The following is a 115343-nucleotide window of genomic DNA, read 5'->3' as shown; positions in this document are numbered from 1 at the left end:
ACGAGGTCGTCGACGAGCTGCGCACCAAGCCGTCGCGGGCCGCCGAGGTCGCGGAGATGGAGCGGCAGCTGCTGGAGATGTACGGCGACCCGTCCCTGGACGAGAAGCCCGCCCTGCTCGCCAAGCGCGGCGGCGCCTACTACTCGGAGGCGGCCGTGGACCTCGCCGCCGCCCTGCTCGGCGGCGCGGGCTCCCCGTACCAGGTGGTGAACACCTACAACCGGGGCACGCTGCCCTTCCTCCCCGACGACGCGGTGATCGAGGTGCCGGCGGCGGTGGGCGGCAAGGGCGCCTCCCCGCTGCCGGTGGCGGGCGTGGACCCGCTGTACGCGGGGCTCATGGCGAACGTGACCGCGTACGAGGACCTGGCCCTGGACGCGGCCCTGCGCGGCGGGCGGGACCGGGTCTTCCGGGCGCTGCTCGCCCACCCGCTCGTCGGCCAGTACGCGTACGCCGAGCAGCTCACCGACCGGCTGATCGCGCACAACCGGGAGCACCTGGCGTGGGCCTGAGCGCAAGTGTCCTCGCCGTCGACGCGGGCAACAGCAAGACCGACGTGGCCGTGGTGGCGGCCGACGGGGAGGTCCTCGGCACGGCCCGCGGCGGGGCCTTCCGGCCGCCCGCCGTGGGTGTCGAGCGGGCCGTGGGCACCCTGGCGGACGCGGTGGCGCGGGCCTTCGCGGCGGCCGGCGTCACCTCCGTCGGCCACGTGTCGGCGTGCCTGGCCAACGCCGACCTGCCCGTGGAGGAGGAGCAGCTGGCCGCCGCGCTGCGCGCGCGGGCGTGGGGTGCGAGCGTCGAGGTGCGCAACGACACGTTCGCGATCCTGCGGGCGGGTGTCGCCGAGCCGCTGGGCGTCGCCGTCGTGTGCGGGGCGGGCGTCAACTGCGTCGGCATGCGCCCCGACGGCCGCACCGCCCGCTTCCCGGCCATCGGCCGCATCTCCGGCGACTGGGGCGGCGGCTGGGGGCTGGCCGAGGAGGCGCTGTGGCACGCCGCGCGCGCGGAGGACGGCCGCGGCGGGCCCACGGAGCTGGCCCGCACCCTGCCCGCCCACTTCGGCCTCGACTCGATGTACGCCCTCATCGAGGCCCTGCACCTGCGGCGGATCGAGCCCGTACGGCGGCACGAGCTGACCCCCGTGCTGTTCGCCACGGCGGCCGGCGGGGACCCGCTCGCCCGGGCGGTCGTGGACCGGCAGGCCGACGAGGTGGTGGCCATGGCCACGGTCGCGCTGACCCGCCTGGACCTGCTGGACGAACCGGCGCCGGTCCTGCTGGGCGGCAGCGTGCTGGCGGCCCGGCACCCGCAGCTCGACGACCGGATACGGGAGCTGCTGGCGGCCCGCGCCCCCAAGGCGGTGCCACGCGTGGTGACGGCACCGCCCGTGCTGGGCGCGGTACTGCTGGGGCTCGACCACGTGGGCGCGGCGCCCGGGGCCCGTGAGCGGGCCCGCGAGCACTTCGCCGCCTGAGCCGCCCGCGTCTCCTGCTGTTTCGGCGACCGGGAACCGGTACGGGGAACCGAACCGGTTCCCGTGGCGTATTCATGGGCAGGGGTGGTGCGTTGCACCGGGACCGCACCGAGATCGGGTGAAGGCCGGTGCGAATGTCGGTGCGGGCAGCGATACTTGCGGCGACGGATGACCATGGGGGAGGTCAGCAGTGACTCAACCGCCGAAGGGCAGCGCGGCGCCGCCGCCGGGCACGGGTGTGCCCGGCCCGCCCGCCGTACCGCCGCGTTCCGGACCGGTGCCGGGGCAGCGGTCGGGCGGCGTGCCCTCCGCTCCCCCGCCGCCCCCGGCCCGGCGTCGTACCGCCTTCGCCGAGGGCGTGGACCGGCTGCGCGCGGCGGCGGTCACCGAGCCGGGGCGGCTGCGCATCATCGGCGCGCTGCTCGCCGTGCTCGTGATCGCCTTCGGTGCCGTCACCGCCTGGCAGATGAACGAGCGGACCGCGGCGGCCGACGACGTGCTGACCCGAAGCCAGCCGCTCAGCTCCGCCGCGGCCGACATCTACCGTTCCCTCGCCGAGGCCAACACCGCGGCCTCCAGCGGCTTCCTGGCCGGTGGCCAGGAGACGGAGGACTCCCGCACGCGGTACGACAACGGGATCCGCGCGGCCGCCGAGGGGCTCGTGACGGCCGCCGCCAACTCCGAGCCGAAGTCACCCGCGGCGAGGACCATCGCCGAACTCAACCGCCTGCTGCCCGAGTACAAGGGCCTGGTCGAGCGCGCCCGCACCTACAACCGGCAGGGCTTCCCGGTCGGCGGCGCCTACCTGCGCTACGCCAACGAGAAGATGCAGAAGGAGATGCTCCCGGCGGCGGAGGACCTCTACACCAAGGAGAACCAGCGGCTGAGCTCCGACTACGACGACGCCAAGCCCTACCCGTGGGCGGCGATCGCCCTCGGTGTCGTCCTGCTCGCCGCGCTGGCCTGGGCCCAGCACCGCAACTACCGGCGCACCAACCGGGTCCTGAACCACGGCCTGGTCGCCGCAACCGCCGCCTCCGCGATCGTGCTGCTCTGGCTGGTCGTCGGCCACGGCGTCGCGCGGTCGAACCTGACCGACTCCTACGAGCACGGCGTGCGCTCCCTCAACGCGCTGAACGAGGCCCGCATCGCCTCCCTCAAGGCGAGAGGCAACGAGAACCTGACCCTGGTCTCCCGCGGTGCGGAGACCACCAAGGTGGACGACAAGACGTACGACTCCTACGACCTGGCCTTCGGCAAGAACATGGACGCCCTCGGCAAGGCGCTGGCCGAGGCGGGGCGGCTCGCCGACGACGAGGCCGGCGAACAGCCGGTCGGCACGGCGAACGGCAACATGACGGAGTGGAAGAAGCGGCACACCTCGGCCCGTGAGCAGGACGAGAACGGCAACTACCAGCAGGCGCTCGACCTGGTGATCGGCGGCGACGGCGCCACGGTCGAGTGCTTCGACGGCGTCGACGCCGCGCTCGCCACCGCTCTAGAACACGAGAAGGCGGAGTTCGAGCAGGCGGCGGGCGACGGTCTGGACGCGATGGGCTACCTGCCGCAGGGTGCGGGCGTGCTCGCCGCGCTGGGCGCGGCCGGCGCGCTCATAGGCATCGGCCGCAGGCTGTCGGAGTACCGGTGAGGCGGGCCGCGGACCCGGCGGGCCGGCGGGAGCGGGAAGGGGTGCCCGTGGAGGCAGTACCCGTGAAAGGGGGCGTGAGGATGCGTGCGGGACGGTTGCGGACCGGCCTGAAGGGCTGGGGCGGTGTGGGGGCGATGGCCTTCGCCTGCGTCCTCGCGGTGCTGGCGGCCCTGCTCCTGCCGACGGTCCCCTGGCACGGCGAGGGCGGTGGCGGCGGCACGGACGACGGCGGCCACGGCGTCGCCCGCGGCAGCCAGGCGCGAGCCGCGCAGGAGTGCACGGACCCGGAGAAGCAGACCCTCGCCCCCTCCGGCGACGGCGGGCCCACCATCGACGAGATCCGCGCCCGCGAGGGCGAGAAGCGCAAGCTGATCGTCGGCGTCGACCAGAACAGCTACCGCTGGGGCTACCGGGACCCGAACAGCGGCGGCGACGCCGAGCTGGAGGGCTTCGACATCGACCTGGCGCACCGGATCGCGAAGGACGTCCTCGGCGACGAGGACGCCGTGCAGTTCAAGGCGATCCCCACCGACCAGCGCGTCCCCGCCATCCAGGACGGCCGGGTCGACATGGTGGTCCGCACGATGACCATCAACTGCGACCGGCTGGAGGACGTCGCGTTCTCCGCCCCCTACTTCAGGACCGGCCAGCAGGTGCTGGCGCCCAAGTCCTCGAAGATCACCGGGTACAACGGCACACTGGCCGGCAAGGAGATCTGCACGGCGGCGGGTTCGACGGCGCTGAGCACCCTGGAGCAGGACCAGACGGACGGCAGGCCGGCCGAGGGCGTCGACCTGCGCACCACCGTGCCCAACCAACTGGACTGCCTGGTACGGCTCCAGCTCGGTGAGGTGGACGCGGTCGTCACCGACGGCGCACTCGCCGCCAGCCAGGCCGCGCAGGACCCGACGGTCGAGCTGAAGGGCGACGCCTTCACCACCGAGTACTACGGCGTGGCGATGAAGAAGGACGCCGACGATCTGGTACGCCGGGTCAACCGGGTCCTCGAACAGTGGCGCGCGGACCGGGCGGAGGGGTGGCAGCACTCGTACGAGGAGTGGCTGTCGGAGACCATGGACGACCCGGCGAAGTCGCTGCCGCCGACCCCGCAGTACCTGCGGGGGAGCTGACCGACGCAGCGCAGGAGAAGACAGAGCACACGCACGGCACACGCAAGTCCGCGACGGCGAGAGGTGATCGATGGGCGACACGGGACCCACCGGGCCGGTGATGGACCGGGACGAGGTGGACCGTGCGCTGGCGCGGCTCGGCGCGGAGCACGAGGCGATCGAGACCTCGCTCCTCGCCCTCCAGGACCACGCGGGCCGCAGACTCCTCGAGGGCGCCGAGCTGACCGGCGTCACCGCCGAGCGCTGGGCCGCCGCGGAGGCGTCCATCACGCTGCTGTGGACCTACTTCGACGCGTACACGGGCGCGCTGCGCACCGCACGGGAGATCCGTTCCCGGCGCCGCTGGTCCAGCCGCGAGGATCTGGTGGAGCTGACGGAGCTGCTGCGCGGCGAGGCGGTCACGGTGGCCGGCGGCGTCGCCGCCACCGCCGGCGCGCCCACCCCGCACGGCGGTCCGGGCCGGCTCAGCGAGCGGTACACGCTGGTGACGCTGGTGGAGCGGATGAACCAGCTGTACGCCGGCTCGCTGGACATGGTGGTCGCCGCCGACGCGGTGTGGTCGGCGCTGCCCGCCCGGATCGATTTACTCGCCGCCGAGCTGCAGCGCACCCGCAAGCTGGCGCACTCCGTGGGCGTGCGCCCCGGCGAGCACCCGGCCGGCGACGACCTGGAGCGGATCACCCGCACCCTGACGCGGCTGCGCGAGCGGGTGGTGTCCGATCCGCTGGCCTTCTGGGTGCCCGCGCAGGGCAGCTCGGCACCGGGCGGCGGCCGTCCCGACACCACGGTGTACGACCGGGAGGCGCGGGCGCTGGAGGATGTGCGCCGGGAGATCGACGCGGTGCTGGCCGTGCGCCAGGACGCCGAGCAGCGGATCGTGCGGCTGCGGGACGTGCTCTCGCGCGCGGACCGCACGCTGGCCGAGGCACGCACCGCGCGCGGCGAGGTGCTGGCGAAGATCGCCGCGACGGAGGTGCCGGTGGTCGGCGGGCCGCCGATCGTGCTCCAGGAGCAGCTCGCGGCGGCCGCCGAGTACCGCAGGCACGCCCAGTGGCACCGGCTGTCGCCGCTCCTGGAGTCCCTGGAGGAGAAGGCGGAGGACGAACTGCTGCGGGCCCGCGAGTCGTTGACGGCGGTCACCGCGCCCCTCGCCGTCCGTGCCGAGCTGCGCGGCCGGCTGGACGCGTACAAGGCGAAGATGGCCCGGCTGGGGTACGCCGAGGATCCGGAGCTGGCCGAGAAGTACGAGAAGGCGCGCCGCATGCTGTGGAGCGCGCCCTGCGACCTGCGCGTCGCCGAGCAGGCCGTGCTGCGCTACCAGCACGCGGCGGCCGAACTGCTCGGCACCGCACCGCGCGTACCCGGCCAGGGCGGACCGGTGGACCGGACGGGTCCCGGCGCATGAGCCGCAACCGGCACATGAGGCACAACCGGCACATGAGGCACAACCGGCGCATCAGCGGCAACCGGCGCATGAGCGAGAAGGGGGAGGCAGCGTCATGAGTGAGGCAGGGCGGACGTGTCAGCGTCCCGGCTGCGGCGGGACGTACGAGGACATGGGCGGCGGCGAACTGTACTGCGACATGTGCGGTCTGGCGCCGGTCGTCGCGGCGGGCGGCGAGCTCGGCTCGACGCCGACCGGCGTCACCGGCGGCGGGGGCTCGCGCGGGTCGCGCGGTTCGTCCGGCAGCGGCGGTTCCCGCTCCAGCGCCCGCAGTTCCCGTACGTCCTCGCAGTCGTCGAAGTCCCGGCGCTCCGTGTCGGGCCGGCTCTCGCGGGCCGTGTCGGGCCGCTCCACGGGGCGTTCGGTGTCCGTGCGCAGCTCCGGTTCGGGTGCCGGTTCCACCGGGCGCGGGCGCCTGGGCGCCGGTCTCGTCGAGGTACCGGCGGTGCCGCGGCCCGATCCGCGCGAGATGGTCATGGACCACCCGGAGGTGCCCGAGCGCAAGCGGTTCTGCTCGCGCTCGGACTGCGGGGCGCCGGTCGGCCGGGCGCGCGGCGAGCGGCCGGGCCGCACGGAGGGCTTCTGCACCAAGTGCGGCCACCCGTACTCGTTCGTGCCCAAGCTGAAGACCGGGGACGTGGTGCACGGCCAGTACGAGGTGGTGGGCTGCCTCGCGCACGGCGGCCTCGGCTGGATCTACCTCGCCGTCGACAAGGCGGTCTCCGACCGCTGGGTGGTCCTCAAGGGCCTGCTGGACACCGGCGACCAGGACGCGATGGCGGCGGCGATCTCCGAGCGGCGCTTCCTCGCCGAGATCGAGCACGCCAACATCGTGCGGATCTACAACTTCGTCGAGCACCTCGACCAGCGCACCGGCTCCCTCGACGGCTACATCGTCATGGAGTACGTGGGCGGCAAGTCGCTCAAGGAGATCGCCAACGCCCGGCGCTCCCCGGAGGGCAGACGCGACCCGCTGCCGGTCGAGCAGGCCTGCGCGTACGGCATCGAGGCGCTGGAGGCGCTCGGCCACCTGCACAGCCGCAAGCTGCTGTACTGCGACTTCAAGGTCGACAACGCCCTCCAGACCGAGGACCAGCTCAAGCTCATAGACATGGGCGCGGTCCGCCGCATGGACGACGACGAGTCGGCCATCTACGGCACGGTGGGCTACCAGGCGCCGGAGGTCGCCGACGTCGGCCCGTCGGTGGCGTCCGACCTGTACACCGTCGGGCGCACCCTCGCCGTGCTGACCTTCGACTTCCAGGGCTACACCACCGTCTACGCGGACTCCCTGCCGGACCCCGACAACATCGACGTCTTCCGGCGGTACGAGTCGTTCTACCGGCTGCTGGTGCGGGCCACCGACCCGGACCCGGCCCGCAGGTTCGCCTCCGCGCAGGAGATGGCGGAGCAGCTGACGGGTGTGCTGCGCGAGGTGGTCTCGCTCCAGACCGGCCGTGCCAGGCCCGCCGTCTCCACGCTGTTCGGGCCCGAGGTCCGGGTCACCGACACGGAGTTGTTCCCGCGCCTCGACGGCGAGGTGTCGCGCCTGGGGGCCAGGGCGCCCCGTACGAGAGGCCGCCGGGGCGGCTCCGGTGCGGCCCTGCCGGACGGAGCGGGTCCCGCGCCCGCGCTGCCGGGCGGGACCGGCCCTGCCGTGGGTGCGCCCGGCGGGACCGTCGCGCACGCCCCGCCGGTCGGCGCCGGTGCCGGGCCCACGGGCGCGACGACGGGCGCGCCGGGGGGCGCGAGCGCGTCGCTGCCGGGTGCCGTGAGCGCGGTCGGCGGTCTCGACGCCGGTGCCTCCGGCCTGGTCAAGGCGGCCGACGTGCCCACCGCCACGCTCGCGCTGCCGGTCCCCCGGGTCGACGCCGGTGACCCCAACGCGGGTTTTCTGGCCGGCCTCATGGCGTCCGCGCCGGCCGAGCTGCTGACCGCGCTGGCCGCCGCGCCGGCGCCGTCGACCGAGACGCGGCTGCGGCAGATCCGGGCCCGGCTGGAGAACGGCGACGCGCCCGGCGCGCTGGAGGTCCTGGGGGACCTGGAGGGTGAGCGCCCCGACGACTGGCGGGTGGTCTGGTACCGCGGTCTCGCCGCACTGGTGACCGGCGCCCACGAGGACGCCGCGCTGGCCTTCGACGCGGTCTACGACGCCTTCCCCGGCGAGATCGCGCCCAAGCTGGCGCTCGGCCTGTGCGCGGAGGTGCTGGGGCAGCTCGACAACGCCGCCGAGTACTACCGGCTGGTGTGGTCCTCCGACCCGAGCCACGTCAGCGCGGCGTTCGGGCTGGCCCGCGTCCAGCTGGCCGGCGGTGACCGGGCCGGTGCGGTGCGGACGTTGGAGTCGGTGCCGGAGTCGTCCATCCACTACACCGGAGCGCGCGTGGCGGCCGTACGGGCGCGGCTGCGGCAGCGCACCGCGGCCGCGGGCGACCTGCAGTTCCTGGACGATCTGATCGCCGCCGCGCGGCAGGTCGAGGCACTGGACGTGTACGGTCTGGATCCGGCGCGGCGCGAGCAACTGTCGGCCGAGGTCCTCGGTTGCGCGCTGGACTGGGTACTCTCCGGAGGTCGGGGTTCCGTCCCTCCCGCCGCCGGGGGACGGACGCTGCTCGGCAGCGGCCTGGACGAACGCGGCCTGCGTTTCGGCCTGGAGCGTTCGTACCGCACGCTGGCCCGGCTGGCGCGGGGCGGCGAGGAGAGGATCGACCTGGTGGAACGTGCCAATCGTTACCGCCCCCGGACGTGGGTGTAGTTGATGTCGCAGATGCCCCAGCAGGCCGCTGTGCCGAAGTGCCCGAGCTGCGAGGAACCCCTCGAGTCGGGTGACCGTTTCTGCGGTGCGTGCGGATACGACCTGTCCGTCGTGCCCGCGCGGCCCGAGGACAGCCCCACCCTCGCCATCAACGGCGCGGTGCCCGCGCCGGACGGCGTGGACTGGCCCGTGGCCCGGGACTCGGACGGCCACGGCCACCCGGCCCCGGCGCACGCGGCGGCCGAACTCCCGGGCACCGACTCGGGCGGCTCCCCGCTGGCACCGCCGCCCCCGCCCGCCCCGCCGGCGGCTCCGCCCGCGGCTCCGGCGGCCGCGCCGGCGTCCTCCGCGCCCGGCGTACGGTTCGACCGGCCGGACGAGCCCGACGAGTACCCCCTGCAGGCCCCCGACCCGCGGCTGACCTCCGAAGGGGCCGCGGCCACCGGACAGGCCCCGCCCGCCGAGCCGACCGCGGCCGAGAAGGTGTGCGTGGCCTGCCGCGCGGGCCGGGTCGACGACGACGGCTACTGCGAGAACTGCGGGCACGCCCAGCCCCGCGAACGCGACCACATGGAGCAGGAGTCCGGCCCGATCGCCGCCGTCAGCGACCGCGGTCTGCGCCACCACCGCAACGAGGACGCGTTCTCGGTGGGCTGCACCGCGCTGCCCGACGGCGCCCCCGCGTCCGTGGCGATCGTCTGCGACGGCGTGTCCTCGGCGACCCGCCCCGACGACGCCTCGCTCGCCGCGTCCCGGGCGGCCGGCGAGTCGCTGCTCGGCGCCCTGCCGCGCGGCACCCACCCGCAGCAGGCCATGCACGACGCCATCCTCGCCGCCTCGCAGGCCGTCAACGCGCTGGCCGACGAGCCCGCCACCGCCCGCGAGCAGGCCCCGCACCAGAACGCGCCCGCCTGCACCCTGGTCGGCGCCGTGGTCACCGCCGGTCTGCTGGTCGTCGGCTGGGTCGGCGACAGCCGGGTCTACTGGGTGCCCGCCGACCGCACCACCCCGCCCGCCCGGCTCACCGAGGACGACTCGTGGGCCGCGCAGATGGTCGCCGCGGGCCTGATGAGCGAGGCCGAGGCCTACGCCGACGAGCGCGCCCACGCGATCACCGGCTGGCTGGGTGCGGACGCCTACGAACTGGAGCCGCACACCGCGTCCTTCAAGCCGGACCGCCCCGGTGTGGTCGTGGTCTGCACGGACGGCCTGTGGAACTACGCGGAGTCCGCCGAGGAGATGGCCGAGGCCATGCCCCTGGACGCCGCCGCCCGCCCGCTGCACGGCGCCCGCGTTCTGGTCGGCCACGCCCTGGACGGCGGGGGCCACGACAACGTAACAGTGGCCCTCCTGCCGTTCCCGGCCCCGCCGCAGGGGGCAGGATCGGCCTGAGGCCCCCGCACGGGCACGGGTGAGGGGCGGCCTCGCGGACCGCAGGGGGCGGTCCGCGCCAACGAGCCAAGACCCCCACCGCTGGGGGGACGTAGAGGGGGATGCGATCCGGCATGGCCAATTTCTCGAAGTCGAACGTGCCGCAGTTCGCGGTGGACGTCTACCAGAACGAGTACCTGCCCGAGGGCGGCCGCGAGGTCAACGCCATCGTCACGGTCACCGCGACCGGCGGCGGCACGATCGGGAGCGCGGTCGCCGCGCCCCACCTGTACTCGCCCGGCCAGGGCCCGTCCGCCGCCGTGGCCTTGCTGGTCGACTGCTCGGGCTCGATGGACTACCCGCCGACCAAGATGCGCAACGCCCGCGACGCCACGTCCGCCGCGATCGACACCCTGCGCGACGGCGTGCACTTCACGGTCGTGGCCGGCACCCACGTGGCCAGGGAGGTCTACCCCGGCGGCGGCCGGCTCGCGGTCGCCGACGCCACCACCCGGGCGCAGGCCAAGCAGGCGCTGCGGAGTCTCAGTGCGGGCGGCGGCACCGCCATCGGCACCTGGCTGCGGCTGGCCGACCGGCTGCTGTCCACCGCGGACGTCGCCATCCGGCACGGCATCCTGCTCACCGACGGCCGCAACGAGCACGAGTCACCCGAGGACCTCAGGGCCGCGCTCGACGCCTGCGCCGGACGTTTCACGTGCGACGCCCGTGGCGTGGGCACCGACTGGGAAGTGAAAGAAGTCACAGGGATCGCCTCCGCCCTGCTCGGCACCGCCGACATCGTCGCCGACCCGGCGGGCCTGGCCGCCGACTTCACGCGGATGATGGAGACGGCCATGGGCAAGGAGGTCGCGGACGTCGCGCTGCGCCTGTGGACCCCGGTCGGCACCACGGTGAAGTTCGTCAAGCAGGTCGCGCCGACGGTCGAGGAGCTGACCGGCCGCCGCACCGATGCGGGGCCGCGGGCCGGTGACTACCCCACCGGTTCCTGGGGCGACGAGTCCCGTGACTACCACGTCTGCGTGGAGGTACCGGCCGCGGGCCTCGGCCAGGAGATGCTGGCCGCCCGCGTCTCGCTGGTCATCCCGGAGCCCGACGGAAGCGTCCAGAACCTCGGCGCACAGGGTCTCGTACGGGCCGTGTGGACGGACGACATGGCCGCCTCCACGTCGATCAACCCCCAAGTCGCCCACTACACCGGGCAGGCCGAACTGGCACAAGCCATCCAGCAGGGGCTGGATCTGCGCAAAGCGGGAGACATCGACGGAGCAACGGCCAAACTGGGCCGCGCGGTTCAGCTCGCCGGGGCCTCCGGAAACGCCGATACGGCGAAACTGCTCGCGAAGGTGGTGGACGTAGTGGACGCGGCGGCAGGTACTGTGCGACTGAAAGCGAAGGTCGAGGAGGCCGACGAGATGACTCTCGAGACCCGGTCGACAAAGACTGTTCGTGTAAAGAAGTGACGCAGCACGACAAACGCGCGACACGCCCGCTAGAGAGGGAAGCTCCGACATGCCGACCTGCCCGAACGGACACCAGTCGGGTTCCGACGACTGGTGCGAGGTCTGCGGTCACCGCATGGCCGGTGCCGTGCCGCCCCCTCCGCCGCCCCCGCCGCCCGGCGGCGGCTACGGCTTCCCGCCGCCCGGTGGTCCGGGCGGGCCCGGTGGGCCCGGTGGGCCGGGCGGCGGTTCCGGCGGTCCGGGCGGCGAGCCGCAGTTGTGCCCGCAGTGCCGCACGCCGCGTGAGGGCGGTGCGCCCTTCTGCGAGGAGTGCCGGTGGAACTTCCTGACCAACACCGCCACCTCGTACACCCCGGCCGCCCCGCGCCCGCCGGCCTCCGGTGGTCCGGCGCCGGCACCGCACTTCGGGCAGCCGCCCGCGGGTCCGTCGTACGGCGGCGGTGACTCGTACGACTACCAGGGCTCCCGCCCGTCCCAGATGAACCGTCCCGCCGAACCGATTCCCCCGGGCCCGCCGCCCTTCGGCGCCGACCCGTCGGGACGCGGTGGTCCGGGTGGCCCCGGCGGCCCGAACGGTCCCTACAGCCCCAATGGTCCCGGCGGACCGGGTGGCCCGGGTGGCCCCGCGGGCGGCTTCGGCGGCCCGGGTGGGCCCAATGGGCCTGGTGGTGGCTTCGGTGGTCCCGGTGTTCCGAGTGGGCCAGGTGGCCCCGGTGGGCCCAACAGCCCGCACACTCCCGGCGGCCCCAATGGCCCCGGCGCCCAGGGCGGTCCCTCCGGCCCTCCGTCCCCGCCCGGTTTCGGTGCCGATCCCTCGCGTCCCGTCCCGCCTCCGCCCGGCCCCGTCCCGCCCCCGCCGGGTGGCGCCGGTGGCCCGGGCGGCCCGGGTGGCGCCCCGCAGCAGTTCCAGTCCGGTCCGCCGGCCCCGCCCGCCTTCCCGCAGGAGACCAACCGTCCGCAGCAGGGCGGCCCGTCCTTCGGCGGCGGTGACGACGACTGGGTGCTCTCCCCGCCGTCGTCCACCGGTCCGGGCCGCCCGGGAGGCCCCGGCGGCCCGAACGGCCCGGGTCCGGCCCAGGGCGGCGGCTACGGCTACCCGCAGCCCGGCGCCACCCAGGCCCCGCCCGGCCCCGGCCAGGGCTTCCCGCAGCAGCCGCAGCGGCCCCAGCAGCCGACGACCTGGTCGGCGACGATCGGTCCGGACCGCGAGTACTTCATGGCGATGATGCAGCGCTCCGGTCCCGAGGCCGCGGGGCTGAACCTGCCCGCGTACTCGCCCGAGCAGCAGCGCACGCTCACCGGCAACCAGATCACCATCGGCCGCCGGAGGCACTCCACCGGCGACACCCCGGACATCGATCTGGCCGTGCCGCCGGAGGACCCGGGCGTCTCGCACCAGCACGCGGTGCTGGTGCAGCAGCCGGACGGCAGCTGGGCGGTCGTCGACCAGAACTCGACGAACGGCACGACGGTCAACGGGGGCGAGGAGCCGATCCAGCCCTTCGTGCCGGTGCCGCTCCAGGACGGCGACCGGGTGCACGTCGGCGCCTGGACGACTATCACGATCCGCCGGGGATAGGCGGCGACGGCGCGACCGGCGCTCTGCGTCAGGCGAACGGCCAGGCGTACGGCCCCTCGGGGTCGTCCAGCCACGCCCAGGCCCGTTCGCCGCTGACGGTGATGCCGTAGCGCTCGCGGCGCGGGGCGTCCTCGCGGTCCCAGATCGCGTACGCCTCCTGCGGATCGAGCCCGCCCCGGCTCAGCGCCAGCAGGAAGCGGAACAGGTCGTCCTCCCGGGCCCGGCGCGGTACGCCGCCCAGGCCCGGCGTCTCGGGCTCGGCGCGGTCCGCGCCGCGCAGCGGCACGAAGTACGCGGGCGTGGGCAGGAAGCGCCCCTCGGCGTGCTCGGCGTCGCGGACGGTCAGGACGACGAGACCGGTGGCCAGCGGGGTCAGGATCCGGCCGCCGGGGCGGCACTGGGCCGTCCACGCGCGCGGTACCGAGGGCAGCGTGCAGGTGGCGAGGATCCGGTCGTAGGGGGCGCGCTCGGGAACGCCGCGGGCACCGTCGCCCGTGACGACGGCCGGGTGGTACCCGGCGGCGTCCAGGTGACGGCGGGCCGACTCGGTGATCTCGGGGTCCAGGTCGACGGTGGTGACCAGGTCGTCGTCGCCGAGCCGGTGGGCGAGCAGGGCGGCGTTGTAGCCGGTGCCGGCGCCGATCTCCAGCACCCGGTCGCCGTCCCGGACGTCCAGCTCGACCAGCATCATCGCCATCAGCGAGGGCTGGCTGCTGGAGGAGAGCAGTTCGCCGTCGCGCATCCGGGTCGCCAGCGGGGCGTCGGCGTACGCGCCGCGCACCCAGCGCTCGCGGGCGTCCCGGTCGGGGTGCTCGCCCCACCGGCGTTCGTAGCCGCCCCGGACGCCGACGTAGTAGTACGGCACGAAGAGATGGCGCGGCACCGCCCGGAACGCCTCCCGCCACACCGGGTCGGCCGTCCAGGCACCGCTCAGCTCGATCTCCCGCACCAGCTCCGCCCGCGCGGAGGCGGCGAGGCTGTCCAGGTCCTCGTACCCGCCCATGCCTCCACAGTACGGGCCGGGCGGACGGCCGGCAGGGTCCCGGGAGCGGTCCTAGGTCTTGAGTCCTATGCCCCCGTGTCTGAGACCATGGACGGCGTGAATGAGATTCGGCGCGGCACGCTTCAGGAGCAGACCTTCTACCAGCAGGTCGGCGGGGAGGAGACCTTCCGCCGGCTCGTCCACCGCTTCTACGAGGGGGTCGCCGAGGACCCGATCCTGCGGCCGATGTACCCCGAGGAGGACCTGGGTCCGGCCGAGGACCGTTTCGCGCTGTTCCTGATGCAGTACTGGGGCGGTCCGACGACGTACAGCGACAACCGGGGCCACCCTCGGCTGCGGATGCGGCACGCCCCCTTCGTCGTCGACCGGGCCGCGCACGACGCCTGGCTGAAGCACATGCGGGTCGCGCTCGACGAGCTGGGTCTGTCCGAGGAGCACGAGCAGACGCTGTGGAAGTACCTGACCTACGCGGCGGCCTCGATGATCAACGCCCCGGACTGACGCACTGACGCACTGACGCACTGACGCACTGACAGACTGACGGACGCATTCCGGTCAGCCGACGCCGGATTCCGGTCACGATCCGGTCAAGTCCCGGTTCCAAGCGCTTACTTCGGCACCTCCACCTCTGACAGCATCCCGGCGGGGTCTGGACGACAGCGGCGGGGGGGCCGGGTGGCAGGGTTCGGGGGGCTCACAGGGTTCGTACTGCTGCGGGCGCGGGCGCATCGCCTGCTGCTGGCGGCGGCCCTGCTCACCGTCCTGCTGACCACGACGGTCCTTGCCACCCTGACCGCCTACTCGGGCGCCGTCGGCGACGCGGCCCTGCGGCACGCCCTCGCCGATTCGCGCACCGGGGCCGACGCCGCTCTGATCGTGAAGGCGGACGTACCGGCCGGACAGCGGCCGGCCGCCGACGCCACCGTGCGCGAGGGTGCCGCGAAGACCTTCGACGGGCTGCCCCGTACGGTACGGACCCTGGTGCGCTCGGGCCCGTACGCGCTGCCCGGCTCCCCGCGTCCGCCGGCCGCGCGGTCCGGCGACCCCGATCTGACGTTCTTCGCGGCGCTCGACCCGTCGCAGGTCCGCGTCGAGGAGGGACGCATGCCCGTGGCCGGGGCCGCCGGCGGCCCGGTCGAGGTGGCGGTGCCCGTGGCCGCCGCCGAGCGCGTCGGCGTCGGTACGGGCGACCGGCTCACCCTCACCGACCGGCTCGACGGCCCGGCCGTCCGCGTCGTGGTGGTCGGCCTGTACCGGCCGGTCGACACCGGGTCACCGTACTGGCGCCTCGACGACCTGGCCGGGCGCGGCGTCAAGCAGGGCGGCTTCACGACGTACGGCCCGCTGCTCGCCCCGCCCGGCGCGCTGAGCGGCGGCCGGGTCAGCACGGGGTCGTCCGGGTGGCTGGTGAGGGCGGACTACTCGTCGTTGACGACCGGACGGACCGAGGCCCTGGGCGAGGCGGCCCGGGGCGGCACGGCGTGGCTGCGCGAGCAGCCGGTGCTCAGCGGCACCACCGCGGCGACGACCGAACTGTCCGCGATCCTGGAGCGCCTCGACCGTTCGCTGGAGGTCTCCCGTTCCACCCTCCTCGTCATCGCGCTGCAACTCGTCCTGCTCGCGGGCGGCGCGCTGCTGCCGGTGGCGCGGCTGCTGAGCGTGGAGCGGGCGGGTGAGCTGCGGCTGCTGCGGGCGCGCGGCGCCTCCCGGGCCCGGCTGGCGGCGGGGTCGGCACTGGAGGCGTTGCTGCTGGCCGTGCCCGCGCTGGTCTGTGCGCCGCTGCTGGCCGGACCACTGATCCGGTTGCTGGCCGGGCAGGGGGCGCTGTCCCGGATCGGGCTCGCCTGGGAACCGGCGGCCGGCGGCAGCGACACCGTGTGGCTGGTGGCGGCGGTGGCGGCCCTCGGGTGCACCCTGGCCGTGACGCTGCCGGCGCTGACCCTCGCGCCGGAGGCCTACGGCGGCCGGTCCCGGGCGCTGCCGGGCTGGCTGCGGGCCGGCGCGGACGTGGGCCTGCTGGTGATCGCCGGCATCGCCTACCGGCAGCTGGACCAGCAGACCTCCGCCGCCGGGACGGGCGAAACCGACGACGCGGGCACCCTGGGGGTGGATCCGCTGTTCGTGGTGACGCCCACGCTGGCGCTGCTGGCCGGGACGGTGCTGGCGCTGCGGCTGCTGCCGCTGGTGGCGCGGTTCGCGGAGCGCCGGGCGGCGAGCGGGCGCGGTCTCGCGGTGGCGCTGGCGGGCTGGCAGCTGAGCCGGCGTCCGATGCGCGGGGCGGGTCCTGTGCTGCTGCTGGTGCTCGCCGTGGCGCTCGGCACGATGGCGATCGGGCAGGGCGCCTCGTGGTCCCGTTCGCAGGACGACCAGGCCGACTTCCGCACGGGCGCGCCGATCCGGGTGCGGGCCTCCGGCACGGCGGGCCCGGACCGCACCGACCGGATCGCCGGCGTCGCGGGCGTACGGCAGGTCGCTCCCGCGGCGCGGTCCGAGGTTTCGCTGTCCGGCGACCGGACGGCGACGGTGCTCGCGCTGGACACCGCGCACGCGGCGGACACGATGCTGATCCGGCCGGACCTGGCCGGCGGGTCGCCGCACGGGCTGCTGTCCGGGATGGCGCCCGTGAAGCCGTCGAACGGCGCGGAGATCCCGGCGGGCACGACCCGACTGGCGCTGACGGCGACGCTGACCGTGCCCAGTGGAAGCGCGCCCTCCGCCGACGCCCGGTCGGCGGACGTGACGGTCACCGTCGAGGACCGCTGGGGCACCCCGTACCGGCTCGGGGCCGGTTCGCTGGCCGCCGACGGACGGGAGCACACCCTCGGCCTGGACGTGACCGCCGGACCGCTCACCCTGACCGGCGTCGAGTTCACGGTGGTGCAGCCCACGGGCCGGGGCGAGGAACACCGCCTGACCGTACGGCAGGTGACGGCCGGGGCCGCCGACGGGACCGTACGGCCGGTGCCGCTGCCCGACGCCTGGACGGCCGGGTCGGAACCGTCCTCGCCGTCGGTCGCGCCGGGCGCGGACGGTGCCCCGTCCAAGCCGCGCCTGCTGGATTCCGGTCCGCTCGCCGTCGAGTACTCCACGGGCCGGTCGGAGGACGGCTCGCAGATCACCACGCTGACCGTGCGGCTGCGGGTCGCGCAGCCGGAGCCGGCCGAGGTGACCGCCGTGGCCGGTGAGCGTTTCCTCGACTCCGCGGGCGCCCGTACCGGGCAGCGCGTCACGGTGCCGATCGGCGGCCACGACGTCCCGGTGCGGATCGTGCGCTCCGTGCGCGAGCTGCCTGGCACCGGGCCCGAGACCCCCTCGGCGCGGTTCGGCGGCGCCCTGCTGGTCGATCTGCCGGCGCTGAACCGGTACCTGCAGGGCACGTACGGCGCCGCCGTCGAGCCCACCGAGTGGTGGCTGCGGATGGGGCCGGGGAAGACCGACGAGGCGGCGGCGGCTCTCCGGGCGTTCCCGGACACGGCACCGGCCCAGGTCCTGGTCCGCGACGAGGTCGCCGAGCGGCTGCGTGACGACCCGTTCGGCGCCGGTCCCGGGGCGGCGTTCGCCGCGGCGACCCTGGTGGCGGCGGCGCTGGCCGCGGTCGGCTTCGCGGTGAGCGCGGCGGGGTCGCTGCGCGAGCGGGGCACGGAGTTCTCCGTACTGCGCGCCCTGGGCGCCTCGCGCCGCAGGCTGGCCCGCACGGTCGCCGTCGAGCAGGGCGCGCTGACCGGCCTGGCGCTGCTGACCGGCGCCGCCCTGGGCGCGGTCCTGACCCGGGCGGTGATCCCGCTGACCGTGCTGACCCCGCAGGCCACCCGTCCCGTGCCGGACGTGCACGTGGCCCTGCCGGTCGACCGCATCGCCCTGCTGCTGGCCGGCATGGCCGTCGTCCCGCTCCTGGTCACGGCAGCCCTGGCACTGCGCCGCACGGACACGACGGTGACCCTCAAGGAACCCGGAGGTACCGGCCGGTGAACCCCGTGACCACCCCCTGGGTGCGTACCCGGCTGCGGACCGCCCTCCCGGCAACCGCCCCGCACCCGGCCCCAAGCACACCCGCATCACCCCCCACCGACACCACGGTCACCCCCAAGGAACCCGGAGGTACCGACCGGTGAACCCCGTGACCGCCCCCTGGGTGCGTACCCGGCTGGGGGCCGCGCCCGGTGCCGCTGTCGCGCTGGCGGTGCTGGTGGCGCTGACCGCGTGTCTGGCCGCCGCGTTCCCCAGGGCGCTGGACCGGTACACGGACGCCGGTCTGCGCCAGGCCGTCGAGCGGGCGCCGGCCGACGTGAGCAGCGTGCTGGTGTCCGCCGGTCCCGACCCCGCGGGAGGGGTGGCGGCCGCGGAGGACAGCGTCCGGCCCGAGCGCCTCGCCGGCGCCTACCGGTCCGCCCTCGGCGTCGTCGAGCGCCCGCTCGTCATCGACGAGGACCAGTCGTCCTACGGCGTCCGCGTCACCGACAGCCTGCCCTCACCGGAGCAGTGGCTGCCCCGGCCCGACGGGCTGCCCGCGGAGATGGTCCTCGCCGCCCGACAGGGTCTCGACGGCCACGCCCGGCTGCGCTCCGGCCGGCTGCCGGAGGTCACCGGCGAGCGGGCCGGCGCCTCGACCACCGAGGTGGAGGCCGCGGTGACCGAGGAGACGGCCCGCACCCTGCACATGAAGGCGGGCTCGGTCGTCCACGTGCCCGGACACCGCGAGCTGACCGTCCACGTCACCGGCATCGTCACGCCCGAGCGGCCCGACGGCGCCTACTGGTCCGTCGACCCCGTGCTGCGCACCCCCTCCCTGCGGCGCGCACCGGGGCCGCCCGGCGCCCCCAGTCCCACCTACTGGGTCGGCGGCCTGCTGCTCGCCCCCGAGGCGGGCCCCGCGCTCCTCGGCACGGGCCCCGTGGTCCGCTACTGGAACCTCGCAGCCGCCCCGGACGCGCTGCACAGCCGCGACCTCGACGGGCTCGCCTCCGCCGTTGCCTCCCTGGAGTCCGGGCCCGCCCTGCAGCGACTGCGCTCGACGATCAGCCCCCTGACGGACGCCACGACCGGCCTCGACGACGTCCTCACCACGTACGGGCAACTCCGCGGCGACATCGGCCCGCTGGTCGCCGTCGCCGCGTCCGGCGCGGGCACGGTGGCCGCCGTCGTCCTGCTGATGGCGGGCGGCCTGGCCACCGGCCGGCGCCGCCCCGAACTGGCCCTGCTGCGGGCCCGCGGCGCCTCGGTACGGGGCATGGTGGGGCGGCTGCTGGCCGAGACGGCGGTCGTGGCCGTGCCCGCGGGAGCGCTCGGTTTCGGCGTGGCCCTGCTCGCGCTGCCCGGCGCCCGGCTGTTCCCCGCGCTGTGGGCCGCCGTCGCGGTCACCGCCGTGGCCTGCCTCGCGCTGCCGCTGCGGGCCGCCGCCGCGCACCACCGGGTACGCGTCCACGACGGCCGGCGGGACGCGGCCTCGCCCCGTGCCTCCCGGCGCCGTACGGTCGCCGAGCTGACGGTCGTGGTCCTCGCCCTCGGCGCGGTCGAGATCCTGCGCCGGCGCGGCGCGACGGACGGCGCCGGCGACCTGGTGGCGATGGCACCGGTACTGGTCGGGGTGATCGCCGCGCTGGTGCTGGTGCGCCTGTACCCGCTGCCGCTGCGCGGGCTGGCCCGCCCGGCCCGGCGGCTGCGCGGCGCGGTCGGGCCGCTCGCGCTGGCCCGGGCCGGCCGTACCTCCGCCTCCACCGTGCTGCCCCTCCTCGCGCTGCTGACCGCGTTCACCGTCGCGGCGTTCGGCGGCTCGGTCCTCAGCGGCGTGGCCGAGGCCCGCGACCGGGCGGCGCTGCTCGCCGTCGGCGCCGATGCCCGGGTGGAGGCGACCGAGGCGCTGCCCTCCGGTCTGTCCGGCCGTCTCGGGCAGGCCTTAGGGGTACGCGAGGTCACGGAGGTCGGCGTCGACTACCTGGCCAAGACGCCGGACGGCCGCCAGTCGCTGCCGCTCGCGGGCGTGGACCCCGGCGCCTACGCGGCACTGGCCGGGCGGACGGACCTCGGCGCGTTCCCCGAGGGTCGGTTGACCCGGCCGGACGGTGCCGGGGGCGGCTCCGAGGACGCCGTGGACGCCGTACTGCCGGCGCTGGCCTCGCCCACGGTCGCCGAACGGTTCGGCAGCCGGCCCTTCCGGTTGCGCCTGGCCGACGGCAGCGTCGCCACGCTGCGGATCGTGCTGGTGCGCGACCACACCCCGGCGGTGTACGGCGGCGACTTCCTCGTCGTGGACCGGGCCGGGCTGCCCGCCGGGTCCGCCCCGCCGAACGTGCTGCTGCTGACCGGCGACGACCTGGACGCGGGCGCGCTGCGCCGGGCGGCGGACGACGTCGGCACCGTCCACCTTCGGTCCGAGGCGCGCGGCAGGTACGTGGACTCGCCGCTGCAGTCCGGCGCGGAGCACATCTACACGGCCGCCGTGGCCGCCGGCGCCGGCTACGCCGCCCTGGCCCTGCTGCTGTCCCTGGTGAGCACCGCGCCCGAACGCGCCGCCCTCCTCGCCCGGCTGCGCACCATGGGCCTCACCCGCGCCCAGGGCCGCCGCCTGCTCGTCCTGGAGTCCCTCCCGCAGGCCCTGCCCGCCGCGCTGGGCGGCGTCCTGACCGGCTGGGCGGCCGTGCGGCTCCTCTCCCCCGGCATCGACCTGACGACCATCGCGATGTCGACGACGTCCTCCCCGGTGGGCCGCGCGGAACTGCGCGCCGACCCGTGGTCGCTGGCCGTCCCGGCGGTGGCGGTGCTGGTGCTGGCGGTCGGGGTGGCGGCACTCCAGGCGTGGTGGTCGGGCCGGCGCGGAGCGGTGGCGGAGCTCAGGGCGGGCGACGCGCGGTGACATGCGGGGACGCGCGTCGCTGCGCCTTGATGCGCCTTGAGGCGCCTTGAGGCGCGTTGAGGCGAGGTGAGGCGAGGTGAAGGCGCAACCGGAGACACGAAAGGGACCGCGGACGGAGACGTGAAGGGACCGCGGACGGAGATCACGAAGGCACCGCGGACGGAGACATGGAGGAGATCCGATGACGACCGACGACCCCACCCTCGCCGATCTGGCCGACCGCGCCACCGCGTCCCGTGACCGGCCCGCCTACGGACACGACGCGCTGATCACCTGCGACCGCCTGGTCCGGATCTTCAGCACGGACGGGGTGGAGGTGCAGGCCCTGCAGGGGCTCGACCTGCTGGTCCGTGAGGGCGAGCTGATGGCGCTGGTCGGCGCCTCGGGCAGCGGCAAGTCCACGCTGATGAACATCCTGGCCGGCCTGGACACGCCGACCGCCGGGGCCGCCCGGGTGGCGGGGCGCGATCTGCTGGCGATGACGGCGAAGGACCGCCTGGCCTACCGCCGCACCGTGGTCGGCTTCGTGTGGCAGCAGACGCCCAGGAACCTCATGCCCTACCTGACGGCCGCCCAGAACGTGTCTCTGCCCATGCAGTTGGCCGGCACCGGCGGACGCCGGGCGGCGCGCACCGAACGCGCGCTGGAGCTCCTGGACCTGATGGGCGTCGCCGACTGCCGCGACCGCCGCCCGCGGCAGATGTCCGGCGGGCAGCAGCAGCGGGTCGCAATCGCCGTGGCCCTCGCGGGCGCCCCGTCGGTCCTGCTCGCCGACGAACCCACGGGCGAACTGGACTCGCACACCGCGGAACAGATCTTCGCCGCCTTCCGCACGGCGAACGAGCACCTGGGAACCACCGTCGTCATCGTCACCCACGACCAGGCGGTGGCCGGCGAGGTGCGCCGCACGGTCGCCATCCGCGACGGCCGCACCTCCACGGAGGTGCTGCGCCGCAGCGAGGTGGACGCCGAGACCGGCCACGAGACGGTGGTGGCCCGCGAGTACGCCATGCTCGACCGCGCCGGCCGACTCCAGCTGCCCGCCGACTACACGGCGGCCCTCGGCATGCGCGACCGCGTCGCCCTGGAACTGGAGAGCGACCACATCGCCGTACGCCCGGACGACAGCGAAACCCACGGCTGAACCAGTGGACCCGCTCAGACCCGCCGGGGGCTCAGCGCACGCTGATACCCAGTGCCCCGGTCCCCGCACGCCGCAGCGCGACGGACCCGAAGGGTGTGCTCAGCCGCAGCCACGCACCGGAGGAGAACAGCCGGGGCGCGTCCTCGCCGGAGCCCGGCGCCGCGGGCGGCCGCAGGAACCCGAGCGACTGCGCCGCGTGCACGGCCCGCACCGGCAGCCCGGTGTCGCCGACGGTCCGGGACCAGATCTCCCGCCCGATGCGGTCGAGCTCGGCCCGCGTACGGTCCTCGGCCGCGAGCTCCCCCGTACGCGCCCGGAACTCCGCCACCGCGGCGGCGACCAGCGCACGCAGGGCGTCCGGGGCGGGCAGCCCCGTCTCGGCCCGCCAGCCACCGCGCGGCGGCAGCACCCCGGCCCACGGCGGCCCGGTCACCGCGCCCGGCACGCCGGACGTGGCCGCCTGCTCGTCCACGGCCTCGAGCAGCTCACCGGCGGAGACGGTCACGTCCAGCGTGACGTCGAGCCCGTTCTCGTACGGCTTGGCCAGCCGGACCGCGCGCACGGCCAGCACCTCGAAGGAGGGTGGTCGGCCGAAGACGGCCAGAGCCGTGCCGGCCGCCTGGAGACGCACCGCGGCCGAACGGTCGTAGTGGAGCAGCCGGGAGAGGAAGGCCGCGAGATCCGCGGCCTCCCCCTCGTCGGCGAGGTGGAGGCCCGTCATGCGGCGACGGCCTCCTCCTTGGCGTCCGTGTACTCCTCGAGGAACTCCCGCTCCTCGGCGGTGATCCGGCGGGGCCGCTGCGCCTCGAAGTCGAACGGCACGATCACCGTGGAGGCGCGGACGTAGACCACGTCGGCGTCCTTGACCTCGTAGGTGAGCGTGAAGGAAGCCGCCCTGATCTCCGTGACCCACAGCTCGACGTCGACCGGGTGGTGCCGGTGGACGAGCTGCCGCTTGTAGTCGATCTCATGGCGTGCCACCACGGACCCCTGCTTGAAGTCCTTCTCCGGGCGGAACAGGAAGTCGATACGGGCCTCCTCCAGGTAGCGGAGGAAGACCACGTTGTTGACGTGGCCGTACGCGTCCATGTCCGCCCAGCGCAGTGGGCAGCGGTAGATGTGCCGCAAGATCAGCCCCGGGTCAGCTTCTTGTAGGTGGCGCGGTGCGGACGGGCGGCGTCCGCGCCCAGCCGCTCGACCTTGTTCTTCTCGTACGACTCGAAGTTGCCCTCGAACCAGAACCACTTGGACTCACCCTCGTACGCGAGGATGTGCGTGGCGACCCGGTCCAGGAACCACCGGTCGTGGGAGACGACCACGGCGCACCCGGGGAACTCGAGCAGAGCGTTCTCCAGGCTGCCGAGGGTCTCGACGTCGAGGTCGTTGGTCGGCTCGTCGAGGAGGAGCAGGTTGCCGCCCTGCTTGAGGGTGAGCGCGAGGTTCAGCCGGTTGCGCTCGCCGCCGGAGAGGACCCCGGCGGCCTTCTGCTGGTCCGGCCCCTTGAACCCGAAGGCGGAGACGTAGGCGCGGGAGGGCATCTCGACCTGACCGACGTTGATGTAGTCCAGCTCGTCGGAGACGACGGCCCACAGCGACTTCTTCGGGTCGATGTTCTCGCGGCTCTGGTCGACGTAGGAGATCTTGACGGTGTCGCCGACCTTGATGGTGCCGGAGTCCGGCTCCTCGAAGCCCTGGATCATCTTGAACAGGGTGGTCTTGCCGGCACCGTTGGGCCCGATGACCCCGACGATGCCGTTGCGCGGCAGCGTGAAGGAGAGGTCGTCGATGAGGACCTTGTCGCCGAAGGCCTTGCTGAGGTTGTTCACCTCGACGACGACGTTGCCCAGCCGCGGACCCGGCGGGATCTGGATCTCCTCGAAGTCCAGCTTCCGCATCTTGTCGGCTTCGGCGGCCATCTCCTCGTACCGCGCGAGGCGGGCCTTGGACTTGGCCTGGCGCCCCTTGGCGTTGGAGCGCACCCAGTCCAGCTCGTCCTTGAGGCGCTTCTGCCGCTTGGCGTCCTTCTGGCCCTCGACCTTGAGGCGGGTGGCCTTGGTCTCCAGGTACTTGGAGTAGTTGCCCTCGTAGCCGTGCAGGCGGCCGCGGTCGACCTCGCAGATCCAGCCGGCGACGTTGTCCAGGAAGTACCGGTCGTGGGTGACGGCCACGACGGTGCCCTCGTACTTGGCGAGGTGCTGCTCCAGCCAGTTCACCGACTCGGCGTCGAGGTGGTTGGTGGGCTCGTCGAGCAGCAGCAGGTCGGGCGCCTCGAGCAGCAGCTTGCACAGCGCCACACGCCGCTTCTCACCACCGGAGAGGTTCACGACGGGCCAGTCGCCGGGCGGGCAGCCCAGCGCGTCCATGGCCTGCTCGAGCTGGGCGTCGAGGTCCCAGGCGTTGGCGTGGTCGAGCTCCTCCTGGAGCTTGCCCATCTCCTCGAGCAGCGCGTCCGAGTAGTCGGTCGCCATCTGCTCGGCGATCTCGTTGAACCGGTCGAGCTTGCCCTTGACCTCGGCGACACCCTCCTGGACGTTCTCCAGGACGGTCTTCTCCTCGTTCAGCGGGGGCTCCTGGAGCAGGATGCCGACCGTGTAGCCCGGCGACAGGAACGCGTCACCGTTCGACGGCTGCTCGAGCCCCGCCATGATCTTCAAAACGGTCGACTTACCGGCGCCGTTCGGTCCGACCACACCGATCTTCGCGCCGGGCAGGAAGCTCAGGGTGACGTCATCAAGGATCACCTTGTCGCCGTGCGCCTTGCGCGCCTTGCGCATGGTGTAAATGTACTCAGCCAAGAGAAACCGTCCGGCAGCTTGATCAGGCAGTGGGCAGATACACCCCATCTTGCCGCACCGCCACCCCTGGGCGGAAACCCGTTTGGGGCAACCCCTTTGACCTGCGGTTTTGTGGATGGCGTTGGAGCCTCCCAGGTCACTGGCGGTCGTCGTCGTCCGCCGCAGGGGCCCTCACACGGCCCGGGCAGCAGTTGTTGCGCGGCCGCCCTGCTGAGGGCCCGGCGGAGGGCGGTGCAGCCGTGTCGGCGTGAGGGGCCGGGAGCTGGTGGCGTTCACCGGCGGACGGGGCCGTGGTGTTCGGCGAGCAGTCGCTTGCGGTGGGCGCTGCGGCGGATGGCGGTGACGAGGGTGATGACGATGGCGGTGGTGACGCCGAGGATGGGGAGGAGGATGGCCGGTATCAGGTCGGCCGCCAAGGCGACGAGGCCTCCGGGGGCGCCCAGGGCGTAGCGGGAGAGGGCTTGGGAGGAGCAGGTGACCGTGTAGTCGCCTGCTCGCGTTACGTCGGTGGTGGCGACCGGGGTCCAGGTCTCGTCGCGGGTGGTGAAGACGTCGGCCGCCGGGTCGGTGAGACTCGGGCTGTCCGGGCCGGTGATGTCGCACTCCGGGCCGGGTGAGACGCCCGGGTACTTGGCCCAGATCGTCTGCTCGTTCTCCGGGTCGAGCCGCAGGGTGACGGTGTCGCCGTTGGCGAACTGGTGGTCCGTGTCCACCGCGTCGAGCACGTTGCTGAACCGGTACACGCCGATGACCAGGCCCAGCACGGTCAGGACGACGGCGATCGCGGCCGCCGTGAGGTACCAGTGACGGCCGGGTCGGAGCTCCTTCCCCGTCGGTGTTCGCGGTGGTGCGAGGGGCTGCCGGGCCGCTCCGTCAGGGGGGCGCGTCGTCACTGTTCGCTTCTCCGGCGGACGAGGAGAAGGACCGCGCCGCCGATCACGACCAGGCCGATGGCCGCGCCGCCGATCAGGGGGGTCGCGTCGGAGCTGCCGGTTTCGGCGAGGTTGGGGTTGGGGGACGGCGTGACGACCGGGGCGGGGGCCGGTTCGCTGAGGGGGTGGGTGGTGTCGGCGAGGGCGGCGCTCCGGGTGCGGCAGTCGAGGACGCCGGTGAAGCGCTGTTCGAAGCCGGCCGGGCCTCGGATGGTGAAGTCGTAGGGGCGGTCCTCCGGCAGCGGGACCGGCACCGTACGGGTCTCGCCCGGCGCGATGGTGTACTCGGTGTCCAGGAGTTCGAAGGTGAAGGGCTCGTCGCCCTTGTTGAGCGCCGTGATGTCCAGGGTGCCCTCGGCGCAGTTCTTCTCCGCGGACAGGGCGGGTATCGCGCCCCCGGCGGCCCACGTGGCGGTGGCCGTCGCCGCGACCGTCGACTCGCTGGAGCCGGCCAGGATCTGGGTCTGGCTGCGGCTGTCGGAGGCGAAGGCGCGGCCGACCGGCACGGTCGTCGAGGCCTGGACGGAGAGCTGGGCGGTGCCGGCCTCCGCGTCCTCGGGCACGTCGAAGAAGAGCTGGGTGCCGTCGGTGACCTTGGTGACGGGCCGGCCCTTCTTGTCGACGACCCGTACCGCGTCCTTGCCGGCGACGCCCACCGGGGGCGTCACCGTCGCGCCGTCGGCGTTGGTGTGGACCGTCACCGGGCCGAGCCGCTCACCGGGGTGGCCCGATACGGCCGGCGGGTCCAGGGCGAGGGATGCCGCCGGCTCGGCGAGGCCGCGGGCGTTCTTCTCCAAGTAGTCGGCGAGCCGCTCGGCCTGCGGGTCGACGGCTTCGACGTCCGTGTCGTCCGAGTAGCGCCAGATGGCGACCTGGGTACCGGTCGCCGCCTCCTCTTCGGTGAGGCCGCGGACACCCGCCTTCTTCGCGAGCGCGGCGAGATCGTTGACCTGCGGGTAGCTGTTCTGCAGGATCCAGCGGACGCGGCCGGCGTCCTTGTTGGTGCCCAGTGACGTGGAACTCCAGGGCGTTTCCCGGTACTTGGCGTCCTTCTGCGTCGGGTTCTGGATGTCGACGCAGTACGTCTGCAGCATGCCGCCGCCCTCGACGGACATCTCGAACAGGCCGGCCGGCACCTGCTGGTCGCCGTCCTCCCCGTGGATGACCGCGGTGCCGTGCGTCTTCAGGCCGCCGATGGTGGCCGTCGCGCCGCCCTGGCCCCATGCCGCCTCGTCCTGGGCGGCGGCCGGAGTCGCACCGGTCGCCACACCGGCGACGGCGAGCGCGGACACCAGCGCACCGGCGGCGAGACGCACCGCCCCTCGACCGGGCAGAGACGGCGCAGCGAGCGAAGAAAACACCAAATTCCCCTTCGAGCAGGACCCGTTGGCGTGGGGGAACCGTCCCACCAGCAGAATCAGCAGCCACACAAGGCTCGTTCGGCATCCTAAGGACGTGACGGACCGGGGCTGCCGGTGATCGTCGCCCGCGCGGTGATCCGAATCGGAATCGTTATCGCCGAGAGGCTCTTCGAGCAGGGCTTATCGACATATCCACCCGGGTTCACCCCGCATGCATGGGTCGATAAGCCGTGCTTCGGGCACTTCCGGCAGCGCGTCGGTTTCATGCCACCGCGGCGGGCTCCGGTCGCTGTTCGGGGGCCGGGCCGGCCTGATCGCCGGCCGGCTCCGCCGCCGCGGTCTCCCAGTTGGGTTCCGGCTGGGGTGGCGAGGCCGACGCCTCCGTCCTGCCGGTGCGCCGGAACGCCGCCGTGCCCCGGGCGAGGTCGTGGCCGATCGCCACCGCGTCGATGTCGGCCGAGGTCCGGCTCTGCCCCTCGCGCACATCGGTGCGCACCCTCAGCCTGCCCTGCACGACGACGGGGTCGCCCACCGCCAGTGACGCCGAGGCGTTGGTGGCGAGCTGCCGATTGGCCCACACCGTGAAGAAGTTGGTGTGGCCGTCCGTCCAGGCGCTCTTCTCGCGGTCCCAGTAGCGTGCGGTGACCGCGAGCCGGAAGCGCGCCGACGGTCCGTTCGCCAGGTCCCGGAAGACCGGCTGGGTGGCCACGTTGCCCACGGCGCAGATCATCGTCTCGTTCATCGCGAGTCCTCCCTCCCGTACGGGCACCTCCCGTACGGCGGCCGGGGCGACCGCGTCCCTCGCGATCGCCGCGAAGCCAGACTGCCCGCGATCGGGCCGGTCCGCCGGGGGCTGTGGACCGGCCCGGCGGCTGTGGAGAACTCCGCCACCCGCACGGGTGGCAGCCGTGGACGCGCGCCGCTACCTCGCCGCGACCCCCACCCCCGTGACCCGCGCGTACTGTTCCCGCACCTCGCGGTACCGCAGCAGCTCCGCCGCCAGCGGATCCAGCACCCTGGCCCGGCCGCACCCCGCGGCCGCCTCCCGCAGCAGGCGTTCGGCCTCGTGGCCGTAGCGTCTGGCGGGTCCGCGGGCCGCCAGGCGGCAGCTCCACTCGATGAGGGGGCCGCCGACGATGCCGGCCACCATCAGCAGCACCGGCACGCCCAGGTTCGGCGGCACGATGCCGATGATCTGGCCCAGCAGCCACAGGCCGCCCACCACCTGGAGCAGGGTCATGGTCGCCTGTGCGAGGACGGCCACCGGCCACCAGCCTGGCCGTGGCGGACGCCCCGGCGGCAGCCCCGTGCGCACCGCCAGCTCGTCGAGGGCCTCGGGCAGCCCGTGGGCGCCGCGGACGGCCGCCTCGCGCATCGCCTGCGCCCACGGCGTCGGCAGTCCGGCCGACGCCCGCTCCGAGACCGTACGCACCGCGTGCTCGACGCGCTGGCGGGCCGTGGCCTCCTCGTCCGCCTGGGCGCGCGACGGCAGTCGTCCCGTGACGGGGTCGCGCCGGTCGTGGTACCAGCGCCACAGCCGCAGCCAGGGCGTTCCGCACGCGCGGTTGGCGTTGCGCAGCCAGGCGCGTTCGGCCGCCTCGCCCGCCGCGGTGGCGCCCACCGCGTCGGCCAGCCGGTCCGCGAACTCCTCCCGCGCCTCCTCGCTGAGCCCGGTGCGCTGCCCGGTGACGTACACGGGACGCAACTGCCGGGCGGCGGCGTCCACGTCGGCCGCGATACGGCGGGCCGGGGCCTGCCGTTCGGCGACGAACTGGCCGAGCGTCTCGCGCAGTTCGCCGACGCCCTCCCCGGTGAGCGCGGACAGGGCGAGCACGGTCGCGCCGGGTTCGCCGTACTCGCCCAGCGCGATGCCGTCCTCGTCGAGCAGGCGCCGCAGGTCGTCGAGGACCTGCTCGGCGGCCTCACCGGGCAGCCGGTCGACCTGGTTGAGGACGACGAAGGTGATCTCGGCGTGGCCCGCCATCGGCCGCAGGTAGCGCTCGTGGATCAGGGCGTCGGCGTACTTCTCCGGGTCGACGACCCAGATGACGGCGTCGACCAGCGCCAGGATGCGGTCCACCTGCTCGCGGTGCTGCACGGCCGCCGAGTCGTGGTCGGGCAGGTCGATCAGGACGAGACCGCGCAGCGGCGACTCGGAGTCCGGGTGCTGGAGCGGACGGCGGCGCAGCCGTCCGGGGATGCCGAGCCGGTCGAGGAGGCTGGCCGCGCCGTCGCTCCAACTGCACGCGATGGGTGCGGCGGTGGTCGGCCGGCGGACGCCGGTCTCGGAGATCGTCACCCCGGCGAGGGTGTTGAACAGCTGCGACTTGCCGCTTCCGGTCGCGCCCGCGACGGCGACGACGGTGTGCTGCCCGGAGAGCCTGCGCCGCGCGGCGGCCTCGTCCAGGACCCGGCCGGCCTCGGCCAGGGTGCCGCTGTCGAGCCGGGTCCGGGAGAGCCCCACCAGTTCGCGCAGGGCGTCGAGGCGTGACCTGAGGTTCCCGTCGTAGGCGAGCGGCATCAGGGCGGCCGAGGAGGCGGCGGGCCTGCTCGGCAGGACGGCGAACTGCTCGGCCCCGGTGTTCTCGTCCACCCGCCGCGCGATCAGCCCGTCGCCCCAGGCGCCCTCCCCGTCCCCGGCACCGGACGGACCGGCGGTCGGACCAGCGGCGGACGAACCGCCGGCGGCCGAGCCCTCGGTACGGTCCTCACACCGGCCTTCCCGCCGACCTTCCCGACGGCCGTCACGCCGCTCCTCGCGCCGGTCCTCGCGCCGCTCCTCGCGCCGGTCCTCGCGTCGGCCGTCACGCCGGTCCCCACGGCTGCCGTCGCGGTCACTGCGGCCAGCGGTCCCGTTCTCCCGGCCGGCGTCGCCGTCGCCGCGGCGGGACGGCGCCTCTGCGTCCGTCACGCGCACGTCCTTCACGCGCTTCACGCGCGCGTGGGAAGCGTCCTCACGGGCGGCGCGCTGCCGATCGGCGCCGCCCAGGCCGGCGTGCTCACGGGCGTCCTCCTTCCCGGCAGAAGGCTCCGCACCCCGGCCGTCCCGCTCGCCCCGGCCGTCCCGGGAGTCGGCGTCACCGGCCCGGCCCGCACGCTCCGCCTCCTTCGCCCTGTGCTCGCTGTGCTCGCTGTGCTCGGCGTGTCCCGCGTGGTCGGTGTGTCCCGTGTGGTCATGGTCGGTGTGCTCGGTGGGGTCCTGGTCAGTGACGGCGGTCACCGGTCACCTCTCCTTCTGCAGTACGGACAGCGCGGCGATGAGCTCTGCCTGCGGCTCGGGGTGCACCTCCAGGCCGTCGAGCGGAGCCAGCCTGCGCTCGCGTTCGGCGTGCATGACCCGGTCGACGTGTTCGTCGAGCAGCCGCCCGCCCCGGTCGCGCAGCCGCAGCGCGCCGTGGGCGCCGATCCGTTGGGCGAGCCGCTCCCCGGCGACACGCGCGCGCCGGCCGCCCAGCAGCACGGTGGCGACCAGGCCGGCCACCACCCCGGGGTCCGGCGCGAGGTTCCGGTCCAGCTCGCGCACCTCCTCCTCGGCGTACTCCTCCAGCTCGCGCCGCCACCGCCGTACGGCCATCCCGATGCGGTGCTCGGCGCTCTCCGGCGCGGGGGCGGGGCCCGCGAGTTCGGGGGCGTCCGCCGCCGGTTCCTGGCGCCAGGCCTCGTCGACGCGTTCGTCGGCGGCCGTGACGGCGCACAGCAGCAGGGCGCTCAGGCTCTCCACCAGCGAGTCGAGGAGCTCCTCCGGGGAGCAGTCGAGGGGGAAGGCCCGCCAGCGCTTCAGCGCGTCCCCGGCGAGCACGGCGCCCGCCTGCAACCGGCCCCGCACGCGCGCGTGCTCGCCGTCGTAGGCGCCGTCGACGGCGGCGGTGAGCCGGAGCGCGGCGGCGTACTGCGCGGCGGTGGCGCCGGCCAGCTCGGGCATCCGGGACTTCAGCGAGTCCAGGATGCCGTGCGCCGTACGGGCCATGGCGTGGTGCCGGGCGTCGAGTTCCTGGGCCCGGTGGACGAGCCAGGACCGCAGCGGTGCCACGGCGCTGGCCGGCAGCAGGCCACCGCCCCAGGCCGACTCGGGCAGTTCGGGGACCGTGAAGCGGGGGACGTCGCCGAGCCCGGCCTTGGTGAGCAGGGCCCCGTACTGCCGCGACACCTCGGACACCACCTGGTGCGGCACCCGGTCGAGCACGGTGACCAGGGTGGCGTCGTACTCCTTGGCGGTGCGCAGCAGGTGCCAGGGCACCGCGTCGGCGTACCGGGCGGCCGTGGTGACCATCACCCAGATGTCGGCGGCGCAGATCAGTTCGGCCGCCAGGACGCGGTTGTCGGCGACGAGGGAGTCGATGTCGGGCGCGTCCAGGAGGGCGATGCCGGGCGGCAGGGTGTCGGCGGTCTCGACCCGCAGCACCCGCGCGGGGTTCTCGCCGGGCAGCAGCAGGTCGTCGTCCGGGTCCCGGTGGGGCACCCACACGCGTGTGAGGTCGGGCAGCACCCGCATGCCGCTGAACCAGTGGTGGTCCTCCGGGTGGCACACCAGGACCGGCGTGCGGGTCGTGGGCCGCAGCACGCCCGCCTCGCTGACCCGGCGCCCCACGAGGGAGTTCACCAGGGTCGACTTGCCGGCGCCGGTGGACCCGCCCACCACGGCCAGCAACGGTGCTTCGGGTTCCTTCAGGCGGGGCACCAAGTAGTCGTCGAGCTGCGCGAGCAGTTCGTCGCGGTTGGCACGCGCGCGTGGCGCCCCGGCCAGCGGCAGCGGGAAGCGTGCGGCCGCGACACGGTCGCGCAGGGCGGAGAGTGCGTCGAGCAGCTGAGGCCGTACGTCCAAGGTCACCACATGTGAAGAATGCCCAATTTTGAGGGAATTCTGAAGCATATGAGCATGATGAGCATGTCTGCGCGCCGACCGGACACTCCGGACGGAAGGGACTACCGGGACACGAGAACAGTCCAGGCATAACGAGTGGACAACACCCGATGCGCGAGACGCCAAAAGCGATGCACGATTCGTAACTGCCTGCGATTATCAGGACCGCTTCACCGAACCTCCACATCGAGCCACGGAGGGGAAGCATCAGGGACATGGAGCCGGGAGCCCTATCCTTGTCCCCGGCGACGTCACGGACCGGCCACACCCGGACACCACGACCGAGGCCACCACACCAGGCCCCCGTAGCTCAGTGGATAGAGCAGGCGCCTTCTAAGCGCTTGGCCGCAGGTTCGAGTCCTGCCGGGGGCGCCACTGCTCGTTTGGTGGGAGGGACCGGAGGACGTGCGACTGCGCTGCGCGGTGCTCGACGACTTCCAGCAGGTGGCGACCGAGATCGCCGACTGGTCCCCGGTCGCCGGCGAGGTGGACGTCGTGTCCTTCGACACTCATTTCACCGACGAGGACGCCCTCGCCGCGGCGCTCGCCGACGTCGACATCGTGGTCACGCTGCGCGAGCGCGTGTCCTTCCCCGGCTCGCTGATCGCGCGGCTGCCCCGGCTGAAACTGATCGTCGCCTCCGGTATGCGCAACAGCGTGATCGACTACGCCGCCGCCGACGCGCACGGCGTCACCGTCTGCGGTACGGCCTCCTCCTCCACCCCGCCCGTAGAGCTGACCTGGGCCCTGCTGCTGGGCCTGGCCCGCGGCATCGTCCAGGAGGGCAACGGACTGCGCGAGGGCGGTCCCTGGCAGCAGACGGTGGGTGCCGACCTGCACGGCCGCCGGCTCGGGCTGCTGGGCCTGGGCAAGATCGGCGGCCGGGTGGCACAGGTCGGCCTGGCCTTCGGCATGCGGGTGAGCGCCTGGAGCCAGAACCTCACCCGGGAGCGCACCGACGAGGTCGGCGTCGAGCTGGCCTCCTCGAAGGAAGAGCTCCTGCGGACCGCCGACTTCGTCTCCGTCCACCTGGCGCTGGGCGAGCGCACCCGCGGCCTGCTAGGCCCCGCCGAACTGGCCCTGCTCAAGCCGACCGCCTACCTGGTCAACACCTCGCGCGCGGCGATCGTCGACCAGGAGGCGCTGCTCGCCGCGCTGCACGAGGGCCGCATCGCCGGCGCGGGCGTGGACGTCTTCGACACCGAGCCGCTGCCCGCCGACCACCCGATGCGCACCGCCCCGCGCCTGCTCGCGACACCCCACCTGGGCTATGTGTCGCGCGCCAACTACGCCACCTACTACGGCCAGGCCGTCGAGGCGATCCGGGCCTACCTCGCGGGCTCCCCCGTACGGCGTCTGCCCGCGTCTCAAGGCCCGAACCCGGCCCCGGACCCGGCTTCGACCCCGGCGTAGGGACGCTCAGGCGGTGCCCGCCCGGCCGGAGTCCGCCGGGCGGGTGTAGATTCCCTCGCTCCGGCGCAGGTGACCGAGGTCCACCAGGTAGCGCCGGAGCGTCACATGGTCGACCTCGCCGTCCTCGCACCACGCGCGCAGCTTCTCGTCGACGGTGCGTTCCGGGTACTCCACGCCGGGTGCGAAGGTCTGCTCGGCGATGTGCCGCAGCACCACCTTCTTGCGCGTCCAGCGCGCGGGGAGCCGGACCAGCCGGCCGTCCCTGACGAAGGTCCGCACGACGATGCCGGCCGGGCCGTCCTCACCCGCCACGGCGGCGTCCCGGGCCGCCTCCGGTGCCGGCCGGCCGGCGCGGGCCAGCTCCCGGAAACGGTCGTGGGCGACGACGAGTTCACCGTCGCCGCCGGACGCCACCACGCCCTGTTCGCGCAGCCGGCGCAGCGCACCGGCCGTCTCCTTCGCGGAGAGGCCGGCGACCCGGGCCACTCGCGCGGCGTCGCCGGCGCCCAGCGCCACGGCCGCGAAGGCCCGCACCCGGCTCTCCTCGGCGAAGAGGGCGGGCAGCGCGGCCAGTGCGGACGACTGGGACGGCTCGGACTGCTCGGACGGCTCGGACTGCTCGGACGGCCCGGAAGCCCTGACGGACGCGTCGGATCGGTCGTTCGACATGCCGGGAGGCTAGTGGACACACCGGCGCGCACGGGAACGGTTTTCCGCCGTCCGCCGTCTCCGCCGGCCCAAGCGTTCAAAAAGGGTGATCCGCACATTCCCCCCGTGACCGGCTGCGACCGGGTGCGTTGAACCGACAGTGCGGCGGCGCGTCCTGCCGCCGCGCTCCCCGAGTCAGAAGGAGAACGTGATGTCTCGCATCGCGAAGGCCGCCGGTGTCGCCCTCGGCGCCGGTGCCGTGGTGCTCAGCGGCACCGGCCTGGCCATGGCGGACGCGGGCGCGGAGGGCGCGGCCGTCGGCTCGCCCGGTGTCCTGTCCGGCAACGTCGTCCAGGTCCCGGTGCACGTGCCGGTCAACGTCTGCGGCAACACCATCGACGTGATCGGTCTGCTCAACCCGGCCTTCGGCAACGCCTGCGACAACGGCGACGACGACGGCGACAAGAGCGGTGGCTACGGCGGCTGAGTCGCCAGGCACCCGAAGAGCCCCGGCCTTCCCGGCCGGGGCTCTTCCCTGTCCCTCTCTCCGTACCCCTCTCTCCGTACCCCTCTTTCCGTACCCCCTCAGTCACCCGGGACGGATCTGCTCAGGCGTACCGGTAGATCCGGCCGACGTCCTCCAGCTCGTCCGGCGTCACGTCCCACGGCGGCAGCTTCTCGTGCCGGGCGACGACCCGCCCGCGCTGCGCGCTGCCCCGGCCGGGCGGCTCGGCGGGCACGTAGCGGGCGCCGCGGTGGCGGGCCTGCCAGCGGGACCACTGGAGGTCGATGAACGCGTGGTGCAGCCAGAACACCGGGTCGTTGACGGAGGCGCCGCCGACCATGGCCCCGCCGACCCAGCGGTGCACCCGGTTGTGGTTGCGCCAGGAGACGCTGCCGCGGCCGGCCCCCCACCCCTCCAGCTTGTTGCGGAACCCCTTGCGGACCGTGGAGTCGTAGGGCGAGGTGTCGTACTTCGGGTCGTCCAGCGCCCACTCCAGATCGCTCTTCGAGGGCAGGTCGAGGGGGTTGCCGACGCGTCCGAGGTCCCGGGTGAGGTACTCGGTGTCGGTGACGTTCTCCTTGATGGTCCAGTTGCCCTCGGCGTGGGCGAAGGGACCGGTGGTGACCCGGTGGTCGGAACGCCGCCCGGTGCCGCCCAGGAGGTCGGCGGTCCAGGGCGCTGAGGTCGCGGTGCGGTCCTTGGTCCAGTCCCAGTACGGCACGGTGACCGACGAGTCGACCCGGCGCAGCGCCTCCTCCAGGTCCAGCAGGAACCGGCGGTGCCAGGGCAGGAAGGACGGCGCCATGTGCGCCGTACGCAGTCCGTCCTCGCCGTCGGGGACGTAGTACTCGATGTGGGTGCGCACGAACTCGTCGTACTCGCCACGTCGTTTGATCTCCAGCAGCGCGTTGACGAACCGTCGCTTCTCGCTGCGGGTCAGCGTGCTGACGTCCTTACGCGTGTACGCCATGCCGCCCCCCGGAGTGCTGGTCGTGACCGGTGGACGGGGTGTCGCGCAGGTGCTCGCCGGGGCCGAGTTCGTCGACGGCGCCGCGGGCCGCGGCGAGCGGGGTGGGGTACGACCGGTAGTGGTCGACCATGCTCAGCCAGCTGCCGTCGGCCCGGCGCATCAGGTGCAGCGGGCGGCCGTCCACGGTGACGTGCCAGGTGCCGGCGCCCACGGCCCGCCCGGCGGCGGAGCGGATGCCCTGGATGCGCCGGCCCCGGTAGGTCTCGTCGAAGGCGGCGCTGTCGGCGGGCTGGGCGGGCTGGGCGAACTCGGCGGCGTGCGGCTCGGGGTGTGCGGTTCCCGCCGTGTCCCCGGTGCCGGCGGCCTCCGTGGCCCGGGAGGGCCTGGAGGCGGCGATCAGGGGCGCCAGGCCGACGGCGAGCGCCGGGGCGAGCAGCCCCCGCATCAGCTGCCGCCGGGTGCCGAACGCCGGCCCGGGTCGCGCCGGCCCGTCCGCCGTGTACCCCCGCTTCCGCTCCGCGCCGCTCGTTGTCGCGCCGTTCGCTCTGATGTCCGCGTTGACGACCATGGCTCACTCCTCGTCGGGTTGCGTCGGTCCGCACCGCTAACCGCACGGCGGGCCCCGCGGTCACCGCTCGCGGGGCCAGTCGGAGCACGGCCGCTCCGCCGAACGAGGTCGCTCCGGGTCGGTACGCCTACAGCCCCGGCCCCACGCCCAGGTCGGCCACCGGGACCGTCTGGACCACCGGGGCGAGCACGCCGGCCTCGGGAAGCTTGGGCGCCGGCAGGCCCAGGGCCTCGGGGTTCGGCGCGGTGAGCGGGGCGTCCAGGGACAGACCCGGCGCCAGGGTGCGCAGCTCGGCGGCGGGCGCGTCGACACCGGCGTGGTCGAAGTCGTCACCGAGGACGTGCGGCACCGGCTGCCGCAGGTCGACGCCGGGCAGCCCGCCGCGCACCGGCAACTGCGGCAGCGTCCGCTCCGGCAGCAGCCGGCCCTCCACGTACCGCGGGCCCTCCGGCGCGCCCGCCGTCGGCACGGGCAGCTCGCCGGCCACCTCGGGCAGTTCCATGCCGAGGGCCGTCTCCGCGCCGCCCAGCGGCACCGGCACGGGAACCGCACGGGCCGCGGCGGCGGGGGTCGCGGCCACGCCCACGGCGGCGGCCACACCGGTGACGACGGCGGCCAGGGTTCGTCTGGTGGTCGGCTTCATGACAGGCACGGTCCCTTTCGAGAAGGCGGGGGGTACGGCTTCGGGAGGCGGGAGTACGGGAGCGGGGAGCGGGGGTGGTTCAGCCACCCAGCGGGAGGCCGCCCAGCAGGCCGCTCGCGGAGTTCAGCTTCGTCGTCGCGCCCTTCACGGTGTGCAGCACGGAGTCCTTGTTCTCGGTGTCCAGCGCGTCGGACCGCGCGTCCGACTGGTGCTTGATCGGCATGACGTCGATGGGCTCCGCGGTCAGCGCGTTCACGGCACCGTTGAGGCTGGTGGGCGTGAGAGCGGCGGCGTCGGAGGCGTCGTAGGCGAACGCGGGCACGGCGGAGCCGGCGGCGACCAGGGAACCGGCGACGACGGCGGCGGCCTTGAGGGACTTCATCGTGTTCCTTTCCTCGGCGACCCGTGTCACCGGTGGGATTGCTGACGCCCTCCCTAACGACCTGCGCCGGACCCGGAAACTCCGCCGTCCGGAAGACATATGAGATCTCCGGACACGAGGGCTCGGACGGCCGGGCTCACAAACGACGGCCGGGCTCGCAAAACGACGGCCGGGCTCACGACAGGAGGCCGGGCTCACGAACCGACGGTCGCGCTCCCGGAAAGCCGAAAGGGCCGTCGCGCCTCCGGGAAGGGAGGTGCGACGGCCCGGGGCGCCCGGACGCGGCGTCAGGAGGGGTCGGCCGGCAGCGGGTTCGCGGGCGCGGCGGCTTCCGGCGTGGTCGCCTCGGGGGTGGTGGCCTCCGGCGCGGTGGGTACGCCGGGCAGGCCGGCCAGGTCCGCGGCGGGCAGCCCGTTGCCGACCAGCGTGGCGGCGACGACGTTGACGATGCCGGTCACCACGTCCTTGACGGCCGGGCTCACCTGTTCGGCGGTACCGGAGGTGGTGGCCTTGACCAGGGCGTCGATCTGCTTCTGCAGCTCGGCCTGCGCGGTCGCGGACAGGTCGGAGGCCGCCGCGGTGCCGTCGCCGCTCTGCGCCGTGCCGGGCGCCGTGACGGGCGCCGTGACGGGCGCCGTGACGGGCGCCGGCAGCGTGACCGGGGTCTCGGTCCCGGCCTCCGGCGCGGTCACGGCCGGCGGCTGGGCCGGGGTGCTCGTGCCGGGGGTGGTCGCCGCGTCGTCGGCGTCCGTGCCCGCGGCTTCCGCCTTGGCGAGGGCGTCCTTGACGGCGGCGGAGAGCTTGTCCGCGTCCGTGGCGGAGAGCCGGCCGTTGTCGGCCTTGAGGACGGCGGTGAGCAGGTCGGTGACCGGCGTGAGCACTCCGCCCAGGCCGGCCAGGCCGGCGACCTGGCTCTGCAGTTCCTCCGCGTCGGGGAGGGGGGCGTGGGACGCCGCGTGGGTGCGTTCCCGGACCGAGTCGCCGTCGGCCGCCATCACCGCCGGACCGGAGAGGCCGATCAGCAGGCCGGCGCAGAGAGCGGAGGTGGCGATTCGCCGTGCGGGCAGACGCATGGGGGGTTCCTTTCGGTGGTGCGTCGGATGTTGTGCCCACCGTGGAATTGCCCTTGGCGCTCTGCAACCGAGCGGTGACCCGACCGGCCCGCCCGCCCTTCCCCCGCTCGGCGTCTTACCTGCTGAGACGCCCTGTCAAGGTCCGTACGCCGTGTCACCGCCCGGTCCCCCCATTCGGGGCAGCACACCGCCGTCCGCGCGGCAACGCGAACCGGCCGCCCGCTCGCGGAGGAACCGCGGTACGGACGGCCGGTGCGGAGAGTTGCCAGCCGACGTCAGTCGTTCTCGCACTCGTTGCCGAACGCCGGGTTCAGCAGGCCGATGACGTCGATGGTGTTACCGCAGACGTTGACCGGGATGTGGACCGGGACCTGCACCACGTTGCCGGACAGAACGCCCGGGGAGTGGGCGGCGGCGGCCTGCGCGCCGCTGTCGGCGGCGGCGACACCGGCGGTGCCCGCCACCGCGGCGGCGGCGACGGAGGTCAGGGCCAGGCCCTTCGCGATACGCGACATGGAGAAGTGCTCCTTGGGGTTGTCACACACATCCGGGCGGCTGCCCGGCTCAGTGTCAACGCGTGGCGCGGGCCCGGGTTGTGCCGCCAAAGGGGTGATCTCACGAGAGGCCGGGATTCACAAATCCAACACACTTACCCGGTTTCACCGTATTAGTACGGATAGCAGCTAGAGTCCCACACCGTTCGACGCACCCGTATGCCGCGTCGCGGCCGGCGCCCCGCGGCCGGGCGCGTTCCCGCCCGTCCCGAGCATTCTCCGTGAGCGAGGAAACGCGCATGCACCTGCCACCGACCGGCTTGCGGCCACGGGTTCTGCACCTCACCCAACCGGTGGACGGCGGGGTCGCCAGGGTGGTGACGGACCTGACGCGCGCTCAGCTCGCCGCCGGACTGCGCGTCGCCGTCGCCTGCCCCGACGGGGGCCTCGCCGAACGGCTGCGTTCGCTGGGCGCCGACGTGCGGACCTGGCCCGCGACGCGCTCGCCGGGCCCGGCACTGGTACCGGAGGTACGCCGGCTCGTCCGCGTGGTCGAGGACGTGCGGCCCGACCTGGTGCACGCGCACAGCGCGAAGGCCGGTCTGGCCGGGCGGCTCGCCGTACGGGGCCGGATCCCGACCGTGTTCCAGCCGCACGCCTGGTCGTTCGAGGCGGTCGGCGGGACCGCCGCGCTCCTCGCGCTCGGCTGGGAGCGGTGGGCGGCACGGTGGGCGGCGCGGACGGTGTGCGTGAGCGAGGCGGAACGGCTGCGGGGTGTGCGGGCCGGGCTGCGCGGGCCCTGGGCGGTGATCCCGAACGGCATCGACCTCGCCCGCTACGACGCCTACGCCCCCGGCGACGAGGCCGACGAGGCCGACGAGGCCTGTGAAGTCGACGAGGCCTATGGGGTCGACGAAGCCGCCGCACCCGATGCCGCCCCCGGCGACGTGCCCGACCTGGCCGACCAGTCCGACCAGGCCGACCAGTCCGACCCGGCCGGCGTACGGCTGCGGCACGGCATCGGTCCGCACGCCCCGTTGGTGGTCTGCGTGGGGCGGCTGTGCCGGCAGAAGGGGCAGGACCTCCTGCTGAGCGCGTGGGAATCGGTCCTCGCTCGGGTGCCCGGCGCCCGGCTGGTCCTCGTCGGTGACGGCCCGGACCGCGCCCGGCTGGCCGCGCGGGCCCCGGCGTCCGTGCTCTTCACGGGGACCGTCGCCGACGCCACCGCCTGGTACCGGGCCGCCGACCTGGTCGTCCTGCCGTCGCGCTGGGAGGGCATGGCGCTGGCCCCGCTGGAGGCGATGGCCTGCGGCCGGCCCGTGGTGGTGACCGACGTGGACGGTGCCCGCGAGGGCCTGCCGCCCGCTCTCGTACCGCACTGCCTGGTACCGCCCGGGGATCCGGCGGCGCTGGCCGACGCCGCCGCCGCGCTGCTGCTCGACGCGCCGCTGCGCGCGTCGCTCGGCCGCCGGGGGCGTGCGCACGTCCGGTCCGCGCACGACGTACGGCGCACGGCCGCGGCGGTCGCGGCCCTGTACGGCGGCCTCCTCGACGACGTACTACGGCCCACGGCCGCGGCACACACCGGCGTCGCCGCCGACGGCATTGGCGCCATCGACGCCATCGACGCCATCGGCGACAGCGCCGGCCCGCCCGCCGCACCGCGCCCCCTCCCCGGCGACGGGCCCGCAGCCTCGGGCCGGTCGGCCTTCGTGCCCATCGAGTGCAGGGAGTCCACCCACCCGTGACCGCGGAAAGCACCGTCCCCTCCCCCGCCGGCCAGTCGCGCGACCTCGGCTCCTCCCCCGTCTCGGTGCTGCCGCAGCGCGACGGCACCGGGAGCCCCCGGCTGCCCTCCGGGCGTCCCGCACCGCGGCCGGGCTCGCCGCTGCCGCTGCTCGTCGCGGACGGCACGGCGGCCCTGCCGGGCTCGCTGGTCCTCACCGGTACCCCGCACCAACCGCTGCTCGCGGCCCTGCTGGTGGCCGCCTCGCTGCTGCTGCGCCCCCGGCCCGGCCCGGCCCGGCGGACGTCCGGCGCGCTGGACGACCTGCCCGCCCTGTGCGGCCGGACCGCGGTGGTGTGGCTGGTGCTGGCGGCGCTCGTCGCGGCGTACGACCCGCCGCACGCGCTGTCCGCGCGCACCCTGGTCGCCGGCTTCCTGCTGCACGCGGTGACGGGCTGCGCCGGCCGGGCCGCCGTCCACGGCAGACACCGTACGGCGCTGCTGAACCGCCCCCGCGCCGCCCTCGTCGTCGGGCCCGCCGCGACCGCGCAGCGCGTGGCCTCGGCGCTGCTGCGCCACCCGCGCTGCGGGATGCGCCCCGTCGGGATCGTCACCGACGAACCGGGCGGCACCACGGGCCTGCCCGTGCTGTCCACGGGTGAGGAGGTGCGGCGGGCGGTCGTGCAGAACGGCGTACGGGACGTCCTGGCCGTGGACCCCTCCGTACGGCCCCGGCAGGCGGCGTTGCTGCGAGCGCTGGCCGAGTCGGGCTGCGCGGTGTGGGAGCTCGACGCCGAGTCCCCCGCCCCCTCGTACGAGGCCGGAAACCGGATCGCCGCCTTCCCCTGCCGGCGTCTGGAACCGGCGCCCCGGCGGCCGGGCGGCGCGGGCAAGCGGGCGCTGGACGTGACGGTGTCCGGGGTGCTGTTGCTGCTGCTGAGCCCCTTGCTGCTGGCCTGCGCGGCGGTGCTGAGGGTGCTGAGCGGGCCCGGTGTGCTGTTCCGGCAGGAGCGCGTCGGGCAGGGCGGCAGGCCGTTCACGCTGCTGAAGTTCCGCACGCACCGCCCGGCCGACGAGCACGAGTCGGCGACCCGGTGGAGCGTGGCGGACGAACACCGGATGCCGTGGTTCTGCCGCTTCCTGCGGCGCACCTCGCTGGACGAGCTGCTCCAGCTGTGGAACGTCTTCCGGGGCGACATGAGCCTGGTCGGCCCGCGTCCCGAACGCCCGTACTTCGTGGCGCGGTTCAGCCAGACCTACCCGGGTTACGCCGCCCGCCACCGGATGCCGGCCGGGATCACGGGCCTGGCCCAGATCAACGGGCTGCGCGGCGACACCTCCATCGAGGACCGGGCCCGCTTCGACAACGCGTACATCGACGACTGGTCGCTGTGGCGGGACGTGTGCATCCTGCTGCGCACGGCAGCCGCGCTCGTGCGTCCCACGGGGAGCTGACCAGGTGGCCCACGCCCTGCCCTTCCGGCCGGCGGCGCGCGTACGGCGGCTGCCGCCCGTGCTGGCCGTGGTCGCCGTCGTCGCGCTGCTCGCGCTGCCCCTCGCCCCGGACGACGGGGGTGGCGCGCACCCGGCCGACGCGGTCTCCGCGCTGGCGGTGCTGTACTGCGCGCTGCGGCTGGTGCGGGACCGGCGGCGCCCCCTGTCCCGTACGGCGGCCGCGGTCCTCGGCCTGCCCGTGCTGGGCCTGGCCGTGGCCGCGGCCGGTGCCGTCTCTCCGGGGGCCGGGCTCACCGGACTCGGGCGGTACCTCCAGGTCTTCGTCCTGGTTCCCGCCGCCGTACTGCTGCTCGTCCGCGACCGGGCCGACGTACGGCTGCTCACCTGGTCGATGGTGGGGCTGGCCGTGTGGCAGGGGGCGGTCGGCGTGCACCAGTACGTCACCGCGACCGGCGCCTCCTACCAGGGGGAGCCGATCCGGGCCGTGGGCACCTTCGGGCCGCAGGACGTGATGGGAATGGCGACCGTGGTCTCCCTGGGGCTGGTCTGCTCGGTCGGGCTGGCGCTGGGAAGGACGCCGGTACGGCACCGGCTGCTCGCCGCCGGGTGCGCGCTCGCCCTGCTGCTGCCGCTGGCCCTGTCGTTCAGCCGCGGGGCGTGGATCGCGACGGCGGTGACGTGCGCGGTGCAGTTGCTCCTTGCCGGGGTGCGCAGGGCGCTGGCGGTGGGGGCGGCCGTGGTCGCGGCGGCGGTGGTGCTGGTGGGCGGCTTCGGGGTCGGTACGGCGATGCTCCAGGAGCGGGTCGGCAGCATCACGCAGGTCACCGACGCCCCCGACCAGTCGGTGACCGACCGCTACACGATGTGGGCGGCGGCGGCCGGCATGTGGCGGGAGCGGCCGCTGACCGGCGTCGGGCTGAAGGGCTTCCCCGAACACCGTGATGCGCACGCCTCGTTGGCGCTGTCCTCGGGCAGCGAGACCGACGGCGCGGGTGCCGGGTACCGCAGGCAGCCGCTGCTGTCCCCGCACAACATGTATCTGCTGGTGCTGGCCGAGCAGGGGCTGATCGGACTGCTGGCGCTCGCCGGGAGCTGGCTGGCGCTGCTCGTGCTGGGGCTGCGCCGACTGCGTGCCGTACGGCGCGGGCAAGGGGCGGTACCGGACTGCGCGTTCGTCGCCTGCGGGCTGCTGGTGTGGCAGCTGACCGACTTCGCGTACGCCGACATCGGCGGGCCGTCGACCGTGCTGACGGCGGTGTGCTTCGGGCTGGCGGCCTGGTGGGCGCTGGGTTCCGCCGCGCGGGAGGTACCGGGCCGGTGACGACGACCGAGCCGCGCACGGCGGGCGGGACCGGGGGAACGGGCGGGCCCGGCGGAACGGGCGGAGCAGGCGCGACCGGCGGAACGGGCTGGACCAGCGGAACGGGCGGAGCAGGCGCGACCGGCGGAGCAGGCGCGACCGGCGGAACGGGCAGGGCCCGCGGTGCGGGCGCGGACGAGGCCGGCGACGCGGGCGGGAGCGCCGCCCCGCCGGCCTGGGACTCAGCGCCGGACCCCGGCACCCCGGCCTGGGACTCCGCGCCGGACCCCGGCACCCCGGCTTGGGACTCCGCGCCGGACCCCGGCACCCCGGCCTGCGTGCCGCTCGCCGGCACCGCGGCGGCCTCCACGCCGCATACGGGCACGGGCACCCGAACCGAGACACCACGCACGAGCCACCGAACCGAGACACCACACCCGGACCTCCGAACCGAGACACCACACACGAGCCACCGAACCGAGACACCGCACCCGGACCTCCAAGCCGGCCCACCACCCGCCGACCCCCGGACCGCACCACCGCGCCCGGAGACCGCACCCACCGCCGAGGGCCGGTCCTCGGGGCGTTTCCTGGCCCGGGCCGCGCTGCTCACCGCCGCGCTCTCGGTCGCCGGGTCGGTGCTCGGGCTGGCCCGGGACCAGGCGCTGGCCCGGCTGTTCGGGGCCGGCAGCGAGACGGACGCCTTCCTGGTGGCGTGGACGGTGCCCGAGTTCGCGGCGACGCTGCTCATCGAGGACGGCCTGGCCTTCGCGCTGGTCCCGATGTTCAGCCTGGCCCTGGCCGGACGCGCGCGGGGCGTCCCCGGCGACCCGGTGCGCGCGCTGGTCGCCTCGACCCTGCCCCGGCTGGCCCTGGCCTTCACCGCGGCCGGTGCGCTGGTCGCCGTCGCCGCACCGGTGCTGGTACGGGCCCTGGCGCCGGGGCTGCCCGACCAGGCCCTCGCCGTGGACTGCACCCGGCTCACCGCCACCTGCGTCGTCAGCTTCGGGCTCGCCGGGTACTGCAGCGCCGCGCTGCGGGCGCACCGGCGGTTCCTGGCGCCGGCGGCGATCTACGTCGCCTACAACACCGGCATCATCGCGGTGATGTTCGTGTTCGGCGGCCGCTGGGGGGTGCGCTCGGCGGCGGCCGGGGTCGCGGTGGGCGGTGTCCTGATGGTGGCGGCGCAACTGCCGTCCCTGCTGCGGCGACTGCGGCGCCGGGAGGGCGGCGAGCGGCCCCCGGTGCCGGACGGTCCCGCCCGTCCGCTCGCCCTCGCCCTGTTCACGACCGTCCTGCTGTTCGCGCTGTGCCGGCAGTCCCAGGTCCTCATCGAGCGCTTCCTGGCCTCCGGGCTCCCCTCCGGGGCCATCTCGCACCTGAACTACGCGCAGAAGGTGGCCCAGATCCCGATGACGCTGTCGCTGATGCTGTGCACGGTCACCTTCCCGGTGGTGGCCCGCGCACTGGCCGACGGCGACACGGAACGGGCCCGCGACCGGGTCGAGCGGGACGTGGCGCTGGCGGCCTGCCTGGTGCTGCTCGGCGCGGCCACCGTCGTCGCCTGCGCGCCGCAGATCGTCGGACTCCTTTTTCAGCGGGGCGCGTTCACGGCGGCCGACACGGCGGCGACCGCCGGTGTCATGCGCGTGTACGCGCTCGGGCTGCTCGGCCAGACCGTGGTGGGTGCGCTGGCCCGCTCCTACTTCTCGGCGGGCCGCGCCTCCTGGTACCCGTTCGGCTCGATGGCCGTCGGTGTCGTCGCCACCGCCGTCGTCGGCGTCTCGGCGGTCGGCCCGTGGGGCGTGAGTGGCATCGCCGCCGCCAACGCCGCCGGCATCACCGTCACCGCCGCCCTGCTGCTCGCCGGGATGGGCCCGCGCAGCGTGCCGGTGTGCGTCCGGCGGGTCCTGGGCGACCTGGGCCGGCCGGTGCTGGCGGCGGCCGTGGCGACCGGTGCGGGCGCGCTGGCCGCGGACCGGGTCACCGGCGCCGGTGCCGACGTCTCGCGGGCCGCCGTCTCGCTGGCCGTCGGCGCCGCGACCGTCGGCGGTGTCTTCGTCGTCCTCTGCCTGGCCCTGGGCGTCCAGGGCCTCGGCCCCGTCCTGCGGACGGTCCGCCCCGTCCGTCTCCCCCACCCCGTCACACAAAGGCACCCGCATGGCCGTTTCCGCTTCCGGTTCCCCTTCCGCGGCGCCCGTCCCCGCGGCTTCCCCTTCCGCGAGGACCGCTGACACCCGCCCGCGCCCCCGCACCGTCCCCCGCCCCGGCACCGTCCCCTGGGTCGCGATGTACCACTCGGTCGGCGACTGCGCGGACGACCCGTACCGCATCACCGTCACGCCCGACCGGCTGGACGCGCAGCTGGGCTGGCTGCGGCGGCGCGGGCTGCGCGGCGTGCCGGTCGCCGAGCTGCTGGCCGCCCGCGCCCGGGGCGACGGCCGGGACCTGGTGGGACTGACCTTCGACGACGGGTACGCCGACTTCGTCGAGCACGCGCTGCCGTGCCTGCGCCGCTGGGGCTGCGGGGCGACCCTCTTCGTACTGCCGGGGCGGCTCGGCGGCGACAACGCGTGGGACCCGCTGGGTCCGCGCAGGCCGCTGCTGACCGCCGACGGCATCCGGCACGCCGCCGCCGAGGGCGTCGAGATCGGCTCGCACGGTCTCACCCACGTCGACCTCACCACGGCGGACGCCGCCACGCTGACCGCCGAGACCGCCGGGAGCAGAGCCCTGCTGGCGGAGTTGACCGGCGCCCCGGTCACCGGCTTCTGCTACCCGTACGGCACGGTCGACGCCCGCGCCGCCGACGCCGTGCGAGCCGCCGGGTACGGCTACGCCTGCGCCATCGACCCCGGCCCGCTGACCGGCCCGTATGCCCTGCCCCGCGTGCACGTGGGGCAGCGGGACACCCCCGTACGGCTGCTGCTGAAGAGGCGGCTGCACCGCCTGCGCCGCCGAGCCGTGCCGGGAGTGTGAGGTGGCGGACGTGAAGGCCCTGCACATCATCACCGGTCTCGGCGTCGGCGGCGCCGAGCAGCAACTGCGGCTGCTGCTGCGGCACCTCCCCGTCGACTGCGACGTCGTGACGCTCACCAACCCCGGTCCGGTCGCCGAGGGGCTGCTGGCCGACGGCGTGCACGTCGTCCACCTCGGCATGACCGGCAACCGCGACCTGGCCGCGCTGCCCCGCCTGGCCCGCCTCATCCGCACCGGTGGCTACGACCTCGTGCACACCCACCTCTACCGTGCCTGCCTCTACGGCCGTCTCGCGGCCCGCCTGGCCGGAGTGCGCGCGGTCGTCGCCACCGAGCACTCCCTCGGCGACTCCCAGATGGAGGGCCGCCCGCTCACCCCGGGCGTCCGCGCCCTGTACCTGGCCGGGGAGCGCCTCGGCAGCGCCACGGTCGCCGTCTCCCCCACCGTCGCCGACCGGCTGCGCCGCTGGGGCGTGCCCGCGCCCCGCATCGAGGTCGTTCCCAACGGCATCGACCTGGCCCGCTTCCGCTTCGACCCGGTCCAGCGGCTGCGCACCCGGCGCCGCCTCGGCCTGCCCGAGGGCGCGTACGTCGTCGGCGGCGTCGGCCGGCTGACGGCGGCCAAGCGGTTCGACGTCCTGGTCCGCGCCCTGGCGCTGCTTCCGCCCGACTGCTGGCTGCTGCTGGTCGGCGGCGGCCCCCAGGAGCACCTGCTGCGCCGCACCGCCCGTGAGGCCGGCGTCGCCGACCGCGTCCTGCTCACCGGCGAACGCCCCTACCTCCCCGACGGCTCCCCCGGCCCCGACCTGCCCGCCCTCGCCGCCGCGATGGACGTTCTCGCGTCGCCGTCGCCGGAGGAGGCCTTCGGCCTGGCCGCCGTGGAGGGGCTCGCGTCCGGGCTGCCGGTGCTGTACGCCTCCTGTCCGGCGATCGAGGACCTGCCCCCGCAGGCCGCGCCCACGGCACGGCGGGTCGTCGGCGGCGCCGCGGAGTTCGCGCGCGCCCTCGCCGAGGTCCGCGCGTCCCACGGCCCCGTCCCCGGCATGCGCACCGCGCCCGAAGCGGCCCGCCACTACTGCGTCACCCGCAGCGCCGCGCGGCTGATGGACGTGTACGCGACCACCCTCACGCATCCGCTGCCCCCGTCCCCGGCATCCCAGGGAGTCAGTTCCGCATGACCGAGCCCCTCACCCAGTCCCCGGCCGAGCCCGCGACGGACCCCGAGCCCGCCCCGCGCGCACGCCGGGACCGCGCCCGGACCGCCTTGCGCCATCTCCCGGGCCGCCTCCGTTCCCTGCCGCCCTGGTCGGCACTGGCGGCCGGTGTCCTCGCCGGCGGGCTGCTCGGCGCCGGCTACGGCCTGGTCGCCACCCCGCAGTACACGGCGACGAGTTACGTCGTCGCCGTCCCCACCGACAAGTCCGACCCCGCGGCCGCGCTGGGCTTCGCGCAGGCCTACGGCCGGGTCGCCGCGCAGCTCGCGGTGCTCGGGGACGCGCAGATGTGGGCCCACGTGCCGGTGGCGACCCTGGAGCGCAGTGTCCGCACCGCCACCTCGCCGGACGCGCCGATGGTCTCGGTGACGGCCACCTCCGCCGACCCGGAGGAGGCCGCCGACATGGCCAACGCCGTCGCCCGCGCCCTGACCCGGCACGCGGACGCCTCCGCCGACGACACCCACGTGGAACTGCGGCAGTTCGCCCGGGCCACCGAGCCCACCGAGGCGTCCTCGGCGTCCGCCGCCGTGACGGGCCTGGTGGGCGCGAGCGCGGGCGGTCTGCTGGGCGCGCTGGCCCTGCTGGTCCGGCCGCGCCGCACCGGCCGGGAGCCCGGCCGCACGGCGGCGGCCGTGCCCGGACCGGCGTCGGCGTCGGACGCCCGCGGACAGCTGTGACGCACCCGAGGCCGCCGCACGCGGGTGCGCTCCCGCCCGGCCACACGATCGAACTGGTCACCGACGAGCGCGCCTTCGCCGAGCTGGCCGCCGAGTGGGGACGGCTGTACGGCCGGTGCGGAGCCGCGACCCCGTTCCAGAGCCACGCCTGGCTGCGCTCCTGGTGGCGTTCGTACGGCTCGTCCGGCCGGCTGCGGGTGGTGCTGGCCCGCGACGGCCGGGAACTGGTCGCCGCGGCGCCCCTGATGCTCGTACGGCGTCCGGTGCCGGCGCTGGTCCCGCTGGGCGGGGCGATCTCGGACTACGGGGATGTCCTGCTGGACGACGAGCGCGGCCCGGACGTCGTCACCGCGCTCACCCTGGGCCTCGCCGCGGCGGCCCGCACCGCACTGGTCGACCTGCGCGAGGTACGGCCGGGCGCCGCCGCCGAACGGATCTACGCGTGCTGGCGCGGGCCCCGTCGCCGTCTGGACGACTCGCTCTGCCTGGAACTGCCCGCCCTCCCGCTGGACGAGCTGGTCGCCCGGCTGCCCTCGGCCAAGGCCAGGCAGCGGGTCCGCGCCCAGCTGCGCCGCCTGGACGCGCTCGGCGTCAAGAGCCGGCCCGTCCTGCCCGACGAGGCGGAGGCGTCGGTGCGGCGCCTCCTCGAACTGCACCGGTTGCAGTGGCGGGGGCGGAAGGTGACCGGCGAGCACCTGCTCCCCCGGTTCCGCGAGCACCTGGTGCGGGCGGTGGGGCCGATGGTGCGGTCCGGGGACGCGGTGGTCACTGAATTCAGGATGGCCGACGAGGTGGTGGCCGTGGACGTGACGCTGCTGTCGCGCCGGCTGGCCGGCGGCTATCTGTACGGCGCGCATCCCCGGCTGCGGGAGCGGAAGGCGGACGTGGCGGTGATGCTGCTGGACGCGTGCGCCGGGTACGCCCGCGCGCCGGGGCGCGGCACGCTGAGCCTGCTGCGGGGCGACGAGCCGTACAAGCACCGCTGGCGCCCGGATCCGGTGCCGAACCAGCGGCTGCTGCTGGCCCGCCGCCGCACGGCCCCGCTGCTGGCGGCGGCCCTGTGCGACGCGGCCGCGCGGCGGCGGGGCAAGGAGCTGCTGCGGCGGCGCGCGGAGCGGAAGGAGCGCGACGGTGGCGGCATCTGACCGGGCCCGCCGCCACCGTGGCGCCCTCCGTGCGCCGCTACTCGTCGCGCGAGTACCAGTCCAGACGCATGCACAGCTTGCCGCCGAGCCAGTACTCGACCCAGTCGCCCAGTTCCAGCGGCGAGCAGTCGGCCGGGGGCCGGGGCGCGGTGGACGGCACCGGGGGCACCGGTGGCGCGGTGGGTGTGGGGGTGGTGGACGCACCGGGCTCCGGGGCCGTCGGGGCCGGCTCGTCGGTGCGGCCGAAGAGCACGGACCGGTAGACGGCGGTGGACCGGGGATTGTCGTCGCACTGCCAGACGCCGTGCGGGCAGTAGTCGGTGACCGTGTTGTACACGGGCTTGTGCTCGTCCATCCAGGCGAGCATGCGCCGCATGTACGCGGCGTTGTCGCCGTTGCGGAACAGCCCCCATTCCGGGTAGGAGACGGGCTTGCCGTGCGCCTTGGCGAAATCGACGTGCGCCTGGAGCCCGTACGGCTCCTTCACCTGTTCGTCGAACGTCATGCCGCGCGGCTGGTCGTACGAGTCCATGCCGACGATGTCCACGGTGGCGTCGCCCGGATAGCACTGCGTCCAGGGCACGGCGTCCCGGCCGCGGCTCGGCGCGAAGTCGAACCGGAACTTCTGGCCGGGCACCGCGCGCATGGTGGTGACGATCCTGTTCCAGTACGTCTTCCAGGCCTCGGGGTCCGGCCCGCAGCGGTGGGTGTAGGTGGTGCCGTTCATCTCCCAGCCCAGCACCAGGACCGTGTCCGGCACCTTGAGCGCGACGAGGCGTTCGGCGAGGGCGCGGAAGTGGTGGTCGAAGCGTCCGGCGGCGCCCTGGCGCAGCAGTTCGCGCACCTCGTCGTCGTCGACGTGCTCCTCGTTGCGCTCCATCATGGGCACGTTGAGGACGAGCATCCGGTCGGCCTCGCGGGTGCGCCAGTCGGCCCACACGTCGAGGAAGCCGGGGGCGCCCTCGATGTTGCTCCAGCGGTCGCCGGGCAGGTAGGTGTGGCCGACGCGCAGTTCGGCGCCGCCCAGCCAGTGGCTCAGCGCGGCCATCCGGGCCACGCCGCGCGGGCCGTAGTCCAGGTACGCGCCGAAGGCGGGGGCGGGTTTCGGACCGGGTCCGGGTTCGGGCGCGGCCGGTTCGCCGGCGGCGACACCTGGGCCCGCGGCCAGGAAGACCGCCGCCGCGACCGCCGCCACCGCGGCGTGCGCCGGCCGCCGCCCGGACCGTGCCCGTGACTGCCGTACGGCCATGCCGGCCTCCTCAGTTTTTTCGTCCGGCCTTTCGGCCGGTCTCTCGCCTGATCTCTCGTCCGGTCTTTCGTCCGGTCTTTCGTCCGGTCTTTCGTCCGGTCTTTCGTCGCCGTGGATCGATCTCCGTTACTGACACTCAGTCATATGAAATGCCATCACGCCACCGCCGTTACGGCTTTCGAGTGCGGCGATCGCCCGCACCGGTGAACCGAATCGTCGGACGCCCGCATACGAAGGAAGTTCTCCCGTGTCGCTGCTCGACACCCGTGTCCCCGCCGTTGTGCTGCGGACCGACCGGAATCCCTTTCACCACGGAACGCTGGGTGCCGTGCGTTCGCTCGGCCGCGCGGGGGTGGACGTGCACGTGGTCGCCGACTGCGCCGGGAGCCCGGTCCGCGTCTCCCGTTATCTGAGCGGGCTGCACACCCCGCCGCCGCCCGGCGCGTCGCCCGCCGAGATCGCGGTGGCCCTGCGCCGCGTCGCCGCGCGGATCGCACGCCCCGCCGTACTGATCCCGATGGACGACGCGTGTGCCGTGGCGGTGGGCCGGGCGCGGGCGGAACTGGCGCCCGCGTATCTGCTGCCGGACCAGCCGGGTGGGCTCGCTGAGCGCGTGGCCGACAAGGCGGAACTGGCCGGCGTGTGCGCGGCCCTGGACGTCCCGCACCCCGAGACCCTGGTGCCCGACGGCGCGGCGGAGGCGGCGCGCGCGGCATGGCGGCTGGGACTGCCGGTGGTGGCGAAGTGGAGCCGGCCCTGGCTGGTGCCCCCGGGCGGCGGGCTGCGCAGCACGGTACTGGTGCGCTCGGCACGGGAGGCCGAGGAGCTGTACCGGAGGACCGAGGAGGCGGGCAGCCGGCTGCTGCTGCAGGCGTTCCTGCCGCCGGGCCCCGGCCGGGACTGGTTCTTCCACGGGTACGCCGACCGCTCGGGCAGGGTCCGGGCGGGCGGTCCCGGCCGCAAGACGCGGGCCAGGCCGCGCGGCGCCGGTCTGACGGCGGTGGGCCGCTGGACGCCGAACCCGCAGGTGCAGGCGCTCGCCGAGCGGGTCGTCGCCGAGCTGGGCTACCGGGGCGTCCTCGACCTCGACTTCCGCCGCTGCGGCACGACCGGCCGCTATCACCTGCTCGACTTCAATCCGCGCCCCGGCGCCCAGTTCCGGCTCTTCACCGACACCGCGGGGCTGGACGTCGTACGGGCCCTGCACCTGGACCTGACCCACCGGCCGCTGCCGGAGGGGGCGCCGCGGCCGGGGCGGGTGTTCGTGGTGGAGAACTACGCACCGCTGAGCGCGCTGCGTCCGGCCCGCGAGGGGCACGGGGGCCGGGAGCTGGCCTGGTACGCCCGGGACGACCGGGCGCCGGGCAGGGCCCTGTGGGCGCTGTGGGGCCGCCACGTGGGCGCCCGGCTGCGGGACCGCGTGCACCGGAGCGAGGCCCGTCCGGAGGCCGGTGCCCCGGCCCGTGCCCGCGTCGTACGCCAGGCCTCCGCACCGGCCGCGGACCGTACCGGTGTCTCCGACCACCCGGACGAGGACCCCTGGGACCGCCCGGGCCATCGGGACCGCCCGGGCCCCTGGGACCGCCCGGAGCACGCCGGCCGTCCCGGCGCGGACCGGGCGGGCACCCGCTGACGCGCCCGCGGCGCCCGGGGGCGAGGAACACGACGCCCCCGGCGGCCGTGCGGGGCCGTCGGGGGCGTCGGGGCGAGCGGGGCGGGGTCAGCGGCCGGCGGCGGCCCGGCCCCGGCGGTACAGGATCGCTCCGCCCGCGATCAGCACGGCACCGGCGGCCGCGGCACCCAGCGTGCCCTCGCTGCCGGTCTCCGCCAGGACGGGCGGCTGCTCCGTCTGGGCGGCCGGCGGGGTGTGCTCCTCCTCGGTGGGCGGCGGCGGCTCCTCCTCACCGGAGGGCGGCGGCTCCTCGTCGGTGGGCGGCGGGGGCTCCTCCTCGCCGTAGCCGGGGGGCGTGGTCGGGGGCGGCGGCTCCTCCTCGCCGTAGCCGGGAGGCTCCTCCTCGGCGTTCTCGCACTCGTTGCCGAACACCGGGTTCAGCGCGGCGATCACGTCGACGGTGTTGCCGCAGAGGTTGACCGGCACGTCGACCGGGACCTGCGCGTTGTTGCCGGATCCGACGCCGGGCGAGCCCTCGGTCGCGCCGTCCGCGTGGGACCCGGACCCGGCCGAGACCGAGGACGATGACGATGACGAGGTGTCCTCGCCGTACCCGCCGCCGTGGCCGTCGGTCTGCTCGTCCGAGGCGTTCTCGCACTCGTTGCCGAAGGCCGGGTTCAGCGCGGCGATCACGTCGATGGAGTTGCCGCAGGCGTTCACCGGCACGTCGATGGGGGCCTGCAGGGCGTTGCCGGACACGGCGCCCGGCGAGTTCGTGGCGGCCCCGTCCGCATGCGAGTCGGCAAGGGCGGGGCTGCCGCACAGGGAAAGGATGCCCGTCGCGGCGGCAGCCGCGACCATCCCCCTGCTCAGGGTCTGTCGCACTCTGGTTGTCTTCCTGCTTGTAGATGAGAGATGGCTGGAGAACGGTCTGGGGGACGGGCTGCAGAAAGGGGAAAGGCCGGCCCCAACCAAACGAGTTGGCCAAGGCCGGCCGTGACGCAGCCGGTCGGTGCGGAACGACGTCAGTCGTTCTCGCACTCGTTGCCGAACGCCGGGTTCAGCAGACCAACGACGTCGATGCTGTTGCCGCACACGTTGACGGGAACGTGCACGGGAACCTGGACGACGTTGCCGGACAGGACGCCCGGGGAGCCTACGGCGGCACCCTCGGCGCCGGCGTCGGCGAAGGCCGGGGCGGCCATGCCGAGGGCCATGATCGCGCCCGCGACGACAGCAGCGCTCTTCTTCATGAACTTTCCCTTCTCTGCGGTCATGCCTGAATGACGGCCGAAACCGCGCGAGCACAGCATTGACGGCTCGCACCATGACCTGCAGCCTGCAAACGAGGAATTGACGGCCGGAGAAACTACCGAACGTGGGACACCCCGGAATTCACTCGGATGCCTCACGACACGGTCCGGCCGTTCCCCCAAGAGAGCGACGACGTCAGTCCGCTCCCCGGCGAAATCCCGTGCCGTTCACGGCCGGGCGGCCCGCGGAAAGGTCAGCGGGCCGTCCGGACCGGGCGGGATACGGCTCAGTCCTCGCCGTTCGCCGACAGGACCGACAGGTCCTCCAGGACGTGCGAGACGGCACCGTCACGCTTGGCCTGCGTGGAGTTGTCCGCGCACTGCTGGTTCAGGTCGTCCGCCAGGACGTTGATGTCCTGGATCGGCACGAGGTTGACGACGGCGACGTTGACGTCCTCGACACCGAGGCACGGCTTGTTCAGCGTGCCCTCGACCAGCGACAGCTGGGGGCTCATGTCGCCGTCCGTGGCCGAGTTGCCGAACGCCGAGGAGGCGCCGTTGCCGTTGGCCACGGCCGGCCCGTTGTCGTCCCCGATGGCCAGGGCCTGGGGAGCGGCGGCAGCCGACATGCCGATCACAGAAGCGGCAGCCGCCGCGGCGACCATTGCCTTCTTGAGCACTTCGCGTTCCTTTCGTCGTAGCGACGCACTGTCCTACGGCCTCATCAACCCGGTGCGTCATGATTGGTTGCGGGCGTTCACCCGGTTGGCCCGCACGGGATCTCAAGAACGGCCCAAAAATCTCCGGAATCCCCGGGAGAAACGCGAACCCGTACACACTTCCCGCTGTCCGCCGTCGGAGTGAACGGGAGAAACCCGGACGGACTCACGGAGTTGACCAGAGCGCTCCGGTGGACGGGGTTTCCTCAGAAAGGACTGGCCAGTGATCAAGAAGGTAGTTGCCTACGCGGCGATCGCCGCCTCCGTCATGGGCGCCTCCGCTGCCGCTGCCCCGCAGGCGATGGCGCTCGGCGACGACAGCGGGCCCGTCTCCGCCAACGGGAACGGCGCCTCGCAGTACTTCGGCAACTCGATGACCACGGGCAACATGAGCCCTCAGATGGCGCTCATCCAGGGCTCGTTCAACAAGCCGTGCATCGCGGTCAGCGACATCCCGGTCAGTGTCATCGGTCTCGTGCCGATCCAGGACCTCAACGTCCTGGGCGACGACATGAACCAGCAGTGCGCCGAGAACTCCACGCAGGCCAAGCGCGACGGTGCGCTGGCCCACCTCCTGGAGGACGTCTCGATCCTGTCCTCCAACGGCGAGGGCTGACATCGCCCCGGGGGCGGGCCGTCGAGCACATCGGCGGGCCCGCCCCTTTCGCATGCCCGGCCCTTTCGCGTGTGCGTACCTTTCGCGTGGCCGTTCCCTTCGCCGGCCCGGTCCGGTCCGCTCGCCGCCTCGGGTCAGCTTCGCGGTGGCGCGTACAGCGCCTCGATGTCGTCCGCGTACGCCTCGACCGCCGCGTGCCGCTTCACCTTCAGGGACGGGGTCAGCAGCCCGTTCTCCTCGGTGAACTCGCCCTCTACCAGCCGGAAGGCGCGGATCGACTCGGCCCGGGAGACGGCCGCGTTGGCGTGGTCGACGGCCTTCTGGACGTCGGCGCGCATCCTGTCGTCGCGCACCAGCTCGGACAGCGGGGTGTCGGCGGGCAGCTTCCGCACCGCCAGCCAGTGGGCGACCGCGTCCGGGTCGAGGGTGATCAGCGCGGCGACGAAGGGGCGGTTGTCGCCGACGACCAGGCACTGGGCCACGGGTGGGCGGCTGCGCAGGCGGTCCTCCAGGACGGCCGGGGAGACGTTCTTGCCGCCCGAGGTGACCAGGAGGTCCTTCTTGCGGCCGGTGATGGTGAGGTAGCCGTCGGCGTCGAGGGAGCCGAGGTCGCCGGTGGCGAACCAGCCGTCGGTGAGGGCCGCCTCGGTGGCCTCCGGGTTGCCCCGGTAGGCGCCGAAGACGATGCCGCCCTTGACGAGCACCTCGCCGTCGTCCGCGATGCGCACGGCGGTGCCGGGGACGGGTGGGCCGACGGTGCCGGGGCGGGGGCCGAGCGGCGGGACGATGGTGGCGGCGGCGGTGGTCTCGGTCAGGCCGTAGCCCTCGTAGACCATGATTCCGGCGGCGTAGAAGAACAGGTTGAGGTCGCTCTCCAGCGGGGAGCCGCCGCTGATGGCGTAGCGCATCCGGCCGCCCAGCTCCTTGCGGACCCGGCGGTAGACCAGCAGGTCGTACAGGGCCCAGCCGGCCCACAGGCCCGGGGTGGGGCCCTTGCCGCGGCCCAGGAAGCGTTCCAGGTGCGCGGCGCCGAAGCGGACGGCGAGGCGGTGGGCGCGTTCGAAGGAAGCGCCCCGGCCGATCTTCTCGGCGGTCGCCCGGCCGGTGTCGTGGATCTTCTCGAAGAGGTACGGGACGCCCACCAGGAAGGTCGGGCGGAACGACTTGAGCGCGGGGCGCAGTTCGTCCGGCCTGATGCTCGGGAAGTGGCCGATCTCGATGCGGGCCAGCAGGCAGGAGATCTGGATGGTGCGGCCCAGGATGTGGGCGAGCGGGAGGAAGAGGAGGGTCGAGGCGGCCTGGCCGGTGACCTCCTTGAAGATCGGGTGCAGCAGCTCGACCGTGTTGGCGGCCTCGGCGTGCAGGTTGGCGTGGGTGAGGACGCAGCCCTTGGGGCGTCCGGTGGTGCCGGAGGTGTAGCAGACGGTGGCGACCGTGTCCGGGGTGAGGGCGGTGCGGCGCTTGGTGACCTCCTCGTCGCTCACGCCCAGGCCGAGGGCGGTGAGGTCGGCGAGCGCGCCGGCGTCGAGTTCCCAGACGCGCGGGCGCTCGGGGTGGTCGGCGGTGCCGGTCAGGACGGTGGCGGTGTCGGCGGCGGTCTCGGTGACGGCGTGCCGGGCGCCGGAGTCGCGGACGATCCACTCGACCTGGTCGGCCGAGGAGGTGGCGTACACGGGGACGGTCTGGCCGCCGGCGGCCCAGATCGCGAAGTCCAGGACCGTCCACTCGTAGCGGGTGCGGGACATGACGGCTACCCGGCCGCCGGGTTCCAGACCGGCGGCGATCAGGCCCTTGGCCACGGCGGTGACCTCGCGGGCGAACTCCGCCGCGGTGACGGGCAGCCAGGCCCCGTCCACCTCGCGGCGCAGAACCACCGCGCCGGGGACCTCGGCCGCGTTGGTGAACGGGATGTCGGCGGTGCTGCCCTCGGTGGGACGGGGCGCGAGGGGGGCGGTGCGGGCCTCGCGGACGGTGCCGTGGGCGTCCCTGACGGCCTCGGTCCTCGTGCGGGACGCCAGGTCACCGCGCCCTCTCGCCCGTTTCAGGTCCCTGCGTACGCCCATGACGGCTCCCGGTCGCGGTCGGACTGCTGCTGCGTTGTCGCGTGAACTCACCCAGAAACATGGAACTTACTTCGGAGTAAACTTACTCGTGCGTAAGGAAACGTCAATGGGTGGGCACCGACCGCCCGCGAAGGCCCCGGGTCAGGTCAGCCGGTCCGCCTCCTCGATCGCCTCGGCCAGCTCGCGCACGTCCTCGTCCTCCGTGCGGTCCGCCAGGCCGTCGGCCCGCTCGGACAGTTCGGACAGTCCCGGCGCGCCCGGCAGGGAGCTGCGGTCGCCGTCCGAGGAGCGGAGCGCGTCGGCGAAGTAGGCGGCGGTCGCCGTGACCCGCAGCCCGCGTCCGGCCTCCCAGACCGAGCCGTCGAGGGCGTCGGTCTCCACGTCTCCGGACTCCTCGTGCGGGTCCCGGCTGTCGGGGTCGAGCCAGCGGACGATGGCCGTGGCGAGGTGGCCGTCGGCGCCGGGCCTGATGCGGACGGCGTACAGAGCGGTGACCGTGTGGCCGGGGCCGACCTCGCCGCCGTCGACGCGGTCGTCGCGGAAGTCCTCGTCGGCGACCCGCCGGTTGTCGTAGCCGACGAGGCGGAACTCGGCGACGGTCTCCGGGTCGAAGGCGACCTGGGCCTTGGCGTCGCGCGCGGTCAGCTCGATGTGGCGCGGGAGCTGCTCGCAGAACACCTCGCGGGCGTCCTCGGTGGTCGAGACGTACGCGGTGTGGCCGTCACCCTTGTCGGCGAGGCGTTCCATCAGGGCGTCGCCGTAGTCGCTGCCGACGCCGACGCCGAAGAGGGTGATGCCGTGCTCGCGCCGCTCGGTGGCGACGCGTTCGAGGATGGTGTCCGCGTCGGTGTCGCCGGTGTTGGCGAGGGCGTCGGAGACGAGGACGACGCGGTTGGTGACGCCCTCCCGGCGGCCCTCGACGGCGGTCTCGTAGCCGGTTTCGACGCCCGCGCCGAGGTTGGTGGCATCGGTCGGTTCCAGGCTGTCGATCGCGTCGTGGACGCGGCCGCGGTGGTCGCCGAGCCGGGTCATGGGCAGGACGGTCTCGGCCTCGTCGCTGAAGGTGACGATCGCGACGGAGTCGTCGTCGCGCAGCCGGTCGGTCATGGTGCCCAGCGCCTCCCGGGCGAGGTCGAGGCGGCCGGGTTCGCCCATGGAGCCGGAGATGTCGATGACGAACGTCAGGGCGGCCGGCGGGCGTTCGCTCTGCCGCTCGGCGGGGCGGGTGGCCAGGCCGACGCGGACCAGCGACCAGTCCTCGTCGTCGGTGCGGGCGCCGTCCACGGTCACCGAGAAGCCGTCGCCGTCCGGCCGGTCGTAGTCCTGGCGGAAGCTGTTGACGAACTCCTCGGGGCGGACCGTGGCCGGGTCGGGCAGCCGGCCCTCGGCCAGGGTGCGGCGGGCGTAACCGTAGGAGGCGGTGTCGACGTCGAGGGCGAAGGTGGAGAGGTAGTCGGGGTCGGGCGCGATCTCGCGGGAGTCGCCGTTCTTCTCCCCCTCGCCGGTCTCCGCCGCCCCTCCGGTGCTCGTGCCCCCGTCGTAGCGCTGCTGGCCCTCGCCGCGCGGGCGGTCGGGGGCGGGCAGCGGGGCCGAGCCGCCCCGGGAGTCGGCCGCGGTGTCCTTCGCCCCGCTCGACGCGTCGTCCCCTCCCCCGCAGCCGGTGAGCAGCAGACCGCCCGCCAGGGTGAGCGCGAGCAGCGCGGTCGTGCCGCGCCGCCCACGCTTGCCGTGGGTCCCGTACCGGTTCATCGTCCGTCCCCCTGTGCTTCGTCGGCGCCGGTGTACGTGACTGTGACGGCGCGGCGGGGCGGAACGTGCGGCACGGGGTGTCACGGCTGGGTCTCGAAGCGGGCACGGGGGCGGGCCGACGAGACCGGCGGGTGATCCTCCGGAGACCTAGGACACCACGTCCTTGCGGGCGAAACCCCGGAAGGCCAGGGCGAACAGCACCAGCGCGTACGTTACCGAGACCGCCGTGCCCTGGATCATGCCGGACCACTCCGGGTTCGGCTGGACGGCGTCCGCCCAGGCGAACTGCCAGTGCGCGGGCAGGAAGTCGCGCCAGTGGCCCAGCGCCGTCACCGCGTCCAGGACGTTGCCGACGATGGTGAGGCCGACGGCGCCGCCGACCGCGCCGAGCGGTGCGTCGGTGCGGGTCGACAGCCAGAACGCGAGCGCGGCGGTGACCAGTTGGGACACGAAGATGTACGCCACGACCACCACCAGGCGCTGGGCGGCCGTGCCCGGGGCGAGCGAGCCGCCCGTGGGGATGGCCAGCGGCCCCCAGCCGTAGGCGACCGTGCCCACGGCCAGCGCGACCAGGGGCAGCAGCACCATCGCGGCCATGCTCAGCCCGAGCCCGACGGCCAGCTTGGACGCGAGCAGCCGGGCGCGGGGCACCGGAGCGGCGAGCAGGTAGCGCAGGGAGGACCAGCTCGCCTCGGAGGCCACGGTGTCCCCGCAGAACAGGGCGACCGGGACGACCAGCAGGAAGCCCGCCGAGACGAAGAGGTTGACCGCGGCGAAGTTGGCACCGGAGGCGGTGGCGGTGTCCATGAGGGTGACGCGGTCGCCGGGGCCGTCCGGCTCGCCGCCGATCGCGAAGGCGACGACGAGGACGAACGGCAGGACGGCGAGGATCGCGCCCATGACCAGGGTGCGGCGCCGCTTGAGCTGGCGCACCAGCTCCACCCGCAGGGGCAGGGTGCGGCCCGCCCGGTAGCCGTACGCGGTCTCGGACTCGGGCGCGGACACGGTGTCGCGTGCGGAGGCGGGCTCGGTGCGGGTGCTCATGCGGAACCTCCGATCAAGGTGAGGAAGGCGTCCTCCAGGCGGCGGTGCGGGCCCACCGACGCCACGGGGATCTCCAGCCGGACCAGTTCGGCGACCAGGCCGGGCGCGGTGCCTCCGGTGTCGAGCCGGACCAGGAGCCCGTCGTCGGTGTGCACGACCGAGGCCACGCCCGGCAGGGCGGCGACCTTGTCCACGAGCGGTTCGTCCACGGGCAGGCCGGTGCCGACGAGGAGGGTGTCGCCGGAGCCGATGATCTCGGCGACCGGGCCCGCCTGGACCAGTCTGCCCCGGTCCATGACCACGAGGTGGGTGCAGGACTGCTCGACCTCGGCCAGCAGATGGCTGGAGACGATCACGGTGCGGCCGGCCGCCGCGTAACGGATCATCACCTCGCGCATCTCGCGGATCTGGGGCGGGTCCAGGCCGTTGGTCGGCTCGTCGAGGATGAGGAGATCGGGCAGGCCGAGCATCGCCTGGGCGATGGCGAGCCGCTGGCGCATGCCCTGGGAGTAGGTGCGCACCGCGCGGGCGAGCGCGTCGCCGAGGCCGGCGATCTCCAGGGCCTCGTCGAGGTGGGCGTCCTCGGGCGGGCGGCCCGTCGCCCGCCAGTACAGCTCCAGGTTCTCCCGGCCGGACAGGTGCGGCAGGAAGCCCGCGCCCTCGACGAAGGCGCCGACGCGGGAGAGCACGGGGGCGCCGGGCCGGATGGCGTGGCCGAAGACCCTGATCTCGCCGTCGTCCGGCTTGATCAGGCCCATCAGCATGCGCAGGGTGGTCGTCTTGCCGGCGCCGTTGGGTCCGAGCAGGCCGAGTACCTGCCCCTTCTCCACGCGGAAGGACAGCTCCCGCACCGCGTACCGCTCGGCGGACCCGGCGTAGCGCTTGCTCAGGCCGGTGATCTGCAGGGGGACGTCGGCCAGCGCGGGGTCGGGCGCGGGTGCCTGGGTGCGGCGGCGGCCGGTCCACAGCAGGGCCAGGGCGACGGCGGCGCCGGCCAGGGGCAGCCACCACACCCAGGCGGGCAGCGGTGCGGCGGCGGTCGTCACGCCGGGGGCGGTCGGCACCAACAGGTCGCCCTTGAGGGAGACGGTGTACGTCGCCTGGGCGGCCGGTGAGGCGTACCCGAGGTCGGTGGAGGCGAGGACCAGGCGGAGGCGGTGCCCCTTCTCCACCTCGTGGTCGATGGCCGGGAGGGTGACCGTCACGTCCTTGCCGGCCTCGGCGTCCTCGACGCGGACGGGGGTGACCAGCTGGGAGGGGAGCACGGGCGCGGTGGAGCCGGGGCCGACGTCGTACACCTTGGCGAACAGGACGGCGTCCTCGGCGGTGGAGCGGACGTGGACGGTGGCCGTCGGGGAGCCGGTGATGCGCAGGTCGTCGGTCACGGGGGCCGACTCGAACGCGGCGTACTGGCCGGGGAAGTCCAGGGAGATCCCGACGCCGAGCGAGGAGAGCCGGGAGAGCCCTCCGGCGCCGCCGATGCCGGGGAGGGCGGAGACGGCGGGCGGGTTGGCTCCGGCGGGATTGTCGACGCTCTGCTCGCGGCCGCGCAGGGGCACGGACCGCTGTCCGTTCGCCAGGCCCGGGTAGTGGTCGGCGCTCGCGCCGCGCAACTGGGCCTGGCCGTCGGTGGAGTCGACGCCTCCGGTGCGGGTGACGCGGAAGGCCGGGCCGGTGTCGGCGCCCTTGTCGTCCTTCAGGTAGCGGTCGAACCAGGCGTCCATGCGCGCCTGGACGCGGTCGTTCTCCATGTCGCCGCCGTCGTGGCCGCCCGCGATCCAGTCGACGTCCACGGGGGCGCCGTTCGCCCCGATCGCCTTCGCCGCGGCGTCGGCCTGGCCGAGCGGGAACAGGGAGTCGGTCTGGCCCTGCATGAGCAGGGTGGGCACCTCGATGCGGTCGCCCACGGCCTGCGGACTGCGGTCCCCCAGGAGCTTCACGGCCTCCGCGTCGGGCGTGCCGGACTCGGCGACCCGTTGGTACATGCGGCACAGATCGGCCTCGAACCGGTCGCAGCCTCCGCCGGAGTTGACGAAGAGGCCGGCCCACAGCTTCTTGAAGACGCCGTTCGGGAACAGCGCGTCCGCGAGGTTCCAGTACGTGATCGCCGGGGCGATGGCGTCCACCCGGGTGTCGTGGCCGGCCGCGAGCAGCGCGATCGCGCCGCCGTAGGAGCCGCCCGCGATGCCCACGCGGGGGTCGCCGTCCTTGTCGAGCTCGACCTGGGGCTGCCGGGCGAGCCAGTCGATCAGGCGGGAGACGTCGGCGACCTCGCCGTCCGGCGCGTTCAGCCCGATCTTCCCCGTGGACTTCCCGAAGCCGCGCGCCGACCAGGTGAGGACCGCGTACCCGTCCCGGGCGAGGTCCTCGGCATGCTCCCGTACGTCGTCCTTGCTGCCGCCGAAGCCGTGCGCGAGCAGGACGGCCGGGCGGCGGCCGCCGGAGCCCGCCGTGAAGTACGAGGTGTCCACGCGGACGCCGTCGCCCACCGCCATGACCCGGTCGGCGCGCCGCACCGGGGCCGGGTCGTCACCGGCGACGGCCGTCCACGTCCCGGCGCCTGCGAGCACGACGACGGCGGCCGCGGCGGAGAGCATCCGCCGCGGCCCCCGTAGCAGCCCTCGGACGCGGGGCAGTCGAAGATCCATGCGTCAACGGTACGGGCCGCCGCCGACAACGGGGGCCGCCCCGGGGTTGAACCGGCGGCCCTCCCACGGAAGTACGCGGCCGGTCGCGCGTACCACAGGCGCGGTAGTCCGGCCCAGCCCGGCGGGCCGCCGGGCTGGGCCGGGTGACACAACGGAAGTCTGAGCCGTGCGGGAATCGTAGGACCGGGGCAATGGCGCGCCGTCGTCCGGTATCCGGACGCTGTCGGTGAGGCCTGGCAGAGGCTTTCACACAGTTGAGTCACAAGGACACGGCAGCGGGTGAGGATTCATGAAGGTCAACTACTCGGCCTAAAGGGAACTCTTTGGGCCGGGGGCGTCCGGACCGGCTCAGTGGTTGCGCGGGAAGCCCAGGTCCACGCCCGCCGGGGCGTCGGCCGGGTCCGGCCAGCGGGTGGTGACGACCTTGCCGCGGGTGTAGAAGTGCGTGCCGTCGTTGCCGTAGATGTGGTGGTCGCCGAAGAGCGAGTCCTTCCAGCCGCCGAAGGAGTGGTAGCCGACGGGGACCGGGATCGGGACGTTCACGCCGACCATGCCGGCCTCGATCTCCAGCTGGAAGCGGCGGGCCGCGCCGCCGTCCCGGGTGAAGATCGCGGTGCCGTTGCCGAACGGAGAGGCGTTGATGAGGGCCACGCCCTCCTCGTACGTCTCGGCGCGCAGCACGCACAGGACAGGGCCGAAGATCTCGTCCTGGTACGCCTTCGCGGTGGTCGGCACCCGGTCGAGCAGGGAGATGCCGATCCAGTGGCCGTCCTCGTGGCCGTCGACCGTGTAGCCGGTGCCGTCCAGGACGACCTCGCAGCCCTCGGCCGCCGCGCCCTCGACGTAGGAGGCGACCTTGTCGCGGTGCGCCTTGGTGATCAGCGGGCCCATCTCGGAGGACGGGTCGGTGCCGGGGCCGATCTTGATCTTCTCGGCGCGCTCGCGGATCTTCTCGACCAGTTCGTCGCCGACGGCGCCGACCGCGACGACCGCGGAGATCGCCATGCAGCGCTCGCCGGCCGAGCCGTAGGCCGCGCTCACCGCCGCGTCGGCCGCCGCGTCGAGGTCGGCGTCCGGCAGGACCAGCATGTGGTTCTTGGCGCCGCCGAGCGCCTGCACGCGCTTGCCGTTGGCGGATGCGGTGGTGTGGATGTAGCGGGCGATCGGGGTCGAGCCGACGAAGGAGACCGCCTTGACGTCCGGGTGCTCGAGCAGGCGGTCCACGGCCACCTTGTCGCCGTGCACGACGTTGAAGACGCCGTCCGGCAGACCGGCCTCGGAGAGCAGTTCGGCGACCTTCACGGCGGCCGACGGGTCCTTCTCGCTCGGCTTGAGCACGAAGGTGTTGCCGCAGGCGATGGCGATCGGGAACATCCACAGCGGCACCATCGCCGGGAAGTTGAACGGCGTGATGCCCGCGACCACACCGAGCGGCTGCCGGATCGAGGACACGTCGACGCGGGTGGCGACCTGCGTCGACAGCTCGCCCTTGAGCTGCACGTTGATGCCGCAGGCCAGGTCGACGATCTCCAGGCCGCGCGCGACCTCGCCGAGCGCGTCGGAGTGCACCTTGCCGTGCTCGGCGGTGATCAGCTCGGCGATGTCGTCGCGGTGCGCGTCCAGCAGCGCCCGGAAGCGGAAGAGGATCGAGGTCCGCTGGGCCAGGGAGGACTGGCCCCAGGTCAGGTACGCCTCCTTGGCAGCGGCGACCGCTGCGTCCACCTCGTCGACGGAGGCGAAGGCGACCTTGGTGGTGACCTCGCCGGTCGCCGGGTTCGTCACCGGCCCGTACGTGCCCGAGGCGCCTTCGGCGGTCTTGCCGCCGATCCAGTGGTTGACGATGTTCGTCATGACCGAGAACTCCTTCACAGATGGCGGCGACGGGTCGAGACGTGCCGTTGGTGCAGCTCGCGCTGCTGATGCTGCTCACGGGCCGGGACCGCCGACGGTCGGGTCGCGGTCTCGCCCATGACTCCATCCCAGCAGCCGGGCGCGGCGGGCGCGCCCGACACTGTGTCTGCGGTTTGGGCGTCCGCGTAGACACGTGGGGCAGTGTGGGCGGCCCGTGCGAGGGCGGGACGCCCGGCCCGCGGGCATCCGTGACGCGGGGACCTCCGGCGCGGAGCCGGTGCGAGCGGGGAGTTGGCGCTCGTGCCTCGCTCCTGCCAGGGCGAGGCCGCCTTCCCGCGCCGGAGGCGTTCGGTGGGGGAACCGGCGCCCGGGCCGTGTGCCATCAGGTCGTGCGCCATCGCGTTCCCTTCTTGCCCGCCCTTGCGTCTCCCCGGTTTCTAGCCCCGCGCGTGCGGCCTGTCAATGTTTTGTCCGGACATTCGGACGACCTGGTCCAGGTGGCGGTCCGGGGGCCACCCGCGGGCGTACGACGGGCGCATGTCGGACGCATGACGGACGGACGACGGACGCATGACGGACGGACGACGGACATACGGCGGGCGTACGGCGGAACCCCTCCGGCCGCCGCAGTCAACGCGCCGCGCCCGGACGACGGCGTACGCCTGTGTGGCACTCGTGTCACAAAAGCACCCTCCGGGTCACACTTGTCACACGCACGCGGGTCTTCCGTCACACGCCGGAACGGCCCCTGACCGCCCCTCACTCGGCGTCGTTCACCCGGAACAGGCTTGGTGATCGCCGGCGCAGCGCCCGGCTCCCCCCGGCGGCCGTCCCCGGTCGCCGCCGCGGCGCGCGCAGGGAGGTGCAACGAGTGACCGACCGAAGGCTCTGGTCCTACAAGGACATCGCGGCCCACATCCACGTCCAGCCGGACACCGTGCGGTCGTACCGCAAGCACGGGCTGCTGCCGCCGCCCGACCACGTGGAGAGAGGAAAGCCCTACTGGTACGCGGACACGGTCCGGGCCTGGGTGGCGTCCCGCCCCAGCAACCGGAAGCGGTAGCCCGGCGGGCGCGTCCCTGACGGGGCCGGAAAACCGTTCGGTGCCCCACGGCCGCGTGGGGCACAGTTCGGCCCATGGACTTCTCCGTCAAACCCGTGCTGACCGGCGACAGGACCGTTCTGCGGCCGTTCACCGAGGCGGACGCCGGGCGCATGTGGGACATCGTCAACGACCCCGAGGTGCGGCGCTTCACCGGCTCGCCGGGGCACGAGCTCACGCCCGAGGTGCTGCGCACCTGGTACGGCTCGCGCGGTGCGCAGCCCGACCGCCTGGACCTCGCCGTCACCGACCCCGCCGACGGGGAACTGCTCGGTGAGGTCGTGCTTTACGACTGGGCGCCCGAGGACCGCAGCTGTACCTTCCGCACCCTGATCGGTGCGCGGGGACGCGGCCGGGGCATCGGTACCGAGGCGACGCGGCTGATCGTCGGCCACGGCTTCGAGGAACTCGGCCTGCACCGCATCCAGCTGGACGCCTACGCCTGCAACCACCGGGCGCTGCGGGTCTACGAGAAGGTCGGGTTCGTGCGCGAGGGCGTGCGGCGCGAGGTGGAGCGGCGGGACGGAGTGTGGGTGGACGAGGTGCTGATGGCCGTCCTCGACCACGAGTGGGCCGTCCACCGCGGGCGTCCCGACGCCCCGCACGAACCCGACGATTCCCGGCGTCAGCGCCCCGGGGCAGCCGTCACGGCTCGATGACCGTCACCCCGGCGCCGGGCGCCGTCCCCATCGCCGCGAGAGCCGCCGGGACCGCCTCCAGCCCGATGGTGGACGTCACCAGCAGGTCGGGCCGGAGCACTCCGCCGCGGACCAGCTCGAGCATCGGCGGGTAGGTGTGCGCGGCCATTCCGTGGCTGCCCAGGAGTTCCAGCTCCAGGGCGACGGCGCGGGCCATCGGCACCGGTGTGGTGCCGTCCGCCGAGGGCAGCAGCCCGACCTGTACGTGCCGGCCGCGGCGGCGCAGGCCGGCCACGGACGCGGCGCAGGTGGCGGGCGAGCCGAGGGCGTCGAGCGAGAGGTGGGCGCCGCCGCCGGTGAGGTCGCGGACGGCCGCCGCGGTGTCCGGCGTCCGGGAGGCGTCCACGCACTCCACCGCGCCGAAGGCGCGCGCCAGCTCCAGCGCGCGGGCCGACACGTCCACGGCGACCACGCGCGCGCCCGACGCCGCGGCGATCATCACCGCGGACAGGCCGACGCCCCCGCAGCCGTGCACCGCGACCCACTCCCCGGCCGCGAGGCGCCCCTGCTGCACCACGGCGCGGAACGCGGTGGCGAACCGGCAGCCGAGCGAGGCGGCCGTGGCGTACGACATGCCCTCGGGCACGGCGACGAGATTGACGTCGGCGTGGTCGAGCGCCACGTACTCGGCGAAGGAGCCCCAGTGGGTGAAGCCCGGCTGGGTCTGGCGCTCGCACACCTGCTGGTCCCCCGCCGCGCACGCCGCGCAGCTCCCGCAGGCGCAGACGAAGGGCACGGTCACCCGGTCGCCGGGCCGCCACCCGGCCACTCGGCCGCCGACCGCCTCGACGACGCCGGCGAGTTCGTGACCGGGCACGTGCGGCAGCCCGATGTCCGGATCGTGGCCCTGCCATCCGTGCCAGTCGCTGCGGCACAGCCCGGTGGCCTCGACGCGCACCACGACACCGTGCGGGGCGGGCCCCGGGTCGGCGACCTCCCGCACCTCGGCCGGTTCCCCGAAGCGCTCGAACACGACCGCGCGCATCCGTCACCCTCACTTCCGTACTGTCGTGGCGGAGTGTCCGCACTGCCGTGGCGGAGCGCACCGTCGTGACGGAGTTTCCGCTTCTCGTCCCACATCTCACGGCAGGCCCATCCGCCGCCATACCCCCTAGGGGTACAGTGGGAGTGAGTGGTCCGGCCCGGACCCCGGGTACACGCCCGTGCGCACCCCCCGACGAGGAGTAACGACATGACCGCCCAGACCGACACGACCCAGGGCTCCGTCACCACCGTCTACAAGGTGAGCGGAATGAGCTGCGGCCACTGCGAGGGCGCCGTCTCCGGTGAGATCTCCGAGATCGCGGGCGTCGGCTCCGTGCAGGCCGTCGCCTCCACCGGCGAGGTCACCGTCGTCTCCGAGGCCCCCCTCGACGACGCGGCCGTACGCGCCGCCGTGGACGAGGCGGGCTTCGAGCTCGTCGGCCGGGCCTGAGCCCGGAGCACCCACCCCCGTCCTGGAGTCCGGACCATGACCAGCACCACCGCGGACACCCGCACCGCCCCGACGGCCGCCGAGCCCGGTCCCGGCGTCGCCGAGGTCGAGCTGCTCATCGGCGGGATGACCTGCGCCTCCTGCGCGGCCCGCGTCGAGAAGAAGCTCAACCGCATGGACGGTGTCACCGCCACGGTGAACTACGCGACGGAGAAGGCCCGGGTCAGCTACCCGGCGACCACCGAGGTAGCCGACCTGATCGCCACGGTCGTGAAGACCGGGTACACCGCCGAGGAGCCTGCGCCGCCGCCCGAGCCTTCGGACGACGCCGACCCCGGGGAGAACGGTGACGACCCGGAGCTGTCGGCCCTGCGCCGGCGTCTGGTCGTCTCGGTCCTCCTCGCCGCCCCCGTCGTGCTGCTCGCGATGGTCCCGGCGCTCCAGTTCGACAACTGGCAGTGGCTCTCGCTCACCCTGGCCGCGCCCGTCGTGGTCTGGGGCGGGCTGCCCTTCCACCGCGCCGCCTGGACGGGCGTGCGGCACGGTGCGGCCACCATGGACACGCTGGTCTCGGTCGGCACGCTGGCGGCGTTCGGCTGGTCCCTGTGGGCGCTGTTCTTCGGGGACGCGGGCATGCCGGGCATGCGGCACGGCTTCGACCTCACCGTCTCCCGCACCGACGGCGCCTCCACGATCTACCTGGAGGCGGCCGCCGGGGTCACCGCCTTCCTCCTCCTCGGCCGCTGGCTCGAGGCCCGCTCCAAGCGCCGCGCCGGCGCCGCGCTGCGGGCGCTGATGGAGCTGGGCGCCAAGGACGTCGCGGTACTGCGGGAGGGGCGCGAGGTGCGGATACCCGTGGCCCGGCTGGCCGTGGGCGACCGGTTCGTCGTCCGGCCCGGCGAGAAGATCGCCACCGACGGCACGGTGACCGAGGGCGCCTCCGCCGTGGACGCCTCCCTGCTGACCGGCGAGTCCGTGCCGGTGGACGTCACCGTCGGCGACGCCGTCACCGGCGCCACGGTGAACGCCGGGGGCCGGCTGGTGGTCGAGGCGACCCGGGTGGGCGCGGACACGCAGCTGGCGCGGATGGCGAAGCTGGTCGAGGACGCGCAGAGCGGCAAGGCCGAGGTGCAGCGGCTCGCCGACCGCATCTCCGGCGTCTTCGTGCCCGTCGTGCTGCTGATCGCGGTCGCCACCTTCGGCGGCTGGCTGGGCGCCACCGGTGACACGGTCGCCGCGTTCACCGCCGCAGTCGCCGTACTGATCATCGCCTGCCCCTGCGCGCTGGGCCTCGCCACGCCCACCGCGCTGCTGGTCGGCACCGGCCGGGGCGCCCAGCTCGGCATCCTCATCAAGGGCCCGGAGGTACTGGAGAACACGCGGCGCGTGGACACGGTCGTCCTGGACAAGACCGGCACCGTCACCACCGGCCGCATGACCCTCCACGAGGTGTACGCCGCCGAGGGCACCGACGAGGAGGAGTTGCTGCGGCTCGCCGGGGCCGTGGAGCACGCCTCCGAGCACCCCGTGGCCCGCGCGATCGCGGCCGGCGCCGAGGAGCGGCTCGGCACGCTGCCGGGCGCCGAGGGGTTCGAGAACGTCCCCGGGCGCGGCGCACGGGCCCGCGTGGCGGGCCACGAGGTGGCCGTGGGGCGCCTGTACGACACCCTCCCGCCCGAGGTGTCCGCCGCCAGGGACGAGGCCGAGCAGCGGGGCCGTACGGCCGTCGTCGTCGGCTGGGACGGCGAGGCGCGCGGGGTCCTCGCCGTGGCGGACGCGGTCAAGGAGACCAGCGCCGAGGCGGTGGCCGGGCTGCGCCGGCTGGGCCTGACCCCCGTGCTGCTGACCGGCGACAACCGCCGGGTGGCCGAGTCGGTCGCCGCGGCCGTCGGCATCGACGAGGTGATCGCCGAGGTGCTGCCCGAGGACAAGGTCGCGGTGGTGGAACGGCTGCGGGCCGAGGGCCGTACGGTCGCCATGGTCGGCGACGGGGTCAACGACGCGGCCGCGCTCGCCACCGCCGACCTGGGGCTGGCGATGGGCACGGGGACGGACGCGGCGATCGAGGCGGGCGACCTGACGCTGGTGCGCGGGGACCTGCGGGTGGCGGCGGACGCGATCCGGCTCTCCCGGCGCACCCTGTCCACGATCAAGGGCAATCTCGTGTGGGCCTTCGGCTACAACGTGGCCGCGCTGCCGCTGGCCGCCGCCGGGCTGCTGAACCCGATGATCGCGGGGGCGGCGATGGCCTTCTCGTCGGTCTTCGTGGTCACCAACAGTCTCCGGCTGCGCGCGTTTCACTAGTCCGCGGTGGTCCACATTTCACCCAGGTCGAGGGGCTGCGCCTCTGGAGTCCGGCACCCACCTCACATAAGCTCTTCACAAGGCTCGCGCATCTTCCTTACGCTTGAGCCCCGTGCGACGTACGGGGTTCTTGCGCACCTAACGGACATATGCAAGAGACGCAGATCACAGTGATGCGAACGTAACCATCGAAGGGGTTCGAAGGTCTAAGTTGGCGATGTCAGGCAGCGTCTTGGGGGGCGCGACCTGGCATCTGGGGACGTCTTGGGGGACTTTCCCAGAGCTGCGTTGCCGGGACACGTACACCGGGAAGCTTTGAGCGGCCCTCCCGGGCGTGCGCTGTCCCGGCAGACCGCACGATGAGCACGACAGCACGACGAGCACGACAGGCACAACCCGTACGACCGGCACGGCGAGTTCCGCTCGCTGTGCCCACCACAGCGAATTCAGGCGCTGTCCTCACAGACGCCCGGCCGGATCCCGTGGGGGGAATCCGCACCGGGGCATGGGAAGGCGCCCTGGATCGTCGGCCCGTGGGGGGACCGGCGCCAGGGCGCCTTCTGCTGTTCCCGCGCCGTTCAGGGGTCCGGCCAGGGAACCGTTCAGGGGTCCGGCCAGGGGTCCGGCCAGGGAACCGTTCAGGGGCCCGGGCAGGACGGAAAAGTCCCGTACCACTCGGGGCGGTACGGGACTCACCAGACGCGCTGCGGGGGTGCCTTGCGGCTCAGCGCTCCTCGACGGGCACGAAGTCGCGCTCGACGACGCCCGTGTAGATCTGGCGCGGGCGGCCGATGCGGGACCCCGGCTCCTTGATCATCTCGTGCCACTGGGCGATCCAGCCCGGCAGCCGGCCGAGGGCGAACAGGACCGTGAACATCTCGGTCGGGAAGCCCATGGCCCGGTAGATCAGGCCGGTGTAGAAGTCGACGTTCGGGTAGAGGCTGCGCGAGACGAAGTAGTCGTCGGAGAGCGCGTGCTCCTCCAGCTTCAGGGCGATGTCCAGCAGCTCGTCGGACTTGCCGAGGGCGGAGAGCACGTCGTGCGCGGCGGCCTTGATGATCTTGGCGCGCGGGTCGAAGTTCTTGTAGACCCGGTGGCCGAAGCCCATCAGACGGACGCCGTCCTCCTTGTTCTTCACCTTGCGGATGAAGGAGTCGACGTCGCCGCCCGCGTCGCGGATGCCCTCGAGCATCTCCAGCACCGACTGGTTGGCGCCGCCGTGCAGCGGGCCCCAGAGGGCGTTGATGCCGGCGGAGATCGAGGCGAACATGTTCGCCTGCGAGGAGCCGACCAGGCGGACCGTGGAGGTCGAACAGTTCTGCTCGTGGTCCGCGTGCAGGATCAGCAGCTTGTCGAGCGCCGCGACGACCGTCGGGTCGGGCACGTACTCCTGCGCCGGCACCGAGAACGTCATGCGCAGGAAGTTCTCGACGTAGCCGAGGTCGTTGCGCGGGTAGACGAACGGGTGGCCGATCGACTTCTTGTACGCGTAGGCCGCGATCGTCGGGAGCTTCGCGAGCAGCCGGATCGTGGAGAGGTTGCGCTGCCGCTCGTCGAACGGGTTGTGGCTGTCCTGGTAGAAGGTGGACAGCGCCGAGACCACCGAGGACAGCATGGCCATCGGGTGGGCGTCGCGCGGGAAGCCCTTGTAGAAGTTCTTGACGTCCTCGTGCAGCAGGGTGTGCTGCGTGATCTCGTCCTTGAACGCGGACAGCTCGTCGACGGTCGGCAGCTCACCGTTGATCAGCAGGTAGGCCACCTCCACGAAGGAGGAGCGCTCGGCCAGCTGCTCGATCGGGTAGCCGCGGTACCGGAGGATGCCGGCTTCGCCGTCCAGATAGGTAATGGCGGATTTGTAGGCGGCGGTGTTGCCGTAACCGCTGTCCAGCGTCACCAGACCGGTCTGGGCGCGGAGCTTCCCGATGTCGAAGCCCTTGTCGCCGACGGTGCTGTCGATCACCGGGTAGGTGTACTCGCCATCGCCGTACCGCAGTACTACAGAGTTGTCGCTCACGTCTTCCCTCACCGACGTAGTGCCTCATCTTCGAGGTGCCCTGACTGTCTCTACCATCCCCCACTTGGCTCAGGAGAGTGCACTCGGGGTCGACCATCGGGCCTATTGGCGGCACTCAGTGCCGCCAACTTGCTCATCCTGCCCCCTCCGAAGCCCATCCGGAAGTGCTGTGTGACCTTTCCGACTCGTTTGATCGATCATTTTTTTCACACGGGCCGGGAGGTTTACGGGAAGGTTTCAGGGCCGGGAGCCCGCCAGCCGGAAGTCGAGCGCCGTGCACCGCCGCCCGGCCGACACCGTCCGCACCGCCTGCCCGATCGCCTTGCGCGAGCCGACGAGGACGACCAGCTTCTTCGCCCGGGTGACCGCCGTGTACAGCAGGTTCCGCTGGAGCATCATCCAGGCGCCGGTCGTCACGGGGATCACCACCGCCGGGTACTCGCTCCCCTGCGAGCGGTGGATGGTCACCGCGTAGGCGTGGGCCAGTTCGTCGAGTTCGTCGAAGTCGTACGGCACCTCCTCGTCCTCGTCCGTCAGCACGGTGAGGCGCTGGTCGACCGGGTCGAGCGAGGTGACGACGCCCACGGTGCCGTTGAAGACGCCGTTCTCGCCCTTCTCGTAATTGTTGCGGATCTGGGTGACCTTGTCGCCGACGCGGAAGACCCGGCCGCCGAACCGCTTCTCGGGCAGGTCCGGGCGCCCCGGGGTGACGGCCTGCTGGAGCAGCCCGTTCAGCGTCCCGGCGCCGGCGGGTCCCCGGTGCATGGGCGCCAGCACCTGCACGTCCCGGCGCGGGTCGAGCCCGAACTTCGCGGGAATGCGCCGCGCGGCGACATCCACCGTGAGCCGCCCCGCCTCCTCGGTGTCGTCCTCGACGAAGAGGAAGAAGTCCTTCATGCCGTCGGTGACGGGGTGCTGCCCGGCGTTGATCCGGTGGGCGTTGGTGACGACACCGGACTGCTGGGCCTGCCGGAAGACGCGGGTGAGCCGGACGGCGGGGACCGGGCTGCCGGGCGCCAGCAGGTCCCGGAGCACCTCCCCCGCCCCCACGCTGGGCAGCTGGTCGACGTCCCCGACGAGCAGCAGGTGGGCGCCCGGGGGGACGGCCTTGGCGAGCTTGTTGGCGAGGAGGAGATCGAGCATGGACGCCTCGTCCACCACCACCAGGTCGGCGTCGAGCGGCCGCTCCCGGTCGTAGGCCGCGTCGCCGCCGGGCTTGAGCTCCAGCAGCCGGTGCACGGTGGACGCCTCGGCGCCGGTCAGCTCGGCGAGCCGCTTGGCGGCCCGGCCGGTGGGCGCGGCAAGCACCACCTTCGCCTTCTTGGCCCGCGCCAGCTCCACGATCGAGCGGACGGTGAAGGACTTGCCGCAGCCGGGCCCGCCGGTGAGGACGGCGACCTTCTCGCTGAGCGCGAGCTTGACGGCCGCCTCCTGCTCGGGCGCGAGGTCGGCGCCCGTGCGCTGCTTCAGCCACCCGAGCGCCTTGTCCCAGGCCACGTCCTGGAAGCCGGGCATCCGGTCCTCGTCCGTGTGGAGGAGGCGGCGCAGCTGTCCGGCGAGGGCCTGCTCGGCACGGTGAAAGGGGACGAGGTAGATGGCGGTGATCGGCTCACCGCCCTCGGGATGGGGGACCTTCTCCCGCACGACACCCGGGTCGCCGTCCGGATCCTCCGGCTCGGCGGCCAGCTCGCCGAGGCACTCGATGACGAGCCCGGTGTCCACCTGGAGCAGCTTCACCGCGTCGGCGATCAGCTTCTCCTCGGGGAGGTAGCAGTGCCCCTGGTCGGTGGCCTGCGACAGGGCGTACTGCAGCCCTGCCTTCACCCGCTCCGGGCTGTCGTGCGGGATCCCGACGGACTGGGCGATCTTGTCGGCGGTGAGGAAGCCGATGCCCCAGACGTCGGCGGCGAGCCGGTAGGGCTGGTTCTTCACGACGGAGATGGAGGCGTCCCCGTACTTCTTGTAGATCCGCACCGCGATCGACGTGGACACCTCGACCGTCTGGAGGAAGAGCATGACCTCCTTGATCGCTTTCTGCTCCTCCCAGGCGTCGGCGATCTTCTTGGTCCGCTTGGGCCCGAGCCCGGGCACCTCGATGAGCCGCTTGGGCTCCTCCTCGATGACCGTGAGGGTCTCGAGCCCGAAGTGCTGCGTGATCCGGTCCGCGAAGATCGGCCCGATCCCCTTGACCAGCCCGGACCCGAGATAGCGCCGGATGCCCTGGACGGTGGCGGGGAGCAGCGTCGTGTAGTTCTCGACGTGGAACTGCTTCCCGTACTGCGGGTGGGACCCCCAGCGGCCCTCCATTCGCAGCGACTCCCCCACCTGCGCGCCGAGCAGCGCGCCGACGACGGTCAGCAGATCGCCGGCGCCTCTGCCGGTGTCGACGCGGGCGACCGTGTAGCCGTTCTCCTCGTTGGCGTACGTGATCCTCTCCAGGACGCCTTCGAGGGTGGCGAGCCGCCGCTCGCCGGGGGCCGCGGGGGGCTGGTCGGTCATGATCCGACGGTACCGGTGGGGTGTGACAGGGCGGTCGGAGAGTCGCCTTCTCAGTACTCTGGGCCCATGGACTACGCCAAGATGCGCGCCATCGCCGCAGAGCTCGGGGCCTACTCGGAGCAGCTCGAGGGGTCGTGGAGCGTCGAGATCGGGCCGTCCGGTCCGATACTGGCGATGATGTCCCCGTCGAAGCGGCACGAGGGGACGGTCCGCCGCATCTGCAAGCAGTTGGACGCGCAACTGCCCGGCACCCACCCCGGCTACATCTGCGCGAACGGCCCCGAGATCGAGCACCCCGCCATCGGCCGCATGCGCCGCCCGGACGCCGTCGTCATCCCCGAAGCCACCCTCGACGAAGAGGGCCTGGCCGTCGACGCGACGCAGGTGCTGGCTACCGTCGAGATCGTCTCACCGTCCAACCCGAGCAACGACTACGACGAGAAGTTGGCCGACTATCCGGCCATGGGCATCCCGCACTACATGATCGTCGACCCGCGCACCGGCACGATCGAGGTGCACTCCGAGCCGTGCAAGGGCCGCTACAGCAGCAAGGAGCCGTACATCTTCGGTGACTCGGTGCCGTTCGGGCCGTGGACGGTGGAGACGTCGGAATTCCGCAGGTACGGCAGGGACGGTTAGCGGCGCGTTTGCGACGTGAGGGCTTCGAGGAAGGAGGCGAATGCCTCCGGCGGGAAGGTGAGGGTGGCTCGGGCCGGGGTCTTGCTGTCGCGGATGGCGACGTGGGTGGCCGAGTTCGCGATCTCCACGCAACTGTTGCCGTCGCCCTCTCCGGAGTAGGAGGACTTCCGCCAGTTGGTGAACGTGGTCATGAGTCTCACAGCTCTTTCGCTAGTTCGTGGATGAATGTGCGTGACCGTGCGGGTTCGAGCGATGCAGCAGTCACCATACGGAAGTTCGTGCGGTACGTACTCAGTTGGGCTTCTGCATCCATGAAGACCACGCCATGAGGCGCATCACGCACCACGGTGTCCAGCCTGGGCAGAGGACCACCCGCGTAGGTCATGGCGCTGGATGCCTTACCGAAGCCGTCCAGATCGAATGGGATCACCCGCAACGTGACGTGGTCCGCTTCGGAGCGTTCGAGGAGCTTTTCAAGCTGGCTGCGGGCGACTTTACGGTCGCCCACTCTGATACGCAGCGCCGCTTCGTGGATCACAACATCGTGCGCAACAGCGAGTTCTTGGCGAGCCATGCGGTGTTGGACGCGTAGATCGATCTCCTCGTCGGTCAGGCTGGGCATGCGCGAGGAGAAGACGGCACGTGCATAATCCGCTGTCTGCAAGCGGCCCGGGACGTAGAGGATCGCGACATCGTGCAGGAAGGTCGCATGGTGCTCCAGTTCCGACAGGTCGAGGAACGGCGTAGGCAGTAGCCCGCGATAGTCCTCCCACCAACCACGTGTCCGGTCGGTCGCCATGAAAGTCAGCGCCGCGATGAGATCCTCGTCCTTGCACGCGTAGTGCGACTTCAGGCGGCGCAACCGCTGTTCACTCACGCCCGTCAGCCCGGATTCGATGTGAGTGATCTGAACCCTGTTCGCACCTAGCAACGCTGCCGCCTCTGTGGCGGTGAGGCCGGCGGCTTCGCGGAGTCGGCGAAGTTCGAGCCCGAGGCGCCTCTGACGTGCGGTCGGCTCACGCCTGAGAACCATGATTCCTCTTTCAACCCATCTGCTAAGAAAGCTCGTTCGGGGGTCAGATTACGCGATCGACTTGCTCTGGATTACTAGTTAGCCCTACCGTCGGTGACGCGACGCACACCGTGCGACACCGGGTCACCGGAAGCGCACCGCCCCGTCCTGCCATGACGGCTGCGGCAATGACACTGGGCCCGCCTCTCACCCCACCGCCCTCTGCGAGGAGTCCCGCATGCCCGAAAACGAACCCTGGGAGTACTCCCTCTACGTCCCCAACGATCTGCGCGCCGTCACCATCAGCCGCCGCACCCTCCGTCTGGTCCTCACGATGCACGGCCTGATCCGCCTCGTGGACGTCGCCGAACTGCTCGCCACGGAGCTGGTCTCCAACGCCGTACGGCACACCAAGGGCCCCGCCGCCCTCTGCATCCGCTGGTCGCCGCCCGGCACGCTGCGGATCGGGGCGTGGGACGCGGACCCCGAACCGCCGGAGCCGCCCGCGAAGTTCGAGAGGGTGACCGAGCTGGAGGAGGGGCGGGGGCTGGCGCTGGTGCGGGCCTGCGCCGACGTATGGGGCTGGCACCCGCTGGCGAGACACGGCAACCGGGGCAAGTACGTGTGGTGTGAGCTGTCGGCGGCCTGAGATCGGCGCTGTCAGTCGTGATCACAGAGTCGGAGCACGAGATCAGTCGAAGGCCGCTGCATCCGGCGAATCCTTGTCTGAGCGATCGATTTCGAGGCCGACGTTCAAGGGCGAGCTAGGGTGACCACTATGCGATGGGGGGGGATCGCCCGGCTTGGATCCGGTGCACGGCCGCGGTGTACGTGGTCGGGTTCCTGGAAGGGACGGGAGCGCATGGGTACTTTCTGGCGACGGACGGGCTGAATGCCTACGACTACGCACCGATACTCGTCCAAGTCCTCTTCCACCTGCTCTTGCTGCTGGATCCGCTGGCCGCACTGGTGATCATCCGTGCCCGCCCCGGTGGACCGATGTTCGCTGCCCTGGTCATGCTCGCGGATGTGGTCGGCAACTGGAGCATTGCCTGGAGCGCGGTCATGGCGCATCCCACCGCGTTCCTCCGCCCGGTGGGGCTCTTGCCGATCACGCTCTTCGGCATCTTCGTCCTGCTCACGACGCTTCCGCTTCGCCGAGCCTTCAAGGGCCGAAGCTCCTGCACCACGTCAACCCGCGGACCGGCCTGCGGGAGACCGACTTTCACGCGCTCGCCGACTGGTACGGCTTCGTCGCGCATGCCTGACGACCCGACGCGCGGGGGTGGTTGAGGACGACGACCGCCCCCGGTTCACGATCAGCCCGTGATCGAGAAGAACAGCGTGTCCTGGGTGTACCAGTCGATGTTCTTCGTGGCGTACTCCCACTCCTTGTGCTCGAACTCGAGCTTCTCGATCACCTCGCGGAGGTCGTAGCGGAAGTCCTCGTTCATCCGGTCCAGCACCGCGCGGTAGGCGTCCGCCATCGGCTTGGTCCTGGCCAGCGGGAGCATGCCGATGTGCGGCCCGTCCACGGGATACGGGAGGGAGAAGGGGATCTCGGCCGGCGGGCCGGAGAAGAGGTGGTCGTGCAGGAGGAGGCCGGGGTCCACGCCCAGGCGGCGCAGCTCCTCGTCGAGCAGCCCGAAGAAGGTGGAGGGCTTGGAGTACACGCCGAGGTCGGACGGGTCGGAGGCGTTGGAGTCGATGACGAGCTGGAGCGCGTGGTGGTAGGCGCTCGCCGCGCCCTCCGCCGTCGCGCTCGCGTGGCCGGCCACCAGGTGCTCCAGCGCGTCGGGTATGGACAGGCCCAGGTCGATGTCCTGCCTGTCCAGGTCGTGCTGGCGCTGCCGCGCCCGCTCGCGCATGCGGCCGAGACGGCGTTGCTGATCAGCCGTCAATTCCCCGGCGCTGCCCAGGAAGGCGAGGACGGCGGCCTTGTCGGCCGTGCTGTACGAGATGATCCGGCTCATGATCGGCATACTGCCAGTCGGCACTGACAGCGGCCCTCACAGCGCCGCGAACAACCCCGCCAGCGGGGCCGGTGTGCGGGCCGGGTCCAGGGCCTCCACCAGCACCCGGCCGTAGCGGATCTTGCGGCCCGCCTTGGTGCCGAGGAAGCGGCGCAGCTGTTGCTGGGCGGCGCGGCCCTGCTGGGCGGGCTGCTGGAGGAAGGTCTGCAGGCGGCGTGACTCGCCCTCCGCCTCGACGAGTTCGGTCACCGTGCCCACGCCCAGCGCGCGGATCAGCTCGTCCTCCAGGTCGGCCGCGCAGACGAAGAGGCTCTGCGGTGACGCGTCGGCGCGCTTCAGGGCCCGGGCGTAGAAGTCCTGCTCCCGTTCGTCGCACAGGCCCACCAGGCGGAGGTCCAAGCCGGAGGGTCCGAGGAGGCCGGCGAAGCGGCCGACGCTCATCGCGCCGCCCATCGGGAGCACGCAGACGCCCTCCGCCGCCAGGTCCCGGCCGTGCCGTGCGGCCATCGCGTCGACGGCCGCCACGTCGCTCGGTCCTTCGAGCAGGACGGCGGTGTGGACGAGCAGCCGGTCGGCCAGGTCGTGGGCCGGACCGCCGGGGCCGCCGGCCGCCCACGCGGTGACCGCCTTCCGCAGTGCCCCCAAGTCCGTCATGGGGAAAGTCTCCCGCCCCTGCCCGTCGTCGCGGTAGTGGGTTTTGACATGCAGCCGGTTGGCTGCCTATCGTTAAAGGCAGCCAATGGGCTGCATGTCAGAGGGGCGGAGATGGACGAGGTCTTCAAGGCGCTGGCCGACGGCAGCCGGCGACGGCTGCTGGACAGCCTGAACGCGCGCAACGGGCAGAGCCTGCGCGAGCTGTGCGCCGGGCTCGACATGACCCGGCAGTCGGTCAGCAAGCACCTGGCGGTGCTGGAGGCGGCCGGCCTGGTCACCACCGTGCGGCGGGGCCGGGAGAAGCTGCACTACCTCAACGCCGAGCCGATCAACGCCATCGCCGAACGCTGGATCAGCCGCTACGACCGAGAGCGGGTGCACGCACTCGCCGACCTCAAGCACGCGCTGGAGGACACCGCCATGGACAGCAACGCGTTCGTGTACACGACCTACATCAGGACCACGCCGGAGAAACTGTGGCAGGGCCTGACCGACCCGGCCTTCACCCGCCGCTACTGGGGGCTGGAGTTCGGGACCGACTGGGCGACCGGGTCGCCCGTGGTGTGGCGGGAGCGGGGGGCCGAGACCGCCCACCCCGAGCAGGTCGTCCTCGAGTCCGACCCGCCCCGGCGGCTGGCGTACACCTGGCACACCTTCACGCCGGAATGGGCGGCGGCCAACGGGATCGACGACGAGACCCTCGCCAGGCTCTCCGCCGAGCCGCGCTCGAAGGTCGCGTTCGAGATCGAGGACCTCGGCGGGTCGGTGAAGCTGACCGTCGTCCACGACGGGTTCCAGCCCGGCAGCACCGCCCGCGAGATGATCCAGCACGGCTGGCCCGCCCTGATGTCCAGCCTCAAGACGCTGCTGGAGACCGGCGAGACGCTCCCGGAACCCGCGTAGGCGCCACCGCAGGACACGCGCTCAGCGGTGCAGGGTGGTCTGGCGGCCCATCCGCGTGAGCTTCTCCGGGTTGCGCACCGCGTAGAGCCCGCTGATGCGGCCGTCGTCGAGGCGCACCGCCACCACGGTGTCGAGTTCGCCGTCGAGCCGGATGACCAGGGCCGGATGCCCGTTGACCTGGGCCGGGTCCATCCTCATCTCCATGTCCAGTTTGACCAGGCCACCCAGCACGAGGCGGGCCACCTTGTCGGCACCGACGATGGGCCGCAGGACGGCCTGCTTGATACCGCCGCCGTCGCCGAGCAGGACGACGTCCGGGGAGAGGACGTCGAGCAGCCCTTGCAGGTCGCCCGTCGCCACGGCCCGCTGGAACGCCGCGAGCGCCTCGCGGGACTGGGTCGCCGAGACTTCCCCGCGCGGGCGGCGTGCCGCCACGTGGGCGCGGGCGCGGTGGGCGATCTGCCGGACGGCGGCCGGGCTCTTCTCGACGGCCTCGGCGATCTCGTCGTAGCCGAGGTCGAAGACCTCGCGCAGGACGAACACCGCCCGCTCGACCGGCGCGAGCGTCTCCAGGACCAGCATCATCGCCATCGACACGCTGTCGGCCAGCTCGACGTCCTCGGCCACGTCGGGTGTGGTGAGCAGCGGCTCGGGCAGCCAGGAACCGACGTAGGACTCCTTGCGGCGGCCGAGCGTGCGCAGCCGGTTCAGCGCCTGGCGGGTGGTGATGCGGACCAGGTAGGCGCGCCGGTCGCGCACCGTGCCGAGGTCGACGCCCGCCCACTTCAGCCAGGTCTCCTGGAGCACGTCCTCGGCGTCGGCCGCCGAGCCGAGCATCTCGTAGGCGACCGTGAAGAGGAGGTTGCGGTGGGCGACGAAGTCCTCGGTGGCCGCGTCCACGGGTCCCCCGCCGCCAGTCGCGTCGCCCTGTTCGCGTCCGTTCTTCTCGCTGGTCACCAGCTTCTCCCGTTCGTTCGGTTCCGGCGGTGTCACGCGCACAGGACACCGGTCGGCGCGATTCCGTGACACCCGGCGACGGTGGCCTGTGTCACATCGGCGGCCTGTCACAGGGTTCGGTGCGCCGGCGTCTTGTGTTCGTCACCGAGACACCGACAGCGAGGACGAGATCATGGACACCCGATTCAACCTCTTCGAGAACGAGTTCGCCGGCCGGTTCGCGAAGCGGTTCGCGGGCATGGGAGTGCTGCTTCACGAGTCGACGCTGCCGAAGGCCACGCAGGAGCTGGTGTCGCTGCGGGCCAGCCAGATCAACGGCTGCGGCCACTGCATCGACATGCACGTCAAGGAGGCCGCGGCCGCCGGGGAGAGCGCGGTCCGGCTGCACCTGGTCGCCGCCTGGCGCGAGTCCACCGTGTTCACCGAGGCCGAGCAGGCGGCGCTGGCCCTCGCCGAGGAGGGCACCCGGCTCGCCGACGCCCACGAGGGCGTGTCCGACGAGACATGGGCCCTGGTGCGCAAGCACTACGACGACGACCAGGTCGCCACGCTGGTCTGCCTGGTCGCCCTGATCAACGCGGCCAACCGGCTCGCCGTGATCACGCACCAGAAGGGCGGCTCGTACGAGGCGGGGATGTTCGCGGCGGCCGTGAGCTGAGCGCCACGGCTCAGGGCAGAGCGAGGGCGCCGACGACCAGTTCGACGTCGGCGCCCTCCCGCACGTCCAGGTCCCGGACCCGCCACACACGGGCGTCGATCCGGGTCCCGGCGGCGGTGGTGTGGGCGGGGACGGCCAGCACCACCGCCGGGGACGGCCCCTCCCCCGGCTCCGTGCGCAGCCGCGTCGCCACCATCACCCCGTCGGAGAACCGCAGGTCCACGTCGAGCGGCCGGGGTCCGGCCACGAACGCGACCGGGTCCGGGAGCCCCTGGACGCGGCAGCGCGCACCCGGGAAGAGGTGCGTGTGCCCGCACAGCGCCGGGTAGGTGTCCGTCCCGGCCGGTCCGCCGGAGGGATGGGCCATGGGCGCGCTCCCGAGTTCGCGGATGGGCGCGGGGCCGTCGCCTCGCGCTCCGGGACCGACCACCGCCGTCCTCCCGTTCCTACCGCGTGACCGGCCCGGACGGTACCCGGCCGGTCCGTTCGTGGCGGCGGCCCGGTGACGGAGGTCAGTGACGGGGCCGCCGCCGGGACCGGTACGCCGCCGCGAAGGCCCGGTCACGATTGGGTCTCGGCCCGTCACCACCCCTTGATTCCCGCCCGTGTAATCGTTTCCAATCCTTCGTGTAATCGATTCCACGAGGAGGTGGAACGGCGATGGCGAGCATCAAGGACGTGGCCGCCGAGGCGGGCGTGTCCGTCGCGACGGTCTCGCGGGCACTCAACGGCCACCCGTCGGTCAGCGCCGCCGCACGCGCTCGCGTGCTGGCCGCCGTCGAGACGCTGGGCTACCGTCCCAACGCCGTCGCCCGGTCGCTGCGCACCGACCAGACCCGCACCCTCGGCCTGGTCATCAGCGACGTCATGAACCCGTACTTCACCGAGCTGGCCCGCTCCGTCGAGGAGGAGGCCCGCGCGCTCGGCTACAGCGTCATCATCGGCAACGCCGACGAGCGCCCCGACCTCCAGGACCACCACGTCACCACGCTGCTGGACCGGCGGATCGACGGGCTGCTCGTCTCCCCCACCGACGGGGGCTCCCCGCGCATGCTGGACGCCGCGCGGGCCGGGACGCCGATGGTCTTCGTCGACCGCTGGATCCCCGGCGTGGACGTGCCCGTCGTCAGGTCGGACGGGCGGGCGGCGGTACGGGATCTCGTCGCGCACCTGCACGGGCTCGGGCACCGCCGGCTCGCGATCATCGCCGGGCCCGCCGCCACCACGACCGGCCGCGAGCGCGTCGACGCCTTCCGCGAGGCGCTCGCCGCGTACGGGCTCCCCCTCCCCGACGCCTACATCGGCCAGGGCGACTTCCAGGCCGGCAGCGGACGCCGGGTCACCGAGGGCTTCCTCGACCTGCCCGAGCCGCCCGAGGTCGTCTTCGCCGCCGACAACCTGATGGCGCTCGGCGCGCTGGACGCCGTACGCGCGCGCGGGCTGCGGGTTCCCGAGGACATCGGGCTCGCCGCGTTCGACGACATCCCCTGGTTCGTGCACACCGATCCGCCCGTCACCGCGATCGCCCAGCCCACCCGGGACCTCGGGCGGGCCGCCGTACGCGCCCTCGTCGAGCGGATCGCCGGGCGGGCCGGCGAGTCCGTCACCCTTCCGGCGCGGCTCGTCGTGCGCCGCTCGTGCGGCGAGCCCGGCGCCCCCGGCCCCACGTCACCGACCCCCGTCCACCCGTCCCCCGTACAAAGGAGTACGCCGTGAGCAGCCGCAGTCCGGACGAGTTGCTGCGCATCGAGGGCATCCGCAAGACCTTCCCCGGCGTGGTCGCGCTCGACAGCGTCGACTTCGACCTGCGCCGGGGCGAGGTGCACGTGCTCCTCGGCGAGAACGGCGCGGGCAAGAGCACGCTCATCAAGATGCTCTCCGGCGCCTACACGCCCGACGCCGGGCGGATCCTGGCCGGTGGTGAGGACGTGCGCATCCACGGTGCGCAGGACTCCGAGCGCCTCGGGATCGCCACCATCTACCAGGAGTTCAACCTCGTCCCCGATCTGACGGTCGCCGAGAACATCTTCCTGGGGCGCCAGCCGCGCCGGCTCGGCATGATCGACCGGAAGAAGATGTACGCCGACGCCGAGGTGCTGCTGGAGCGGGTGGGGGTCAAGGTGTCCCCGCGTGCGCGGGTGCGCGAACTCGGCATCGCCCGGCTCCAGATGGTCGAGATCGCCAAGGCGCTCAGCCTGGACGCGCGCGTGCTCATCATGGACGAGCCGACCGCCGTTCTGACCTCCGAGGAGGTCGAGAAGCTGTTCGCCATCGTGCGGCGGCTGCGCGAGGACGGCGTCGGGATCGTCTTCATCACCCACCACCTGGAGGAGATCGCCGCGCTCGGCGACCGGGTCACCGTGATCCGGGACGGGCGCAGCGTCGGGCAGGTGCCCGCCTCCACGCCCGAGGACGAACTGGTCCGGCTCATGGTCGGGCGGTCCATCGAGCAGCAGTACCCGCGCGAGCGCGCCGACGCCGGTGAGCCCCTGCTCAAGGTGGAGGGACTCACGCGGGACGGCGTCTTCCACGACGTCGGCTTCGAGGTGCGGTCCGGTGAGGTCGTCGGCATCGCGGGGCTGGTCGGGGCCGGGCGTACGGAGGTCGTGCGGGCGGTGTTCGGTGCCGACCCGTACGACGCGGGGACCGTGCACGTCGCGGGCGCGCCGCTGCGGCGGCACGACGTGAACGCCGCCATGGCCGCCGGGATCGGGCTCGTCCCCGAGGACCGCAAGGGGCAGGGGCTCGTGCTCGACGCCTCCGTGGAGGAGAACCTCGGGCTCGTCACCCTGCGGTCGAGCGCCCGCGCGGGCCTCGTCGACCTCAAGGGGCAGCACGCGGCGGCGGAGCGGATCGCCGGGCAGCTCGGCGTGCGGATGGCCGGGCTCGGGCAGCACGTGCGCACGCTGTCCGGCGGCAACCAGCAGAAGGTCGTCATCGGCAAGTGGCTGCTGGCGAACACCAAGGTGCTGATCCTCGACGAGCCGACGCGCGGCATCGACGTCGGCGCCAAGGTCGAGATCTACCAGCTGATCAACGAACTGACGGCCGCCGGTGCCGCCGTGCTCATGATCTCCAGCGATCTGCCGGAGGTCCTCGGCATGAGCGACCGCGTGATCGTCATGGCGCAGGGGCGCGTCGCGGGTGAACTCCCCGCCGAACAGGCCACCCAGGACGCCGTGATGGCCCTCGCCGTCAGTACCCACACCAGCGACTCCCCCCACAACGACGGAACGGAGGCCTTCCGTGGCCACTGACACGCTCAAGAGCAAGCCGGGCGCGCAGGGCGGCGCCACGGGCGGTCTGCGCCGCCTGCTGCTCGACAACGGCGCGCTGACCGCGCTGATCGTCCTCGTCGTCGCCATGTCGGCGCTGTCGGGGGACTTCCTGACCGCCGACAACCTCCTCAACGTCGGCGTCCAGGCCGCCGTGACCGCGATCCTCGCGTTCGGCGTCACCTTCGTCATCGTCTCGGCGGGCATCGACCTGTCGGTCGGTTCGGTCGCCGCGCTGTCGGCCACCGTGCTGGCCTGGAGCGCCACCGAGGCCGGGATGCCGGTCGTCCTCGCCGTGCTGCTGTCCGTGCTGACGGGCATCGCGTGCGGTCTGGTGAACGGTTTCCTCATCTCGTACGGGAAGCTGCCGCCGTTCATCGCGACGCTCGCCATGCTGTCGGTGGGGCGCGGTCTGTCGCTGGTCATCTCGCAGGGTTCGCCGATCGCCTTCCCGGACTCGGTCTCCCACCTCGGTGACACCCTCGGCGGGTGGCTGCCGGTGCCGGTGCTCGTGATGATCGTGATGGGGCTGATCACGGCGTTCGTCCTCGGGCGGACGTACATCGGCCGCTCCATGTACGCCATCGGCGGCAACGAGGAGGCCGCGCGGCTGTCCGGGCTGCGGGTGAAGCGGCAGAAGCTCGCCATCTACGCCTTCTCCGGCCTCTTCGCCGCCGCCGCGGGCATCGTGCTCGCCTCCCGGCTCTCCTCCGCGCAGCCGCAGGCCGCGCAGGGCTACGAGCTGGACGCCATCGCCGCCGTCGTGATCGGCGGTGCCTCGCTGGCGGGCGGCACCGGCAAGGCCTCGGGCACGCTGATCGGCGCGCTGATCCTCGCGGTGCTGCGCAACGGCCTGAACCTGCTGTCCGTCTCCGCGTTCTGGCAGCAGGTCGTCATCGGCGTCGTCATCGCGCTGGCGGTGCTCCTCGACACGCTGCGGCGCAAGGCGGGCGCGGTCACGCCGGCGGCCGGAGCGTCCGGCGGCGGCAACCGGGGCAAGCAGGCGCTGACCTACGTGATCGCGGCGGTCGTGGCCGTCGCCGTCGTCGGCGCGACCTCGCTGCTGCACAACGGCTCCTCGGACGGCAAGAACCAGAAGATAGGGCTGTCCCTGTCCACGCTCAACAACCCGTTCTTCGTGCAGATCAGGAACGGCGCGGAGGCGGAGGCGAAGCGGCTGGGCGTGGACCTGACGGTCACGGACGCCCAGAACGACGCCTCCCAGCAGGCCAACCAGCTGCAGAACTTCGTCAGCGGCAGCCTGTCCGCGGTCGTCGTCAACCCGGTGGACTCCGACGCCGCGGGCCCCTCGGTGCGCTCGGCGAACAAGGACGACATCCCCGTCATCGCGGTGGACCGCGGCGTCAACAAGGCGGACACGTCCGCGCTGGTCGCCTCCGACAACGTCGAGGGCGGCAAGCTGGGCGCCAAGGCGCTCGCCGAGAAGCTCGGCGGCAAGGGCACCATCGTCGTCCTCCAGGGCCAGGCCGGCACCTCCGCCAGCCGGGAGCGGGGGTCGGGCTTCGCGGCCGGCCTGAAGGAGTACCCGGGCATCAAGGTCGTCGCCAAGCAGCCCGCGGACTTCGACCGCACCAAGGGCCTGGACGTGATGACGAACCTGCTCCAGGCGCACCCCGACGTCGACGGCGTCTTCGCGGAGAACGACGAGATGGCGCTGGGCGCGATCAAGGCGCTGGGTTCCAAGGCCGGCAAGTCGGTCCAGGTCGTCGGCTTCGACGGCACTCCGGACGGGCTGAAGGCGGTCCAGGAGGGCACGTTGTACGCGTCCGTCGCGCAGCAGCCGAAGGAACTGGGCAGGATCGCCGTACAGAACGCGCTGCGGGCGGCCGAGGACAAGAAGGTGGAGCAGACGGTGAAGGTGCCCGTGAAGGTCGTCACCAAGGAGAACGTGGCCGGCTTCGAGGGCTGAGACCGGCCCGCGGGAGTGCACGGGTGGGCGGGCGGTCACGGCGACCGTCCGCCCGCCTCACTCGGATTCACTCGATCGGAGAACGATTGATGTACGACTACGACCTGCTGGTCGTCGGGTCGGCCAACGCCGACCTGGTGATCGGTGTCGAGCGGCGGCCGGGGGCCGGCGAGACGGTGCTCGGCTCCGACCTGGCCGTCCACCCGGGCGGCAAGGGCGGCAACCAGGCCGTCGCCGCCGCCCGCCTCGGTGCCCGTACGGCCCTGCTGGCCCGGGTCGGCGACGACGACTACGGGCGGCTGCTGCTCGACTCGCAGCGGGCGGCCGGCGTCGACACGGTCGGTGTCCTGGTGGGCGGCGCCCCGACCGGCGTCGCGCTGATCACGGTCGACCCGTCCGGGGACAACAGCATCGTGGTCTCGCCGGGCGCCAACGGCCGCCTCGCACCGGGCGACGTCCGGGCGGCAGCCAGCCTCTTCCACGCCTCCCGGGTGGTCTCCACGCAGTTGGAGATCCCGCTGGAGACGGTCGTGGAGGTGGTGCGCAGCCTCGCGCCGGGCAGCCGGTTCGTGCTGAACCCGTCGCCGCCGCAGCCGCTTCCGCAGGAGGTGCTGGCGGCGTGCGACCCGCTGATCGTAAACGAGCACGAGGCGAAGGTGATCCTCGGTGACGCCCTCGTCGGCGAGCGTCCCGAGGACTGGGCCCGCGTCCTGCTGGCCAAGGGGCCGCGCTCGGTGGTCGTGACCCTGGGCGCCGAGGGCGCGCTGATCGCGTCGGCGGGCGGGGGCGTGGTCCGGGTGCCGTCCGTGAAGGTGGACGCCGTGGACACGACGGGCGCGGGCGACGCGTTCACGGCGGCGCTGGCCTGGCGGCTCGGCACCGGCGAGTCGCTCGCCGACGCGGCGGCGTACGCGGCCCGGGTGGGCGCGGCGGCGGTCACGAAGGCGGGGGCGCAGGAGTCGTATCCGACGGCCGCGGAGGCCGAGGCGCTGGGGGCAGGGGCGCTGTGAAGAAGGCCGGGATACTCAACCGCCACCTGTCCGGCGCCCTCGCCGAACTCGGCCACGGGGACGGCGTCCTGGTGTGCGACGCGGGCATGCCCCTCCCGGACGGTCCGCGCGTCGTCGACCTGGCCTTCCGGGCCGGGGTGCCGTCCTTCGCGGAGGTGCTGGACGGCCTGCTCGCCGAGCTGGTCGTCGAGGGCGCGACGGCGGCGGCGGAGGTCCGGGAGGCCAACGCCGGATGCGCCGCGCTGCTCGACGGACTCTTCCCCGCTCTCGAACTCGTCCCGCACGAGCGGCTGAAGGAGCTGTCGGCGAGCGCGCGGCTGATCGTCCGCACCGGGGAGGCGCGGCCGTACGCCAATGTGCTGCTGCGGTGCGGGGTGTTTTTCTGAGGGCACCACTGCCAGGAGTGAGAAGTTTGAGGGGGCCCGGTCGACGACCGGGCCCCCTCGGGTTTCCCCTCCCCTTCGGAACTCCGTGGATTTTCCCCCCCGGGTACCCCCACGGGAGTTCCGATGCCAGGTACGACCCGCGGGACCGCGCAAGGGTTGCACGGTCTCCGGGACTATTTTTCGGGCCCCGCGTCCGCCCCGTCTCCCGCGTGCGCGGCGAACCGGGCCGCCGTCTCGGCGAGGACCTCCCGCCCGTCCCGTGCCCACAGCCCCTCGTTGAACAGCTCGACCTCGATCGCGCCGGTGTACCCGGCCGCCTCGACGTACCCCTTCCACTCCCGCATGTCGATCGCCCCGTCGCCGATCTGACCGCGGCCGTTGAGGACGCCCTCGGGCAGGGGGGTGGTCCAGTCGGCGAGCTGGAAGGTGTGGATGCGGCCCTGCGCACCGGCTCGGGCGATCTGCTCGGGCGCCCGGTCGTCCCACCAGATGTGGTACGTGTCGACGGTGACGCCGACCTGGTGGGCCGGGAAGCGTTCGGCGAGGTCCAGGGCCTGGGTGAGGGTGGAGACCACGCAGCGGTCGGCGGCGTACATGGGGTGGAGCGGCTCGATGGCGAGGCGTACGCCGTGCCGTTCGGCGTACGGGCCCAGCTCCGCCAGCGCGTCCGCGATGCGCTCGCGGGCGGCGCGCAGGTCCTTGTCGCCGGCGGGCAGGCCGCCCGAGACCAGGACCAGGGTGTCGGTGCCGAGGGTGGCGGCCTCGTCGACGGCGCGGCGGTTGTCGGCCAGGGCCTTCGCGCGCTCGTCGGCGTCGACGGCCGTGAGGAAGCCGCCGCGGCACAGGGTGGTGACCCGCAGGCCCGCGTCGCGGACCAGTTTCGCGGCCGCCCCGACGCCGTAGGCCTGGACCGGCTCGCGCCACAGGCCGACGTTGCCGACGCCCAGGTCGCGGCAGGCGGCGGTCAGTTGGGGCAGCGAGAGCTGCTTGACCGTCATCTGGTTGATGCTGAAGCGGGTCAGGTCGTGCTGGGTGTCGTCGTCGCTCACTGGTCCACTCCGTGCAGTTTCAGCAGGGTCCTCATGCGGTCCTCGGCCAGCACCGGGTCCGGGAAGAGGCCGAGTCCGTCGGCGAGTTCGTAGGCGCGCACGAGGTGCGGCAGGGACCGGGCCGACTGGAGGCCGCCGACCATCGTGAAGTGGCTCTGGTGGCCGGACAGCCAGGCCAGGAAGACCACGCCCGTCTTGTAGTAGCGGGTGGGGGCCCGGAAGAGGTGGCGGGAGAGTGCGACGGTGGGGTCGAGCAGGGCGCGGAAACCGTCCGTGTCCCCCGTGTCCAGGACGCGGACCGCGTCCGCGGCCAGCGGGCCCAGCGGGTCGAAGATGCCGAGCAGGGCATGGCTGAAGCCCTGGTCGTCGCCCGCGATCAGCTCCGGGTAGTTGAAGTCGTCGCCGGTGTAGCAGCGCACGCCCCGCGGGAGGCGGCGGCGCAGGTCGATCTCGCGCCGGGCGTCCAGGAGGGAGACCTTGATGCCGTCGACCTTGTCGGGGTGGGCGGCGATGACCTCCAGGAAGGTGTCCGTCGCCGCGTCGAGGTCGGACGAGCCCCAGTAGCCCTCCAGGGCCGGGTCGAACATCGGGCCCAGCCAGTGCAGGATCACGGGTTCGGCGGCCTGGCGCAGGAGGTGGCCGTAGACCTCCAGGTAGTCGTCCGGGCCCTGCGCGGTGGCGGCGAGGGCGCGGGAGGCCATCAGGATGGCCTGGGCGCCCGACTCCTCCACGACGGCGAGCTGTTCCTCGTAGGCCGACCGTACGTCCGCGAGGGCGGCGGCGGGCCCGGTCAGCTGGTCCGTGCCGACGCCGCAGGCGATGCGGCCGCCGGTCGCCTTCGCCTCGGTGGCAGAGCGACGGATCAGTTCCGCCGCCGTGGCCCAGTCCAGGCCCATGCCGCGCTGGGCGGTGTCCATCGCCTCGGCGACGCCGAGCCCGTGGGACCACAGGTGGCGGCGGAAGGCGAGGGTGGCGTCCCAGTCGATGGCGGCGGGCCCGTCGGGGGTGGTGTCCGCGTACGGGTCGGCGACGACGTGCGCGGCCGAGAAGACCGTACGGGAGGTGAAAGCGCTTCCCGGGATCGGCCGGGTGCGGCGCAACGGCTCCGGGGAGGGCTCGTGGGTGCGCAGGGCGCCGTGGGCGTCGGGGAGCAGGAGGGTCACAGCGCGATCTCCGGTACGTCGAGGCGGCGGCCCTCCGCCGAGGACCTCAGGCCCAGTTCGGCGAGCTGGACGCCGCGGGCGCCGGCCAGCAGGTCCCAGTGGTAGGGGGCGTCGGCGTAGACGTGCCTCAGGAACAGCTCCCACTGGGCCTTGAAGCCGTTGTCGAACTCGCCGTTGTCGGGGACCTCCTGCCACTGGTCGCGGAAGACCTCGGTGGCGGGGATGTCCGGGTTCCAGACCGGCTTGGGGGTGGCCGAGCGGTGCTGGACACGGCAGTTGCGCAGGCCCGCGACGGCCGAGCCCTCGGTGCCGTCGACCTGGAACTCGACCAGTTCGTCGCGGTTGACGCGGACCGCCCAGGAGGAGTTGATCTGGGCGATCGTGCCGCCGTCGAGCTCGAAGACGCCGTAGGCCGCGTCGTCGGCGGTGGCGTCGTAGGGCTTTCCCTTCTCGTCCCGGCGCTCGGGGATGTGGGTGGCGGTGAGGGCCTGGACGGACTTCACGCGGCCGAACAGCTCGTGCAGCACGTACTCCCAGTGCGGGAACATGTCGACGACGATGCCGCCGCCGTCCTCGGCGCGGTAGTTCCAGGACGGGCGCTGGGCCTCCTGCCAGTCGCCCTCGAAGACCCAGTAGCCGAACTCGCCGCGCACGGACAGGATCCGGCCGAAGAATCCGCCGTCGATCAGGCGCTTGAGCTTGAGCAGGCCGGGGAGGAAGAGCTTGTCCTGGACGACGCCGTGCTTGATGCCCCTGGCCTGGGCGAGGCGGGCCAGTTCCAGGGCGCCGTCGAGGCCGGTGGCGGTGGGCTTCTCGGTGTAGACGTGCTTGCCCGCGGCGATCGCCTTCCTGATCGCCTCCTCGCGGGCCGAGGTCACCTGGGCGTCGAAGTAGATGTCGATGGTGTCGTCGGCCAGGACGGCGTCGAGGTCCGTGCAGACGTGGTCGAGTCCGTGGCGTTCGGCCAGCGCCCTGAGCGCGTGCTCGCGGCGGCCGACCAGGACCGGCTCCGGCCACAGCACGGTGCCGTCGCCGAGGTCGAGGCCGCCCTGTTCGCGCAGGGCCAGGATCGAGCGGACCAGGTGCTGGCGGTAGCCCATGCGCCCGGTCACGCCGTTCATGGCGATACGCACCGTCTTGCGTGTCACGTCATTCCCTTCGTACAAGCCATGCCGCGAGCCGCGGATGGAGCTCGAGCCGTACAGCAAGCGCTTTCTATGTATAACGAAGCTAGCCTGTGAGCGGTGGTCCGGACAAGACCGCGGTCGGGGTGAGTTGTTCGAGGGGGCGAACGACGGCGGACGGTGGCCGTAAGGTCACCGGGGACGGCGTTCGGCTCACACGCGCGATGCGGAGGACGAGGACATGACGGTGACACTGGCGGACGTGGCGGCCCGCGCCCAGGTCTCCCCCGCGACGGTGTCGCGCGTACTGAACGGGAACTACCCCGTGGCCGCCTCCACCCGGGAACGGGTGCTCAAGGCCGTCGACGACCTGGACTACGTGCTCAACGGCCCCGCGAGCGCGCTGGCGGCGGCCACCTCCGACCTGGTGGGCATCCTCGTCAACGACATCGCCGACCCCTTCTTCGGCATCATGGCCGGCGCCGTCCAGTCCGAGATCGGCGGGCCGGGCGGCAGAGCGGGCGGCGAGAGACTCGCCGTGGTCTGCAACACCGGCGGCACCCCGGAGCGCGAGCTGACCTACCTCACGCTGCTCCAGCGGCAGCGGGCCGCCGCGGTCGTGCTGACCGGCGGCGCGATGGAGGACGGGGCCCACCAGACGGCCGTGGCGGCGAAGCTGCGCAGGCTCACGGAGGCCGGGACCCGGGTGGTGCTGTGCGGGCGGCCGCCGGCGCCGGACACCGGGGCGATCGCGCTCACCTTCGACAACCGCGGCGGCGGGCGGATGCTGACCGAGCACCTGATCGGGCTCGGGCACCGGCGGCTCGGCTACATCGCGGGGCCGGAGGAACGGACCACGACCCGGCACCGGCTGGAGGGCCACCGCACCGCGCTCGCCGCGCACGGCATCGAGGAGGACCCCCGCTGGACGGTCCACGGGCGCTACGACCGGCAGGCCGGGTACGAGGCCACGCTGGAGCTGCTGCGCAGGGACCCGACGCTGACCGCGGTCGTCGCCGCGAACGACACCGTCGCGCTGGGCGCGTGCGCGGCGCTGCGCGACTCGGGGCTGCGGATCCCGGACGACGTGTCCGTGGCCGGCTTCGACGACCTGCCGTTCAGCATCGACGCGGTGCCCGCGCTGACGACGGTGCGGCTGCCGCTGGCGGATGCGGGGGCGCGGGCGGGGCGGGTCGCGATGGGGCGGGAGGAGGCGCCGGTGGGCGGGATCGCCACGGTGCGGGGGGAGTTGATGGTACGGGGGTCCTCCGGACGGCCGCGGGGGTGAGACGGGCGGTTGGATTCGCGGTGGCCCGCGTTGGGGTGGGCGCTGCTGGGGGCTGCCGCCCCCAGACCCCCGCTTCGGCCTGAACGGCCTCGTCCTCAAACGCCGGACGGGCTGGTGGTACCGACCGGTGTCCTCATGGGCCGGGCCGAGAATGCCGGCCGGTGTCGACAGGTAAACCGCCTGATCGCGGGTACGCTGCGTGGGCATGAAGCTGGCGTTCTCCACCCTCGGTGTCCCCGGCCTGCCCCTGAACGACGTGCTGGGACTCGCGACCGCGCACGGTTACCACGGCGTCGAGCTGCGCGCCCATCCGGAGGAACCGGTCCATCCGGGCCTGGGTCCGGACGAACGGGCCGCGGTGGCCGCGCAGTTCAAGGCGGCGGGCGTCGAACCCCTGGGTGTGGCGGGGTACGCGCGGGTCGCCGCGCCCGGTGACGACGACGCCGTGATCGCCGAGATGCGCGGCCTGCTCGATCTCGCCCGCGATCTGGGCGCCCCCTACATCCGGGTCTTCCCCGGCGGCGGCACCGACCAGAGCCCCGACGAGGCGGACGCGGCGGCCGCGCGGCGGCTGGGCACGGCCGCCGAGTACGCCGCCGAACTCGGTGTGCGCATTCTGCTGGAGACCCACGACTCGCACCGTACGGGCGCCGACGCGATGCGCATCCTCGGGCTGGTCGGGCACCGCCGGGTGGGCGCCCTGTGGGACGTGATGCACACCTGGCTGGGCGGGGAGCAGCCCTCCGACTCGTACGCGGCGCTCTCCCCGCACCTGGGCTACGTCCAGGTCAAGGACATCGCCTCCGCCGAGGACACCACGCCGCTGGCGCTGGGTGCCGGGGTGCTGCCGCTCACCGAGGTGGTGGACGTGCTGTCCCGGCACGGCTGGGACGGCTGGCTGTGCTGGGAGTACGAGAAGCGGTGGTACGAGTCGGCGGCCCCGCTGCCCGAGCTGCTGGGGCAGGGGCGCGAGCACCTCGCCCGGCTGCTCACGGACGCGGCGTGAGCGCGGACGGCACCGCCGCCGACCGCACCCGGTCCGCCAGCCGCTCCCGGCACCGCGGCCACTCCGCCGCCGTGATGGAGTAGATCGCGGAGTCGCGCAGCCGGCCCTCCTCGCCCGGCACGCAGGAGCGGGACCAGTTGCGCAGGACGCCCTCGAAGCGGGCGCCGGTCTTCTCGATCGCGGCGCGGGAGCGCTGGTTGCGGGCGTCGGTCTTGAGGTCGACGCGAGACACGCCCCAGACCTCGAAGGCGTGGCGGAACAGGAGCAGCTTCGCCTCGGCGTTGACGCCCGTGCCCTGGGCGGAACGGGCCAGCCAGGTGAAGCCGACCTCGACGGCGTCGAGCGCGTCGCCGGTGAGCCAGGAACGGGGTTCCCAGTAGGAGGTGGCGCCGACCGCGCGGCCGGTGGCGAGGGACACCTGGGCGTAGGGTGCCAGCCGTCCGGTGGCCGCCGTGGCCAGGTGGCCGTCGATGTAGGCGCCGACCTCGTCGGGCTCCGGCACCGACGTGAAGTCGTAGGTGCCGCGGTCCTCCCGCGCCGCCACCGCCAGGTCGGACGCGTGCCGGTGGTCCAGCGGCTCCAGTCGTACCAGCGTGCCTTCGAGGACCGGGCCCTTCAGAGTGAATGTCACCCGACGGATTCTTCAGCCGGGGCAGGGGGACGTCCAGCGAATTCCGGTGACGGGGAGGTGCGGACGGTCACCTCCGGTGTGCGCCTGCGGGCGGGGGTGAGCGTCGTCAGCGCCACCCCGCCCACCAGCAGGGCCGCCGCGCACCAGCGCAGGGGGGTCACCGACTCGCCGAGGAAGAGGGCCGCCGACGACATGCCGAAGACCGGGACCAGGAGCGAGAACGGCGCGACCGTCGAGGCGGGGTGACGGCGCAGCAGCCAGCCCCAGGCGCCGAAGCCGAAGACGGTCGAGACCCAGGCGACGAAGAGGATCGTGCCCGCCCCCTGCCAGTCCAGGGCGCGCAGGGCCGCGAGGTCCTCGGCGGGGCCCTCGGTGAGCAGCGAGAGGGCCAGCAGGGGCAGCACGGGGACGGTGGAGACCCAGACCATGAAGTTCAGCGCGTCGGGCGGGGACGCCTTGCGGGTCAGGACGTTCGACACGCCCCACGCCGCCGCGGCGCCGACCACCATCAGGAACGCGCCCAGCGGTCCCGAGGTGCCCTCTTCGAGCGCCGCCACGCCGATGCCGGCCAGTGCGACCAGCATGCCGAGGGCCTGGACGCGGGAGGGCCGTTCGGCGAGGACCGCGGCGGCGATCACCGCGGTGAACACCGCCTGGATCTGCAGGACGAGGGACGACAGGCCGGCCGGCATGCCCGCGTCCATGCCCACGAAGACCAGGCCGAACTTGGCCACGCCGAGGACCAGCCCCACCGCCACGATCCACTTCCAGGCCACCTTCGGGCGGCCCACCCAGAAGACGGCGGGCAGCGCGGCCGCCAGGAAGCGCAGGGCGGAGAAGAGGAGCGGCGGGAAGTGGTCGAGGCCGATCTCGATGACCGTGAAGTTCACGCCCCAGACGGCGGCGACGAGCACGGCGAGGAGGAGGTGGGAAGGTCGCATGCGTCGAGGATCGACCGGAAGGACCGTGTAGCACCAGCGATGATTGCTGCATGGTTGGATGAAGCACTGCTGTCCAATCCTCGGGAGCCGTCATGCTCGACCTCCAGCGTCTGCGCGCCCTGCACGCCGTGTCCGTGCACGGGACGGTCGGGGCGGCCGCCGCCGCGCTCGGTTTCACGCCGTCCGCCGTGTCGCAGCAGATCGCCAAGCTGGAGCGGGAGACCAGGACGGTGCTCCTGGAGCGGGAGGGGCGCGGGGTGCGGCTCACCGACGAGGCCTGGCAACTGGTCGACGCCGCAAGCGAGTTGCTGGCCATCGTGGAGCGGGCGGAGACCCGGCTGGAGGAGCGGCGCGGGGTGCCGTCGGGGCGGCTGACCGTCGCCTCGTTCGCGTCGGCGGCGCGCGGTCTGCTGCCGTCCGTCCTGGCCGACCTGGCGGTACGCCACCCCGCCCTCGACACGCGGCTCACCGAGGTCGACCCGCATCTGTCCGTGGACCTGGTGGCCAAGGGGGCGGTCGACCTGGTGGTGGCGCACGACTGGGACATCGCCCCGCTGCCGGCACCGGCCGGGGTGGAGCAGGCGCCGATCGGGGAGGACCTGTGCGACCTCCTGGTGCCCGAGGGACACCGCCTCGCGGGGCGGAGCGCCGTACGGCGGTCGGAGCTGGGCGGGGAGCGGTGGATCTGCCAGCCGCCCGGCCGGGTCTGCCACGACTGGCTGCTGCGGACGCTGCGGGGCGCCGGGCACGAGCCGGACATCGTCCACCAGGCGGACGAGAACCCGACACTCGTCGCGCTGGTCGCCGCCGGTCTCGGCGTCGCCCTCATCCCCCGGCTCGGACGCGGTCCTCTGCCCGCCGGGGTGGTGGAGGTGCCGCTCGACCCGATGCCGGTACGGCGGCTGTACGCGCTGTGGCGCACGGGCGCGGCGCGCCGTCCGGCGATCGCGGAAACGGTCCGCACGCTACGGGCCCACTGGCCGGCGGTTGCTGCCCGCACGACCCCGCCCGTCCGGCCTGAGCCCGCACCGGCCGTGCACCCGACGGAGCCGCAGAGAGCAAGCGCCTTCTAAGCGCTTGGCCGCACTCACGGCCTCCCCGCCGGGCATCCTGCGCCGCCTCGGCGACTCGTGCGCGGTCCCTTGACTGGCAGAAACTTCCCGGATATTGGTGACTCCTTGGCAGTTTCCTTCACCAGCCCTCCGGAAGGAGCGCACGTGCACCACAGCAGCACGGCCGGCACGGGAAGCACCGCACAGCCCTCCAGACGTACCGTCCTCACCGCCACGGCGGTCGTCACCGCGGCCCTCGCGGCCGGGGGCGGCACGGCGTACGCCGACGCCCGCAGGCCCGACGACGACAAGCTCCGCGGCCTCATCTCCCGCATGACGCTGGAGGAGAAGGTCGGGCAGCTCTTCGTCATGCGGGTCTACGGCCACTCCGCCACCGACCCCGACCAGGCCGACATCGACGCCAACCTCGACGAGATCGGCGTCCGCACCGCGGCCGAGCTGGTCGCCAAGTACCGGGTCGGCGGCATCATCTACTTCGCCTGGGCCCACAACACCCGCGACCCGCACCAGATCGCCGACCTGTCCAACGGCATCCAGAAGGCCTCCCTGGAGCAGCCGCGCGGTCTGCCGGTGCTCATCTCCACCGACCAGGAGCACGGCATAGTGGCCCGCGTGGGCGAGCCCGCCACCCTCTTCCCGGGCGCGATGGCCGTCGGGGCGGGCGGGTCGCGGTCCGACGCCCGCACCCTCGGCAAGATCGCGGGCGCCGAGCTGAACGCCATGGGCATCCGCCAGGACTACTCCCCGGTGGCCGACGTGAACGTCAACCCGGCCAACCCCGTGATCGGCGTACGCTCGTTCGGCGCCGACCCGGACGCGGTGGCGGGGCTGGTGGCCGCGGAGGTGACGGGGTATCAGCGGTCCGGAGTCGCCGCGTGCGCCAAGCACTTCCCCGGGCACGGCGACACCGCCACCGACAGCCACACGGGTTTCCCGGTCATCACGCACAGCCGCGAGCAGTGGGAGGAGCTGGACGCGCCGCCCTTCCGCGCGGCGATCGAGGCCGGCATCGACGCGATCATGACCGCCCACCTGATGGTCCCCGCGCTCGACGACTCCGGCGACCCGGCCACCCTCTCCCGTCCCATCCTCACCGGCATCCTGCGCGAGGAGCTGGGCTACGACGGGGTCGTGGTCACCGACTCCCTCGGCATGGAGGGCGTACGGACGAAGTACGGCGACGCGCGGGTGCCGGTGCTGGCGCTGAAGGCCGGTGTCGACCAGCTGCTCAACCCGCCCGACCTGCCGCTCGCCTGGAACGCCGTCCTGACGGCCGTACGGGAGGGCGAACTCACCGAGGCGCGGCTCGACGAATCGATCCTGCGCGTGCTGCGGCTGAAGGCCAAGCTGGGGCTGTTCCGGGACGCGTACACCAGCCGCCGGGACGTCGACCGGACCGTCGGCACCCGGGGACACCTGGCCGCGGCCGACCGGATCGCCGAGCGGACCACCACGCTGCTGGTCAACGAGGGACGCCTGCTGCCGCTTTCACGCCGTGAGCACCGCAGGCTGCTGGTCGTGGGCGCCGATCCGGCCTCGCCGTCGGGCACGACCGGGCCGCCCACCGGCGTCCTCGCGGGCGCGCTCACGGAGCTGGGCTTCACGGCCACCGCCCTGTCCACCGGCACCGCGCCCTCCGCCGCCGTCATCGACCGCGCCGTCGCGGCGGCCGGGGACGCCGACGCGGTGGTCGTCGCCACGTACAACGTGACCGCGGGCAGCAGCCAGCGCACCCTGGTCACGCGCCTGCTGGAGACCGGCAAGCCGGTCGTCGCGGTCGCCGTCCGCAACCCGTACGACGTCGCCCAGCTCCCCGGCGTCCCCGCCTTCCTCGCCGCCTACTCCTGGACCGACGTGGAGGTCAGGGCGGCGGCCCGCGTGATCGCCGGGCGGGCACGGCCGCGCGGGAAGCTGCCGGTGCCGGTGGTGCGGGCGGACGATCCGGACACGGTGCTCCTCCCGCTCGGGCACGGGCTGACCTACCGGTCCTGACTCGCTCCTCGGACTGAAGACCGGGCTGTGCCCGGCCGCTGTGACGGCCGGGCACAGTCACCGTGCCGGACGAGGGGCCTGCGATCAGGCCCTACGGGCGCAGCGCCGGCTCGCGCTCGACGTCCCGCTTGTCCAGCTTGGCGTCGAACCTCGCCAGCGGCCTGGCCGCCGACGGGTTCTCCTGCACCTTGGCGGAGGCGACGCCCGCCCAGTCCAGGATGCGGGCCGTGGCCAGGGCCTTCTGGTCGGACACCAGACCGGCCACGTTGGCACCGTGGTTCATGCCGGGCGCGGTCATGACGTAGGAGTCACGCGCGCCGTGGCCGAGGCGGAAGCGCTCGGCGCCCCACGGGTCGTTCTCGCCGTACACGAACAGCATCTGCCGGGCGTTGTGCCGCACCCACGTGTCGACGTCCCGCATCGCCCACGGCTCGAACTTCATCGGGATCGAGCGGGGCACGAAGTTGCGCGGCGGCTGGTAGCCGTAGCGGATGTACTTCTTCTCGATGTGCGGGAAGTGGATCGTCGGCGCGCCCAGCTGCGTGCCCGCCTGGTAGTAGTACGGCGTGTAGGTCTCCAGGCCCTGGTCCGTGTAGGCGGAGAAGCCGGAGATCGTGTCGACGGAGTCCCAGATCGCCTCGTCGGTGGCGTTCTTGGCGTCGGCCGGGATGTCCGCGCAGTCGGCGAGGGTGCTGTACTGCCAGAAGCCCCAGACGTAGTCGAGGACGACGGCCTCGTAGGCGCGGTCGAGGCTGCCGATGGTGTCGAAGCTGTAGCCGTTCTCGGCCGCGTACGCCGCGTACTTCTTCTCCAGCGGCGCGCGGCGCACCAGCGCCTCGCGCTGCACGCCGTTCAGCTTGTCGCGGCACTCCTCGGTGCCGACGCGGGCGAAGAAGCGGTCGTAGGCCGAGTCCTCCTTGTTCACCACGTCGTTGGGGGCGACGTAGGCGACGACGCCGTCCATGTCACGCGGGTAGAAACGCTCGTAGTAGGTGGCGGTCATGCCGCCCTTGGAGCCTCCGGTGGAGATCCAGTTCTCCGAGTAGACCGGCTTCAGGGCCTCGAAGATGCGGTGCTGGTCGCTGGCGGCCTGCCAGATGTCGAGCTTGGACCAGTCGGCCGGGGCGGGCCGGGACGGCGTGAAGTAGCGGTACTCCATGGAGACCTGGTTGCCGTCCACGATCTGGGTCGGCTCGCGCCGGCTGGGGGTCGTGGAGACGTTGTAGCCGCCGGTGTAGAAGACCGTCGGGCGGTTCACGTCCTTGTGCAGCACGGTGATCCGCTGCTGGAACGTGCCCTTGGACGGGTGCCGGTGGTCCACCGGCTGGGTGTAGTTGAGGACGAAGAAGCGGTAACCGGTGTACGGCTTCTCCTCGATCAGACTCATGCCCGGTATGGACAGCAGCCGGTCCTTGATGTCGACGGCCTTCGGCTCGGCGGCGGTGGCCGCGCCCGCCGTGCTGACGGTGCCTATGAGCACCACGAGCGCCAGCAGCCATCTGAGCGCCTTGCGCATGCACCCTCCCAGTGAAACGGATGTCCGCCGGAAGCTATCGGAGCAACTCCTGCGGCACCAGGGTCAGCAGAGGATCCAGCCGGAGCTGACGGAGCTGCCGGACACCTTGCCGGTCACCGACACGCAGCGCTTGCCGGCGTGCACGGTCACCGGTCCGGCCCGGTAGGCGAACCGGCCCGAGTCCACGACCGCCCGGCCGCCCCGCGCCCGCACGCTCACCGACATCTGCCGCTTCGTGCCCGGCTTCTTGGGGACGGTTACGGCACAGACGTAGCTGCCGCGTTCGTGGATGAGGACGGCCCCGGCGGCGAAGTGGAGCGTGCGCACCTTGCGGCCCGGGCAGCCCGTGGCGGCCTGTGCCTCCTGCGGCGGCGCGACGGCGAGGAGCGCTGCCGCGCTCAGCACGGCCGTGCCGAGCGCCAGCCGACGACGGGTTGCGGCACCGGCCCGGCCCACTGCGGTCCCCCTCCATAGGGCGATCACTGACGACGTACGGATGTACGGACGCACGGCAGGTGTCGAATGGTTGCGCGAATGGCGGGTCAGCGCGTCGCGCCGACCGGCTCCTCCGGTTCGGCCGCGCCGACGAAGGTCCGCCACAGCCGCGCGTACCGCCCGTCCAGGGCCAGCAGTTCGTCGTGCGTGCCGTCCTCGGCGACCCGCCCGCCGTCCATGACGACGACCCGGTCCGCACGTGCGGCCGTGGTCAGCCGGTGCGCGACGACGAGCGTCGTACGGCGTCCCGCGATGCGGTCGGTGGCCTGGTTGACCTGTGCCTCGGTGGCCAGGTCCAGGGCCGCCGTGGCCTCGTCGAGGAGCAGCACGTCCGGGTCGACCAGTTCGGCGCGGGCCAGCGCGATCAACTGCCGCTGCCCGGCGGAGAGATTGCGGCCCCGCTCGGCGACCTCGTGGAGGTAGCCGCCGGTGAGCGTGGCGATCATCTCGTGCGCGCCGACCGCCCGCGCCGCCGCCTCCACCTCGGCGTCGGTGGCGTCCGGGCGGCCGTAGGCGATGGCGTCCCGGACGGTGCCGGGGAAGAGGTACGCCTCCTGCGGGACGACGCCCAGCCGGTGCCGGTAGCAGGTGAGGTCGAGGGTGCGCAGGTCCTGCCCGTCGACGGTGACCCGGCCGTCGGTCGGGTCGTAGAACCGGGCCACCAGCTTCACCAGTGTCGACTTGCCCGCGCCGGTCTCGCCGACGAAGGCGACGGTCTGCCCGGCCGGGATGCGCAGGTCGATGCCGGTGAGGGCCTCCTCCGCCGCGTCCCCGCCGCCGTACTTGAAGTGCACGTCCTCGAAGGCGATCTCACCGCGCAGCGAGGTGACCTCGGACGGCTTCTCGGCGGCCCGGGTCGAGGTCGGCTCCCGCAGCAGTTCCTGGATGCGGCCCAGCGAGACGGACGCCTGCTGGTAGCCGTCGAAGACCTGGGAGAGCTGCTGGACCGGCGCGAAGAACAGGTCGATGTAGAGCAGGTACGCCACCAGCGCGCCGGTCGTCAGCGTCGCGTCGTCGATCCGCCCGCCGCCCACGACCAGCACGGACGCGGCGGCGGCCGACGACAGCAGCTGCACGAACGGGAAGTAGATCGAGATCAGCCACTGTCCGCGGATGCGGGCCTGCCGGTAGCTGTCGCTGCGCTCGGCGAACCGCCGTCCGCCGTCCCGCTCGCGCCGGAACGCCTGCACGATCCTGAGGCCCGCCACCGACTCCTGGAGGTCGGCGTTGACCGTGGACACCCGCTCGCGGGCCAGTTCGTAGGCCTTCACGCTGGCCCTGCGGAAGTAGTACGTGGCGATGATCAGCGGCGGCAGCGTCGCGAAGACGATCAGTGCGAGCTGCACGTCGATCACCAGCAGGGCGACCATGATGCCGAAGAAGGTGACGACCGAGACGAAGGCGGTGACGAGTCCCGTCTGCAGGAACGTCGACAGCGCGTCCACGTCCGTCGTCATCCGGGTCATGATCCGCCCGGTCAGCTCGCGCTCGTAGTAGTCGAGGCCCAGCCGCTGGAGCTGGGCGAAGATCTTCAGGCGGAGCGAGTACAGGATCCGCTCGCCGGTCCGGCCGGTCATGCGGATCTCGCCGGTCTGCGCCGCCCACTGGGCGAGTACGGCGAGCAGCCCGAGCAGCGAGGACGCCCACACCGCGCCGAGGGCGACCCGGGTGACGCCGTCGTCGATGCCGTTGCGGATCAGCACCGGCAGCAGCAGGCCCATGCCCGCGTCCACGGCCACCAGGGCGAGGCTGATCAGCAGCGGCGTGCGGAAGCCGCGCAGCAGACGCCGCAGGCCGTACGAGGACTCGGGCCGCACCGCCCGCGCCTCGTCGATGTCCGGGGTGCCGTTCGCCGGGGGCAGCGCGTCGACCTGGGCGAGCAGCTCCGGGGTGGCCGGGGTGCCGGCGAGCGCGGTGTCCTTGGGCGCGCGGTCGCCGGTCCACAGCCGGGGCGTGACCCCGCGCTCGGCGTCGAACTCGGCGTCCAGCTCGTCGCGTACGGAGGTGTCCTCGGCCGGTTCCGCGGGGCGCGCGTGGCCGGGCGAGACGCCGCCCAGTTCGTCGGGGTCGGTGAGCAGGCGCCGGTAGAGCGCGGAGCGCTCCTGGAGTTCCTCGTGGGTGCCGAGGTCGGCGAGGCGGCCGCGGTCGAGGACGGCGATGCGGTCGGCGAGGCCCAGGGTGGAGCGGCGGTGGGCGATGAGGAGCGTGGTGCGGCCCCGCATGACCTGCTTCAGCGCCTCGTGGATCTCGTGCTCCACGCGGGCGTCCACGGCGGACGTGGCGTCGTCGAGGACCAGCAGCCGCGGGTCGGTGAGGATCGCCCGGGCGAGCGCGACGCGCTGGCGCTGGCCGCCGGAGAGGGTCAGCCCGTGCTCGCCGACGGTCGTGTCGTAGCCCTCGGGCAGCTCCGTGACGAACCCGTGCGCCTGCGCGGCCCGCGCGGCGGCCTCGATCTCCTCGTCGGTGGCGTCCGGGCGGCCGTAGGCGATGTTGGCGCGGACGGTGTCGGAGAAGAGGAAGGAGTCCTCGGGCACCAGGCCGACGGCGGCCCGCAGCGAGTCGAGGGTCAGCTCGCGCACGTCGTGGCCGCCGACGAGGACGGCGCCGCGTGTCACGTCGTAGAAGCGCGGCAGGAGCAGCGAGACGGTGGACTTGCCGGAACCGGAGGACCCGACGACGGCGAGGGTCTCACCGGCGCGGATCTCGAAGGAGAGCCCGTCCAGGACGGGCCGCGCCTCCCCGTCGCCCGTGTCGTAGCCGAAGGCGACGTCGTCGAACTCGACGGTGGCGGGCGCGTCGGCCGGCAGGGTCTTCGTGCCGTCCTCGATGGCCGGCTCGGTGTCGATCAGCTCCAGGACGCGCTCGGTGCCGGCGCGGGCCTGCTGGCCGACGGTGAGCACCATGGCGAGCATGCGGACCGGCCCGACCAGCTGGGCGAGGTAGGTGGAGAAGGCGACGAACGTGCCGAGGGTGATGTGCCCGCGTACTGCCAGCCAGCCGCCGAGGGCGAGCATGGCGACCTGCCCGAGCGCGGGAACCGCCTGGAGGGCCGGGGTGTAGGTGGCGTTCAGCTTGATCGTCCGCAGCCGCCCGGCGAAGAGCCTGCGTCCGACCTCCCTGAGCTTCCCGGTCTCCTGCTCCTCCTGTCCGAAGCCCTTCACCACGCGTACGCCGCTCACCGAGCCGTCGACCACCCCGGCGACGGCGGCGGCCTGCGCCTGCGCGTACCAGGTGGCCGGATGCAGCCGGGTGCGGCTGCGGCGGGCGATGAACCACAGGGCGGGGGCGACGGCCAGCGCGACCAGGGTGAGCGGCAGGGAGAGCCACGCCATGATCACCAGGGAGATCAGGAAGAGCAGGACGTTCCCGATGGTCATCGGGAGCATGAAGAGCAGGCCCTGGATCAGCTGGAGGTCGCTGGTCGCCCGTCCGACCACCTGTCCCGTGGACAGCTCGTCCTGCCGTCTGCCGTCCAGCCGGGTGATCGTCCCGTACATGTCGGTACGAAGGTCGTGCTGGACGTCGAGGGCGAGCCGGCCGCCGTAGTAGCGGCGGATGTAGGTCAGGGCGTAGACGACGACCGCGGCACCGACCAGCAGACCGGCCCAGACGGCCATGTCCCTGGTCTTGGCGCCGATCACGTCGTCGATGATCACCTTGGTGATCAGCGGGACGAAGGCCATGACGGCCATGCCGCCCAGCGAGGCCCCGAGGGCGAGAACGACGTCCTTGGGATACCGCCAGGCGTACCCCGCCAGTCGTCGCACCCAGCCCCGTTGCGCGTCCACGCCGTGCCCTCCGGTCGGTCGTCCTGCTCAGCTGATCTACCGCAAGGCACCAACACGGGCGAGCGGGGATTTCATCCCGCCGCAACATTCGAGGACTGGTCGGGGACTGTTTCAGGCGCGCACGCGGAGCCTGAGGAAGCGGGTGGTCTGTACGTCGTTCTGGTTGTCGTCGCTGACGATCAGGACCTCCAGGCGCCCCCCGGAGCGGCCGGTCACGGCCATCCCCTCGAAGTTGTCGAGGAGCGGGTTGGGCTGGGGCTGCTCGGCGGTGGCGCCGAGGGAGGGGCAGGCGGCGAGGTCGGCGAGGAGCCTCTTGTGGAGCACGGTGTCGCGGCCGGGCCCGTCGGCCAGGTGGAGGCGGACGGTGTTGCCGACACCGGAGGTGAAGCCGCGCTCCAGGACGAGGAGGCGCCCGTCGGGGGTCGCGGTGACCTCGGAGACGCCGAGGCCTGGGTCGGTCCGGTAGGTGTACCGGGCCCCGAGCCGGAAGTCGCCGTGCCGCGTCCGCTGCCACGTCTGGAAACGGACCAGGTCGGCGGGGTCGCCGTCGAGCGGGTACTCCATCGAGGCGAGCAGGGTCCGTCCGCCGGGCAGGAGCGTCAGCCCTTCGAAGCTCCCGTTGGCCCGGGCGCGGCCCTCGGGTGCGGTGCGGAGGTCGTCCGGCACCGGGAGGCGGCCGAGCAGCTCGCCGGTGCGGGAGTAGCGGCGGACGGACGGCTCGGTCTCGGAGGAGACGAGGTAGGTGCCGTCCCGGTCGGCGACCAGCCCCTCGGAGTCGAGCGCGGCGCCGTTCTCGTCGGCGAGCGTGATCACGCCGCGCGGCTCCAGGGTCCGCGCGTCCAGCCGGAAGAGGGACGAGCGGTCGGAGAGGGCGGCGAGCGAGCCGCGCCGGTCGGGAGAGAGCGCGGAGAGGTTGCCGACGTAGGTGCCGTCGTACGTCGTCCTGTCGAGGGCGTCGGAGAAGCCGGTGAGGGAGACGGAGGGCGAGCAGGCGTTCGCCGGGTGCCTTCCCTGCGCGGCGGCCGGTCCGGCGGCGGTCAGGCAGCCGGCCGCCGCGAGGCTCGCGGTGAGGGTGGCGAGGGCGGTACGGAGGGTTCTCGGGCGCATGTCGGCCACCCTAGGGCGGGGAAATGGACGGAAGTTGACCGTTTTCCGAAAGCTGGGATGCGGGGGCGCCGGAATGGCAAGTAATGCTTCATGCCAGAGCAGAAGGAAAGCGGTCAGAGGCTGGCCGGGCGCCTGTACGCGACGCTGCGGGTGCTGAAGTTCATCGCCGATCCCGACGGCAGTCCCAAGCCGACCGTGCGGGACGAGTTCAAGGACAAGGACAGTCCGCGGCAACGGATCCAGGCCCTGAAGCTCGACCTCTTCGAGGACCTGGTGACCGCCGTCCAGAAGGGCCGGCACGCGAAGGCGATGGCCGAGGTGTTCGGGGCGATGCCCGCCATGGTGCCGTTGAAGGAGGGCGATTTGGGACACAACCTCGGCGTGCGGGAACTGGCCGAGTTCAACGCGGGCTACCGGGCCCAGCTCGCGCCCCTCAAGGAGGCGCTGCCCCGACTGCTCGGCTGAACTCCGGAGTTGGTCGGCCCTTCGGGACAGCGGTTCGTCGCCGTCGGGCTTCCTCGCGTCGTTCGTGGGCCAGGACGTTGGGGCGTACCAGGGCGTTGTCCTCGCCGCGCAGGGTGGGCGAGCGTCGTCGTTCGTCCCGGGCATTCTCCGGACGGAGAGGTACGCACGTGCGGTTCTGGGCACGGCCGCTGCCGTTCGGTTTCGCACTGGGCAACGCACTGCCGCTCAGGGAAACGCCGGCTCTGCTCGAGGCAACGGCAAAGGACTACGACCGCCATGACTGATCGGACCATACGCAACTCGTCGGTGCTGGAAGGGTGGCGGAAGTCCTCCCTCAGCATTGCCCAAGGCGGCAGCTGCGTGGAGGTCATGGATGACCACCCTGCGGGCGTACCCGTCCGTGACTCGAAGGTGCCGGGTGGAGCGGTGTCGGTGTTCTCGGTGGGCGGGTGGGCGTCGTTCATCACAGCCTTCAAGGAACCCCCACCTCCTCAAAAGCGTGAACACAACCCGCCTCCCTGTCCTCCGCTCGCTCATCCGAGTGCCCCGATGACAAAACCCCCCCAAGTGCTCACGCTTTTTCGACCATAGGGTCCATGAGCCCCGCCCCCTGGCACGACCGCGACTCTCTCAGCACCGGGCATGTGATCGGCACAGTCCGCACTCTCATGCGGACCGACGGCCTGGACGTGTCCGTGGCCGCCATCGCCCGCGCCTGCGGAACCTCGCGCAACTTCCTCTACGCGAACTGGAAGTCCGTCTCCGTACTGCACCTGCGCGCGCTGACGGTCGAACTCGCGCAGACCTTCGTCGCCGCGGCCGACACCCACCCGAGCGACGGCACCGTCCCGGGCGTCATCGAGCACTTGACACAGGTCGTACGTCTCGTCCGGCGTCACCCGACCACCGCGGCCGTCGCCCGCACCTCGCCTGCGGCCATGGCCAAGGCGCACACCACGACCGAAGGGCCCCTGGTGCGCGCCGCGACGGAGTACGTCAGCGATCTACTGCACCCGCTCGCGCCGCGCGGCGGGATCCACAGCGACCCGGTGCTGTACTCCCGGCCGTGGAAGGTCCTGTGGATCGCCCGTCCCGCGGCCCTGTGCCCCGAGGCCGTCGGCGACCGGGACTGGGAGGACACCCTCGACGGGGGCTTCACCCACCTGCTGCGCGACCTGCTCGCCCCGTGGGCGGCCGCCGCCGAGTGACCCCGCGCGGGATTCACAGCTTGCCCTTGGACTGAGCACAGCCGGTGCCCATGGGGCATGGTCACGGTGGCGTGGTGACATCTGCCACCGCTCCACCGCACGCGGCCAGCGAGCCGCCCGTACCGTCCCCGACAGCCGGCTCGTCCCGATGGTCGCGGCCCGCACTGCCGGCGATCCTCGCCCTGGCGGCCGGGCTGTACTGCTGGAACCTGTCCGGGTCCGGCCTGAACAGCTTCTACAGCGCCGCCGTGCTCAGCGGCACGGAGAGCTGGAAGGCGTGGTTCTTCGGCTCGCTGGACGCGGGGAACTTCCTGACCGTCGACAAGCCGCCCTTCGCCCTCATGGTCATGGGCCTGTCGTGCCGCCTCTTCGGGTACGGGACCTGGCAGATGATGCTGCCGCTGATCGCCGCCGCGCTGGCGACGATCTGGATCCTGCACGCGTCCGTGCGGCGGGTGTGGGGCCACGGTGCGGCGGCGGTCGCCGCGCTGGTGCTGGCGCTGACCCCGATCACGGTCGCCATCAACCGGGACAACAACCCGGACACACTGCTGGTGTTCCTCATGGTGGCCGGGGCGGCGCTCGGCCTGCGCGCCGTGCGCGACGGGCGGCTGTCGCCCCTGCTGGGCTCGGCGGTCTGCTTCGGGCTCGCCTTCGACACGAAGATGCTCCAGGGCTACATCGCACTGCCGGCGGTCTTCCTCGTGTACGTCTGCGCGACGGACCTCGGCTGGGCGAAGCGCGTCCGGAACCTGGCACTCGCCGCTGTCGCCCTGGCCGTCTCCAGCTTCTGGTGGGCGGCGGCGGTGTCCCTGGTACCGGCCTCCGAACGGCCGTACATCGGCGGTTCGACGGACGGTTCGGCGTGGGACCTGATCACGGGCTACAACGGCCTCGGCCGGATCCTCGGCGGCGACGGCAACATGGGCGGGGGCGGAGGTGGCGGCTTCTCCGGCTCGGCGGGCATCGGCCGGCTGTTCAACGACGCCCTCGGGGGCCAGATCTCCTGGCTGCTTCCCTTCGCGGGCGTCGCGCTCGTCGGCGGCCTCGTGCTGTGCGGCAAGGCGCCCCGCGCCGACCTCACGCGCGCCGCACTGGTCCTCTGGGGCGGCTGGACGGCCCTGCACTACCTGACCTTCGCCTTGGCCGAGGGCACCATGCACCCGTACTACACGACCGCGCTGGCGCCCGGCATCGCGGCGCTGTGCGGAGGCGGCGGGGTCATGCTGCTGCGCGCCTTCCGGGCCGACCGGAGGTGGGTGTGGGTGCTGCCCCTCGCCCTCGCTGTCACGGGTCTCTGGGCGATCGTGCTGCTGCGTCGCGCGTCCGGCTGGAACACGTGGCTGTGGCCGGTGATCGCGGTGGTCATGGCGCTGGCGATCGCGGGGCTGCTGGTCTTCCGGTCGGGGCGGCGGGTGCGGCTGCTGGCGGTGTCCGTGGCGGCGGCCGTCGTCGCGGCGGTGGCGGGCCCGGCGGCGTACGCCTGGTCGGTACCGTCCGGCTCGGGCGGCGGCACGGGGGGCGGCACCAACCCGACCGCCGGCCCCTCGACCGGCGGCGGCATGGGCGGCCCGGGTGGCGAAGCCGGTGGTCCGGGTGGCGCCGGCGGCCGGGGCGGGTTCCCTGGCGGGGGGCAGGGCGAGGGGTCCGGCGGCCGGACTCCGAGCGGCCAGGGCGGCGGTCCGGGCGGCGACGCCTTCCCGGGCGGCGGTGAGATGCCGGGCAGCAGCGGAAGCGGCGGGGCCCCCGACGGTTCCGGCTCAGACGACGAGCGGCCGGACGGCACCGGCGGCAGCGGCGGCATGGGCGGCAGCGCGAGCAGCGAACTGGTCGCCTACCTGAAGAAGCACCAGGACGGGGCCAAGTGGCTCCTGGCCGTGTCGAGTTCCCAGAGCGCCGCTCAGCTCATCCTCAGCAGCGGCGAACCGGTCATCTCCATGTGGGGCTGGTCGGGCAGTGACAACGCCATGACCCTCGCCCGGCTCAAGGAGCTGGTGCAGAAAGGCGAGCTGCACTACGTCCAGGTCGGCGGCGGAGGCATGGGCGGCGGCAGGGGCGGGGGCTCCGGGGCCGCTTCCGAGGTGACCCAGTGGGTCCAGGAGCACGGCACGGCCGTCGAGGCGAGCGAGTACGGGGACGGCTCGGAGAGCTCCTCATCCGTCTACCGGCTGGACCCCGCGGACGTGAACTGACCCACGGCACTCCCGCCCCGGTGGCCCCCGCCTCTCACGGCGCCGGGGCCACCGTCACGCAATCGCCACCCGCCGTACACCCCACCTACAACATGTCCATGTCACGCTCGTCGTACCACACAACTCCACACGCGTAGATCGGACACCCCACATGCTCGCGATACGCATCCGGCGCCGGAAAGCGGCGGCCGTCGCCACGGCCGCCGTGCTCGCCGGACTCGCCGCACCCTCACTGACGGCGAGCCCGGCCACGGCGACCACGACGACGAACACGGACTACGACTCGACGTACTACAAGGACGCGATCGGCAAGACCGGCACGGGCCTCAAGTCGTCCCTCCACACGATCATCAGCGACCAGACGAAGCTCTCGTACTCGGGGGTCTGGGACGCGCTGAAGGCCACCGACGAGGACCCGGACAACACCGGCAACGTGATCCTGCTCTACTCGGGCGTCTCCCGCAGCAAGTCGCTCAACGGCGGCGACACCGGCGACTGGAACCGCGAGCACGTGTGGGCCAAGTCCCACGGCGGCTTCGGCACCGCCACCGGCCCCGGCACCGATCTGCACCACCTGCGCCCCTCGGACGTCCGGGTCAACAGCGTCCGGGGCAACAAGGACTTCGACGACGGCGGCAGCGCGGTCAGCGAGGGCGGCGGCAGCCTCACCGACTCCGACTCCTTCGAACCCCGCGACGCCGTCAAGGGCGACGTGGCCCGCATGATCTTCTACATGGCGGTCCGCTACGAGGGCGGCGACGGCTTCGCCGACCTGGAGGTCAACGGCCAGGTCGACAACGGCAGCAACCCGTACATCGGCAAGCTCTCCGTACTGAAGGCGTGGAACGACGAGGACCCGCCGGACGCCTTCGAGGAGCACCGCAACCAGGTCATCTACGACGACTACCAGCACAACCGCAACCCGTTCGTCGACCACCCGGAGTGGGTCGAGTCGATCTGGTAGACGCCGCTTCGCCGCGTCAGCCCAGATGCGTCGGCGCGAACATCCGCAGGACGGCGGGGAGGACGACCACCGACGGCCCCGGTGCGGCCAGGGCCTTCGCGAGGTCGGCCTCCAGCGTCTCCGGCGACGTCCGCACGCCCGGCACCCCGAACGACTCGGCCAGCGCCACGTAGTCGGGGCGGGTCAGCTCCGTCGCCGTCGGCTCGCCGAAGGCGTCGGTCATGTACTCGCGCAGGATGCCGTAGCCGCCGTCGTCGACGATGAGCCAGGTGACGTTCAGGTCGTACTGGCGGGCGGTGGCCAGTTCGGCGATCGAGTACAGGGCGCCGCCGTCGCCGGAGACGGCCAGCACCGGGTGGGTGGGGTCGGCGGCCGCCGCGCCGAGGGCCGCCGGGAAGGCGTAGCCGAGACCGCCGGCGCCCTGGGCGGAGTGCATGGTGTTGGGGGCCTTCGCGTCGAAGGCGGACCAGGCCCAGTAGGCCAGGATGGTCATGTCCCAGAAGGAGGGGGAGCGGGCCGGGAGGGCCTTGCGGACGGCGGCCAGGACGTCCTGTTCCAGGGTGAGTTCCTGGGCGGCGACGCGTTCGCGGACCTTGTCCAGAACCTCACGTACGCGTTCCGGGGCGGTCGGGTCGGTACGCCGCTCCTCCACCGTCTCCAGCAGGGCCTGGAGGGCGAGGCGGGCGTCGGCGTGGATACCGAGAGCGGGGTGGTTGGACTCGAGTTTGCCGAGGTCGGCCTCGATCTGGACGACCCGGCCGCGCGGCTTGAACGTGTGGTAGTTCGAAGAGAGTTCACCGAGGCCCGAGCCGACGACGAGGAGTACGTCGGCGTCCTCCAGGAAGTCCGTGGTGTGGCGGTCCTCCAGCCAGGACTGCAGGGACAAGGGGTGGGTCCACGGGAAGGCGCCCTTGCCGCCGAAGGTCGTGACGACGGGGGCCTGGAGGCGTTCCGCGAGCTGCCGGAGCTTCTTCGACGCGTCCGCCCGGACGACTCCGCCGCCCGCGATGATGACGGGGCGCTCCGCGCGCGTCAGCAGGTCGGCGGCGACCGCCGTCAGTTCGGGGCGCGGGGGCAGTTCCTCGGGGAAGGTGTCGCCGCCGGTCACGACCGGGATCGGCGTCTGGGCCAGGAGGACGTCCTGCGGGATCTCCACCCACACCGGGCCGTGCGGGACGGTCAGCGCCGACGTCCACGCCTCGGCGATCGCGGACGGGATCTGGGACTGGGTGCGGACCGTGTGGACGGACTTCACCACGCCGCGGAAGGACGCCGCCTGGTCGGGGAGTTCGTGCAGGTAGCCGTGGCGTCCGCCGCCGAGACCCGCCGTCGGGACCTGGCTGCTGATCGCCAGTACGGGGGCGGAGGCCGCTCGTGCTTCCTGGAGCGCGGCGAGGGAGGTGAGGGCTCCCGGGCCGGTCGACAGGAGCAGCGGGGCGGCCTCGCCTGTGACGCGGCCGTACGCGTCGGCGGCGAAACCGGCGTTGTTCTCCACCCGCAGACCGATGTAGCGCAGGTCGGAGCGGCGCAGGGCGTCGAACATGCCGAGGGCGTGCTGGCCGGGCAGGCCGAAGACGGTGGTCGCGCCGAGCCCGGCCAGGGACTCCACGACCAGGTCTCCGCCGGTGCGGCCGGGAGGAGGGTTCAGCGCGGCCTCCGTCTGGGCGGCGGTAGGACGGAGCACCAGGTCGTGGTCGTGGGTCACTTCGCTGCCTTCTCCTGGGCGATCTGGCGGGACATGATCGTGGTCAGCTCGTAGGCGGTGTGGGACGCGGCGACGGACGTGATCTCGGCGTGGTCGTAGGCCGGGGCGACCTCGACGACGTCGGCCGACACCAGGTTGCAGGATGCCAGGCCGCGCAGGATCTCCAGCAGCTCGCGGGAGGTCATGCCGCCGGCCTCGGGGGTGCCGGTGCCGGGGGCGTGGGCGGGGTCGAGGCAGTCGATGTCGATGGAGATGTACAGCGGGCGGTCCCCGATGCGCTGCCTCAGCTGGTCGGCGACCTCGTCGGCGCCGCGGCGGTAGACGTCGGCGGAGGTGACGATGCCGAAGCCCATCTTCTCGTCGTCGGTGAGGTCCTGCTTGCCGTACAGCGGGCCGCGGGTGCCGACGTGGGAGAGGGCGGAGGTGTCGAGGATGCCCTCCTCGACGGCGCGGCGGAACGGGGTGCCGTGCGTGTACTCGGCGCCGAAGTAGGTGTCCCAGGTGTCCAGGTGGGCGTCGAAGTGGAGCAGGGCGACCGGGCCGTGCTTCTTGGCCACCGAGCGGAGCAGCGGCAGGGCGATGGTGTGGTCGCCGCCCAGGGTCATCAGGCGGGCGCCGGTGCCGAGGAGGTCGTCGGCGGCGGCCTCGATCGTCTCGACGGCCTCGTTGATGTTGAAGGGGTTCGCGGCGATGTCGCCGCCGTCGGCGACCTGGGCGAGGGCGAAGGGGGAGGCGTCCTGGGCCGGGTTGTAGGGGCGCAGCAGGCGCGAGGCCTCGCGGATGGCGTTGCCGCCGAAGCGGGCGCCGGGCCGGTAGGAGACGCCCGAGTCGAACGGCACGCCCACGACGGCGACGTCGGCGGCCTGGACCTCGTCCAGGCGCGGGAGCCGGGCGAAGGTCGCCGGTCCGGCGTAACGCGGGATCCGGGACGAGTCCACGGGGCCGCGGGGCGTCTCGTTGCTGCTCATGTACTGCCTTCCTTCTTACGCTTCGTCGCGTATGTACTACTGCTGTCCGACTCTACTGGTGAGCCGTGACCGCCGGTTCGGACTGGGGTTCGGGGGCCCGGCCGGCGAGGCGTTCGCGCCAGGCGGTGAGGACGGCTTCGTCGGTGGGGCGGGTCGCCAGGGAGACGACGACGTAGACGGCGAGGGAGGCCGACAGGCCGTAGTAGACGGGCTCGTTGGCGAGGATGCCGTAGGCCGCCATCAGGCCGACGACCGCGAGTCCGCCGACGGCGACCGCGGCGAGGGCGCCCTGCGCGGTGCCGCGCTTCCACAGCAGCCCGCCGAGGATGGGAACGAGGAGGCCGCCGACGAGGAGGTTGTAGGCGACGGTGAGTGCCTCGACGACGTCGTTGAGGGCGATGGAGATGAGGATCACCGCGACGCCCATGGCGAGGATGAAGGCGCGGTTGCCCTTCACCTCGTCGTGCCCGCCCTCGCCCTCCGGACCCCGGACCGCGCCGCGCAGCCGGGACCAGATGTCGTTGTTGGCGACGGTGGCGCAGGCGATGAGCGCGCCGGAGGAGGTGGACATCACGGCAGCCAGGGCGGCGGCCAGCACCAGTCCGCGCACCCCCATGGGCAGCTCGTCCTTGACGATGGTGGCGAAGGCGTCGTCGGGGCTGGCGAGCTTGGGATAGAGCACCTTGGCGGCCGTGCCGATGATCGCGCCGGCGACGGCGTAGACGAGGCAGTAGGTGCCGGCGACGGTGCCGCCCCACTTGGCGGTGCGGTCGCTGCCGGCGGTGAAGACGCGCTGCCAGATGTCCTGTCCGATGAGCATGCCGAAGGTGTAGATCAGCACGTAGGTGAAGATGGTCTCGCCGCCGATGCCCAGCGGGTCGAAGTACTCCGTCGGGAGCTGCGCCTTCATCTCGCTGAAGCCTCCGGCCTTGATGACCGCGATGGGCAGCAGCAGGAGCAGTACGCCGATGGTCTTCACCACGAACTGCACCATGTCGGTGAGGGTGATGGACCACATGCCGCCGAGCGTGGAGTAGGCGACGACGATGGAGCCGCCGAGCACGATCGCGAGGGTGCGGTTCACGTCGAAGAGGACGTCGAAGATCGTGGCGTAGGCGATGGTCGAGGTGACGGCGAGCATCAGGGTGTAGGCCCACATGACGACGCCGGAGATGATGCCCGCCCGGCCGCCGTAGCGCAGGTCGAGCATCTCGGAGACGGTGTAGACCTTCAGCCGGGCGATGCGGGCCGAGAAGAAGACGGACAGGGCGAGGATGCCGAGGCCGATGGTGACGACCATCCAGGCGCCGGAGAGGCCGTACTGGTAGCCGAGGCCGACGCCGCCGATGGTGGACGCGCCGCCGAGGACGATCGCCGCCATGGTGCCGGAGTACATCGCGGGGCCGAGGCGGCGCCCGGCGACGAGGAACTCGCTCTTGGACTTGGCGCGGCGCATGCCCCACCAGCCCATGGCCAGCATGCCGGCGAGGTAGATGACGATCACGATGTAGTCGACGGCCATGAGGGGCCCTCCTTCGCGCACTCTCGGTGGCGTGTCGTGCGATGGTCTGTCCGGTGGCGCTGCGCGGGGACATCCGCCCGTACCCGCGGCTGCCGGTGTGGATTCCGGTCCGGGTTGACACTAGGTGGCTGAAAAGCGGCTGCGAAGTGTACGTTTCATCCATCGGGGATCGTCCGAGTGGAGGAATCGTCCACCGTGCAGGAGCCGTACGTCCCAGCCGCGCCGCCCACTCCCCCGGTCCCGCTCGTGGCCCTGCTGTCCCGGCCCGACCTGGGGTTGCGCCAGATCGCCGGGCCCCCGGCCGCGGGCGTGACGATCAACTGGGCCCACACGTCGGAGATGTCCGACCCCTACCCGTACCTGCTGGGCGGAGAGCTGCTGCTGACCGCGGGTGTGCACATTCCGCGCGGGACGGGCTCGGACACCTCGTACTTCGACGACTACGTCGCCCGGGTCGTGGCGGCGGGCGGCGCGGCCCTCGGCTTCGGGGTGGCGCCGGTGCACGACACGGTGCCCCGGGCGCTGGTCGCGGCCTGTGAGGCGTACGGGCTGCCGCTGGTGGAGGTGCCACCGCGGACGACGTTCTCGGGCGTGGCCCGGGCCGTGTGGCAGCTGATGGCGCAGGCCAGGGTGGCCGAGCTGCACCGGATCACGGAGGCCCAGCAGGGCCTGGCCGCCGCGGCCTCCCGTCCCGATCCGGTGCCGTCGGTGCTGCGCCGGCTGGCAGGCCGGCTGGAGGGGCGGGCGGTGCTGTACGGACCGGAGGGCACCGAGATCGCGGCGGCGGGACGGGAGCCCGGGGGCGAGGTGCGGCGGGCGCTGGCGGAGCTGGCCCGGTTCGTCACCGGGCACGCCTCCAGCACCGCCACGGACACGGCCGCCGGGACCAGACTCGCCGCGTACGCCCTCGGCCCCGGGCGGGGTTTCGTCCTGGGGGTCGCCGCCCCGCACCGGGAGTCCGGGGACCACGCCGTCGCGTCGATCGCCGCCGTGCTGCTCTCGCTGCTCACCGGCGAGCACCAGAGCGGCACGGGCGCGGCCCGCTCCTCGGCCCTCGTACGGCTGCTGCTGGGCGCCCGGCGCGAGGAGGTCGCCCCGCTGCTCGGCGGCGGGGAGGGCGACGGCGACGTCACCCGCTGGCACGTCGTGCACGCCCGCCCGAACACCGGCGCCCCCGACGCGGTCTCCGCCTCGGCCCTGGGCGCAGCCCTCGGCTCCCCCCTGGTCGACTCTGCGGAGGACGTCGTACGGGTCCTGGTGCCGGCCGGCCCGCGGCCCGAGGCGGGCGCGACGCCGTCGAAACCCGCCGCCCCCGCCGCCCAGCCCGGCTGGACGATCGGCGTGAGCTCCCCCGTCGCCCCCGCCGAGTGGCCCGCCGCCGACGCCCAGGCGGCGCGGGCGCTGGCGCGGGCGAGGGCCACCCGGGCCCCGCTGGTCCGGCATGCCGAGCGGCCGGCGTTCGCCGACCTCGTGCCGGCCGGCGAGGCCGAGGCGCACGCGCGGGCGCTGCTCGCGCCGATCGGCGCCGTTGCGTCGCTCACCGAGACGCTGCGCGCCTGGCTCTCGCTGCACGGCAGCTGGGACCGCACCGCCGTCGCCCTGTCCGTGCACCGCAACACCGTCCGCCAGCGCATCGCCCGCTGCGCCGCCCTGCTGGAGGCCGACCTCGACGACCCGGACGTGCGGATGGAACTGTGGTTCGCGCTGCGGCACCTGCGGGGGTGACCCGCGTCCCAGCGTGTGACATGCCGAAGACGCCCACGGGCGGCTGCTACACAATGGAGCCATGCCGATACCCGGGACACCCAGCCGCGCCGAACTCGCCGAGCACCTCGTCAGAACGCGTATCGCGGGCGACGTCGCCACTCCCC

At 73.3% G+C, this 115343-nt stretch carries 96 protein-coding genes, 1 tRNA gene and 1 pseudogene (2 of these 98 cut by a window edge); 51 read left to right on the top strand and 47 right to left on the bottom strand.

All coding sequences use genetic code 11. The features are described from left to right. From ABS735_RS04460 to ABS735_RS04420, 9 genes are all read left to right on the top strand, one after another. Positions 1 to 512: the 3' portion of a 6-phospho-beta-glucosidase gene (locus ABS735_RS04460; RefSeq protein ID WP_373900080.1), read on the top strand. 754 nt of this gene lie to the left of the window's left edge; only the last 512 of its 1266 coding nucleotides appear in the window; the start codon falls outside the window, past its left edge; its stop codon occupies positions 510 to 512. Next, positions 503 to 1474 carry an N-acetylglucosamine kinase gene (locus ABS735_RS04455; protein ID WP_373900079.1) on the top strand — a complete coding sequence of 324 codons (972 nt, stop codon included), beginning with the start codon at positions 503 to 505 and terminating at the stop codon, positions 1472 to 1474. The genes ABS735_RS04460 and ABS735_RS04455 overlap by 10 nt, the downstream gene beginning before the upstream one ends. Positions 1475 to 1664: 190 nt before the next feature. Beyond that, positions 1665 to 3122, top strand: coding sequence for a hypothetical protein (locus ABS735_RS04450; RefSeq protein WP_373900078.1), 1458 nt, complete (start codon positions 1665 to 1667; stop codon positions 3120 to 3122). Positions 3123 to 3202: 80 nt separating this feature from the next. Then, a complete protein-coding gene (locus ABS735_RS04445; protein WP_373900077.1) occupies positions 3203 to 4252 on the top strand; it encodes a glutamate ABC transporter substrate-binding protein in 1050 nt (349 codons plus the stop codon). Positions 4253 to 4322: 70 nt separating this feature from the next. Continuing rightward, a complete protein-coding gene (locus ABS735_RS04440) occupies positions 4323 to 5657 on the top strand; it encodes a coiled-coil domain-containing protein (protein WP_373900076.1) in 1335 nt (444 codons plus the stop codon). A gap of 94 nt (positions 5658 to 5751) precedes the next feature. Beyond that, positions 5752 to 8451: a serine/threonine-protein kinase gene (locus tag ABS735_RS04435; protein ID WP_373900075.1), complete on the top strand. Its 2700-nt coding sequence runs from the start codon at positions 5752 to 5754 to the stop codon at positions 8449 to 8451. Between the two features lie 3 nt (positions 8452 to 8454). Next, positions 8455 to 9843 carry a PP2C family protein-serine/threonine phosphatase gene (locus ABS735_RS04430; RefSeq protein ID WP_373900074.1) on the top strand — a complete coding sequence of 463 codons (1389 nt, stop codon included), beginning with the start codon at positions 8455 to 8457 and terminating at the stop codon, positions 9841 to 9843. A 113-nt stretch (positions 9844 to 9956) separates the two neighbouring features. Further along, positions 9957 to 11303, top strand: coding sequence for a vWA domain-containing protein (locus ABS735_RS04425; RefSeq protein WP_373900073.1), 1347 nt, complete (start codon positions 9957 to 9959; stop codon positions 11301 to 11303). A 49-nt stretch (positions 11304 to 11352) separates the two neighbouring features. Continuing rightward, positions 11353 to 12882: an FHA domain-containing protein gene (locus ABS735_RS04420; RefSeq protein WP_373900072.1), complete on the top strand. Its 1530-nt coding sequence runs from the start codon at positions 11353 to 11355 to the stop codon at positions 12880 to 12882. Between the two features lie 28 nt (positions 12883 to 12910). Here the strand turns inward: ABS735_RS04420 and ABS735_RS04415 are convergent, their stop codons facing one another. Continuing rightward, positions 12911 to 13885, bottom strand: coding sequence for a methyltransferase domain-containing protein (locus ABS735_RS04415; RefSeq protein ID WP_373900071.1), 975 nt, complete (start codon positions 13883 to 13885; stop codon positions 12911 to 12913). 87 nt (positions 13886 to 13972) lie between these two features. Between ABS735_RS04415 and ABS735_RS04410 the strand changes: the two genes are divergently transcribed. The 4 genes from ABS735_RS04410 (at position 13973) to ABS735_RS04395 (ending at position 21879) form a co-directional block, all read left to right on the top strand. Continuing rightward, positions 13973 to 14386 (top strand): globin, encoded by a 414-nt coding sequence (locus ABS735_RS04410; protein ID WP_373900225.1) that lies wholly within the window; start codon positions 13973 to 13975, stop codon positions 14384 to 14386. A gap of 174 nt (positions 14387 to 14560) precedes the next feature. Continuing rightward, on the top strand, positions 14561 to 17854 hold the full coding sequence (locus ABS735_RS04405; RefSeq protein WP_373900070.1) for an FtsX-like permease family protein: 3294 nt from the start codon (positions 14561 to 14563) through the stop codon (positions 17852 to 17854). A 139-nt stretch (positions 17855 to 17993) separates the two neighbouring features. Next, entirely contained in the window at positions 17994 to 20735 is a 2742-nt protein-coding gene (locus ABS735_RS04400; RefSeq protein WP_373900069.1) for an FtsX-like permease family protein, read from the top strand. Between the two features lie 181 nt (positions 20736 to 20916). Beyond that, a complete protein-coding gene (locus ABS735_RS04395; protein ID WP_373900068.1) occupies positions 20917 to 21879 on the top strand; it encodes an ABC transporter ATP-binding protein in 963 nt (320 codons plus the stop codon). Positions 21880 to 21910: 31 nt separating this feature from the next. Here ABS735_RS04395 and ABS735_RS04390 read toward each other — a convergent pair whose 3' ends face one another. From ABS735_RS04390 to ABS735_RS04355, 8 genes are all read right to left on the bottom strand, one after another. Further along, entirely contained in the window at positions 21911 to 22600 is a 690-nt protein-coding gene (locus tag ABS735_RS04390) for a DUF8185 domain-containing protein (RefSeq protein WP_373900067.1), read from the bottom strand. Then, complete coding sequence (locus ABS735_RS04385; protein WP_373900066.1) at positions 22597 to 23007, bottom strand: acyl-CoA thioesterase; 411 nt, start codon at positions 23005 to 23007, stop codon at positions 22597 to 22599. The genes ABS735_RS04390 and ABS735_RS04385 overlap by 4 nt, the downstream gene beginning before the upstream one ends. A 2-nt stretch (positions 23008 to 23009) precedes the next feature. Beyond that, positions 23010 to 24674, bottom strand: a complete 1665-nt coding sequence (gene ettA / locus ABS735_RS04380; protein WP_373900065.1) for an energy-dependent translational throttle protein EttA — start codon at positions 24672 to 24674, stop codon at positions 23010 to 23012. Positions 24675 to 24946: 272 nt separating this feature from the next. After that, a complete protein-coding gene (locus ABS735_RS04375; RefSeq protein ID WP_373900064.1) occupies positions 24947 to 25567 on the bottom strand; it encodes a hypothetical protein in 621 nt (206 codons plus the stop codon). Next, a complete protein-coding gene (locus ABS735_RS04370) occupies positions 25564 to 26967 on the bottom strand; it encodes a Cys-Gln thioester bond-forming surface protein (protein ID WP_373900063.1) in 1404 nt (467 codons plus the stop codon). Before ABS735_RS04370 ends, ABS735_RS04375 begins: the two co-directional genes overlap by 4 nt. 262 nt (positions 26968 to 27229) lie before the next feature. Beyond that, entirely contained in the window at positions 27230 to 27709 is a 480-nt protein-coding gene (locus tag ABS735_RS04365; protein ID WP_373900062.1) for a single-stranded DNA-binding protein, read from the bottom strand. 180 nt (positions 27710 to 27889) lie between these two features. Next, the gene (locus ABS735_RS04360) at positions 27890 to 30187 is read right to left on the bottom strand and encodes a YfjP family GTPase (RefSeq protein WP_373900061.1); all 2298 of its coding nucleotides are present in this window, start codon (positions 30185 to 30187) and stop codon (positions 27890 to 27892) included. Between the two features lie 3 nt (positions 30188 to 30190). Continuing rightward, positions 30191 to 31798 (bottom strand): dynamin family protein, encoded by a 1608-nt coding sequence (locus tag ABS735_RS04355; protein ID WP_373900060.1) that lies wholly within the window; start codon positions 31796 to 31798, stop codon positions 30191 to 30193. A gap of 329 nt (positions 31799 to 32127) precedes the next feature. Here ABS735_RS04355 and ABS735_RS04350 point away from each other — a divergent pair. After that, a tRNA-Arg gene (locus ABS735_RS04350) sits at positions 32128 to 32203 on the top strand. A 30-nt stretch (positions 32204 to 32233) separates the two neighbouring features. Continuing rightward, positions 32234 to 33241, top strand: a complete 1008-nt coding sequence (locus ABS735_RS04345) for a D-2-hydroxyacid dehydrogenase family protein (protein ID WP_373900059.1) — start codon at positions 32234 to 32236, stop codon at positions 33239 to 33241. Positions 33242 to 33247: 6 nt separating this feature from the next. On the opposite strand, the gene ABS735_RS04340 is transcribed toward ABS735_RS04345, so the two are convergent. Continuing rightward, positions 33248 to 33910 carry a DUF2087 domain-containing protein gene (locus ABS735_RS04340; protein ID WP_373900058.1) on the bottom strand — a complete coding sequence of 221 codons (663 nt, stop codon included), beginning with the start codon at positions 33908 to 33910 and terminating at the stop codon, positions 33248 to 33250. Between the two features lie 190 nt (positions 33911 to 34100). Between ABS735_RS04340 and chpF the strand changes: the two genes are divergently transcribed. After that, entirely contained in the window at positions 34101 to 34376 is a 276-nt protein-coding gene (gene chpF, locus ABS735_RS04335; RefSeq protein WP_373900057.1) for a chaplin ChpF, read from the top strand. Positions 34377 to 34497: 121 nt separating this feature from the next. Here the strand turns inward: chpF and ABS735_RS04330 are convergent, their stop codons facing one another. The 6 genes from ABS735_RS04330 to chpG form a co-directional block, all read right to left on the bottom strand. Continuing rightward, positions 34498 to 35364, bottom strand: coding sequence for a tyrosinase family protein (locus tag ABS735_RS04330; RefSeq protein WP_373900056.1), 867 nt, complete (start codon positions 35362 to 35364; stop codon positions 34498 to 34500). Further along, positions 35348 to 35932, bottom strand: a complete 585-nt coding sequence (locus ABS735_RS04325; protein WP_373900055.1) for a tyrosinase cofactor — start codon at positions 35930 to 35932, stop codon at positions 35348 to 35350. Before ABS735_RS04325 ends, ABS735_RS04330 begins: the two co-directional genes overlap by 17 nt. A 127-nt stretch (positions 35933 to 36059) precedes the next feature. Continuing rightward, positions 36060 to 36575 (bottom strand): hypothetical protein, encoded by a 516-nt coding sequence (locus ABS735_RS04320; RefSeq protein ID WP_373900054.1) that lies wholly within the window; start codon positions 36573 to 36575, stop codon positions 36060 to 36062. Between the two features lie 79 nt (positions 36576 to 36654). Beyond that, entirely contained in the window at positions 36655 to 36957 is a 303-nt protein-coding gene (locus ABS735_RS04315) for a hypothetical protein (RefSeq protein WP_373900053.1), read from the bottom strand. 287 nt (positions 36958 to 37244) lie between these two features. After that, a complete protein-coding gene (locus ABS735_RS04310) occupies positions 37245 to 38030 on the bottom strand; it encodes a hypothetical protein (protein WP_373900052.1) in 786 nt (261 codons plus the stop codon). 275 nt (positions 38031 to 38305) lie between these two features. Further along, complete coding sequence (chpG, locus tag ABS735_RS04305) at positions 38306 to 38545, bottom strand: chaplin ChpG (RefSeq protein ID WP_007449696.1); 240 nt, start codon at positions 38543 to 38545, stop codon at positions 38306 to 38308. Between the two features lie 278 nt (positions 38546 to 38823). Here chpG and ABS735_RS04300 point away from each other — a divergent pair, with 278 nt between their 5' ends. The 8 genes from ABS735_RS04300 (at position 38824) to ABS735_RS04265 (ending at position 49022) form a co-directional block, all read left to right on the top strand. Continuing rightward, entirely contained in the window at positions 38824 to 40272 is a 1449-nt protein-coding gene (locus ABS735_RS04300) for a glycosyltransferase (protein ID WP_373900051.1), read from the top strand. Further along, positions 40269 to 41705 carry a sugar transferase gene (locus tag ABS735_RS04295; protein WP_373900050.1) on the top strand — a complete coding sequence of 479 codons (1437 nt, stop codon included), beginning with the start codon at positions 40269 to 40271 and terminating at the stop codon, positions 41703 to 41705. Before ABS735_RS04300 ends, ABS735_RS04295 begins: the two co-directional genes overlap by 4 nt. 4 nt (positions 41706 to 41709) lie before the next feature. Further along, on the top strand, positions 41710 to 43026 hold the full coding sequence (locus tag ABS735_RS04290; protein WP_373900049.1) for an O-antigen ligase family protein: 1317 nt from the start codon (positions 41710 to 41712) through the stop codon (positions 43024 to 43026). A gap of 317 nt (positions 43027 to 43343) precedes the next feature. Next, entirely contained in the window at positions 43344 to 45239 is a 1896-nt protein-coding gene (murJ, locus tag ABS735_RS04285) for a murein biosynthesis integral membrane protein MurJ (protein ID WP_373900224.1), read from the top strand. A 55-nt stretch (positions 45240 to 45294) separates the two neighbouring features. After that, entirely contained in the window at positions 45295 to 45984 is a 690-nt protein-coding gene (locus tag ABS735_RS04280; protein ID WP_373900048.1) for a polysaccharide deacetylase family protein, read from the top strand. A gap of 10 nt (positions 45985 to 45994) precedes the next feature. After that, the gene (locus tag ABS735_RS04275) at positions 45995 to 47161 is read left to right on the top strand and encodes a glycosyltransferase (RefSeq protein ID WP_373900223.1); all 1167 of its coding nucleotides are present in this window, start codon (positions 45995 to 45997) and stop codon (positions 47159 to 47161) included. After that, a complete protein-coding gene (locus ABS735_RS04270) occupies positions 47158 to 47877 on the top strand; it encodes a YveK family protein (RefSeq protein ID WP_373900047.1) in 720 nt (239 codons plus the stop codon). Before ABS735_RS04275 ends, ABS735_RS04270 begins: the two co-directional genes overlap by 4 nt. Then, a complete protein-coding gene (locus ABS735_RS04265) occupies positions 47874 to 49022 on the top strand; it encodes a GNAT family N-acetyltransferase (RefSeq protein WP_373900046.1) in 1149 nt (382 codons plus the stop codon). The genes ABS735_RS04270 and ABS735_RS04265 overlap by 4 nt, the downstream gene beginning before the upstream one ends. Positions 49023 to 49059: 37 nt before the next feature. On the opposite strand, the gene ABS735_RS04260 is transcribed toward ABS735_RS04265, so the two are convergent. Further along, entirely contained in the window at positions 49060 to 50271 is a 1212-nt protein-coding gene (locus ABS735_RS04260) for a glycoside hydrolase family 26 protein (RefSeq protein WP_373900045.1), read from the bottom strand. Between the two features lie 247 nt (positions 50272 to 50518). Between ABS735_RS04260 and ABS735_RS04255 the strand changes: the two genes are divergently transcribed. Further along, positions 50519 to 51904, top strand: coding sequence for a carboxylate--amine ligase (locus ABS735_RS04255; RefSeq protein WP_373900044.1), 1386 nt, complete (start codon positions 50519 to 50521; stop codon positions 51902 to 51904). An 87-nt stretch (positions 51905 to 51991) separates the two neighbouring features. Here the strand turns inward: ABS735_RS04255 and chpA are convergent, their stop codons facing one another. From chpA to rdlA, 3 genes are all read right to left on the bottom strand, one after another. Next, positions 51992 to 52768 (bottom strand): LAXTG-anchored chaplin ChpA, encoded by a 777-nt coding sequence (chpA, locus tag ABS735_RS04250; protein WP_373900043.1) that lies wholly within the window; start codon positions 52766 to 52768, stop codon positions 51992 to 51994. A 140-nt stretch (positions 52769 to 52908) separates the two neighbouring features. Next, a complete protein-coding gene (gene chpD / locus ABS735_RS04245; protein ID WP_373900222.1) occupies positions 52909 to 53136 on the bottom strand; it encodes a chaplin ChpD in 228 nt (75 codons plus the stop codon). A 287-nt stretch (positions 53137 to 53423) separates the two neighbouring features. Beyond that, entirely contained in the window at positions 53424 to 53816 is a 393-nt protein-coding gene (gene rdlA / locus ABS735_RS04240; protein WP_373900042.1) for a rodlin RdlA, read from the bottom strand. A gap of 262 nt (positions 53817 to 54078) precedes the next feature. Between rdlA and rdlB the strand changes: the two genes are divergently transcribed. Further along, positions 54079 to 54471: a rodlin RdlB gene (gene rdlB, locus ABS735_RS04235; protein ID WP_373900041.1), complete on the top strand. Its 393-nt coding sequence runs from the start codon at positions 54079 to 54081 to the stop codon at positions 54469 to 54471. A 134-nt stretch (positions 54472 to 54605) separates the two neighbouring features. On the opposite strand, the gene ABS735_RS04230 is transcribed toward rdlB, so the two are convergent. From ABS735_RS04230 to ABS735_RS04205, 6 genes and pseudogenes are all read right to left on the bottom strand, one after another. Then, positions 54606 to 56534: an AMP-dependent synthetase/ligase gene (locus ABS735_RS04230; RefSeq protein ID WP_373900040.1), complete on the bottom strand. Its 1929-nt coding sequence runs from the start codon at positions 56532 to 56534 to the stop codon at positions 54606 to 54608. Positions 56535 to 56675: 141 nt separating this feature from the next. After that, positions 56676 to 58283 (bottom strand): vWA domain-containing protein, encoded by a 1608-nt coding sequence (locus ABS735_RS04225; protein WP_373900039.1) that lies wholly within the window; start codon positions 58281 to 58283, stop codon positions 56676 to 56678. A 147-nt stretch (positions 58284 to 58430) separates the two neighbouring features. Next, positions 58431 to 59327 (bottom strand): ABC transporter permease, encoded by an 897-nt coding sequence (locus ABS735_RS04220; protein ID WP_373900038.1) that lies wholly within the window; start codon positions 59325 to 59327, stop codon positions 58431 to 58433. Next, a complete protein-coding gene (locus tag ABS735_RS04215; RefSeq protein WP_373900037.1) occupies positions 59324 to 61975 on the bottom strand; it encodes a CocE/NonD family hydrolase in 2652 nt (883 codons plus the stop codon). Before ABS735_RS04215 ends, ABS735_RS04220 begins: the two co-directional genes overlap by 4 nt. 348 nt (positions 61976 to 62323) lie before the next feature. Then, on the bottom strand, positions 62324 to 63826 hold the full coding sequence (gene mmsA / locus ABS735_RS04210; RefSeq protein ID WP_373900036.1) for a CoA-acylating methylmalonate-semialdehyde dehydrogenase: 1503 nt from the start codon (positions 63824 to 63826) through the stop codon (positions 62324 to 62326). A 14-nt stretch (positions 63827 to 63840) separates the two neighbouring features. Beyond that, positions 63841 to 64050 (bottom strand): annotated as a pseudogene (locus ABS735_RS04205) (hypothetical protein); the annotation flags it as partial. Between the two features lie 647 nt (positions 64051 to 64697). Between ABS735_RS04205 and ABS735_RS04200 the strand changes: the two are divergent. Both ABS735_RS04200 and ABS735_RS04195 read left to right on the top strand, forming a co-directional pair. Then, positions 64698 to 64889 carry a helix-turn-helix transcriptional regulator gene (locus ABS735_RS04200; protein WP_373900035.1) on the top strand — a complete coding sequence of 64 codons (192 nt, stop codon included), beginning with the start codon at positions 64698 to 64700 and terminating at the stop codon, positions 64887 to 64889. A gap of 74 nt (positions 64890 to 64963) precedes the next feature. After that, entirely contained in the window at positions 64964 to 65587 is a 624-nt protein-coding gene (locus tag ABS735_RS04195) for a GNAT family N-acetyltransferase (protein WP_373900034.1), read from the top strand. On the opposite strand, the gene ABS735_RS04190 is transcribed toward ABS735_RS04195, so the two are convergent. Continuing rightward, positions 65574 to 66611 (bottom strand): zinc-dependent alcohol dehydrogenase family protein, encoded by a 1038-nt coding sequence (locus tag ABS735_RS04190; RefSeq protein WP_373900033.1) that lies wholly within the window; start codon positions 66609 to 66611, stop codon positions 65574 to 65576. The genes ABS735_RS04195 and ABS735_RS04190 overlap by 14 nt on opposite strands. A 207-nt stretch (positions 66612 to 66818) precedes the next feature. On the opposite strand from ABS735_RS04190, the gene ABS735_RS04185 reads away from it, so the two are divergent. Together ABS735_RS04185 and ABS735_RS04180 are read left to right on the top strand one after the other, a co-directional pair. Further along, the gene (locus ABS735_RS04185) at positions 66819 to 67061 is read left to right on the top strand and encodes a heavy-metal-associated domain-containing protein (RefSeq protein WP_373900032.1); all 243 of its coding nucleotides are present in this window, start codon (positions 66819 to 66821) and stop codon (positions 67059 to 67061) included. A 36-nt stretch (positions 67062 to 67097) separates the two neighbouring features. After that, on the top strand, positions 67098 to 69365 hold the full coding sequence (locus ABS735_RS04180) for a heavy metal translocating P-type ATPase (protein ID WP_373900031.1): 2268 nt from the start codon (positions 67098 to 67100) through the stop codon (positions 69363 to 69365). A 724-nt stretch (positions 69366 to 70089) separates the two neighbouring features. Here ABS735_RS04180 and ABS735_RS04175 read toward each other — a convergent pair. Together ABS735_RS04175 and recD2 are read right to left on the bottom strand one after the other, a co-directional pair. Then, positions 70090 to 71379, bottom strand: a complete 1290-nt coding sequence (locus ABS735_RS04175) for a citrate synthase (protein WP_373900030.1) — start codon at positions 71377 to 71379, stop codon at positions 70090 to 70092. A gap of 237 nt (positions 71380 to 71616) precedes the next feature. Then, entirely contained in the window at positions 71617 to 73878 is a 2262-nt protein-coding gene (recD2, locus tag ABS735_RS04170) for an SF1B family DNA helicase RecD2 (RefSeq protein WP_373900029.1), read from the bottom strand. Between the two features lie 66 nt (positions 73879 to 73944). Here recD2 and ABS735_RS04165 point away from each other — a divergent pair, with 66 nt between their 5' ends. Beyond that, the gene (locus tag ABS735_RS04165; RefSeq protein WP_373900028.1) at positions 73945 to 74517 is read left to right on the top strand and encodes a Uma2 family endonuclease; all 573 of its coding nucleotides are present in this window, start codon (positions 73945 to 73947) and stop codon (positions 74515 to 74517) included. On the opposite strand, the gene ABS735_RS04160 is transcribed toward ABS735_RS04165, so the two are convergent. Further along, positions 74514 to 74708: a DUF397 domain-containing protein gene (locus tag ABS735_RS04160; RefSeq protein WP_373900027.1), complete on the bottom strand. Its 195-nt coding sequence runs from the start codon at positions 74706 to 74708 to the stop codon at positions 74514 to 74516. The two genes, ABS735_RS04165 and ABS735_RS04160, sit on opposite strands and share 4 nt — an antisense overlap. Before the next feature lie 5 nt (positions 74709 to 74713). Continuing rightward, a complete protein-coding gene (locus ABS735_RS04155; RefSeq protein ID WP_373900026.1) occupies positions 74714 to 75550 on the bottom strand; it encodes a helix-turn-helix domain-containing protein in 837 nt (278 codons plus the stop codon). A gap of 217 nt (positions 75551 to 75767) precedes the next feature. Between ABS735_RS04155 and ABS735_RS04150 the strand changes: the two genes are divergently transcribed. Further along, a complete protein-coding gene (locus ABS735_RS04150; protein ID WP_373900025.1) occupies positions 75768 to 76178 on the top strand; it encodes an ATP-binding protein in 411 nt (136 codons plus the stop codon). Positions 76179 to 76354: 176 nt separating this feature from the next. Beyond that, a complete protein-coding gene (locus ABS735_RS04145; RefSeq protein ID WP_373900233.1) occupies positions 76355 to 76822 on the top strand; it encodes a hypothetical protein in 468 nt (155 codons plus the stop codon). A 26-nt stretch (positions 76823 to 76848) separates the two neighbouring features. On the opposite strand, the gene ABS735_RS04140 is transcribed toward ABS735_RS04145, so the two are convergent. Further along, a complete protein-coding gene (locus ABS735_RS04140; RefSeq protein WP_373900024.1) occupies positions 76849 to 77502 on the bottom strand; it encodes a DUF7691 family protein in 654 nt (217 codons plus the stop codon). 36 nt (positions 77503 to 77538) lie between these two features. Continuing rightward, positions 77539 to 78156 carry a TOPRIM nucleotidyl transferase/hydrolase domain-containing protein gene (locus ABS735_RS04135; protein ID WP_373900023.1) on the bottom strand — a complete coding sequence of 206 codons (618 nt, stop codon included), beginning with the start codon at positions 78154 to 78156 and terminating at the stop codon, positions 77539 to 77541. 111 nt (positions 78157 to 78267) lie between these two features. Between ABS735_RS04135 and ABS735_RS04130 the strand changes: the two genes are divergently transcribed. After that, positions 78268 to 79059 (top strand): ArsR/SmtB family transcription factor, encoded by a 792-nt coding sequence (locus tag ABS735_RS04130; protein WP_373900022.1) that lies wholly within the window; start codon positions 78268 to 78270, stop codon positions 79057 to 79059. 21 nt (positions 79060 to 79080) lie between these two features. Here the strand turns inward: ABS735_RS04130 and ABS735_RS04125 are convergent, their stop codons facing one another. Next, positions 79081 to 80058: an RNA polymerase sigma-70 factor gene (locus ABS735_RS04125; protein ID WP_373900021.1), complete on the bottom strand. Its 978-nt coding sequence runs from the start codon at positions 80056 to 80058 to the stop codon at positions 79081 to 79083. A gap of 130 nt (positions 80059 to 80188) precedes the next feature. On the opposite strand from ABS735_RS04125, the gene ABS735_RS04120 reads away from it, so the two are divergent. Further along, a complete protein-coding gene (locus ABS735_RS04120) occupies positions 80189 to 80674 on the top strand; it encodes a carboxymuconolactone decarboxylase family protein (RefSeq protein ID WP_373900020.1) in 486 nt (161 codons plus the stop codon). 10 nt (positions 80675 to 80684) lie between these two features. Here the strand turns inward: ABS735_RS04120 and ABS735_RS04115 are convergent, their stop codons facing one another. Beyond that, entirely contained in the window at positions 80685 to 81041 is a 357-nt protein-coding gene (locus ABS735_RS04115) for a hypothetical protein (protein WP_373900019.1), read from the bottom strand. A gap of 293 nt (positions 81042 to 81334) precedes the next feature. Here ABS735_RS04115 and ABS735_RS04110 point away from each other — a divergent pair, with 293 nt between their 5' ends. The 5 genes from ABS735_RS04110 to rbsD all read left to right on the top strand — a co-directional run bounded on the left by ABS735_RS04110 (position 81335) and on the right by rbsD (position 87275). Beyond that, the gene (locus ABS735_RS04110) at positions 81335 to 82390 is read left to right on the top strand and encodes a LacI family DNA-binding transcriptional regulator (RefSeq protein WP_373900018.1); all 1056 of its coding nucleotides are present in this window, start codon (positions 81335 to 81337) and stop codon (positions 82388 to 82390) included. Beyond that, on the top strand, positions 82387 to 83931 hold the full coding sequence (locus ABS735_RS04105) for a sugar ABC transporter ATP-binding protein (protein ID WP_373900017.1): 1545 nt from the start codon (positions 82387 to 82389) through the stop codon (positions 83929 to 83931). The genes ABS735_RS04110 and ABS735_RS04105 overlap by 4 nt, the downstream gene beginning before the upstream one ends. Next, positions 83921 to 85879 (top strand): ABC transporter permease/substrate-binding protein, encoded by a 1959-nt coding sequence (locus tag ABS735_RS04100; protein WP_373900016.1) that lies wholly within the window; start codon positions 83921 to 83923, stop codon positions 85877 to 85879. The genes ABS735_RS04105 and ABS735_RS04100 overlap by 11 nt, the downstream gene beginning before the upstream one ends. Positions 85880 to 85968: 89 nt before the next feature. Then, positions 85969 to 86889, top strand: coding sequence for a ribokinase (locus ABS735_RS04095; protein WP_373900015.1), 921 nt, complete (start codon positions 85969 to 85971; stop codon positions 86887 to 86889). Then, on the top strand, positions 86886 to 87275 hold the full coding sequence (gene rbsD, locus ABS735_RS04090) for a D-ribose pyranase (RefSeq protein WP_373900014.1): 390 nt from the start codon (positions 86886 to 86888) through the stop codon (positions 87273 to 87275). Before ABS735_RS04095 ends, rbsD begins: the two co-directional genes overlap by 4 nt. Before the next feature lie 173 nt (positions 87276 to 87448). Here the strand turns inward: rbsD and ABS735_RS04085 are convergent, their stop codons facing one another. From ABS735_RS04085 to ABS735_RS04075, 3 genes are read right to left on the bottom strand one after another with little or no spacing between them, the layout of a single operon-like run. After that, positions 87449 to 88273 carry a sugar phosphate isomerase/epimerase family protein gene (locus tag ABS735_RS04085; protein ID WP_373900221.1) on the bottom strand — a complete coding sequence of 275 codons (825 nt, stop codon included), beginning with the start codon at positions 88271 to 88273 and terminating at the stop codon, positions 87449 to 87451. A gap of 47 nt (positions 88274 to 88320) precedes the next feature. Continuing rightward, positions 88321 to 89487, bottom strand: coding sequence for a dihydrodipicolinate synthase family protein (locus ABS735_RS04080; protein WP_373900013.1), 1167 nt, complete (start codon positions 89485 to 89487; stop codon positions 88321 to 88323). Next, positions 89484 to 90635 carry a Gfo/Idh/MocA family protein gene (locus ABS735_RS04075; protein WP_373900012.1) on the bottom strand — a complete coding sequence of 384 codons (1152 nt, stop codon included), beginning with the start codon at positions 90633 to 90635 and terminating at the stop codon, positions 89484 to 89486. The genes ABS735_RS04080 and ABS735_RS04075 overlap by 4 nt, the downstream gene beginning before the upstream one ends. A gap of 217 nt (positions 90636 to 90852) precedes the next feature. On the opposite strand from ABS735_RS04075, the gene ABS735_RS04070 reads away from it, so the two are divergent. Both ABS735_RS04070 and ABS735_RS04065 read left to right on the top strand, forming a co-directional pair. Further along, positions 90853 to 91899, top strand: coding sequence for a LacI family DNA-binding transcriptional regulator (locus tag ABS735_RS04070; RefSeq protein ID WP_373900011.1), 1047 nt, complete (start codon positions 90853 to 90855; stop codon positions 91897 to 91899). Positions 91900 to 92104: 205 nt separating this feature from the next. Further along, on the top strand, positions 92105 to 92905 hold the full coding sequence (locus tag ABS735_RS04065; RefSeq protein ID WP_373900010.1) for a sugar phosphate isomerase/epimerase family protein: 801 nt from the start codon (positions 92105 to 92107) through the stop codon (positions 92903 to 92905). Here the strand turns inward: ABS735_RS04065 and ABS735_RS04060 are convergent. Together ABS735_RS04060 and ABS735_RS04055 are read right to left on the bottom strand one after the other, a co-directional pair. Then, positions 92889 to 93536 carry a GNAT family N-acetyltransferase gene (locus ABS735_RS04060; protein WP_373900009.1) on the bottom strand — a complete coding sequence of 216 codons (648 nt, stop codon included), beginning with the start codon at positions 93534 to 93536 and terminating at the stop codon, positions 92889 to 92891. The two genes, ABS735_RS04065 and ABS735_RS04060, sit on opposite strands and share 17 nt — an antisense overlap. Beyond that, on the bottom strand, positions 93533 to 94477 hold the full coding sequence (locus ABS735_RS04055; RefSeq protein ID WP_373900008.1) for an EamA family transporter: 945 nt from the start codon (positions 94475 to 94477) through the stop codon (positions 93533 to 93535). Before ABS735_RS04055 ends, ABS735_RS04060 begins: the two co-directional genes overlap by 4 nt. A 92-nt stretch (positions 94478 to 94569) precedes the next feature. Here ABS735_RS04055 and ABS735_RS04050 point away from each other — a divergent pair, with 92 nt between their 5' ends. Both ABS735_RS04050 and ABS735_RS04045 read left to right on the top strand, forming a co-directional pair. Beyond that, entirely contained in the window at positions 94570 to 95550 is a 981-nt protein-coding gene (locus ABS735_RS04050; protein ID WP_373900007.1) for a LysR family transcriptional regulator, read from the top strand. A 144-nt stretch (positions 95551 to 95694) separates the two neighbouring features. Next, positions 95695 to 97542: a glycoside hydrolase family 3 protein gene (locus tag ABS735_RS04045; RefSeq protein WP_373900006.1), complete on the top strand. Its 1848-nt coding sequence runs from the start codon at positions 95695 to 95697 to the stop codon at positions 97540 to 97542. A gap of 91 nt (positions 97543 to 97633) precedes the next feature. On the opposite strand, the gene ABS735_RS04040 is transcribed toward ABS735_RS04045, so the two are convergent. The 4 genes from ABS735_RS04040 to ABS735_RS04025 all read right to left on the bottom strand — a co-directional run bounded on the left by ABS735_RS04040 (position 97634) and on the right by ABS735_RS04025 (position 104448). Continuing rightward, positions 97634 to 99058, bottom strand: coding sequence for a S28 family serine protease (locus tag ABS735_RS04040; protein WP_373900005.1), 1425 nt, complete (start codon positions 99056 to 99058; stop codon positions 97634 to 97636). A 63-nt stretch (positions 99059 to 99121) separates the two neighbouring features. Beyond that, the gene (locus tag ABS735_RS04035) at positions 99122 to 99514 is read right to left on the bottom strand and encodes a hypothetical protein (RefSeq protein WP_373900004.1); all 393 of its coding nucleotides are present in this window, start codon (positions 99512 to 99514) and stop codon (positions 99122 to 99124) included. 86 nt (positions 99515 to 99600) lie between these two features. Then, entirely contained in the window at positions 99601 to 103341 is a 3741-nt protein-coding gene (locus ABS735_RS04030; RefSeq protein WP_373900003.1) for an ABC transporter ATP-binding protein, read from the bottom strand. 111 nt (positions 103342 to 103452) lie between these two features. Next, positions 103453 to 104448, bottom strand: a complete 996-nt coding sequence (locus ABS735_RS04025; protein WP_373900002.1) for an esterase-like activity of phytase family protein — start codon at positions 104446 to 104448, stop codon at positions 103453 to 103455. Positions 104449 to 104538: 90 nt separating this feature from the next. Between ABS735_RS04025 and ABS735_RS04020 the strand changes: the two genes are divergently transcribed. From ABS735_RS04020 to ABS735_RS04000, 5 genes are all read left to right on the top strand, one after another. Continuing rightward, on the top strand, positions 104539 to 104913 hold the full coding sequence (locus ABS735_RS04020; RefSeq protein WP_373900001.1) for a hypothetical protein: 375 nt from the start codon (positions 104539 to 104541) through the stop codon (positions 104911 to 104913). A 276-nt stretch (positions 104914 to 105189) separates the two neighbouring features. Next, the gene (locus ABS735_RS04015) at positions 105190 to 105504 is read left to right on the top strand and encodes a DUF397 domain-containing protein (protein ID WP_373900000.1); all 315 of its coding nucleotides are present in this window, start codon (positions 105190 to 105192) and stop codon (positions 105502 to 105504) included. 5 nt (positions 105505 to 105509) lie between these two features. Beyond that, positions 105510 to 106121, top strand: a complete 612-nt coding sequence (locus tag ABS735_RS04010) for a hypothetical protein (protein WP_373899999.1) — start codon at positions 105510 to 105512, stop codon at positions 106119 to 106121. Positions 106122 to 106195: 74 nt separating this feature from the next. Then, complete coding sequence (locus tag ABS735_RS04005; RefSeq protein ID WP_373899998.1) at positions 106196 to 108313, top strand: ArnT family glycosyltransferase; 2118 nt, start codon at positions 106196 to 106198, stop codon at positions 108311 to 108313. A 151-nt stretch (positions 108314 to 108464) separates the two neighbouring features. Next, positions 108465 to 109277 (top strand): endonuclease I family protein, encoded by an 813-nt coding sequence (locus ABS735_RS04000; protein ID WP_373899997.1) that lies wholly within the window; start codon positions 108465 to 108467, stop codon positions 109275 to 109277. A 16-nt stretch (positions 109278 to 109293) separates the two neighbouring features. Here ABS735_RS04000 and ABS735_RS03995 read toward each other — a convergent pair whose 3' ends face one another. From ABS735_RS03995 to ABS735_RS03985, 3 genes are read right to left on the bottom strand one after another with little or no spacing between them, the layout of a single operon-like run. After that, entirely contained in the window at positions 109294 to 110982 is a 1689-nt protein-coding gene (locus ABS735_RS03995) for a thiamine pyrophosphate-binding protein (protein WP_373899996.1), read from the bottom strand. Continuing rightward, on the bottom strand, positions 110979 to 111950 hold the full coding sequence (gene speB / locus ABS735_RS03990; RefSeq protein ID WP_373899995.1) for an agmatinase: 972 nt from the start codon (positions 111948 to 111950) through the stop codon (positions 110979 to 110981). Before speB ends, ABS735_RS03995 begins: the two co-directional genes overlap by 4 nt. 52 nt (positions 111951 to 112002) lie before the next feature. After that, the gene (locus tag ABS735_RS03985; RefSeq protein ID WP_373899994.1) at positions 112003 to 113472 is read right to left on the bottom strand and encodes a sodium:solute symporter family protein; all 1470 of its coding nucleotides are present in this window, start codon (positions 113470 to 113472) and stop codon (positions 112003 to 112005) included. Positions 113473 to 113667: 195 nt separating this feature from the next. Between ABS735_RS03985 and ABS735_RS03980 the strand changes: the two genes are divergently transcribed. Together ABS735_RS03980 and ABS735_RS03975 are read left to right on the top strand one after the other, a co-directional pair. After that, positions 113668 to 115197 (top strand): PucR family transcriptional regulator, encoded by a 1530-nt coding sequence (locus ABS735_RS03980; protein ID WP_373899993.1) that lies wholly within the window; start codon positions 113668 to 113670, stop codon positions 115195 to 115197. Positions 115198 to 115258: 61 nt separating this feature from the next. Then, on the top strand, positions 115259 to 115343 hold the 5' portion of the coding sequence (locus ABS735_RS03975; protein ID WP_373899992.1) for a phosphatase. 704 nt of this gene lie beyond the right edge of the window; the window shows 85 of its 789 coding nt (coding positions 1-85); its start codon is at positions 115259 to 115261; its stop codon lies off the right edge, out of view.

The organism is Streptomyces sp. MMCC 100 (assembly GCF_041538145.2).
GTDB lineage: Bacteria > Actinomycetota > Actinomycetes > Streptomycetales > Streptomycetaceae > Streptomyces.
This window is presented reverse-complemented; position numbering and strand designations above follow the sequence as displayed.

Coding starts and splice junctions, on each gene's coding strand:
- ABS735_RS04445 (WP_373900077.1), top strand. CDS start 3,203: ATGCGTGCGGGACGGTTGCGGACCGGCCTGAAGGGCTGGGGCGGTGTG.
- ABS735_RS04440 (WP_373900076.1), top strand. CDS start 4,323: ATGGGCGACACGGGACCCACCGGGCCGGTGATGGACCGGGACGAGGTG.
- ABS735_RS04435 (WP_373900075.1), top strand. CDS start 5,752: ATGAGTGAGGCAGGGCGGACGTGTCAGCGTCCCGGCTGCGGCGGGACG.
- ABS735_RS04430 (WP_373900074.1), top strand. CDS start 8,455: ATGTCGCAGATGCCCCAGCAGGCCGCTGTGCCGAAGTGCCCGAGCTGC.
- ABS735_RS04425 (WP_373900073.1), top strand. CDS start 9,957: ATGGCCAATTTCTCGAAGTCGAACGTGCCGCAGTTCGCGGTGGACGTC.
- ABS735_RS04420 (WP_373900072.1), top strand. CDS start 11,353: ATGCCGACCTGCCCGAACGGACACCAGTCGGGTTCCGACGACTGGTGC.
- ABS735_RS04415 (WP_373900071.1), bottom strand. CDS start 13,885: ATGGGCGGGTACGAGGACCTGGACAGCCTCGCCGCCTCCGCGCGGGCG.
- ABS735_RS04410 (WP_373900225.1), top strand. CDS start 13,973: ATGGACGGCGTGAATGAGATTCGGCGCGGCACGCTTCAGGAGCAGACC.
- ABS735_RS04395 (WP_373900068.1), top strand. CDS start 20,917: ATGACGACCGACGACCCCACCCTCGCCGATCTGGCCGACCGCGCCACC.
- ABS735_RS04390 (WP_373900067.1), bottom strand. CDS start 22,600: ATGACGGGCCTCCACCTCGCCGACGAGGGGGAGGCCGCGGATCTCGCG.
- ABS735_RS04365 (WP_373900062.1), bottom strand. CDS start 27,709: ATGAACGAGACGATGATCTGCGCCGTGGGCAACGTGGCCACCCAGCCG.
- ABS735_RS04340 (WP_373900058.1), bottom strand. CDS start 33,910: ATGTCGAACGACCGATCCGACGCGTCCGTCAGGGCTTCCGGGCCGTCC.
- chpF (WP_373900057.1), top strand. CDS start 34,101: ATGTCTCGCATCGCGAAGGCCGCCGGTGTCGCCCTCGGCGCCGGTGCC.
- ABS735_RS04330 (WP_373900056.1), bottom strand. CDS start 35,364: ATGGCGTACACGCGTAAGGACGTCAGCACGCTGACCCGCAGCGAGAAG.
- ABS735_RS04325 (WP_373900055.1), bottom strand. CDS start 35,932: ATGGTCGTCAACGCGGACATCAGAGCGAACGGCGCGACAACGAGCGGC.
- ABS735_RS04320 (WP_373900054.1), bottom strand. CDS start 36,575: ATGAAGCCGACCACCAGACGAACCCTGGCCGCCGTCGTCACCGGTGTG.
- ABS735_RS04315 (WP_373900053.1), bottom strand. CDS start 36,957: ATGAAGTCCCTCAAGGCCGCCGCCGTCGTCGCCGGTTCCCTGGTCGCC.
- ABS735_RS04310 (WP_373900052.1), bottom strand. CDS start 38,030: ATGCGTCTGCCCGCACGGCGAATCGCCACCTCCGCTCTCTGCGCCGGC.
- chpG (WP_007449696.1), bottom strand. CDS start 38,545: ATGTCGCGTATCGCGAAGGGCCTGGCCCTGACCTCCGTCGCCGCCGCC.
- ABS735_RS04300 (WP_373900051.1), top strand. CDS start 38,824: ATGCACCTGCCACCGACCGGCTTGCGGCCACGGGTTCTGCACCTCACC.
- ABS735_RS04280 (WP_373900048.1), top strand. CDS start 45,295: ATGTACCACTCGGTCGGCGACTGCGCGGACGACCCGTACCGCATCACC.
- ABS735_RS04270 (WP_373900047.1), top strand. CDS start 47,158: ATGACCGAGCCCCTCACCCAGTCCCCGGCCGAGCCCGCGACGGACCCC.
- ABS735_RS04260 (WP_373900045.1), bottom strand. CDS start 50,271: ATGGCCGTACGGCAGTCACGGGCACGGTCCGGGCGGCGGCCGGCGCAC.
- chpD (WP_373900222.1), bottom strand. CDS start 53,136: ATGAAGAAGAGCGCTGCTGTCGTCGCGGGCGCGATCATGGCCCTCGGC.
- ABS735_RS04230 (WP_373900040.1), bottom strand. CDS start 56,534: ATGGGCGTACGCAGGGACCTGAAACGGGCGAGAGGGCGCGGTGACCTG.
- ABS735_RS04225 (WP_373900039.1), bottom strand. CDS start 58,283: ATGAACCGGTACGGGACCCACGGCAAGCGTGGGCGGCGCGGCACGACC.
- ABS735_RS04220 (WP_373900038.1), bottom strand. CDS start 59,327: ATGAGCACCCGCACCGAGCCCGCCTCCGCACGCGACACCGTGTCCGCG.
- ABS735_RS04215 (WP_373900037.1), bottom strand. CDS start 61,975: ATGGATCTTCGACTGCCCCGCGTCCGAGGGCTGCTACGGGGGCCGCGG.
- mmsA (WP_373900036.1), bottom strand. CDS start 63,826: ATGACGAACATCGTCAACCACTGGATCGGCGGCAAGACCGCCGAAGGC.
- ABS735_RS04195 (WP_373900034.1), top strand. CDS start 64,964: ATGGACTTCTCCGTCAAACCCGTGCTGACCGGCGACAGGACCGTTCTG.
- ABS735_RS04190 (WP_373900033.1), bottom strand. CDS start 66,611: ATGCGCGCGGTCGTGTTCGAGCGCTTCGGGGAACCGGCCGAGGTGCGG.
- ABS735_RS04185 (WP_373900032.1), top strand. CDS start 66,819: ATGACCGCCCAGACCGACACGACCCAGGGCTCCGTCACCACCGTCTAC.
- ABS735_RS04180 (WP_373900031.1), top strand. CDS start 67,098: ATGACCAGCACCACCGCGGACACCCGCACCGCCCCGACGGCCGCCGAG.
- recD2 (WP_373900029.1), bottom strand. CDS start 73,878: ATGACCGACCAGCCCCCCGCGGCCCCCGGCGAGCGGCGGCTCGCCACC.
- ABS735_RS04165 (WP_373900028.1), top strand. CDS start 73,945: ATGGACTACGCCAAGATGCGCGCCATCGCCGCAGAGCTCGGGGCCTAC.
- ABS735_RS04160 (WP_373900027.1), bottom strand. CDS start 74,708: ATGACCACGTTCACCAACTGGCGGAAGTCCTCCTACTCCGGAGAGGGC.
- ABS735_RS04155 (WP_373900026.1), bottom strand. CDS start 75,550: ATGGTTCTCAGGCGTGAGCCGACCGCACGTCAGAGGCGCCTCGGGCTC.
- ABS735_RS04150 (WP_373900025.1), top strand. CDS start 75,768: ATGCCCGAAAACGAACCCTGGGAGTACTCCCTCTACGTCCCCAACGAT.
- ABS735_RS04140 (WP_373900024.1), bottom strand. CDS start 77,502: ATGAGCCGGATCATCTCGTACAGCACGGCCGACAAGGCCGCCGTCCTC.
- ABS735_RS04135 (WP_373900023.1), bottom strand. CDS start 78,156: ATGACGGACTTGGGGGCACTGCGGAAGGCGGTCACCGCGTGGGCGGCC.
- ABS735_RS04130 (WP_373900022.1), top strand. CDS start 78,268: ATGGACGAGGTCTTCAAGGCGCTGGCCGACGGCAGCCGGCGACGGCTG.
- ABS735_RS04120 (WP_373900020.1), top strand. CDS start 80,189: ATGGACACCCGATTCAACCTCTTCGAGAACGAGTTCGCCGGCCGGTTC.
- ABS735_RS04115 (WP_373900019.1), bottom strand. CDS start 81,041: ATGGCCCATCCCTCCGGCGGACCGGCCGGGACGGACACCTACCCGGCG.
- ABS735_RS04110 (WP_373900018.1), top strand. CDS start 81,335: ATGGCGAGCATCAAGGACGTGGCCGCCGAGGCGGGCGTGTCCGTCGCG.
- ABS735_RS04095 (WP_373900015.1), top strand. CDS start 85,969: ATGTACGACTACGACCTGCTGGTCGTCGGGTCGGCCAACGCCGACCTG.
- ABS735_RS04085 (WP_373900221.1), bottom strand. CDS start 88,273: ATGACGGTCAAGCAGCTCTCGCTGCCCCAACTGACCGCCGCCTGCCGC.
- ABS735_RS04070 (WP_373900011.1), top strand. CDS start 90,853: ATGACGGTGACACTGGCGGACGTGGCGGCCCGCGCCCAGGTCTCCCCC.
- ABS735_RS04065 (WP_373900010.1), top strand. CDS start 92,105: ATGAAGCTGGCGTTCTCCACCCTCGGTGTCCCCGGCCTGCCCCTGAAC.
- ABS735_RS04055 (WP_373900008.1), bottom strand. CDS start 94,477: ATGCGACCTTCCCACCTCCTCCTCGCCGTGCTCGTCGCCGCCGTCTGG.
- ABS735_RS04050 (WP_373900007.1), top strand. CDS start 94,570: ATGCTCGACCTCCAGCGTCTGCGCGCCCTGCACGCCGTGTCCGTGCAC.
- ABS735_RS04040 (WP_373900005.1), bottom strand. CDS start 99,058: ATGCGCAAGGCGCTCAGATGGCTGCTGGCGCTCGTGGTGCTCATAGGC.
- ABS735_RS04025 (WP_373900002.1), bottom strand. CDS start 104,448: ATGCGCCCGAGAACCCTCCGTACCGCCCTCGCCACCCTCACCGCGAGC.
- ABS735_RS04020 (WP_373900001.1), top strand. CDS start 104,539: ATGCCAGAGCAGAAGGAAAGCGGTCAGAGGCTGGCCGGGCGCCTGTAC.
- ABS735_RS04015 (WP_373900000.1), top strand. CDS start 105,190: ATGACTGATCGGACCATACGCAACTCGTCGGTGCTGGAAGGGTGGCGG.
- ABS735_RS04010 (WP_373899999.1), top strand. CDS start 105,510: ATGAGCCCCGCCCCCTGGCACGACCGCGACTCTCTCAGCACCGGGCAT.
- ABS735_RS04000 (WP_373899997.1), top strand. CDS start 108,465: ATGCTCGCGATACGCATCCGGCGCCGGAAAGCGGCGGCCGTCGCCACG.
- speB (WP_373899995.1), bottom strand. CDS start 111,950: ATGAGCAGCAACGAGACGCCCCGCGGCCCCGTGGACTCGTCCCGGATC.
- ABS735_RS03985 (WP_373899994.1), bottom strand. CDS start 113,472: ATGGCCGTCGACTACATCGTGATCGTCATCTACCTCGCCGGCATGCTG.